Genomic DNA, 115,343 nt, shown 5'->3' with positions numbered 1-115,343 from the left:
ATAGGAAAACTGGGGCAGGATGGGTGCGATTGCCATCGCAGTGACGGCGAGGGCGAGGAACTCGGCGAACGCGATAAAACCGGCGTCGCGTTCCGACAGTGAAAGACCGTCCATAACCCCGGCAATCACAAAGGGAGACATCTGCGGGACCAGCCCGCCGATCACCTGCGCGGCGATCGCGCCGGCCACGAGAATCGCAGAATTGCGAGGCGTCAAAGAATCGCCGGTTTCGGTCATGGTTTGACTGAACTCCATGGTTATCCGGCCGGAGCATACTCGAACCCCGGCAAGCGCAGCTTGGAACGATGTGAGCGGTTGACATCAACGATTCACGCGCGACAGCCGAAACTTTATCACTGGATCGTTCGATACGTCGAGCGGCGTCCAGTTTTTCCAGAGAACGGAGCCAGCGGTCACTGGCGGTCATGAAGCACCTGCATTTGGTCCTGTGTAGTGTGACCTTGGGTATAAGCGATCCAAACCAATGGACGGGATGTTTGAGCCCGGCATGTGAGCTAATTTTCTTCTGTGAGCTGTGTTAACCGGATGCGACAGAGACGATGAATGCAGAAGTTTTTCCGGTTTCTTCCCGCAGCCAACGAATTGGCAGGCGAGCGTGCCACCTGTCCGGCTCTGCATCCCGAAGGGAGATTGCTGCATGAATGAACACACACAGTTTGAAACAATCGAAGCGTCTCGTCGTGACCTGCTTCTGCTCGCGGCGAGCGTGACGGTCATGGCTGTGACGCCTTCGCTGGCGTTCAGCGCCCAAGGTGTTTCACCAACCAGTTTTAGCAACAAAAGCGAAAGGACGAATGACATGGGCTCACTTAAAACCAGGGATGGTACGGAAATCTTCTACAAGGACTGGGGAGCGGGGCAGCCGATTGTTTTCCATCACGGCTGGCCGCTCTCCAGCGACGATTGGGATACGCAGATGCTGTTCTTCCTGGACAAGGGTTACCGCGTCATCGCTCACGACCGTCGTGGCCACGGCCGCTCCACCCAAACCGCGACCGGCAACGACATGGACACCTATGCTGCCGATTTCGCTGAACTCGCAGCGTCGCTCGACCTGCGCGATGCCATTCATGTGGGGCATTCGACCGGCGGCGGCGAAGCTGCCCATTACGTCGCTCGCCATGGCAAGGGTCGCGTGGCCAAGCTGGTGCTGATAGGGGCCGTTCCGCCGATCATGGTGAAAACCGCGGCAAATCCGGGTGGCTTGCCGATTGAGGTCTTGGATGGCTTGCGTGCCAAGCTCGCTGCCAACCGTGCGGAATTCTACTGGAATTTCCCGATTCCATTCTACGGTTTCAACCGCGAGGCCGCGACCGTATCCGATCCGATCCGTGCGAACTGGTGGAGGCAGGGCATGATAGGCGGTGCAAAAGCGCATTACGACTGCATCAAAGCCTTTTCAGAAACCGATTTCACCGAAGACCTGAAAGCGATTGACGTTCCAACGCTTGTGATGCACGGCGACGACGACCAGATCGTCCCCATTGCGGACTCCGCGCTCCTGTCGGCCAAGCTCTTGAAGAATGGGACACTGAAGGTCTATGAGACATATCCGCATGGCATGTGCACGACCCATGCCGACGTCATCAATGCGGATCTTCTAGCGTTCATAAGAAGTTGAGTGATATCTGCGGCCGGTGACGTGGGGGCACCGGCGAGATTGAACTGCACATCAATCAGGTGCTAATAGCTGCCCCAGAATTCTGGGACAGCCAAATCGCAGTGAAAAGGACACGGTGGGCGTCCTGAGCGCGATTCTCCTTGCGAGCATCAAGGAGTGCAAAAAGCGCTTAACTACAACCGCTCGTGGCGCCACAGGTATCGCATTTCAGGCAGGTGCCATTGCGCACCATCGTGAAGTTCGAGCACTCCGAGCAACTGTCCCCGGTATAGCCCTGCATCATTGACTTGATGCGGCGGTCGGACATTAGCTTCTTCGCCTCGGCCTTGGCTTCCTCAGCTGCGGCCTCTGCGTCGGCGTTGTCGAACAGGGCCGATGCGGCGCTGTTCTCGGCTTCCGTCTGGTCCTTGGCACGCTCTTCATAGTCACGCTTGAAGCCCGTGGATTCCTGTGCAACAGCGGCAATTGCTGGTTTCGCAGCGAGTGCCGTTGTCGTGCGGCTGGTGAGGGTCGTGACATTTGATGACGCAGTTGCCTTCGGCGCGCTGACGACGCCCGCTCCCCCTGCGTTGCTAAAACCCTTCGGATCAGCCTTGTTGGGAGAGACCACCTTCAGCGAAGCACCGCGTGTCAGTCCCTTCGAGACCGGCTCAGCCTTGCCTTCGGAAATGCCGCGACCCAGCGAGGTGTTGGAGAAATCCGACTGATCTACATGAGCAAGGTCGTGCCGATCCAGATAGGAAACCGCAAGTTCGCGGAACAGATAATCCAGGATAGATGTCGCGTTCTTGATCGCATCATTGCCCTGGACCATGCCAGCCGGTTCGAACTTGGTGAAGGTGAAAGCCTCCACATATTCCTCCAGGGGCACGCCATATTGCAGGCCAAGCGATATCGCGATGGCGAAATTGTTCATCATCGCCCGGAAGGCGGCGCCTTCCTTATGCATGTCGATGAAGATCTCGCCCAGACGACCGTCGTCAAACTCACCGGTGCGCAGATAGATCTTGTGGCCACCAACCGTGGCTTTCTGGGTATAGCCCTTGCGGCGATTCGGCAGTTTCTCGCGATCGTGGATGTATTTCTCCACGATGCGTTCAACGATCTTTTCGGTGACCTGCACCGCGCGGGCGGCTGCTGGGGCCTCGATGTACGCCTCGATTGCATCATCCTCATCCTCGTCTTCATCGGCAAGCAGAGATGCGTTCAGTGGCTGCGACAGCTTCGAGCCATCGCGATAAAGTGCATTGGCCTTCAGAGCCAGCTTCCAGGACAGCATGTAAGCGGATTTGCAATCTTCAACAGTTGCTTCGTTTGCCATGTTGATCGTTTTGGAGATCGCACCGGAAATGAAGGGCTGTGCCGCAGCCATCATGCGGATATGGCTGTCGACCGAAAGATAACGCTTGCCGATCTTGCCGCACGGGTTGGCGCAATCGAAAACCGGATAGTGCTCTTCCTTGAGGAAGGGCGCGCCCTCTAGCGTCATCGCACCACAGATGTGAATGTTGGCGGCTTCGATTTCCTTCTTGGAGAACCCCAGGGCGGGCAGGATTTCGAAGGAGATGTCGTTAAGCTGCTCGCTGGTGAAGCCGAGCACATTCTTGGCGAAATCTTCACCAATGGTCCACTTGTTGACTGCGAATTTGATGTCGAATGCCGACTTCAGCGCCGTGTTGAGCGTGGCGATGATCTCGTCGGTGAATCCCTTTGCTTTTAGCGAGCCGGGATTAATGCCGGGCGCCTGATTGAGATTGCCGTGGCCGACAGCATAGGCCTCGATTTCGGCAATCTGACTTTCCGAGTAGCCGAGCGTGCGCAAAGCCTCCGGAACGGCGCGGTTAATAATCTTGAAGTAACCACCACCGGCGAGCTTCTTAAACTTGACCAGCGCAAAGTCCGGCTCAATGCCTGTCGTGTCGCAATCCATGACGAGGCCGATCGTGCCGGTAGGCGCAATTACCGTGGCCTGCGCATTGCGGAAGCCATGCTTTTCGCCAAGCTCCAACGCCTTGTCCCAAGCGGACTTCGCATGGGTGATCAGGTCCTGATCCGGGCAATCAGCAGCAATCAGCGCAACGGGGTTTACGGCCAGGCCTTCATAGCCTTGATTTTCGCCATGGGCGGCGCGGCGATGATTGCGAATAACGCGCAACATATTGGCGGCGTTTGGCGCATAGCCGTTGAAGGCACCGAGCTCCTTGGCCATTTCGGCCGAGGTGGCATAGGCAATACCGGTCATGATGGCTGTGAGAGCTCCGCCAATGGCACGTCCTTCAGCGCTGTCGTACGGAATGCCGGAGGTCATTAGCAGGCCTCCGATATTCGCATAGCCAAGACCGAGCGTGCGATACTCATAGGAGAGCTTGGCAATTTCCTTGGACGGGAATTGCGCCATCATCACGGAAATTTCGAGAACGATCGTCCACAGACGCGCCGTATGCTCGTAGCCGGAGACGTCGAACTTGCCATCCTTGCCGCGATAGGTGAGGAGGTTGATCGAGGCGAGATTGCAGGCCGTATCGTCAAGGAACATGTATTCCGAGCACGGGTTGGATGCGCGGATGGGACCGGCGGCCGGGCAAGTGTGCCAATCATTCATAGTCGTGTTGAAATGCAAACCCGGGTCAGCCGATGCCCAGGCCGCATATCCGATTTTCTCCCAAAGATCGCGAGCCTTCAGCGTCTTCATTACCTTGCCGTCCTTGCGGGCGGTCAGGTTCCAGTTGCCGTCGCTTTCAACAGCGCGCAGGAATTCGTCCTTGAGCGAAACGGAATTGTTGGAATTCTGACCGGCGACAGTCAGATAGGCTTCGGAATCCCAATCCGTGTCATAGGTCTTGAAATCGATATCCGTGTAGCCCTGCTTGGCAAACTGGATGACGCGCTGGATGTAGTTTTCCGGGACCTGATTCTTCTTGGCTGCCTTGATCTCACGCTTCAGTGCCGGATTTTTGGCCGGATCATAGCAATCGCCATTGTCGGCCTCGCAATTAACGCAGGCCTTCATGATCGCAGCCAGATGCTGCTTGACGATCTTGGAACCGGTAACAAGAGCCGCAACCTTCTGCTCTTCTTTCACCTTCCAGTCGATATATTCCTCGATATCTGGGTGATCGACATCGACAACGACCATTTTCGCAGCGCGGCGAGTCGTGCCGCCTGACTTGATGGCGCCCGCAGCCCGATCGCCGATCTTCAAGAACGACATCAGGCCGGAAGAGCGGCCGCCGCCGGAGAGCTTTTCGCCTTCTCCGCGCAGGAAGGAGAAATTCGAACCGGTACCGGAGCCGTATTTGAACAGGCGCGCCTCACGTACCCACAAATCCATGATGCCGCCTTCGTTGACCAGGTCGTCCGCGACGGACTGGATGAAGCAGGCATGCGGCTGCGGATGTTCATAGGAAGATTTGGACTTGGTCAGCTTGCCGGTGTCCGGGTCAACGTAATAATGGCCTTGCCCGGGACCATCGATACCATAGGCCCAGTGCAAACCGGTGTTAAACCATTGCGGCGAGTTGGGCGCGACGCGCTGGGTGGCGAGCATGTAAGCAAGCTCATCGCGGAAGGCGAGGGCATCAACTTCACTATCGAAATATTTGCCTTTCCAGCCCCAATACGTCCAGGTGCCGGCAAGACGGTCGAAAACCTGACGCGCGTCCATTTCGGAGCCAAAACGCTCTTCAGCGGGCAGGGCGGCCAAAGCCTCATCATCAGCTACCGAACGCCAGAGCCACGAAGGAACCGAGTTTTCCTCGACCTTCTTCAACTTGGCTGGCACGCCGGCTTTGCGGAAATATTTCTGCGCCAGAATATCGGCGGCCACCTGACTGAACTGGGCCGGAACATCAATATTCTCCAAACGGAACACGACAGATCCGTCCGGGTTCTTGATCTCACTCGTCGCTACGCGAAATTCAATCTCCGCATAGGCTGACTGGTTCTCTTTGGTAAAACGCCGTTCGATCCGCATCTGTCTCGTCCTTGTCCCTATATATAGTGTCCCTTGGGCGCCGTGTGAAGTGTTGCGCGCCGCATGAACACAAATCCGCCCTATCCGGTTTCACCACTGAAAACCGGTCGCTTCACCTCAGCCCGTCATTGATGCGATCTCCCGCTTCATTTCCGGGCTTGGCGGCCCATTTGCTGACGCCTGTCGTGTGATTCATCGTTGATGAGAATGTCACACTATCTGGTACGCAATATACGTGTAAACACTAAATATTGTGTTAAGGCGCTATTTACCCAACAAATATTTGCCTGTGCATGTCCAGTCTTTTCCATCCAGATACGGCTCCTCGATGCCACGCGCCAATTGGGCACAAGGTCCGGAAAACACAGTAGAAACTGGAAGAAAACCGGGTACAGACACTCCGGTCACGCTACAAACGCAACGCCGAAAACCATAAAAAGTGACTCGCGGGCGAGCGTCAAGAAATAGTTTTTTGCATATTTGTGACCGCAATATCTTGTGTGTCACATATGTGGATAACGGGGAGAAACGCGTGCGGGTATTTGCAATTACTGGTCGCTTAAAGGCCAGTCTGGAAGTGCTGGAACATATCTGAAAAAGCTATAATCCAAGCGTTCCGCCGACGCGGTCAACGAACGCTGACTAGCTCAGGATCAAAGCGCGCTATGAGGGCTTTCAATTCCGGCTCTTCGACGCGGCGCACCGATTCTTCGACGCTAACCCATTCGAGCCGCCGCTCGCCGCGCTCCGGCCAATTTTTTTGTTGATGCGTAAAGTGCATTGGAAAGACATCGACAACGAAGTCGCCGACTTCACCGTCGCTCATATCTTGTTTTTCGTATGTATACGTGCCGATGGAAAAAGGGGCGATGTCGCCCCGGACGCCGGCCTCTTCAAAGGCTTCTGCCCGCGCAGATTGCGCAAACGTCTTGCCAATCTGCGGCCAGCCTTTGGGTAAAACCCACCGGCCAGTGCCACGGCTGGTGATCAGGAGAATTTCAGGCCGTTCCTTCTTGACGCGATAAACAAGCGCCGCAACCTGGCGAACCCTGCCGTCTGGCGTCTCTATCCGCTTGCCGGTCACAATCTCATCCCGATAGGTTACGTTCAAGGCTCCACTCATTCTTCTATCTTGTTTAGCGTAATTGTGGACCGATTCGTTGAAACCACAATAATTCATCAGCAACTGTTTTATGCTTACGCACGACTTGTGACATTTTTTTGAACAGCAGTGCAAAAAAATCACATTAGTAGATAACATACTGAAAACATGGGATGATCTCGGACAGCGGCATTTCGCTAAAGGATGGCTGGAATGAATTGGCTACAACAGATAGACTCCATTCAAACCGCGACGTTGGGAGGATAAATGACGTCTGCCCGTTCCTCGTTTGAAGATATCGGACATTCTGCCGATACGGCGGCTTCCAGAGATGAGAGCGCCAGTATCATTGCATCGTGCGTCTATGCCAACGGAAAGCGTATTGCCGATATTTCCATTGACGACGCGGGAAAATGGACCAATACGGAGGGGCACGTCGTCTGGATCGGGTTGCTGGAGCCTGACGGGGAGCTGTTGCATCGCGTCCAGAAGCAATTCGGGCTGCACAGTCTGGCTATCGAAGATGCGGAACATGCCCATCAACGACCCAAACTCGAGCAATATGGCGACGCAATTTTCGTGGTGGCCCGTACTGCTCAGCTGATTGACGGCCGTGTGGCCTTCGGCGAAACCCACGTCTTTCTCGGTAAGGGCTATATTGTCAGCGTTCGTCACGGAGCATCGACGTCATACACGGCGGTTCGTCAGCATTGGGAAACCTCGCCCTATGCACTTGCCAAGGGTGAAGATTTCATCCTTTACGCGATCCTCGATTTCATCGTCGACAATTATATGCCCGTACTGGAGGCAATACACGACGAGGTCGAGATCTATCGAAGATCGGGTTCTCACAAAACCAATGACCAGCAACGATATCGAACGGCTCTACATGCTGCGTCGGGATCTGCTGCGTCTGCGCAATGCCATCGGTCCGCTTGTCGATGTTTGCGGGCGCCTGAGCAATACGGATCTGCCACAGATTCAAACTGCGATGCAGCCACTCTTTCGGGATGTTACGGACCACGTTCGCACCGTTCAGGAAAAGATCGACGGCTTGCGGGAGGTTCTCGCGTTTGCCTTCGAAGCCAGTTTGCTCGTTGGTCAGAGTCAGGAGACGGCCATTTCCAAACGCTTGGCATCATGGGCCGCCATATTGGCGGTGCCGACGGCTATCGCCGGGATTTACGGCATGAACTTCAAGCACATGCCGGAACTGGATTCGCCCAATGGTTATTACTGGGTTATGGGCGTGATCTTACTTGTGTGCCTGACCCTCTTTTGGCGTTTTCGCAAGAGCGGCTGGCTTTAGGATAGACTTCTATCCGCGGTGACCCTTGGTAATCGGTTCCTGATAGGTCAGGCCCATGTCCCATGGGAAATAGATCCAGGTGTCCTGAGAGACTTCCGTCACAAATGTATCGATCAGCGGGCGGCCCTTTGGCTTGGCATAGACTGTGGCGAAGTGCGCCTTCGGCATCATTGCGCGCACGATTGCCGCGGTTTTGCCCGTATCGGTCAGGTCATCGACCACCAGTATGCCGTCGCCGCCATTTTCCAGAAGCCGGGAATCGACATCCTTTAGCACCTTGAGTTCGCCCTGCTCGTCATACTCATGGTAGGAGGCAATGCATACGGTCTCGATCATGCGGATGCCGAGCTCCCGGCAAATGATCGCTGCGGGTACGAGTCCACCGCGGGTAATGGCCACCATGGCACGCCATTCACGTTGCATCCCTGCAACCCGCCAGGCGAGGGCGCGGGCATCCCGGTGAAACTGATCCCAGGAGACCGGAAAAGCTTTGTCAGGAAGGGACATGGCATGCACTCCATCAGGAAAATAAAATACGCGGACTATCCGCGAGGAATGCATTTCGCAATAGCGGGAAATGCGAGTGCATGGCAAGCAACTTGAGCCGCGTGCGGGCCATCATGCCAAGAAAGGTGTGATTTTAGCTGTTCAGCGCGACATTAACGTCAAGCAGGGCATGTCGGCCATGATTGAACTGGTGACGCCACCGAAAACCCACTCTTTCAGGCGTGACTGGCTATAAGCGCCCATCACAAATAGCGATGCATTGTTTTCGGCGATCCGCCGCCGCAAAATTTTGTCTGTAGATCTCGCCGTGTGACTCGATTATGTGCGGATTCACGTTGACGCCATGGCGCCGCAGTGCATCAGAAAGCGGTGTGCCAGGAATATCCACACTGGGGTCGATGGATTTCTTCGGATCAACCCACACGATATCGACACTTTCTGCTTTGAGCAGCAGGGGGAGCGAATCGAAGGCAGCGCGAGATGCTTCGCGTTTCCCGTTGAAAGCGACAACAACGCGGTCGATCTTTTCCGGCAACGCAGTCTTGTACGGAACAAACAGTACTGGTCTTCCACTCTCCATGACCAATGGATCAGTGACGTCGTTGACGCTATCGGGGTCATTGGGGTCCGGTTGTCCTGCGATAATGATATCGGCGCGCAGGGCACTCTGTGTGACCCCGGCAGACGGGCTGCTGCTTTCGCAACGGACGATACGAAACTCGTGGGAGATCGTGCCTCTTGCCATTTCTGCGTTGAAAAGGGCTGTGATCGCTTCCGAATTTTCCTTGTGGCGCTGTTCGTGCGCTTCAAAGAGGGTTGTATCGGCAAAGCCGGTCGGATCTGCGTAAACGATAGGCGAAGGAATAGTATAGAGACCAATAATATGGGTGCGCTCGCTCGAAGAAGCAATCAATCTTGCCGCGCCAATAACCCGCCTAGCTTCACGTTCGCTGCGAATGAATGCGATGATCGTGCGAAATGCCATACTGGCCTCCATCGGTTGTTGCACCATTAGATGCATATGGCACTATTATACGCCTTGAGCGCAACAATTACTCTGTGTTTTCGGCAGCTTGCGTAAATACAACGCATCTCAACGCAGGGCGGTTTCGGACGCGATTTGCGCCACCATTTCCTTGACTGCCGCCTCTGCTGCAACGAGTTTTTCGGCATCACGTGCGCGGATGACCAGCTCGGTGGAAAACCTATCGTTTTCGTATTTCGGATAGGAGCCGATAATCGTATCGGGGTGGGCTGCCTGAATTTCACGCAGCGGAACGGCAATCGCGCCCTCGCCGAAGGGACAATTCACCGACCGGGACATGAGCTGCTTCCCGACTTTCAACGTTGGAATGATATTGTCGAGCATGGCCTGAAAGACCGATGGAACGCCGGCCATGACATAAACATTCCCGATGTTGAAGCCAGGCGCTGTCGACACGGGATTGTCAATATGCACCGACCCACGCGGCATACGTGCCATGCGCTGACGGCTCTCGGTGAACTCGATCCCGCGGGCAGCGTAATTGTCGCCCATGAGTTTCATTGCTTTCGCGTCGTGCTCGCAAGGTACGCCAAAAGCCTTTGCAATTGCGTCAGCGGTTATGTCGTCATGCGTAGGGCCGATTCCTCCCGAAGTGAAAATATAGTCATATCGCCCACGTAACGCATTGAGGGCCTCAACAATTCGGTCCTCCTCATCAGGAACGATCCGCACTTCTTCAAGGTCGATACCAACTGCCGTCAGAATATCGGCCAGATGGCCAATATTTTTGTCCTTGGTTCGACCGGATAACAATTCGTCGCCAATTGCGAGCATGGCGGCGGTCACGATTTCGTTCGTCATCAGGAATCTCCTAGCGGAGAGGCGAACGTAATTGTCCGAATGGATCGCCGCAAGCCATTTCAAAGCGTGGCAGGTGCGCTCATCGGGCAGTCCGCCGGTTGTAGCAAAACAACGATTGACTGAATCGCTTTAACCGTCGAAAAGCAAAAGCGCGCGGACGTGGCGAAACTGGTAGACGCAAGGGACTTAAAATCCCTCGGCCATAGGTCATGCGGGTTCGACCCCCGCCGTCCGCACCACGAACAAGCAAGCCCACAGTATGATCGTGCCCGCGCTTGATCTTGGTGTGGGTGGATTTGCAATCCAGTTTCAACTAAAAGCGGCGCACTTAACGGTGTGAGAAAACAATGCCTGCCATTTTGGTTCAATCTCCTGTGAGCAGGATCAGAACATTTGTCTCGGAATATCCGGCGCTCTTGTTTGTATTGGTGTATTTCGCCTTTCAGGTCTTCTTTCTGACAATGATTTCAAACGGCGCAGGCGTCGACGATGCCGAGCAGTTGGCTTACGTCGGCGCGTTGCAATGGGGGTATGGAGGTTCGCAGCCGCCGCTTTATACCTGGATAAACAGCGTAGCCGGCAGTGTGCTCGGAATCAGTCTTTTCACGATCTATCTTGTAAAATTCGGAATGCTGGCCAGCCTGTTCGCCAGCGTATATTTTGGTGCCCGTTTACTCGGACTGCCTCGCGCAGTTGCTGCTGCCGGCATGGTAGGCATTTTCATGCTGCCACAAATTGCCTGGGAGTCACAACGGACCCTGACCCATTCGGTTGGTGGAACGACTGGCTGTGCGTGGGCATTTCTGGCGTTTGCCTGGCACTTGAAATCGCGTTCCTGGCGCTCTGCAGCACTTTTGGGACTTGCATTCGCCTGTGGTCTGCTTGGCAAATTCAATGCAAGTTTCTTTCTTATCGCGTTGATTTTGGCCGGCCTTTCGATACCAGCCTATCGATCAGTCCTGTTGTCACGCAAGAGCGTTCTCTCGGCGGTCGTATTTATTGCTGCCGTAACCCCTACGGGCCTGTGGGCCCTTGCGCATACCGAGAACTTGCTGGCGCGAACGCACAAATTTGAAATGAATGCAGGTGGCCAGCTCCTGATCAGCCGGCTCCATGGCGAATGGAAACTTTTTCTAAATAGCATTCTATTCGCAGGCGTTGCGCTGGTGTTCTTCCTGATGGCCTGGTGGAGAAGCCGTGCACAGCGGATTTCTCGGCCCCGGGACTGGATGGATGGCGAGAAGCTCATTGCACGGGTTCTGATATTTGCACTCGGCGGCGTCTTTATTGGCGTTCTCATTAGCGGTGCGGCGGAGGTCAAAGATCGCTGGCTGCAACCCATGCTCTTTCTGACGCCGCTGTTTCTTTCAGCCGTCCTGGGACGTGCCATAGAAAGTGATCTGCCGCTTAAGCGCTTTGTTGTGGTCGGCGCAATTTGCGGTCTGATCGTGATCCCGGGCCTGGCGGTCAACATTTTATACGCCCGCGATGGCAAAGCACCTTCTATTGGCCAGTTGGATTATGCCAGACTTTTTGCCGTGACCCGAGCCGATGGCAACTATCAAACGGTTGTGTCGGACGGACCGCAATTGCCTGGAAATCTGCGTCTTTTTCGACAATTCCATCAATCCGGTGCATCTGGAAATGCCGAATGCTGTGTCGCATATTCATTTTCCAGCACTTTTTGTCTGGTTCGGCGAGGACGTCAACCCGGTCGTGATGAACCTAATGAGCAGCGCTGGAGTTGCTGCATCTCCCGCCGAAATCAAACGCATATCACTCAGCTACAAATATTACCCGGACAAGACAGACGCGGTGAGCTACGTCATCGTCCAGGCTCGGTAGGGCTCGACGCATCAATCCTCAACAAAGACTTCGTCGCGCTTTTTCCTGATGCTCGGGAGGAGCACCACGACGAGAACCGCGACTGCCAGGAGCAGGAGGGTGAGGCTGATTGGCCGCGTCAGGAAGGTAGTCGGATCGCCCCGCGACATGATCATCGCCCGGCGAAGGTGTTCCTCCAGCAGCGGTCCAAGTACGAAGCCCAGCAGCAGAGGTGCTGGCTCGCAGCGCAATTTTGCCAGCCCGTAGCCAATGAACCCGAAGAAGGCGACCGCGTAGAGATCAAATACATTGGAATTGACGCTGTAGACGCCGATCGAGCAGAACGCGATGATGGCTGGAAACAACATGTAGTAGGGGATCGTCAGGAGTTTAACCCACAATCCAATCAAAGGCAGATTAAGCAGGATCAGCATCAGATTGCCGATCCACATGGAAGCGATGATGCCCCAGAAGAGGGCTGGCTGTTCGGTGGCGACGTTAGGGCCGGGGACGATGCCCTGAATGATCATGGCGCCGATCATCAGTGCCATAACGGGATTGGCCGGGATCCCCAGTGTGAGCATCGGAATGAACGATGTTTGAGCGCCCGCATTGTTGGCGGATTCAGGCCCCGCCACGCCGGCGATCGCTCCCTTGCCGAACTCCCCCGGCGTCTTCGAGATGCGCTTCTCGACAGTGTAGGATGCAAAGGAGGCAAGGATCGCTCCACCGCCGGGCAGAATACCTAGCGCTGAGCCAATCGCCGTACCGCGGAGAATCGGCGCCGCCATCTCCTTCCAGTCTTCCCGCGTGGGCAGAAGATTGGTGACCTTCTTGATCATCACATCGCGATCGTGCTCGTTTTCGAGATTGCGAAGAATCTCCGCAATGCCGAACACGCCGACAGCAAGTGCGACGAAATTCAAACCGTCGGAGAGTTCCAGGATTCCAAGATTGAAGCGTGGCGTCCCGGTGTAGATGTCAGTGCCGACGAGCCCGAGAAGAAGACCCAGAACAACCATACCGAGCGCTTTGACGACTGAACCATGGGCAAGCGCGATAGAGGAAACGAGACCGACGATCATCAGTGAGAAATATTCGGCTGAACCGAATTTCAAGGCAACCGCCGTCAGGGGCGGAGCGAATACGGCAACGAGGAAGGTTGAAACCGTTCCCGCAAAGAACGAGCCAATGGCAGCGATGGCCAGCGCTGCACCAGCGCGCCCCTTACGCGCCATCTGGTAACCATCGATGGCAGTGACGGCGGACGAGGATCTCGCCTGGCATGTTGATCAGGATTGCTGTGGTCGAACCACCATATTGCGCGCCGTAGTAAATGCCCGCCAGCATGATCAGGGATGAGACCGGTTCAAGTTGGAAGGTGATCGGCAGGAGCATGGCAATGGTCGCGGTGGCGCCAATGCCGGGGAGCACGCCAATCAACGTGCCAAGAATCACGCCAATGAAACAGAAGAACAGGTTCCACGGTGAAGCGGCAGTGGCAAAGCCGAGAATGAGATTGCTGAGAAGATCCATGGGCCGCCCTTACTGTCCGAGCCAGGGGCCAAAGCGCCGGAAGGGCAGGCCGAGGGCATAGCTGAATACGATGACGGAAAAGAGTGTCAGTCCACCGACAAGGAGGAGCGCCGTACCAGGGCGCATCTTCGTGCTGGCAAATGCCGCAAGGAGGGCGGTGAGAAATAGCGACGGAACAAAGCCGAGGCCACGAACGGTCAGGCCGAAAAAAATAGGCGCCGGCAAAATAAACAGTATACCACGCCAGGCGATGGGGCCCATTGGTTCATGCTCGACCTGCGTGCCCTGAATGATGACGACAATGCCAAGCAACACAAGCATGCCCGCCAGAACCAGCGGAAAGTAACCGGGACCCATACGGAATGCTGTCCCGAGTTCAAGTCCATAGGCTTGTATGGCGAAGAACAAGCCAACGAGTATGAACAACACGCCACAAATCAGGTCACGCGAACTGAAGCTCAACGATTTCATACCGCCCCTCCCGCCGTCTTACGGCAATTTTTATAAAAAAGGGTCAGAAATGATCTATGGTTTCTGACCCCTTGTGGATCAATCAGCGTATTGACCAGCGGCTTCAATGACCGGTTTCCAACGGGTGACTTCGCTTTCAAGCTTTGACTTAAGGCCTGCGGGCGTTGCTTCCGCATCGGTTACCGGTACGGTTCCGAGCTCAGCAAAACGCGACACGATATTGGGGTCTTTCAACGCCTTTTGAAGCGATGCTGACAGCTTCTGCGTAACCTCCCCGGGCGTCCCCTTTGGAGCATAAATGCCGTGCCAGATACCAACTTCGAGTCCAGGCAATCCAGCTTCAGCAACGGTGGGGAGATCGGGAAGGGCGTCGAGCCGTTTGGCCGATGTAACCGCGTAAGCCTTGACCGTGCCGCCCTTGATCTGTTTTGTCGTGTTGGTGGTCTGATCACACATCAGATCCACTTGACCGCCAAGAAGATCAGTCATGGCCGGGCCCGTGCCCTTGTACGGAACGGTCACCAGCGACGTTTTGATTTCGCTCATGAACAACATGCCGCACAAATGAGACGCGGCGCCGATACCGGCATTCGCAAGGCTCACCTTGTCGGCATTTGCCTTCACGTATTCGACCAGGCCCTTGAGGTCGGTTGGTTCGAAATCCTTTCTGGCGACGATGGTCATGGGCACGTCGGTGACGAGGCCGACATATTCGAAAGCGTTGAGCGTATCGTAAGGAAGCTTGCGATAGAGCGTAGCGCTCGTCGCCATGCCGATGTGATGGAGCAAAAGCGTATATCCATCCGGCTCGGCCTTGGCCACCTGAGATGCTCCAAGCGTACCGCCCGCGCCGCCAACGTTCTCAACGATGATTTGCTGATCAAGATCTTTGGACATGGATTCAGCAACAAGGCGCGTTACCGTGTCGGTTGGACCGCCAGCCGCGAACGGCACGACCATTGTGATGCTGCGCTCAGGGTAGCCTTGGGCGTTTGCTGCTCCCGAGAGCAGGGCCAAGACTGCTGTGGCAGCTAGCGAAATAGCGAGTTTGTGCATTAATGTTCCTCCCAGAATAATGCTCGAAACGGCTTCAGCGCACCTTCGTCGTCGACGCCATCAATATCTTTTCTCCTGCGATATTGGCAGCTTCGACTTCGGCGCGTAGCATTCATGCTATCGGACGTAACCACGGCTGGTATGTCAAGCAATTCATGGGGTTCGTGAATATTTTTGACAATTGGACTGTGAACAACGTCGCGAGGTCCGTTTTCGTGTATGCATCGTTCCTACCCATTGAATGACTAGAGGTAACGCAATGAGCAAACAGGCAAGAGCCGGCAACCGACCGCAGTCTTGGACGCAATCAGCATCCCTGCTGGTGGATGTTGCCATGGGCCGAAGCCACGCGGATATCGTGGTGCGTAACGGTCGTCTTGTCAGCGTCTATTCCGGGGAAATCATTGCGGGCATCGATATTGCCATTGTGGCAGGTAGGTTTGCCTTCGTCGGCCATGGGGCGACCCATTGTATTGGGCCCAAAACCAAGGTGGTGGATGCCGGAGGGCGCTATCTGATACCTGGTCTCTGTGACGCGCATATGCATGTCGAAAGCGGGATGGTTACGGTCACCGAATTCACACGTGCGGTCATTCCCCATGGCACAACATCAATGTTCATCGACCCGCACGAAATTGCCAATGTATTGGGCCTTGAGGGCGTGCGGTTGATGCATGACGAAGCGCTGGCCATGCCCATCAATGTTCACGTGCAGATGCCAAGCTGTGTTCCTTCGGCGCCAGGGCTGGAGCATGCCGGTGCTGCCATCACTCCGGCTGACGTTGCAGAGGCTATGACCTGGCCAAATATTATCGGGCTAGGTGAGGTTATGAACTTTCCGGGCGTCGCAAACAACGATGCCACAATGCGCGGCGGCATTGATGCAACCGTAAAATCGGGCAAGACCGTCGGTGGTCACTTTGCTTCACCGGAGCTTGGCCGGGCATTCCATGGTTACGTTGCGGGTGGTCCCGAGGATGACCATGAGGGCACGCGGATGGAGGATGCGATTGCTCGCGTGCGCCAGGGCATGCGGGCAATGCTGCGTCTTGGGTCGGCCTGGTACGATGTTGCCAGCCAGATCAAAGCCGTGACGGAGCAGGGGCTGGATCCACGCAATTTCATATTGTGCACCGATGATAGCCATTCGGGCACGCTGGTGAATGAAGGTCACATGGACCGCGTCGTTCGTCATGCGATTGCGCAAGGATTGAAACCGGTGACCGCAATTCAGATGGCGACCTTGAACACGGCACAGCATTTCCGGCTGGAGCGCGAAATTGGCTCGATCACGCCAGGGCGCCTTGCAGATTTCCTGATCGTGTCGGATCTTGCGAACCTGACGATCGATCGCGTTTACGCGCGAGGATTGCTCGTGGCCGAGCAGGGCAAACTTGTTATTGAAATACCGGCATATAACTATCCCTCATTCGCCAAGAATACGATCAAACTTGGCAAGAAATTGAATGCCAAGGATTTCGATATCAAGGCGCCCAAACCCACCAAACATGTCACTGCGCGGGTGATCGGCGTGATTGAAAATCAGGCGCCTACCAAGGCACTGGAAGCTGACCTCTCCGTATCCGACGGCATCGTCCAGATGGACCGGCGGAACGATGTCTGCCAGATTGCCCTTGTCGAACGCCACCGTGGAACAGGTGCAGTGGTCAACGGCTTCGTTTCCGGCTTTGGTTATACGCTTGATTGCGCCATGGCTTCGACTGTCGCCCATGACAGCCACCATATGATCGTGGTCGGCACAAACAAGGAAGATATGGCAAAGGCTGCCAATAGGCTTGGTCAAGTCGGAGGTGGCGTTGTGCTGTTTTCCAAGGGCCGCGAACTTGCCCTGGTGGAAATGCCTATCGCGGGTCTCATGTCCGACCAGCGTGCGGAAATAGTCGCGGGGAAGGCCGACAAGCTGGTCAGCGCCATGCGTGCGATGGGCTGCAGCCTCAATAATGCCTACATGCAGCATTCGCTGCTGGCGCTGGTGGTCATACCGGAATTGCGCATTTCGGATGTCGGGATTATCGATGTAAGGACATTCGAGAAGGTTGACCTGTTCCTATGACTGCTTTCATCAAGGCCGTGGACCGCGCAACGGAAAAGATGCGTGTGCTATTCCCGGAAACGCCGCTGCAACTCAATCACTATCTGTCCCATAAATACGGTGCGCAAATCTGGCTGAAGCGCGAAGATCTATCGCCGGTACGCTCCTACAAGATCAGGGGCGCATTCAACTTCATTTCCCACTATCTGAACGAACACAAGTCCGGGAGCCCGATTTTCGTTTGTGCGTCTGCCGGTAATCATGCCCAAGGTTTTGCCTTCATTTGCCGGCATTTTGCCAAGAAGGGTGTCGTCTTCATGCCCGTGACGACGCCGCAGCAGAAGATAGACAAGACACGCAGTTTTGGCGGCGAATTCATCGAGATCCGCCTTGTTGGCGATATTTTCGACCAATGCTATTCCGCAGCGCAGGATTATGCTGCCGAGTCGAGTGCAGTGATGGTACCGCCCTTCGATCACATGGATATCATCACCGGGCAGGCTACTGTGGCGCATGAGATCGCTGCGCAGCTACCGGACAAGCGCAAACCGGATTTGATGATCCTGCCTGTTGGCGGAGGCGGCCTCTCCGGTGGCGTTACGCGCTATCTGGCTGATCTTGGCTGGGAAACGCGCTTCCGCTTCGTAGAACCCGCCGGCGCGCCAAGCCTGAAGCGCAGTCTTGAAGCCGGTAAGCGCGTCAAGCTTGATACCGTCGATAATTTCGTCGATGGCGCTGCCGTTGCTGAAATCGGGCGGGAAAACTTCAAACTTCTCAAGGGCTTCACGGCAGATTCTGTTACTTTGATTCCAGAAAATCGACTGAGCTCGACAATCCTGGAAATGCTCAACGTTGAAGGGATCGTCGTAGAGCCAGCGGGCGCTTTGGCAATAGACGCGCTCAAGGACTTCAAGAAGAGCGATATCAAGGGCAAGCGGATTGTCCTCGTCATTTCCGGCAGCAATTTCGATTTCGAGAGGCTGCCCGAATTGAAGGAGCGGTCGCTGCGCTACGAGGGTTTGAAGAAATACTTCATTTTCCGCTTTCCTCAGAGGCCAGGGGCGTTGCGCTCGTTTCTTGATCTGCTGGGCCCGGAGGACGACGTTGCACGTTTCGAATACCTCAAGAAATCGGCACGCAATTTCGGGTCCGTGCTGATCGGTATTGAAACGAAAAACAAGGTCAATTTCGACACCTTGTTCAAACGGTTTGACGAAGCCGGCTGGGCTTATCAAGACATCACTGACAATGAAAGCATCGCGGGACTGATTATTTAAGGAGGCAGATGGCGACTTATATCGTTCTGTTTCGAGGCGTCGGCGGCGCGACGTTGCTGCCCGTTCAGCCATTGAAAACGGCCCTGATCGAAGGCGGGTTTGAACGCGTCGCTACCTATATCAATACCGGCAATGTCGTTCTTATTTCGGACGCGAGACCCAAGGTTATCGTACAACGGATTGCTGCTATTGCCTTGGAAAAATTTGCTTTTTCCAAGGCAATCATGATCCTCAGCAAACCCCAATGGAAAAAACTCATCGCTGACAATCCTTTCCCGGAACACGCCGGGGAGGGCGACAAGCTGCATGCATTTCTCATGGAGAAGAAGCCGGACGATGAAGCCGTCAAGGCGCTGGAACGCAAAGCGATTGGATTGCCTGAGCAATTCAGGATCGGCGGCAAGGTGCTGTACTATTACCCGCCACAGGGCGCTTCCCAGTCCAAATTACACGGAAAGATTGAATCCACACTAAGAGTCACCACTACGGCGCGCAACTGGAATACAGTTTTGAAACTTGAGCAGTTGGCCGACAAGCTGGAGAAGACTTCATGACGACTTATATTGTGCTTTTCCGTGGCATCAATGTCGGAGGGAAACGGGTCGTGAAAATGGAAACGCTCCGGACCCTGCTGATCAAGGCAGGTTTCACTGATGTGAGAACCTATATTCAGAGCGGAAATGTCGTTCTGGCGTCAAACCAAACGGCGCGGCGTATCAACGAGACCATTTCAGCTTTGTTTTCGAAAGCATTCGGCTTCGAATCACGCATATCTATTCGTAACGTTGATGAGTGGAATTGCATGGTTGCCAAGAATCCTTACCCGGAAGCCAGTGAAAGCGCCAAATCCCTTCATGCAGTCATTCTCGACGGTGATCCGACTGACGCGGCGCTGGCGGATTTTACCAGCAAGGCCAGCGGGAAGGAGAGTTTCACCTTGAGAAACCGCGTACTCTATCTTTATACGCCTGATGGCTTCGGCACGTCCAAGCTTGCCCTCGCCCTCGACAATGCGTTGAAGGTGCCACTGACCGCGCGCAACTGGCGCACTGTCCTGATGCTTCAGGAGATTGCGGCTTCAATCTAGGGGGACATGAGCGCGCTTTGCAGAACCTGAAAAATGTGCGGATCCGTGCACTGCGCTACGTTGAATCGCATATAGGAATTTGCCGATTGCGATTGGCTGAAGACATTGCCAGGCGCAAAAATGATCCCTTCTGCGAGTCCGTATCGAGCGATTTTTGCGGCGTCGGCACCATCCGGCAGTTTGCTCCATAGAAACATGCCACCCTGCGGTTCGATCCATGGCGTAAGGCCAAGCGCCTTCAATCGGACGCCGGTTTCGCTCATGCTTCGTGCCAGTCGCGTCCGCAAAGCATCCATGTGTTTGCGGTAAGTGCCATCTTTCAGCATGAAGAGTACGAGCTCGGCCGATAATTGCCCGCCGCCGAAGGACGTCGCAATACGGATATCTACAAGTCCTTCGATCCAGTCCCGGCGCGCTGCTATAAAGCCGCAGCGAATGGACGCCGACAGTGATTTGGAGAAACTGCCAATATGTACGACCCGGTCGAGCCCATCGAAAGCGGCAAGGCGAGGGGCAGGCTCATGTTCGAAATCGGCAAAGATGTCGTCTTCGATGATTGTGAGATCATGTTGTTCGGCGAGCTTGAGCAGCCGATGTGCAGTGACAGGGGAGATCACAGCACCTGTCGGGTTATGCAAAGCGGAATTGGTAATGTAGAGACGCGGGTGATGTTCATGCAGCGCCTCGGCAAAGCGCTCGAGATCGGGGCCGGCGGGCGTATATGGTACTCCGATTACCTTGGCGCGATGTGCCTTGAGCAAAGCGTGAAAATTGAAATAGCAGGGATCATCAACGATGACCGCGTCGCCAGGCTCAATCAGGAACCGGCAGAGCAGGTCGATAGCCTGCGTTCCGGATTCCGTCAGCATGACCTGATCGGGCGCGGCTTCAACGCCGTGTTCGGCCATGCGCCGTGACAGGAGTTGGCGTAGCGGTTTCAGCCCAAGCGGAGATGCATAATCTGTCAGGGAGGCATTATCGGCTCTTGCCAAAGCCCGCAGGGCACGGCGAATACCTTGTTCTGGCATCCATAAGGGAGGTAGCCAGCCGCAGCCGGGCTTTGCCATGTCTGCGCTGGCATCGAGTGACATCCGCGACACCCAGAGTGGGTCGATAGCACGGTCCAGCTGGGGCTCGATTTCCGTCAACGACAGTGGTGGCAGATGTCCGGCCACGTAAAAACCGGATCCGCGTCTCGACTGGATGACGCCTTCGGCTGCCAGCCGGTCATAAGCCTCCACGATCGTCGACTTCGAGACCTCCATGGTTGACGCAAGGCTGCGGATTGAGGGCAGCTTGGCGCCCGGTGTCAGGGTTCGTCCGGCGATGCGCTGGCGGATCGCGTGCATCACACGCTCAACCAGCGTACCACCCACATGATTGGCAGCAAACTTCATATCCATCTGTATTGCTGACCTTTCCATTACAGTTCTTAAGGATTGTACTGCACCGTATCTGGAAAATCCATGTTCGAAGGCCGATACGACGATAAAAATATGATGGCTGGATGAAAAATATGGACAAGATAACGAATGGCTGGATCAATGGCTTCGTGGGCGTACTGATCTTCAGCGGATCGCTGCCGGCTACACGCGCCGCCGTTGCGGATTTCGACCCCATTTTTTTGACGAGCGCTCGTGCCACCATCGCTGCGGCGCTGGCACTAGCATTGCTGCTTGCCTTTCGTGAAAAGCGCCCGACAAAGGCCGATCTCGGCCCGCTATTTATCACAGCGATGGGTGTGGTTGTCGGGTTTCCGCTACTGACAGCTCTGGCACTGCGTCACATCACTTCGGCACATTCCATTGTGTTTGTTGGTCTTCTGCCGCTTGCAACCGCTATATTTGGCGTCTTGCGTGCGGGTGAACGCATGCGTCCGCTGTTCTGGCTGTTTTCCTGTCTCGGCAGCCTGCTCGTTGCCGGTTTTGCGCTGACGCAGAATCTCTCCGCGTCGTTGACCGGGGATCTCCTGATGTTTGCCGCGATTGTCGTTTGCGGCCTTGGTTATGCCGAAGGAGCCCAGCTCTCACGCAGACTTGGGGGCTGGCAGGTCATTTGCTGGGCGCTTGTTCTTTCGTTGCCGGTCATGCTGCCGCTTACGCTTTATATACTGCCCGAGAACTGGAGCGGCATTGGTGAGCCAGCATGGATTGGCCTTTTCTACGTCTCGCTATTCTCGATGCTGATTGGCTTTATCTTCTGGTATCGCGGTCTCGCACAGGGCGGAATCGCGGCCGTCGGTCAGCTGCAATTACTGCAGCCATTCTTCGGCCTCGTTCTTGCTGCAACGCTGTTGCATGAGCCCGTGGGCTGGCCGATGATCATTGTCACCATGGCGGTCATCCTGTGCGTTGCGGGTGCCAAGCGGTTCGCCAAATAATTCCGTCGTTTTGCGTTGCACAATAAAATCGTTTGCTTTTTAGCGCAAGAAAGCCCATATGCCGTTCAGGCGCTTGGACCGGTCAATCCGGACTTCCGAACTAGGACTTGTGGCGTCTGAGACCCATCCGCATGATGCGGAGGGCACGGCTGCGCAAGTCGCATGGAACCACAAGCCTTTGGCATATGGTTTTCCGCGTCTCGTCGTTCATCCAGAAATTGTTGCACGCAGGTTGCGCCCTGTGATGCGTTGTGTGGCCCGCGATAATCCGCGCTGGCCAGTGAAAGAAGATTGAATTGGAAACTATTGAAACAAACGGCTTTGCGGCCATGGGTCTGAATGCCATCCTGCTGAAAGCAGTCGAGGCTGCCGGAATGGCTACTCCCAAGCCGATCCAGGCACAGGCCATCCCGGCACAGCTTGCAGGTCAGGACATTCTCGGCATCGCCCAGACGGGTTCTGGCAAGACAGCAGCTTTTGCTCTGCCAATCCTGCAGAAGATCATCACTATCGGTGACAAGCGCAAGGGCAAGACGGCGCGCGCGCTGGTCCTTGCGCCAACCCGCGAACTTGCCGTGCAGATCGAAGAAACGTTCCGCACCTTGGCGAAAGGCGCACATATCTCGACCGCTCTCGTCCTTGGCGGCGTTTCGCGTATTGCGCAGATCAATAAGATGCAGGCCGGTGTCGATGTCCTGATCGCAACCCCCGGCCGGTTGACCGACCTTGTTCGTGACAACCGCGTCGATCTATCCGAGACGCGTTGGCTTGTGCTCGACGAGGCCGACCGCATGCTCGATATGGGGTTCATCAACGACGTGAAGCGTATCGCCAAGGGCACGCATCGCGATCGCCAGACCGCGCTGTTTTCGGCGACCATGCCCCAGGAAGTGGCAACGCTGGCAGCCACCCTGTTACGTAATCCGGTTCGCGTTGAAGTCGCACCGCAGGGCACTACGGCTGCCGAAATCAAGCAGGTCGTGCATATGATCCCGACCAAGCAGAAGAAGCAGGTTCTCTCTGCCATGCTTAAGGACGAGACCTTGGCTTCGGTCATCGTTTTCACCCGCACCAAGCATGGTGCTGATGCTGTGACGCGGGTCCTCGAGAAGGACGGCTATGACGTTGCCGCCATTCACGGCAATAAGTCGCAGAATGCACGCCAGCGCGCGTTGAACGGCTTCAAGGATGGTTCTGTGCGCGTTCTCGTCGCCACCGATATTGCAGCACGCGGTATCGATGTCGTTGGTATCAGCCATGTGATCAATTTCGACCTGCCAGACGAACCAGAGAGCTACGTTCACCGCATCGGCCGTACCGGTCGTAACGGTGCATCGGGCTCGGCAATCACATTGTACGATCCTGCAGAAGAGAGCTCAAAGCTGAAGGCGGTTGAACGCGTCACGCGGATGCGCCTTCCGATGCATGATTCCCCAATCGATCTGTCTAGCTTGCCGGCTCGTGCAGCCAATAGCGACCAGCGTCCACCACGCCGCGAAGGCGGCACTGGCGCACCTGGCAAGAAGCCGCACCGCGGTCAGTCTGCCGGTTCCGGTAAGCCGCGCGAGGCGCGCGGCGAAAAGATCTGGAGCAACGACGGTGGCGCGCCGGCGCAAAAGCGTCCCTTCCGCCGCAACAAGCGCAAGAGCTTTGGCGCCAAAGCCGCCTAGGCGTCCTCGCCAACGACTTTCCGGCCGTCAGCACATCGTGTTGGCGGCTTTTTATTTGCTGGTTCCCTTCGATCAACTTGTTCCACCAAAACAAATAACCGCATATCGTCCAGTTTGAGGAATTCTGCGCTTGAACGCCTTCCCCGGGGCAAATAGGTTCAGTTCCAACAGAATGAAGGACTATGCGCATGTTTGATTCAGTGATCGACACCATCGGAAACACACCGCTCATTCGCATGAAGAAAGCGTCCGACCTCACCGGTTGCGAAATTTACGGCAAGGCCGAGTTCTTGAATCCAGGCCAGTCAGTCAAGGACCGCGCGGCGCTCTATATTATCCGCGACGCTGAAAAGCGTGGACTGCTCAGGCCCGGCGGCGTAATTGTCGAGGGCACGGCCGGTAATACCGGCATCGGCCTCACCATGGTCGCCAAAGCATTGGGCTACCGCACCGTTATCGTGATCCCCGAAACCCAAAGCCAGGAAAAGAAGGATGCGTTGCGGTTGCTCGGCGCGGAGCTTGTTGAGGTGCCTGCTGTTCCCTACAAGAACCCGGACAATTATGTGAAAGTCTCCGGCCGTCTTGCGGAGCAGATGGCGAAAACCGAGCCGAATGGTGCGATCTGGGCAAATCAGTTCGACAATGTCGTCAATCGCCAGGCGCATGTGGAAACCACGGCACAGGAAATCTGGCGTGATACGAATGGCAAGGTGGACGGATTCATCTGTGCTGTTGGCTCTGGCGGCACGCTGGCCGGCGTTGCCCAAGGGCTGAAAGTCAGGGATGCGTCAATCAGGATCGGGCTTGCTGATCCGCTCGGTGCGGCGCTCTATTCCTATTATACGACGGGTGAATTCAAGGCCGAGGGAAGTTCGATAACCGAAGGTATCGGGCAGGGGCGCGTTACGGCCAATCTCGAAGGCTTTGCGCCAGACTTTTCGTACCAAATCCCGGATGCGGAAGCATTGGAAGTGGTGTTCGATCTGGTGACGGAAGAGGGGCTTTGTCTCGGCGGCTCGTCCGGCATCAATGTTGCCGGTGCAATCCGCATGGCGCGCGATATGGGGCCAGATCACATCATTGTCACGGTCCTCTGCGATTACGGCAACCGCTATCAATCAAAGATGTTTAACCCCGAGTTCCTGCGTTCCAAGGATTTGCCTGTGCCGGCATGGATGGAGGCGAAGACCAACATACCGGTTCCGTTCGAGAATAAATCCTGATGGCGTACGACACGATGATCCTTTTCCGCGACGATTCCTACATGAAGGAAATCGACGCGACGGTGCTCGCGATCAATGAACGCGGCGGCATTCTAATGGACCGGACGGTGTTTTACGCAACCTCGGGCGGCCAGCCTGGCGATACGGGCATGTTTATTCGCTCCGATGGCTCGACCATCGCAATAGCGGCAACCGTGACTGGCGAAACTAAGGATGAGATCATCCATGTGCCGACACCTGATCAGCCTGTTCCTGCAATTGGTGAAAGATTACGCCTGCGCCTCGATTGGGACCGGCGTTACAAGCTGATGCGAATGCATGCAGCATGCCATTTGCTCAGTGTCGTCTGCCCGTTTCCGATAACCGGCGCGGCGGTTGGCGAGGATGACAGCCGCGTGGATTTTGATTTACCGGATGCAGGCGTGACCAAGGAAGGCGTAACCGCGAAACTGATGGAATTGGTCAATGCCAATCATCCCATCTTCACACGTTGGATCACGGATGAAGAACTGGCCGCCAATCCGGGCCTGATAAAATCCAAGAATGTGCGTCCACCAATGGGCACTGGACGCATCAGGCTGGTGTGCATCGGCGAGAATGCTTCAGTGGATTCTCAGCCCTGCGGGGGAACGCATGTCGCTACCACTGGCGAAGTCGGAGCGATCCACATCGGAAAAATTGAAAAGAAGGGCAAGGAAAACCGGCGGTTCCGTATCCGCTTTGGTACCTCGCCGGAAGGAGAATGAACGTGTCGGACAAGAGCGCTTTTGTGGTTTCCCCCGAATGGTTGCAAGAGCGTCTGGATCAACCGGGCCTCAGCATTCTCGATGCATCCTGGTATTTCCCATTCCAGAATCGAGACGCCAAGGCGGAATATGATGCGGCGCACATTCCAGGCGCCGTCTTTTTCGACCACGAGAAACTGTCAGATTCCGACTCATCGCTACCGCACACCTTGCTAAAGCCGGAAGCTTTTGCGGCAGCCGTCAGCAGCATGGGGATCACAAATGACGATACGATTGTTGTTTATGATGGTCCGGGGATGCACACATCGCCACGCGTCTGGTGGATGTTCCGGACAATGGGCGCGACGAGTGTATTCGTGCTCGACGGAGGTTTTGAAAACTGGAAGAAGGCCGGCAGGCCGGTTACCAATGCGGTGACCAAGATCGCGCCATCTGCCTTTGTGCCCAAATTCGATGCTGCCAAGGTGGCGAGCTTTGCCGACATGCGCAAGATCGTCGAGAATGGTTCGCGGCAGATCGCCGATGCCCGCGCTGCCGGCCGCTTCAAGGGTGTTGATCCGGAGCCGCGGGAAGGGTTGCGCTCGGGGCACATGCCGGGCGCGCGTAATGTCCCTTCATCAAGCTTGGCTGATAACGGATATCTGAAAGATATCAGTGCTCTAAGACAAGTTCTGGATGAGGCTGGTGTTGACCTGTCACGACCAATTGTGACGAGTTGTGGATCGGGCATTACGGCGGCCGTCATTACGCTCGCACTCGAATCCCTCGGTCACAACGACAATATGCTTTATGATGGGTCTTGGACTGAGTGGGGCGGAAACAAGGACACACCGGTCGTTACCGGGGATGCATGAGTCATGACCGACGCAGCAAAGCCACGAATTTTGAGAACGCGGGTTACGCACTTGGAAATGACGGAGCGGCCGACCCAGTCTGTGCCGACGCCTGTCAGCTTCAAGCTCGCATTGATGCGGGCCACGAAGATTTCGCTGCCATTCTACCGTTTTCTCTACGAGCAGGTCGGAAAACCGCACCATTGGTCGGTGCACCGCAACCTGAGTGATGAGGATTTGGCAGCAATCATTCATCGCGACAATATCGATATTCACGTTCTGTACGCCGACGGATCGCCAGCAGGCTTCTTCGAACTTGTGCTCGACGAAGCGCAAGGCGTCGCCGAAATTCTGTATTTCGGCCTGGTTCCGGAGTTCCAGGGAAGGGGCCTGGCCAAGTTCTTTCTGAATGAGGCGATCTCGACAGCATGGATGAGTAGCCCGCAAAAGGTGATCATCGAAACCAATACACTCGATAGTCCGCGTGCATTGCAAATGTACCAGAGGATGGGGTTCAAGCCCGTCAGTTTTGCAGAAGCGGAAATCGAAGCCTGGAATTAGTCTTCGATATCGTCTTGTTTCCACCTTAAGTTGTATAGCGGGGCGCCTAGAATCTCTCTATCAGCTCTTCATAGAAGGGTTTCAGGGGGATTGAAATGAATTTGAAGCAAGTATTGTTGACCGTGACGGCAGTTTCGTCAGGACTATCAGCTGCCGGTTGCCAAACATCGGAACTCACAAGCACCCGTACCGGGTCGTCTGCCTTTACGATATCTGCAAAATCAGGGCACAAAACTGGACTTTTAAGCAACTATATGGTCAATCCAGACTGTTCCAGCGGCAAAGTCCCTGATTTCAAAGTTGCAGCAGCTCCCGCAAATGGAACGGTTGATCTCTGGCGAGGGGCGGTTTCTCCTTTCTTCGCACAAGGTCATTCGCTGCAAAAGTGTAACGTGCGCAAAATTGCAGCGGTCGGTGCTTTCTACACCTCCAAATCAGGTTTTGTTGGTACCGATAAAGTGGTTGTTTCGAGCAAGGCGCCCGGCAGTGATGTTTATAGTTATGTCACTGTCCATATTAACGTTGCGAAATAAGACACCGCTTCCATCCGATGCTTTTCCTGCAAGAATCGGGTGGTTTCATGCGAAATTGAGGTGTTTCCTTGCTCCAACAAAGGAGGCACTCATGAGCACGATCCGATTTATTGCAATGCCCACCACGCTCGCCCGTCACTATCAGGCGGGCGGTCCTGATGCCAATGGCCAGACACCGGAGGTCCAAATCTCGGACGGAGATGGCGTGCCCTGCAGGCACTGTCTGCACAATGTGAACGCAGGTGATAAATATCTCGTCCTTTCACACCGGCCGTTTCCGGCACCGCAGCCCTATGCGGAAACGGGGCCGATCTTCCTGCACGCGGATGAATGTGAGCGCTATGGAGAGACGACGGAAATGCCGGAGATGTTTCGTGAAAGTCGTGACTACATCCTGCGCGGCTATTCGTGCCAGGACAGGATCGTCTACGGAACCGGCGGAGTGATCAAGACCAATGACATACCGGATCGGGCAGAAGAGCTGCTGAAACGCGACGATGTCGCTTACGTCCACATGCGCTCGGCAAGGAACAATTGCTTCCAGTGCCGGATCGATTTGGCATAAAAAAGCCCGGACGTGTGTCCGGGCCCTTCTAAATTTTATGCAATAATATCAGGCGGCTATTGCCGCTTTTGCTTCAACCATCTCAAGACCGAGTGCCTCGGCGACAGCCTGATTGGTGATGCGGCCCTTGTGGACGTTGAGACCATTGCGCAGGTGCGGATTGTCGACAAGCGCCTTGACGCCCCGGTCGGCCAGCTGCAGACCATATTGCAAGGTGGCGTTATTGAGCGCATGGGCCGAGGTGACTGGAACGGCACCGGGCATATTTGCGACGCAGTAGTGGATGACGCCGTCGACCTCATAGGTCGGCTCCGAATGGGTCGTGGCGTGGGATGTTTCAAAGCATCCGCCCTGATCGATGGCGACATCGACAATGACGGCGCCTTTCTTCATGCCCGACAGCATTTCGCGGGTCACCAGCTTGGGTGCCGCAGCGCCCGGGATGAGAACGGCGCCGACGACGATATCGGCGGAAAACACTTCTTCATCAAGGGCTTCTATGGTCGAGTAGCGGGTGTGAATGCGGCCGCGGAACAGGTCGTCGAGCTGACGCAGACGCGGAATCGAGCGGTCGAGGATTGTCACGTCGGCGCCGAGGCCCGTTGCCATCATTGCCGCATTGATGCCGACAACACCGCCGCCGATGATGGTCACCTTGCCGGGTAGCACGCCAGGCACGCCGCCGAGGAGCACACCGCGTCCGCCATTGGCCTTCTGCAATGCGGTCGCACCGGCCTGGATGGCGAGGCGTCCGGCAACTTCCGACATCGGCGCAAGCAATGGCAGGCCGCCGCGATCGTCCGTTACAGTTTCGTAGGCAATAGCAGTGACGCCAGAGGCGAGGAGACCTTTGTCTGCTCCGGATCTGGAGCAAGATGAAGATATGTATAAAGAATCTGTCCGTCGCGAAGCTGCGTCCATTCGCTTGGCTGCGGCTCTTTTACTTTAACGATCATGTCAGATTGTGCGAATACTTCTTCAGCAGTCTTGGCAATCTTTGCGCCTGCTGCCTGATAGGCTCCGTCGTCGGCGCCTATTCCAATGCCAGCTCCGGACTGGACGATGACCTGATGGCCATGGGCGATATATTCGCGTACGGCCCCCGGAGTGAGACCGACGCGATATTCATGGTTTTTGATTTCCTTCGGGCAGCCAACGCGCATAACGCCTCCTGATAGTGTTTATAAGTGTTCCCGTTTGAGGCAAATATCACATCACGAGATCGCGTCGCATGTCCTTGCCAAGAAGCCTCGACTGGCTTGCATTTTTCGAATAATCTTGCGCGAAACAACACATCTGCCGAAGAAAGCTCGAACAATGTCATTAGACAGGATTGATATCGCCATACTCGACAACCTGCAGAAGGATGGCCGCATGTCGAATGCGACACTGGCCGAAAAAGGTGGGCCTGTCGCAATCTGCCTGTTCACGGCGATTGGATATATTGGAGAAGTCGGGCGTCATCCGCGGGTACCATGCGCGGCTCTCAAACAAGATGCTCGGGCACCCGGTCATCGTAATCGTCAATATTTCACTTTCCGGTCAAGCCGATAAACAACTTCGTGAATTCGAAACGGCAGTAAAGCGATGTCCAAATGTTCTTGTTTGTTACCTTATGTCTGGCGAATATGATTATTTGCTTCGCATTGCTGCGAGGGATCTTGAAGACTACGAGCGTATACACAAATTCTGGCTCTCGGCCATGCCGCATGTGACGAAAATCAATTCTTCATTTGCGCTGCGCGAAGTCGCGGACCGCACCGGCCTCGGCGTCGAAACCGCGCTTATCGATGTCGCAAGCTAGGGTACGCTTCAACTAGATACACCTATTTTTCTCGCGATGATTGATAAGCTTTGGCCATAATCGCACGTTCTTTGGCAAGAATCGGCGGTTCACGGGTGAGATTCGATTATTTTGGTGGAAGATTGTCCCGGCAGCTACCCAGATGGTGTTCACTCCGCGGCGAATGCTTTCTTGATCTTGGCAGGCGCCTTGGCGTGCCAGGCAAGTTTGATGCGGTGCGCAAGTTCCGCGTCGGATACAGCGTCCAGGTGCATCAAGATGTAGGGCCAGCCCTTGTAGTGGTCGGTCTCGAAATAGATGTTCGGCACGTTTTCCATGAGGAGAGGTTTTTCCTCCAGCGGACAGTGAATGGCGAAGGTATCCTTATCCTTCAAACGACCGAGAAAGGATGTCTTCACTTTCAACGAGGGCGTACCGTGGGTGGTGCTGCGCACGAGTTCGGGAAGGTTCAGTCCGTTGGCGATAGCCCAGACGCGGTCAAAGGCTTCATCGAATGTATCGGTTGTCATGATTTATAGAATACCTGGCGCACATCGATATATTCTGAACGGAACCCCGCCTCACAATAGAAGAGATAAAATTCCCAAAGCCTCTTGAAGCGACCATCAAAGCCGAGGTGCCGTAACCGGTCCCATGAACCCCAAAACCGCTGGCGCCATTCGGCAAGCGTCCTGGCATAATCCTGCGGAAAGACATTCTCGCGATAGATATCGAGGCCGAAGTCCTTGCCAAGTTTTTCAGCTTCTCCGGCGTCGGCAACATGCCACCGGGGAAAACATAGCGTTGAATGAAATCCGGCCGCTTGCGATAGCGATCGAAGGATTTGTCGTTGATGGTGATGATCTGCATGCCGGCGCTGCCGCCGGGATTGAGGCAGTCCTTAACCTTGCCGAAAAATACCGGCCAGTATTTCTCACCGACCGCCTCGAACATTTCGATCGAGGCGATGTGGTCATACTTTCCCTTCTCGTCACGATAGTCCTGAAATTTGATCTCCACCTTGTCCGAGAGCCCGGCCTTCTGCATGCGTTGTGTCGCATATTCGAATTGCTCGCGACTGATGGTAAGCCCGGTCACATGCGCACCAACCTCACGTGCAGCATACTCGGCAAAGCCACCCCATCCACAGCCAATTTCCAGCACTTTGCTTCCAGGGGTAATTCCGATGTTGCGGGCGAGGGCGCGATATTTTGCGGTTTGCGCACTTTCAAGATCGTTGGCGCCTTCGCCATACAGCGCCGAGGAATACGTCATCGTCGGATCGAGCCATTCGCGATAGAAGGCGTTGCCGAGATCGTAATGCGCCGAGATGTTTTTGCGCGACCGGGTCCGGGTATTTTCGTTAAGCCAATGGCGTAGCCGCTGGACAGTGTTCATGAACCAGTTTGAACCGCCCGCAAGATCCTCGCCAACCTGTTCGTTGACCACGAAGAGTTCCAGGAAGGTCGCGACGTCAGGACTTTCCCAATCGCCATCCATATAAGATTCGGCCAAGCCGATTGTGCCGCCAGAAAAGGCTCGGCGGGGTAAATTCCAATTGTGCAGGACCACCGCGGCATCGGGACCCGTTTGTCCGCCGCCCACCTTGAAGACACGCTTGTCCGGTGTGGTGATGGTCAGCGTGCCACGTGGCAGATGAGCAGCGGCGCGCAATGCAGCCTGGGCCTTCAGCGGGAGGCCCCTCACTGCCGTGCCGACGTTTTCAGGCGTCAGCAGTTTGAGCTGCGCCAGTGTTCCGGAAGAAGCGTTCCTTGTCTTATTCGTCATCTGTTCGATCTTTCACTCTGCCGGCTCAATATTTGCCGCCAAAAGACAAATGTTCAAGATGTATTCATTCATGAGCTGTCCCGGCAGAACATGCGTACTCCACAGCAAATTGGATCATCTGTAAATGCGGCGGTGCTTTTTCGCACTCACCCATGCGGGATACAACTATCCGGCAGGTCCTGACCCTAAAACGTGGTTCACCAAGTAGATGCAAAACATAAAACGCACTTTTGAGGTCAATTATAATGCAACCTTATTCAACTGTAAGTAGAAACTTCTTGATCGGTCGTGGGTTTATCAGTTAACCAATCGAAGGTTTTCGCAATGACGGCAATAAAGTGCCGATAATTATTTGAGAACTAGAAATTTTTGTTGCAAGACCGTGCCGATCTATAATACATTTTAAATGTATGGTCCGTTAGAATCGGAAAATAATTACTGAGATATTATTGCTGATCGAGAGATTGTTGTATCACATCGGATTATTTAAAGGAGGTTCAATGAGTTTCAGCATTTTGCCAAACCGTGCCGTATTGATGGGCTTTGCTGCTGTTTTGGGCATTTCCAGCCCAGCTTTGGCGGTCACGGTGACAGGAAGTTTCACGGTCAAGATCAACATAAATGCCGAGTGCAGGGTGGTATCATCCGAGGAACACAATTTTGAAGGACGTGGTATCATAGACCAAAATATTGATACGCAGAGCGCCATTAAAGTGCAATGCACGAGCGGGACGCCTTACAGTGTGGGTCTCGGGCTTGGAATTGGGGCAGGCGCAACGCTTGCAGCCCGTAAAATGACTGGGCCAGGTAATGCCACGATCAACTACAATCTTTACCGGGATGCGGCCTTTACGGAAGTCTGGGGGACGACGGCTGCTACCGATACATTGTCCGGAACAGGAAACGGAGTGGAGCAGTCCATTCCCGTTTACGGGCGGGTTCCAGCGCAGTCCACGTCAGCGACCGGTGCCTACTCCGATACGGTAGCGGTAGCCGTCACTTACTAAGAGACTGGTTTGCGGAAATCATCCTGACGGACAGGATAGTTTTTTGGTTCTCGCCAAATGCTTCGTCGGGCTGATTTTCCGGTAGGTCTATCGGGTTAATTTCATACTGGAGATCGAATGCGAACCGTGCTTTATGGCATTGGGGTGATGGGCCTTGTGCTTTTTGCGGGTGTTGTCCAGGCGGCCTCCCTGCGCGTATCCCCCACCAATCTCGAAATGACAGTGCCCGGCAGTGCCGGGATCCTCACGTTGACCAACGAAGCAAAACGTCCGATCAATGTGCAGATAAGAGTGTTCCGCTGGACGCAGGTAAACGGTGCTGAACAGCTCGACCCCACCAATGACGTGGTGGTCAGTCCGCCTTCCACCAGTCTTTCCGCGAACAAGGATTATGCAATCCGCGTGCTTCGCGTGGCGAAGAAACCGGTCGTGGGTGAAGAGAGCTACCGAGTTATCGTTGATGAGTTGCCCGATCCTTCGCGCAAGAAGGCCGGAGCGGTTACCCTTGTCGTGCGCTATTCAATACCGGTTTTCTTCAAGGATCAGGACGCAACGCCACCAAAGGTCGACTGGGGGATTGCCAAAACGAAAGGGTCGCTGGTGCTCACTGCCCGTAACACGGGTGACATGCGGCTCAGGCTTGCCGATGTGCAACTGACCCAGCAGGGCCGTGTGCTCGGCGCGCGCGAGGGGCTCGTCGGTTACGTGCTGGGCGGCGCAAGCATGCAGTGGCCCATTGCCGGCGGGCATTCGGTTTCCGCGGGATCAATCGGGCTGAAGGCGCAAAGCGAGATCCGGGTTGTTGAATGCCGATATTGCGATCAGCGGCCGTTAGGCTGGGGGCGATTATTTGCATGAGTTTGTGTCCGCCTTCCTTGTTGCAGGCGCAGGAGCCAGGGGGGAGACGCGCCGGGTCATACGCAATCGCAAAACGCCGGGACAAAGGACCTCTATCTGGAGGTCTTCATCAACGGTGATTCCATGAAAATGATTGGTGCATTCAAGCAATTGCCTGACGGCGCGCTGGTAGCGCGACCCGAGGAGCTGCGAGAGGTGGGCCTTGAGCCGAATGGCAAGGCGGCCGCTCCTGACGGATCGATCAGGATCGATCGATTGCCAGGTGTCGGATACCGGATCGAGGCCGAAACACAGCGCCTTTACTTCACGACTCCAGATGCAGGGCGTGCGGCCAAGGTCATCGACATCAATCCGGAGCCTGATAAGGAGCGCCAAAAGCCCCAATCCAGCTATGGGGCAGTGCTGAATTATTCGCTGTTTGCCAGCACGGACAATTTGATGGACGGGAATGTGAAGCCGTTCCAGGGCATTTCCGGCGGCTTCGATGCGCGATTCTTCAGTCCCTATGGAACACTCAGCCAGTCGTTTACCGCAAGCGCCTCAGACGGCGAACTGCAGGGCGTACGCAGACTGAATACGACCTGGAGCACTTCCGATCCCGACCGGCTGATAACCTATCGTGCCGGAGATTTCGTTTCCGGCGGCTTGTCATGGACCCGCCCGGTCTTTCTGGGCGGCATGCAGATCCAGCGGAATTTCACGCTGCGGCCGGACCTGGTGACGCTGCCAGTCCCGATACTCGCCGGAACCGCAGCGGTTCCTTCAACGCTTGAGGTCTATACGCAGAACGTCAAGACCTATAGCGGTGCGGTGCCGTCCGGTCCGTTCGAGGTGACGAATTTCCCCGTTTTTTCAGGGCAGGGCGAGGCGCAGATCGTGCTGCGTGATACGCTTGGCCGCGAGACCAGGACGACGTTGCCGTTCTATTCATCGAGCCTGCTGCTGGGTCAGGGCCTGATCGACTTTTCTACCGAGGCCGGATTTCCCCGGCGCAATTACGGCACCGAATCGAATGACTATGCCGGCGAACTGATGGGTGTGGCAACTGTCCGGTATGGCCTGACCAACTGGTTGACGCTGGAAGGTCATTTCGAAGGTGGCGCCGATCTTCAAAATGGCGGGATCGGAGCGGCGTTTCCGCTCGGTGCCTATGGGGTCGGCTCTCTTGCAGCAGCCGGGAGCAACCACGCGGGCGATTCGGGCATGATCCTCAACGGCTCGGTGGAACTCACCTGGAACAACCAGTATACGGTATTTGCCCGCCTGCAGCAGGCGTTTGGCAACTATGACGATATCGCTTCGGTTTCTGCGGATGACCAGCTTCTTCCCGTGTTCGACCAGAGCGGCATTCCTTTTTTCAGTGCGCGCGTACCCCGGACACTTGCGCAGGTGACCCTTTCCACGCCGGGCCTATTCGATCGCAGCAATCTCAACTTTTCCTATACACAACTGGATTTCGATAGCCAGAACAACAGCAAGATCGCCGGTGTCTCCTACAGCCAATCCCTGTTCCGGAACAGTTCATTGTATGCGACTGGCTTCATGGACCTCGAAGACAGCGACAGTTTCGGCATTTTCGCCGGACTGACCGTTCCGTTCGACAACGGTATCAACATTTCGACCGGTTATGAGCAGACGTCCGATGGGCCGGCGGGCTTTCTCGACATCGCAAAGCCGGAACGGCAGGAGGTGGGAAGCCATGGCTGGCGCTTGCGGACGAGCGAGGGCGATATGCCAGACCGGTCCGCAGCCGCCAGTTATCGCGGCCGATATGCCCGCGTGGAAGGCAGCGTGCAGCAATTCGACGACACTGTGCGGGCCAATGCGCAGGTCGATGGCGCGGTCGCTGTCGCGGCGGGTGGTGTCTTCGCGACCAACCGGATCGACGACGCATTTGCGGTGGTCAATGTCGGAGCGCCGGATGTGGAGGTTTCCTTCGAGAACCGGTCCGCGGGGCGCACGAATGGCAGCGGCCGGCTTCTGGTGCCAAACCTTAGATCCTGGGAGCCCAATACGGTTGCCATCGATCCACGGAACCTGCCTGTCGATGCCAGTGTCGGTTCTACTCGCGACGTGGTCGTTCCGGCCGACCGCAGCGGCGTGGTCATTGATTTCAATGTAGTCAGGACAACCGCATCGGCGCTGGTCAGCCTCGTGGACCCAAGCGGCAAGCCGCTGGAGGCCGGGCTGCGCGGGCACGTCGACGGCTCCGGCGAGGAATTCTTCATCGGCTATGACGGCGAAGCCTATATCGGGGCGCTCGGCGCTCAGAACAGCATTGTTGTCGATCTCCTCGATGGCAGGAGTTGCCGGGCGCGGTTTTCATACCAGGCGCAGCAAGGAACGCAGATCAAGATCAAGCAGGTGGTGTGTTCATGAAACGCAATTTGATCGGCTTATGCCTTTTCATATGTCTGAACCTTCTGCCGGCTGCCGCCCTGGCGCAAATATGTACGTTCACAACGACCAACATGGTGTTTTCGGGAAGTCCGCTGCCCGGCGCCGCTATCAATGGGACCGCGACCCTTACGGCAATCTGTTCCGCGCCCCTCAGTCTGGTGCGCCGCGTTCTGATCTGTCCCAATCTCAATGCAGGCAGTGGCGGTACAATTGGCCCGTTCCGGCTGATGACCGGCGGGGGATCGCTTGCGTATCAGCTCTATAGCGATCCAGCGCGGCAAGTCGTCTGGGGCTCGTGGATTTGGGCACTCACGCCACGCCCGCCGGAAATCTTCGTCGACGTTCCGCTTCTTGGACTCGGAACGACCACGACGACAATATATGGTCAGGTTCGCGCCAACCAGCCGACGGCGCCCGTCGGCAGCTATTCATCGGCATTTTCCGCAGCGCAGACCCCGTTCCGCTATCGCTACAATGACAACAATGGATGCGCAAATCCCGCGGGCATTCAGGGGACCACCAGCTTCACGGTCAGCCTCCAGACCGCCAAGGATTGCCTCGTTTCCGCCCATGATATCGATTTTGGCAATCGCGGCGTGCTGAGTTCCAATATCGATCAGGATGGACAGGTAACGGTGACATGCTCTCCGTTGACGCCCTACGTCGTGGCGCTCGGCCCCGGCGGCGCCAATGCCGGTCCGACTGCACGAAGAATGACCAAAGGGGCGGAATCCATTACCTATGGACTTTACCGCAATGCGGTAAGAAATCTTGCCTGGGGGGATACTGCCGGCAGCGACACGGCGAGCCAAACAGGCACGGGTCATGCTCAGAACCTGCCGGTCCATGCACGTATCCCGCCGCAGACGACACCGACGCCAGGCGCCTATAGCGACACGATCGTCGTTACCGTTACTTATTGACGTACGGGAACATTCGGTTGGCGAGCAAAAATCCATTTTGTTGACGCGATGGTCCAATATCACCCATACCCATACCCACGCTTGCGTATATAGTGTGAGGCGATGCAATTACTGGTTGATATGTTAGACTTAAGTAAAAGGCGATATTCGTGCTTAGGTTGAGTTGTTCTATATTGGCAGCTTGAAAGCTTGGATTAGTCTTAATATTTCGAATCTTTTTGCCGATTTTCTGTTGACATGGACGCTATCCACGTCGTAGGCGAAATACTTATTAATGCCTCCCAATTAATTGGGGTCTATTTTTTATTTTTTGCCGGATAACCATTATGAATTGTCTTTTTTCAGGGCCCGGCCTGCGCGCTGCGGCTATCGTCATGGCTTTGTCGCAACCGGCGCTGTCTGCATCGCCGACGGGGACACTGAATATCGGTTTGACACTCAAGGGTGGAAGCTGCGAACTGAAAAGTGTGCCCAGCATCGATTTCGGCACCTATGCCAATCTGGTCTTCAAATTGGGGAGGCGCGATATCGAGAAAAGAGCTGACATTGTCATCAATTGCGCCGCGAACACCGGTTACACGCTCACGCTTGGCGCGGGGCTGAATGATGATAATGAGGGCCATCGATTGATGCGCAGCGCTAAAGGCAATCTCGTCTGGTATTATTTGATGTTCGGCCGGGAGAGCATCGAAACCTTTCCCCTCGATGAGAATAATAAACCGATAACAAGGGGCACAGGCACGGGAGCGGACGAGCCCATAACGGTTGTCGCAGGTATCCCGCAGAATATGAGAAGCCCAAATCCTCTTCCCGGAGTCTACAAGGATACGGTTACGCTCATACTCACCTTCTGATGTTTTTTGTGGAGGGCATTTGCAACTACAGAATAATACTAAAGGACAATCGAAATAATGCGCCTATGTTGTTGTGTGTTTAATCGGTAACACCAAACAGGCGTTTTTGTAGAAAGCAGATATACTTTGTATTTTCAAAATGTAGCGCATTGACACCTTGCGCCAGCGATATGTTAACAAACGTTCTCCCAATTTATAGGGACCAATTTAATTTTGAATCATAGGGAATTTTTTGATGATGTCTCGTATTTCAACACGCATTGCATTTGCTTCCGCGCTCGTTGCCTCGCTTGGTTTCACTGGTTCTGCGTTTGCGGCTTCCAAGAGCGGCACGCTCAATGTCCAGCTGACAATTGAAGAGGGTTGCAGTGTCTTTGACACTGACGGCGCCAATCTCAACTTCGGTACATGGTCCGGTCTGACGGACAACATCAAGCAATCAGCAACGTTCAACGTTTCCTGCAGTACGGCAAACGCCAAGTTTACCGTTGGTTTGGATGCCGGCAAAGGCGCTGGCGCCAGTGCTGCCGCGCGCTATATGACGAATAGCACCGATGCGACCAAGAAGGTCGGCTACAATCTCTACACTGCATCTGACTATCAGAAAGTTTGGGGTACAGGTGCTGATGCCGTGAGTTATACTGCGGCGACGACTGCCGCCCAGACGAATGTGCCGTTCACGGTCTACGGCTGGGTAAAGCCCCAGATCAATCCTGGCTCTGGCGTCTACAAGGACACCGTCGCGATCCTGGTTACGCTCAACTAGCAGCTCTGCACATCACTGGAGGACGCCATGCGATCCTTGTTATACGGCATCGGCCTTCTCGGCCTTTGCGCGTTTCAAACCGGCATTGCCGCGGCGTCCTCCCTGCAGGTTTCGCCTACCCGTATCGACCAGGTGATGCCGGCCAGCGCCGGCGTCATCACCCTCAGGAATGAGGAGAACAGACCGGTCAACGTGCAGGTCCGGGTCTTCCGCTGGAGCCAGGTCATGGGTGTTGAGAGGCTGGAGCCGACGGCCGATGTGGTCGCGAGCCCGCCATCGGCGCAGATCGGCGCGGGCAAACAATATCTGTTGCGCGTGGTACGGATCAGCAAAGCGCCGGTCACTGCCGAGGAAAGCTACCGGGTACTGGTCGACGAACTGCCGGACCCGTCGCAGCTGAAGGCGGGCACGGTCAATTTTACCGTGCGGTTTTCACTGCCGGTCTTCTACAGGAGCGAACAATCGGCTGCAGCGCGGGTCGGCTGGAATATCCGGCGCGCCAATGGCGGCTATGTCCTTTTCGGGTCCAATGCCGGCGGCACGAAACTTCGCCTGACGGATATTCAGCTGCTGCAGAGCGGCCGGATCATCGGCGTCAAGAAAGATGCGGGCGGCTATGTGCTGGCTGGAAGCTCGGCGCAATTTCCGCTCGGCCCAGCAAAAGGGCTGAGACCGGGTCCGGCAGTCCTGAAGCTGCAGACCGACAGGGGAGCTCTCGAAGCCGATGTCGACGTCAGCAACTAGAGCAAGCCTTGAAATCCTGGCGCGGTGTGGAGATGACGCTCCGCGCAGGTTTTCAACGCGTGCTCTTCGATGCATCGGGCTGGCTCTGTGGGCCATCGCCTGCCTTGACACGGCAGGGCGGGCGCAAGAGATGCCGCTTGATGCCGCGCCGGTGGCGGCTATTCAGGTGGCGGGCCAGGTGGCGGGGGCGCAGGGACTGCAGCTCGCAGTCTATATCAACGACGTCAATACGGATTTTGTCGGCACATTCGAGCAATTGCCCGACGGCAGCCTGACGGCCGAGCCGGATGAACTCGAGGAAGTGGGGATCAAGCCCGTCAAGAATGCGATCCGGCCTGACGGGTCAATTCACCTCAACGATCTGCCGGGCATCGCATATCATGTCGTGCCGGATACCCAGAGCATTTACGTGACCGCGACCGATGCGGCGCGCGTGCCGCGCAAAATCGATCTCGATGCGCGGCGGACCGGGCGGGAACGGCCCAAACCCTCCGCGAGCACCGGCGCAGTTCTGAACTATTCGCTCTATTCGAGCTCCAACAATTTGATGGACGGCGACCTCAAGCCTTTCCAGGGCATTTCCGGCGGTTTCGATGCACGGTTCTTCAGCCCGTTCGGAACATTGAACCAGTCCTTCACCGCCAGCTTCTCGGACAGCGAATTGCAGGGCGTCAGGCGGCTGAACACCACGTGGAACTATTCCGACGCGGAGCGCCTGATCACCTATAATGCCGGCGATCTCGTCTCGCGCGGATTGCCCTGGACGCGTTCCGTCTACCTCGGCGGCATGCAGATCGAACGGAATTTCTCCTTGCGGGGGGATCTTGTAACCCTGCCCATGCCTGTCGTGTCCGGTTCGGCAGCGGTTCCTTCGACGCTTGATGTCTACACGCAGAATGTAAAGACCTACAGCACGGAGATTCCGGCGGGGCCGTTTGAACTGTCCAATTTTCCGGTGATCAGCGGGGCGGGCGAGGCCCAGGTGGTGTTGAAGGATACGCTCGGCCGTGAAACCAGAACGACATTGCCGTTTTATACTTCGAGCGAGCAGCTGGTCAAGGGACTGCTCGATTTCTCGGCGGAAATCGGCTTTCCCCGCCGCGGTTACGGCAACGAATCCAATGATTATAGCAGCGACATTTTCGGCACGGCGACGGCCCGCTATGGTCTGACCAACTGGCTGACTCTGGAAAGCCATGTGGAGGGTGGTGCCGATCTGTTGAACGGCGGCATTGGCGCCGCCTTTCCGCTCGGGCGCTGGGGCGCCACGTCGCTGGCGGTGGCGGGGAGCCGGCATGACGGCGAAACCGGCGTGCTTGTGAACGGGTCGCTGGAACTGCGCTATGACACATGGACGCTTTACGGCCGCATGCAGCGCACTTTCGGGGATTATGACGATATTGCTTCGGTTTCCGCCGATAGCGAGCGCATTCGCGATCAGTTCTACTATTATCCGGGCGCGCGGATATTCTCGGCGCGGGTACCGCGTTCGATCGATCAGGTGAGCTTCAGTCTTCCAACGCCGTTCAGCCGGTCCAGTATCAATCTTTCCTTCACACAGATCGAAATGGATAACGGCGAGAGAAACCGCGCGGCAAGTGCTTCCTACAGCCAGTCGTTATTCAAAAATACGTCGCTCCATGCGTCCGCCTTTACAGATCTAGACGACAGCGACAATTTCGGCGTCTATGCCGGACTATCCGTATCTTTCGACAACGGCATCTATGCCTCGACCGGTACCGACGATAACGGCGGCGATATTGCCGGTTTCGCGGAAGTTGCGAAATACGCGACCACGGAACAGGGCAGCTATGGCTGGGCCGCGAGAACCAGCGAGGGCAAGACGCCCAACCGCTCGGTATCGGGCAGCTATCGCGGCAAGATCGCGCACGTCGATGGCTATGTGCAGCAATATGGCGACGCGGCACGAGTCAGTGGTCAGATCGATGGCGCTATTGCGGTGGCAGGCGGCGGCGTCTTTGCCACCAATCGTATCGATGACGCCTTTGCCGTGGTCAATGTTGGCGCCCCCGGTGTCGAAGTGAAGTCCGGCAACAATGTGGTTGGGCATACGAATGGCAGCGGGCGACTCATCGTGCCGGATCTCAACTCATGGGAGACCAACCAGATCGATATCGACCCGCAGAACCTCCCCGTCGATGCCGCTATCGGTGATACGCAAAGCATTATCGTTCCCGCTAACCAGGGCGGCGTGGTGGTGGATTTCCATGTCAAGGAAGCTGGCGGCGGGGCGATCGTCACGTTGCTCGATGCAAATGGAAAGCCGTTGGCGGCCGGGCTTCTGGGGAAGATCGACGGTAGCGGGAACACGTTTGTCGTCGGTTATGATGGCGAGGCATTCGTCCAGGGGCTCGCGCCGGGTGAAAATCTGGTTTCGATTGAACTGACAGGCGGAAGCTCCTGTCATGCAGCTTTTGCCTACCGGCCACAACCCGGAAACCAGGTATCAATCAGGAATGTGGTGTGCCAATGAGACGGTTGTTGTTACTGCTGATCTGCCTTGCCGGGTTCACGCTGGTCCCCCGGATGGCTTTCGCGCTCACCTGCACGTTCGCCCCGAGCGGGGAAATGGTCTTCTCGGGCAGTCCGTCGGGGTCCGCCGTTCTCGACGCTTCATTGAACATAACCTACTCTTGCTGGAGTACACCCCTCGATCCTGGAACAACCGTTCTGGTCTGTCCGGCAGTGGGCGGGCTTGACGCGGCAACCGGAACACGCAGCATGAAGGCCGGCAGCAGTGATCTAAAATTCCAGCTCTATTCCGATGCGGCCAGATCGAAAGTCGCCCCGGACCAGGGCTATCCAGCGACCCTCATGCAATTGGCGGTGGTCTTTATGGGCGTCGGCAATGGAACCTTCACATTTCCCTATGGGCGGATCGAGAAGCAGCGGGTGGAGTCAGGAGACTATTCAGCGAATATACCGATTACTTTTTACTATCGCTGGCTGACCCTGTTGGAACCGCCGCCTGGCTGCCCGCTTGGCGTTGGCACCCAGACTACGCAAATGAATTTCATGGCCAGGATCAAGGTCGACAAGACTTGCTCTGTGGACACAAGTCCGATCAATTTCGGCAAGATGGCGGCCCTGCCGCAGGGTCAGGATATCGACGCGACCGGCTCGCTGAAAATCAACTGCACGCCGAATGTGGGTTACAATATCCTGCTGGGCAACGGCAAAGCGGCGATCGGCCCTAACGCCAGGAAAATGTTCGCCGGATCAGACCCCGTCGGTCAATCGATCGGCTATGGTCTTTACAGCGACCCGGGCCGGACTGCTTCCTGGGGCGATATGACCACTGCAAGCGGGCAGGCAGAGAAGCTTGGTACGGGGACAGAGCAGAATTATACCGTCTATGCCCGTGTCCCCAGGGGGCAGGCGACACCTCCAGCAGGCATCTATTCGGACTACGTCATCGTGACCGTGACTTACTAGGTGCTGATGTTCACGCCATGGCGAAATGGCGCCTGAAACGGCAAGAAAATGCAACGCAGGTATTAAAAAAGCAAAAGGCCGGGAGCTACCCGACCTTCCTAAGCTTACCTCAACATCAGTGCCAGTACATCCGTGGTCAAAGATGGAAATAAGCTATTCGCTATGTGTAATCATTAGCCTGTCATTGCGACAGAATAATGACAGGCGGTAAATGACTGGAAGCGCGTACGCCATACAAATCGCGCTTGGGAACAAGGTGAATGATCAAGGTAAACGCGGGGTTAATAGATCGGCACAAATTAAATGAAATCGCTCAGGCCGGTCCCAGCATCCTGTCCTGGTTCGTTCGTCCGCCCATGCAGCGGTAGCGAACTTCGTAGCGAGGATCCATGATAGCCGTCACATCCTGCGCAGTGCAGTTGCGTCCGGAGCTGCGCAGGTACTGTTCTGCGGCATCGCGGTAGACCACTGGAGGAGTGGCAACGAGGCTGTTGGCGACGCCCATACCAAGGCCGCGGACGAAACCTTCGGTTGCCGAGCCGCCTGTACCCGGCCCTATCATCATCCGGCCGCGCGCCGGATTGTCGATGATCTGGAATGACTGGCCGCTTGACGCCGTGAACTGTTGCTGAGGCAAGCCGCCATAGTTGGATTTAGCGTAATTGATCCCGGCGCAGCCGCTCATTGCAATCATCAGGAGAGGGGCCGTCAGCCGCAAAAACAGTTTCATGATTCACTCCCGCTTTCGTTGAATCGTGGTCTTTTTGGTGCAGTCTTCGTCACTGGCAATCAACGGTCCATTTCCCGGTTGGTTCCCGGATCGCGATTTGCCCGCAACCCGGCGATGACCTTCGTGGCCGCCATTGGAAGGTCTTCCGCGATCAGTCCAAAGCCGAGATGGTGCGCGGCTGCGCCGTGAATGTAGACCGCCGCGCAAGCTGCTTCAAAGGGCGGCATGCCTTGCGCCATCAATCCCGCAGCAAGCCCCGCCAGCACGTCACCGGAGCCCGCGGTCGCCAGCAAAGGCGTGCCGTTGGTATTGATCGCGGCGCGACCATCCGGCGCTGCGATCACGGTATCGGCACCTTTATATATGACGATCGCGCCGGCGCGGGCGGCGGCCTCGCGAGCTCGTTCGAGCTTGGATGGCGTCTTGGTGGCGACGATATCCGGAAACAGCCGCTTGAATTCGCCCTCATGGGGCGTCAGTACGAGACGGACCTCCGGAAAGCGCTGCGTTGCATTGAAGAGGGCGTCCGGGCGATCCTGAAAGGATGTGATCGCATCGGCGTCGAAAACCAGTTTGACTGACTGGTCCTGCAGCAGGGACAGGGAAAACTCGCGTGTTTTATCACCAATGCCGAAGCCGGGGCCAAGCACGAAGGCAGATGGTTTTCGCCTCTCGATGAACGATATCAGGTCTTGCCTGTGATCGCAGCGGCTGAGCATGATGGAGGTGAGGTGCGCGGCATTGACGGAGAGTGCTGTATCGGGCGACAAAACGGTGACCGCGCCTGCACCGCTTCTTGCTGCTGATAGCGCCGATAGCCGCGCTGCGCCGGTCGAGGTCGCATCGCCGGAAAACACCGCCACATGGCCGCGCGTGTACTTGTGCGTGTCCGCACCGGGCGCCGGAAGCAGCTCTCGCCACAGGCGCGGCATGTTTTCGAAACAGCCTGGCTTCACGGCGGCGAGAACGTCATCCCGGATGCCAATATCGACGACGGTCAAATCACCACAGAGCGTGCGACCCGGGTAGAGCAGGTGACCGGGCTTCTTGCGGAAGAACGTGATAGTGGCGTGCGCCTCGAGGACGGGGCCGAGCGGCTGTCCGCTGGAACCATCGAGGCCCGAGGGCATGTCGACGGCCACCCGGCGCACCGGCGCATCGTTGGCGCGGGCGATGGCGCCTGCGGCCTTGCCTGCTATCGGCCTGTCGAGGCCAGCGCCAAACAATGCATCCACAACGAGACTGCCGGGCGCCGGTTCAAAACCGTCGATGGCGCGGGGTTTGACAGGGCAGTCTGCCAATGCCCGCGCTGCATCGGTTCCGGGCTTCGGGGAGCCTGTGGACCAGACCTGCACACGAGCGCCGCTCTCGATCAGGAGACGGGCAATGACGTAGCCGTCGCCGCCATTGTTCCCGGGCCCGCACAGGATGTGAAATTCCGGCATGTCGCCATGATGCGCCAGAAGATGACGGGCGATGGCATGGCCGGCGTTCAGCATGAGAGCGTAACCGTCGCCGGGGCCAGCCGCGATGGTTAGCCTGTCAGCTTCACCCATCTCGGCGGGGGTCAAAATCTCGTAAGCCATTGGGGGCAACGCTTTCCTTGAGGATCATGCCGGGCAGAGTAGAGCTTTCGCGCCTGTCCCGGAAGCCTCCAACGCGGCAATGCATCCAAAGTCCGCTTCATGCGTTCATGATGCGTCATCCTTGGAGGTAATGTCATGACTGCTACACGCATCAAGCAACATATGGAAGTGATCGGCGCCGACGGTGTGCATGTCGGTACCGTGGACAGGATCGAGGGCGGGCGAATCAAATTGATCAGGAAAGACAGCGGCGAGGGTACGCACAAAGGCCATCATCATTATATTTCGATATCGCTGGTTGCGGATGTGGAAGGCAACCGCGTTCGTCTTTCTGCCAATTCTGACGTGGCGGTGATGTTCGAGGAAGAGGCGCCGGAGAAATAAGCCAGCAGTTTATCGGTCGCCTGGCGCCGGCTAAACCGCCCCCAGCCGGACCAGCACTGCGCGCGGAATGCCATAATGCTGGATGGGATCATCGTGATTGCGCAGGCCGCATAGTTCGCGCTGGATGAAATAGGCGTGTACTGCCTGTGCCGCGGCCTTAAGGCACACCTCCCGGTCCACCTCCGCCGCAGCGTGCAATCTTTCCAGCGTCCGCTCGACTTTCTGTCCAGCGCGCCCGAGCGCCGCAGCCGTTTCCGCCAGGATTTCCATGTCAATGGCGCTCGGCGGGCCATTCTGGTCAAACCGGGCGGAAATGCTTCGGGGCGATCGAAAAGACATGACGTATCGGCTGTTGAAGCGGTTGAACATGCGGATCGCAAAGCGATCGCGAGCGAATACCGGCACGATTCGAGCACAGAGTCGGTTTTGCCGCAAGCTCGGGTCATTCAATTCGCCAGCGGCGGCCTCCAGAAAAAGCTGAAACCGCCAAATGCTGTCCGCGAGCTCAGAAAAAGCAAAAGGCCTGAGCGATTTCTCGGCTCAAGCCTTTGAAGTGACTGGCTCCCCGGGCCGGATTCGAACCAGCGACCGATCGGTTAACAGCCGATTGCTCTACCACTGAGCTACCGGGGAATATCTACTTAGTCATCAGCGAAGTGGCCTATAGCAAAAGGGTTCCGCTTTTGCAAAGGACGATTTCGATTTTTTTCCACTAATGTGCATAACAAAACGATGACATGCGTCGGGAGGCTTCCTACATCGGGACTGAAACGCCATTTAACGAGAAGAGAATATCGTTGTCCGATCGTCCGGAAGATACTGATACGCACCCCAATACGGGACATCACAAGCACCAGTCGCACAGGAAGCGCCGGCACATGCGCATCTTTGGCCGCCATGTACCCGTGCCGCAATCGGTGGCAATGCGCCGCATGCTTGGCGGATTGCTGGTTGCGGGCGGCACTCTGGGCTTTCTGCCCATCCTTGGATTCTGGATGGTTCCGCTTGGGCTCGTCGTGTTGTCGCATGATTCGGCTATCGTGCGGCGCAAGCGCCGTCAGATCGAGGTCAAGCTGGGCCGCCGGTGGAAGGGCAGCTGGTTTGATTCAAACAAGAATGAAGGCTGAGCGGGAATGTGGCGACAATTACAATGATTCCGCCTGTTCCGCATATTGCCTGGTCAAACCTTCGTATTGATCGAATGCCGGCAGAGCTTCGAAGCTGTGAACGGCCGGCGTGGTCGCCCAAGGCAGCTTCTCGCTTGTCCATGTTTCGATGAATGGTGTGAACCAGCCGGGATTGTCGAGCATGGTCGGGCGAAGGTTGACGAGCCAGTCAAGACCTTCGGGCCTTGTGAACATCCAACTCATGCAATGGGGGCAGAAATAATGCCGGGATGCGCCATGCAGACCGCCAATGACTGGCTGTCCTTTCGTGATTGAGAAGCCTTCACTCGCAATAGCCGCACTCAACGAGTAAGCGCTGGCGCTCATGCGTTGGCAGCCGGTGCAGTGACAGGCCATGGTAAGAAGGGGCTTGGCAGTAATCTTCAGGCGCACCTGGCCGCAACGGCACCCGCCCTCCTGAGGTAACGCGAGATCCGCTCATGATCAGTTCTCTCAGTTGCTGCAGCCAACGATAAACAGGATTGGCTTTGACTGTCAAAGGAACGAACCGCGCCGAGTTCCAGCGATGCTACACTGTTGGCAGCAACAACATCAACGCACCGATAGCCGCAATCAAGAGACCAGGCCAATTGGCTTTCAGACCAAGAAAGCGCAGGCCACGATGGCGCGGCTCGAGCGTGAGACCGGCTGGCTCATGGGGAGAAGAATGCGCATCGGTCAACCTGCCGCGATAGATGGCGACTCCTGCCATATACAAAAGTCCGCATGTAACCAGCAATGCACCGACGAGAGTGGTTGTTGCCATCGGAGCCTCCTCAAGCAGGTAACGGATTGCATGCGCTTTCGTTCCAGAGGGCCCTGGAGCGATTGTTTTGCGCATGTTCATTTTTCGTATTGCGGCACAAAACAAAAACGGCTATTCGGAATGCCGCAAGTGACGCTGTTCGAAATGAATATTCGTCGCTTCTATAAGTAGTTAATTTCATTAGCTATTTTGACTTTGGGGCCTCGTGGCGGAGTGGTTACGCAGAGGACTGCAAATCCTTGCACCCCGGTTCGATTCCGGGCGAGGCCTCCAATAAGTTCAGGCGCCACATCAACTAATTGATTTACTTATCTTTTCGTCAAGTGTGGCAATCCGGGACACCACCCGTCATCAGGGTGAGGCGATACCTTCCCCATTTCACGCCAGTCAACTTCGAAATGGCCCGACCCGCGCATCGGACATTCCGCGTATAAACTTTCATGGTCTTGCATCCTTGGCCTCAAGCGCTGCCGATCAGGACCTCTTCTATTTGCCTGACGCGTTCGCGCCTGCGTCTAAGGCGCTTTCCAACACGGCCGAAAAGCCGCTTCTTGTGTGTCGCTTGCCGGCTGGCTTGCAGCTGTTCGATATAGACAACGTCGGTTTTTTCGTTGGTCAGGCGGTCAAAAATCCAACAGAAAGATACTGGCAGGGAACCGACTTGAAACTGCCGTGCGCCGGATGCCTGATCCTCCGCTATTATTTGCTGCAATACCAATTGGTCCCAAATATCAGGGTCTTCGTCGCACCGTTCCTTCCACATTTCGATGAGGCGAAGTGCGGCAGGTGTATCGTTAATCAGGATGGTCGCTGATATCAGTCGCCCATTGTCCGAATAATGGACTGCAAGGTCGCCGTCAAACGAGGCTAGCGCAGGCCATGGATTGCGATGGAAGACCGCATCAACATCCACGTAAAGAAGCGGGCCTCGCTTATGGCGACGCTCTTTCAAAAGGAAGCTCGGTTTCATGGCAGCGTTGCGGACCCAACTGCCAGCGCTTTCAATGGCGGTAGCGGTGACCTCCAGCCCCAAGCGCACGGCCGAGGCGATCATGCGCCTGGCTTCATGTACGTAGAATGAGTTGGAGGTGAAGAAGGCGACGATCTCTCCCGTTGCCTGGGCAACTGGATGATGTTCAATTTCGCGATCATCCGGGAAGGGGACTATGATGGACCGGTGCGCAGATTTGTTAGCGCGAAACAGGTCAAGGAGGCGCGATAGCATAGGTGGCCTTGTAAGGATTGGTCTTGAGAGGGGGTACCCATGCACCAGCTTTCGGGCTGGTGCAACCCCAACGCCAAACTGCTGCGCGTGGCATCAAGGTGATTTAACGCCCTCTCACCTCGCTCCCGGTGAGGTATCCACAGTGCTTTTCCGTGTTTAACTAATTGATTTTCTTGCTGACCCCTTTCCGTGCAACCTTGGTTTGAAAAGCTTGGCAGTGTCATTTTGCGATTCTACCCCAATCACTATCCGGCCCAGCGATCGAGGGACGCAATTCAGCGGCAGAGATAATGAGGTCGCGAAACAAAAACATTAGTGTTGACTAATTAATGAGTGGTGGCTAATGTAATAGCCATGATTGAAGCCGTTACCATAAGCGCTGTCCTGCGCACCCTTGCCGATCCGACCCGCCGGGCCGTCTACGAGCGTGTCGTCAGCTCCGATGAGATAACCGTGGTCGAACTGACGCGAGGGAGCGGCGTAACACAGGGTGCCATCTCCCAGCACCTCAAATCATTGAAACAGGCGGGTCTGGTTGCGGAGCGGCCCGAGGGCCGGAAGGTCTATTATCGCGCTGAACCCGAGGGCCTTTCGCCGCTCGTCGAGTGGATGAGCCATTACGGCGTATTCTGGCGCGAGCGCTTTGCAAACCTCAGAACCTTGTTAACGGAGATGGATACATGAACGACGTCGCGCTGAAGTCCGGCACACAGGAAATCGTAGTCGAAGAGGTCTTGCCGCATGCACCGGAGACGATCTGGAAAGCGCTGACAACAGGCGAATTGATTAATCGCTGGCTGCGGATGCCTTTGATCGGATTCGAGGCGGTGGAGGGCAGGCACTTCACGTTCCAGACGACGCCGGCCGGCATGTGGGACGGTGTCATTCACTGCCAAGTGCTGGAGGCGAAGCCGAACGAGCGGCTTGCTTATGCCTGGAAGGGCGGACACGAAGGAAATGCCGGCTATGGCTCACGTTTGGATACAGTGGTCACGTGGACCCTCTTCAAAGTCGATAGCGGAACGCGCCTTCGTCTTGTCCACTCCGGCTTCGTACTCCCAAGGAACGATGTGGCGTTCACGAATATGGGCGCAGGGTGGAAGAGGGTTGTCCCCAGCATCGGCGATGTCGTTGCGGAACAGGTCTCTTCAAAGAAGCTGCACTGACGCGGCGTCGTGAAGAGTACAACAGGGGCTGACTGCTGCGTTCATTCACCCAGACACTGAAAATGCAGAGTGCCGTCCGTTGCTGGTTCTGTGGGACCAACCGGGCTTTATCGCAGGAGTGAAAACATGAGCAAGGCTTATACCGGCGGATGCGCCTGCGGCGCGATCCGTTATGAAATTTCTGCCGAACCAATAGTGATGAACGACTGTCAGTGTCGCGACTGTCAGCGGAAAAGCGGCACAGGCCACGGATCCTATCTGACCTTCCCGAGCAAGGAGAGTGTGAAACTCAGCGGCGAAGCCATGCATTGGGATATCGCCAGCGATAGCGGCAATGTGAAGACGCGTTCCTTCTGCCCCACCTGCGGATCACCGGTCTATTTGACGTTTGCGGCCATGCCCGATCTGTTCACAGTGCACGCCGCGAGCCTTGACGATCCAAGTCGATACAAGCCGCAAATGGTAACCTACGGCGTGCGAGGCTACGCCTGGGACCACATCGATTCAAACCTGCCGAAATTCGACAAGATGCCTGCGCCATGATGTGTCTAGCTGGAGCGTCGTTCCGAATAGCGGCGGTAGACGCCTTTTCCGGCTTTCTTGGCGATATAGAGGGCAGCATCACCGCACCACAACAGGCTTTCAGGTGTATCGCCATCGCGCGGCGCAAGGGCCGCGCCGATAGTAACACTGATTGCCGCCGGCTCGGCCCGGCCAATATCGTAGGGCTGTGAAAGCGTGCCGATGATGCGGTCGGCGATGCTGGCAACCTCGTTCGCCGTCACCTGCAGCAGGACGATAGCGAATTCGTCGCCATCGATGCGGTAGACCACATCATTCTTGCGCATGCATGACTGCAGGCGATCAGCCACAAGTCTAAGCAGCGTATCGCCCTCAGCGCGCCCATATTGTTCGTTGAATTTCTTGAACCCGTCCAGATCAATGCAGAGGATGGCAAACTCCAGCCGGTCGTCGAAATCGCTTTCTGCATAGGACCCGCAAAGACTGTCGAGATGCTCCTCGAGCGCGGCTCTGTCAGCCAGTCCTGTCAATTCGTCCTGGCTGATGGGAGACGCGTTGAATCCTTTGATCTCGATCATTTGCTTTGAATTCCTATCGTTCGCACGAACGATTCCATGCACTGAAGTATAGAATGACAGGTGCAGCCGAACTGTTCAATCCCGGAATAATCCTACGGTTAAGGGAGTTTGTTACCAGATACTATTTTCTTATAAAGATATTTCGCACTTGAACTTGCAGTCTGACAAAGCTTCCTGCTTTCGTTGGTGCAGCGAGAATAACGAGGAGATCAAGCAAGTATCGATGCGCGATCCAGTAAAGCACGACCGATCCGGATGACCCTGATCTCCTCGATGCTTACAACAAATGGCGGGAACGCTGCGCGGCGACCAGGCTGACCCCGCGCCATGGCCGTGTTGTCACCTCCAAATCAGCCGCAGATGATTCGGGCGGCAGGCGTGGCATCGCTATTGTACCCTGGTCTTCGGGCGACCGGCGAAGCAGTTGACCGGGGGCGGGTGGCGGACAGTGGTGCATGAAGGCCGCAGTCCTGAGACAATGTGAACAGTGAAGCGCCGTCGCGTTAGTCATTCATTGACGCTGACGGAAAATTTTGCCACATCCTCTGACAAATTGAGATAAATTGGTGCTTCTATAGGAAGATGGTCCTCAAGGATCATCAACTTTACAGGCGGCAGGTTGGATGCGGATCTGTCAGAAGCATGTTACGCGCCTACATGTGTTGCAGGCGCCTTGCCAGGAAAGCTTGTAGAATATGATGCTGAATTTCGAAGACTTGCGGATCAAGATGGTCGACAATCAGTTGCGCACGACTGATGTGACCGACAAACCGCTGCTTCAGGCTTTTCTTGATGTCCCGCGCGAGAAGTTTGTGCCAAGCACACGTCACGCACTGGCCTATATCGATGACGATGTCCTGGTTTCGGCTGCTACGGCAGACTCTATCGCCCGCTATCTGATGCAGCCGTCGCCTTTCGCGAAGCTGGTTCAGCTTGCCAATGTCCAGCCCGATGATGTCGTTCTCGATATCGGATGCGGCACGGGCTATTCATCAGCCGTGATTTCGCGAGATCGCAGGTTCGGTGATCGCTCTCGAAAGTGACAGGAATCTGGCCGATCAGGCGACCGCTATATTGTCGGAGTGCGGGTCGGATTGTGTTGTGGTCGTCCATGGGCCGCTGGAGAAGGGTTATCCCTCCGAAGCGCCCTACGACGTAATCATAATTGAGGGTAGCGTGGACCACGTTCCTAGTACATTATTCGATCAATTGAAGGATGGGGGCCGACCTCGTGGTTGTCGAGGGGGCGGGAAATGCAGGCAAGGCAATGCTTTACGGAAAAAATGATGGGGTTGTTTCCGGACGCCGGGCTTTCAATTCCGCAGTCAAACCGCTTCCCGGATTTGAGAAGGTAGCAGAATTCGAATTCTGAGTGTCGCCTATGAGACAAAAGTGCAACGGTTGAGTACTTTTGTCAGCAGATTGGAAATTGTGCCTGTGGCCTTCTTGCCAATTGGCGAACAATGAACAACATGTTGTCGAACCAATCGGTTCGGTTGGACGTGCAAGTTTAGAGAATGAAGGGGCTTATAGTGTTCTTAGCGGGTAAGCGAGTACTCACCGCAGCGCTGATGTCGGCGACGGTATTGGCCACTACGCCTTCGATGGCTGAAACAATCTTTGGCGCAATGGCCAAGGCATACAGCAACAATTCCACGCTCAATGCCGACAGGGCGGGCGTCCGCGTTACGGATGAAGGCGTTGCAGTCGCGAAATCGGGCTACCGTCCGGTTGTATCTGCCACGGCAGATTTGACCACGACCGCTAGCCGGCTTGACGGAGGTACCCACGGTACCAGGAATACCGGAACGTTCGGGATACAGATCAATCAGACGCTCTTTGATGGTTTCACCGTCAGCAACAACATCAAATCGGCCAAGACACAGGTTCTGGCGGCCCGCGAAAACCTGCGCAACAACGAGCAAAACCTGCTCTTCAGTGCTGCTCAGGCGTATATGGATGTCTATCTGAACCGCCAGATCGTTATTCTGCGCCAGAAGAACCTCGAGTTTCTTGACGAGCAGCTGCGCGCCGCAAAGGCGCGATCTCGATGTGGGCGAAGGAACCCGTACGGACGTTGCGCAGGCGGAGGCATCGAAGGCTTCCGCGATCGCCACGCTCGATGCGGCAAAATCGGATGAGAAGATCGCGGAAGCGAATTATATCCAGATCGTTGGAACGACACCCGGCAGGCTGGCGGCTGCCGCTATGGCCTCGAAGTCATTGCCGAAATCGATGCAGCAGGCGTTTTCAATCGCAACCGGCAATCATCCGGCAATTCTCGCCAGCCAATATGCCGTGGACGCGGCCGGTTACAGTGTGAAGGCCAATGAGGGGCAACTCCTGCCACAGGTTGGACTTGTGGGTACAGTTGAGCGCGAGGAGATTTTTTCAGGCGGTATCAGCACCGGCACGACGGATAGCACCTCAGCGTCCGCAGGTATCCAGGTGACGATTCCGATCTACAATGGCGGCCGGACCTCTGCACTTGTCCGCCAATCCAAGGAAACCCTGGGCCAGCGTCGCATCGAGGTCGATGTGGCGCGCGACAGTGTCCGCCAGGCCATCGCTCAAGCTTATTCGCAAATGGAATCAGCCAAGGCACAGATCGTTGCACAAAGGTCAGTGGTGGCTGCCGCGCAACTCGCCTTGAACGGCGTGATCGAGGAGCGCAAGGTTGGCCAGCGCACCACCCTGGACGTCTTGAACGCGCAGGCCGACGTTCTCACCGGTCAGGTATCGCTCGCACAGGCCGAACGGGACAGTGTCGTTACCAGCTATGCGGTTCTGTCAGCCGTTGGCCGATTGACCGCATCGCAGATCGGACTTCAGGTTGCCGAGTACAGACCGGAAGAGCACTACGAAGCGGTAAAGGACAAGTGGATCGGTCTGCGCACGCCGGACGGGCGCTGATTTCCGATTTATCCGCGGTTTGCCGCTTTCAAATTTGCCGCCAGGCCGACCGCCTGGCGGCAAATTGTTTTCCGGCGCCAGTTGAGGCGTTTTTCAGAAAATCTGTGGGTTAGCTGCAAACATTTCGCCTGAGGATTCTCAAACGCATTACAAGCCTCTACACTGAATACAGATCTCGTTGCAGCGCAACGAAACAAGATGTAGTGGGCAAGAGCATCATGGCACAATCATCCAGCGTCGCGCGGGAACCCTCCATGGAGGAAATTCTCGCATCGATCCGCCGCATCATCGAGGAGAGCGATACCACGCGGCCCGATGACACGCCGCCAGTTCCCGTCAACTCCGATATCCCATCGCGTACGGCGGTGCGCGAGCCCCATTCTGCCGATCGATACAGCGATGAGGAAGCCGAGCTGCCACCACGCGAAGGCATCGCCGTCGCAGCCGCCACGCCATCGTTTGAATCGCCGCTCGGACGGTCTTCTTCGCCACTGCAATCAAAGCTGGTGGAACGGGAACCCGCGCCCGACACGCCGTTGAACGCCGATATCCCGGACAGGCAGGCCGCCGATGCTCCTGGCCAGCAGGTCGCGCCACTGCCCGCCGAAACGCTGGAGGACGCCTCGGGAGTCCATACTGCGACGAAGGTTCCTGAAATGCATCCTGCGTTGACTGAAGAAGCTGCATTGCGGCAAGAAGATCCGGCAGCTGCGGACTTGAATCCTCCGGTGTTCGATACGGAGGCCGTCGAGCTGGCCGATACCCTGTCGGTCCCCACCCGTCTCACTGGTCCGGAACCGGATGCACGAATGGACGACGAAGTGTCGCTCGATCTGGAGCAGGCGCTCGAACCCATCCTTTCCGAGGCGGCCGAGCGGCAGGTGAGTTCAGCGTTCGATGATCTGTCATTCGCCGTCCGCAATGAGCAAAGGCGCTCATTCGATGAGATCGCGCAGGAGATCATGCGACCCTTGCTGCAGGACTGGCTGGACAACAACCTGCCGACGCTGGTCGAACGCCTCGTGCGCGAGGAAATCGAGCGGGTGGCACGAGGCGGCCGACGGTAAGCCGGGCCGCTTGCGCGTTGGAATTACCCAGCTGTGCTAGCGCCCCTGGATCACTTTGAGCGCATTGGGAGTAAGGGCGCCCTTATAGACGGAATTGATGTCGTCGCGCGTCAGTTTCCCGCTGGCAACTCCCTGGACAATGCGTCTGCAGAAGACCGTCGGCACGCTTGCGACTGACGTCCCCGCCAGCGTAGCAAAACTCTGGCGCCGCTCGGGCGACATGTTACCCACTGAGGTGGAGCAGTTTGCGATTTCAGCTTTCTGCTGAGCGGGATTTCGCACGCTGGCTTGTACTTGCTTGTAGCGGTTTTCAGACACCATGCATCCCGCCAGCACAAGCGCAGCGAGGCATGATGTAACCAAATGCGAGATTTTCATTCTCTTCCCCCAAAATGCGCCACTGTTGCGCGGCTCACTGGTCGAGGGTTCGCATTGATCTCGTCAAGCGGGCGCGAAGCACGTTTGACAGTCATCATTGACTTTTCATTGACTTATAGGCGGCCATTCGGTTTACACCGTAGCCAATCCTTTTTCCGCAAATGACGGACACTTTGTATGCTTGAGAAGACGTATGACGCCGCGGCCGTAGAGCCCGAAATCGCAAAACGCTGGGACGAAGCCGGGGCCTTCAAGGCCGGGGCCGGCTCGAAGCCGGGCGCCGGTCCGTTTGCGATCGTCATTCCGCCGCCAAACGTGACGGGTTCCCTGCATATGGGCCATGCGCTCAACAACACGATCCAGGACATTCTCGTCCGTTTCGAGCGCATGCGCGGCAAGAACGTACTGTGGCAGCCGGGAATGGATCACGCGGGCATTGCCACGCAGATGGTTGTCGAGCGGCAGCTGATGGAGCGCCAGCAGCCAGGCCGCCGCGCCATGGGCCGTGAGAAGTTCGTGGAGCGGGTATGGGAGTGGAAGTCAGAGTCTGGCGGCATCATTGCAGGTCAGCTCAAGCGCCTCGGTGCATCCTGCGACTGGTCTCGCGAGCGATTCACCATGGACGAAGGTCTGTCGAAAGCTGTCCTTGAAGTTTTTGTCACGCTTTACAAGGAAGGGCTGATCTACAAGGACAAGCGCCTCGTCAACTGGGATCCGAAACTTCTGACTGCGATTTCCGACCTGGAAGTCGAGCAGCACGAGATCAAGGGGAATCTGTGGCATTTCCGCTATCCGCTGGAAAACGTGGCTTTCGATCCGCAGAATCCGCATACTTATATTGTCGTGGCAACGACGCGTCCGGAGACCATGCTGGGCGATACGGGTGTTGCGGTCAATCCCGGCGATGCCCGCTATCACGCGCTGATCGATAACAATGTCATTCTGCCACTGGTCGGCCGTCACATTCCCATCGTTGCCGACGACTATGCCGATCCGGAAGCGGGTTCCGGTGCTGTCAAGATCACGCCGGCCCATGATTTCAACGATTTCGAAGTCGGCAAGCGTAACGATCTGCGTCAGATCAATATCCTCAACACGGATGCTTCGATCCATCTGAAAGACAATGATGAATTTCTCGAAGGCCTGGAGCCATCGAGAAACCTCAGTCAGCTGATACATGTTCTGGATGGCAAGGATCGTTTTGCTGCACGCAAATTGATTGTCGCGATGATGGAAGAGGGCGGCTTTCTCGAGAAAATCGAGGACCACACCCATATGGTCCCGCACGGTGATCGTGGCGGTGTGCCAATTGAACCGTACCTCACCGATCAGTGGTATGTGAATGCGGCCGAGCTCGCCAAGCCGGCGATTGCCAGTGTGCGCGAGGGCCGGACCAATTTCGTGCCGAAGAACTGGGAAAAGACCTATTTTGACTGGATGGAGAATATCCAGCCGTGGACGATCTCGCGCCAGCTCTGGTGGGGTCATCAGATCCCGGCATGGTACGGCCCGGACGGGCAGGTCTTCGTTGAACGCAGCGAGGAAGAGGCGCTAAGCGCCGCCATCCAGCATTATCTCGCACATGAGGGGCCGATGAAAGCTCATGTCGAGAATCTCATCGAGAACTTCAAGCCGGGTGAAATCCTGACGCGCGATGAGGATGTGCTCGACACGTGGTTCTCGTCGGCACTCTGGCCATTCTCGACCCTGGGCTGGCCAGACAAAACGCCGGAACTCGCTACCTACTATCAGACCGACGTTCTCGTGACGGGATTTGACATCATTTTCTTCTGGGTGGCCCGAATGATGATGATGGGCCTGCATTTCATGAATGAAGAGCCGTTCCACACGGTTTACGTTCACGCGCTCGTTCGTGACAAGAACGGGGCGAAGATGTCGAAGTCGAAAGGCAACGTCATTGATCCGCTCGAACTGATCGACGAATATGGCGCAGACGCGTTGCGCTTCACCCTGGCGATCATGGCGGCGCAGGGACGCGACGTGAAGCTTGATCCAAGCCGCATCGCCGGTTACCGCAACTTTGGCACCAAGCTGTGGAATTCGACGCGCTTTGCCGAAATGAACGGAGTGGCGCGCGATCCATCGTTCCGCCCGGAGCATGCCAAGCTTACGGTCAATCGCTGGATTCTGACAGAATTGACGAATGCGGTGCGTGATGTCACCGATGGAATCACCAGTTATCGCTTCAATGAAGCAGCAGGTGCTGCCTATCGCTTCGTCTGGAACCAGTTCTGCGACTGGTACATCGAACTCTTGAAGCCGGTATTCAATGGCGAGGATGCAGAGGCAAAGGCCGAAGCCCAGGCCTGTGCCGCCTATGTCCTTGACGAAATCTACAAGCTGCTGCATCCGTTCATGCCGTTCATGACAGAAGAGCTTTGGGCGCATACGGCAGGCGAGGGGCAGGCACGCGAAACGCTGCTTTGCCATGCGGGCTGGCCGGAGCCAGAATTTCTCGATGCCGAGGCTGCAGCCGATATCAACTGGCTCATCGATCTGGTCACCGGCATTCGCTCGGTGCGGGCCGAAATGAACGTTCCCGCATCGGCAGTGGCGCCCCTTGTGGTCATCGGTGCCAACGATGTGACGGAGGAACGCCTTCGGCACCACGACGCTTCGATCAAATGGCGCGCCCGTGTGGCGACGATTACGCTGGCCGCAGACGCTCCAAAGGGCTCGGCTCAGTTTGTCATCGGCGAAGCCACGGCCTGCCTGCCGCTGGGAAGCCTCATCGACGTGAACGCCGAGATTGCAAGGCTTACCAAGGAAGCCGGCAAGATTGCCGATGAATCGGAGAAGATCGCAAAGAAGCTTGGTAACGAGAAGTTCGTCGCCAATGCGAAACCGGAAATCGTCGAAGCCGAGCGCGAACGTTTCGCCGAGTTGCAAGCCTCGGCCGAAAAAATCGAAACGGCGATCCGCCGGGTACGCGAAGCGGGTTGATGACAAAGATTCGCGAGCCGGCGCGGATCCCGCTTGATTGAATCGAGACTTCCCCTTGAAACACAGGGGGAAGCTCCCCATTTCCGCCAGTGAAAAGCCCCAATTTTGTCATTTTCCGGCGGCGTTGCATTTGAGCAACAACGGCGTTTTCCGCCCAAAAATCATTGATTTTGCCACTAACCAATTCGGATTAGTTGAAAAAATAGCGAAACCTCGATCTCGAAATCGAAAATTTCGGAATTTTTCAATTCTCCATCGCCCCGTTGAAGAATCAGCCTTTCGCAAACCCGTTGCACGATCGGTGTGCTTTGTTACCTATTACGTATTGGTAACAATTTTGCTGAACTGTTGCGGCGTTCAGGAAGTTTTTGGACTTTCGGGGGAGAACTAATGTCTAAGGCTATTTCAACGATTTTGGGCGGGGCGCTGCTTTTGACGGGTGTGGCCTCTGCTGCTCAAGCCGGGGGGCTAGAGCGCGGAGGCTACAACTGGGAATTGTTGTTCGACCCTAGCCGCGTTGCAACGGAAGCAGGCGTGATATACGTGATGCCTGACCGCAAATTCAAGAACGCTCGCGATATCAATCCGCTTGATGGGCTTGGCGCCAACGGCATCGGCGGCGGGTCAACCTCCGGTCATGAAACACCGAACTATACAGTTCCACGTTTCGGCGCGAAACTCGGCATCACGTCAGATTTCGACTGCTTGGGAACTTATTCCGAGCCATGGGGTGTTCACACCAATCCAGGTGCCGATTGGGTAGGCGCAAACCAGAACATTGAGACCAAGATTAACAGCAAGGACTATGGTCTGACCTGTTCCTATAAATTCGACGTAGGTAAGGGATACCTCCGCGCAATCGGCGGTGTGTCCTACCAGGAGGTCGACGGCTTCAAGGAAAGGCTTGTTCTCGGTCAGGTTCTCCAGACCCCATTCGCAGCAGCAGGCTTTGACGGAACGGGTGTTCTCGACCTGAAGGGCGATGGTTGGGGCTGGCGCATTGGAGCGTCATATGAAATCCCAGAATACGCATTTCGGGCAAGCTTCATCTATAACGCCGAGGTCGATCTAGGTCGGATTGCCGGCACGATCGATGTTACAGAAATTCCTGCGATTTTTGCCAACCCGCTTCTACCATTCGCTGGACGGATCATCGACGTATATGGAACGGCAACGTTGCCGCAAACCGCTGAGTTCAGATTCCAGACTGGTATCGCACCAGACTGGCTGGCTTTCGGCTCGGTAAAATGGGTCGATTGGAGTGTGCTCCAGGTCGTCGGCTTCTGTTCGGTAACGGTTCCCACCTGTACGCCTGCCGCCTATGCCACATCACTCGATCTGATGTTCCGTGACGGCTGGACGGTATCCGGTGGTGTCGGCCATAAATTCAACGATCAGTGGAGCGCACAGGTTCAGCTGAGCTGGGATCGCGGCACATCAACTGGTTTGACTACGCAGACCGATACCTGGCTGCTTTCGACCGGCGTTTCCTATACACCGAATGATAAGTTTGAAGTTCGCGCCGGCGGTGCGGTAGGTATGCTGACGTCTGGCGAGTATGGACCACCTCGAAGCTGCCCCAGCAGGTCTGGGGTCTGCGGCGGCGACGTTGCCTATGATTTTGGCGATGACTTCGTAGGCGCCCTGTCGCTTTCGGCCAAGCTAAAATTCTGATCCAAACCTTTGATATAAAAGAAAAGCCCGGCAAACCGCCGGGCTTTTTTATTGAGATGGCTCTGGCCAATACGAACCCCCTTCCAGTGTAAAATCATTTTTCTGCCGTTCAAATTTTGTGACGATTCAGCAACACTTCTGCGCGATGATCTGCAGCGCAAGAGCGGGGGACAAATCTGCCCATTTTGCGCCACAAACCCGGAGCACCTCAATGGAGCGGCAACCTTGGGTGGTTGGAAACATCGAGTAATAGTGCAGATGCTCCGCATGGGAAAATGATGGACGCGTTAGTTATTTCGAAGACCCGATCTGCAAGACGTCAGCGGACGTTCGTTCATCATTTTATTGTGAGCCCCAGTATTGCCGGAAATCCGTCAAATGATTGCTGGAATGATGTGCGAGGCTTGAACATCTCGCCGCTGAATGCGGTGTTCATGCAGGCTGGCGAGTATAGTACCTGGACGGTTGAAATGGCGCGCGGTGTTGCTGCGACAGATCTGGTCAGGGTGAAGGAAGAACGCTGCCATGTTCGTCACTGAACGCCTTGTCGCTCCGCTGGTCGGAATTGGCCTTATGATGAGCGCCATGACGGCACCTTGCTTTGCGTTCGATACCAAGAATGAAATGAATGAGGATTCCAGCCCGTTTGCGCTCTTCAAATTCGGCTTCTCGGCCTACAAGAATGGTCACAAGGATGAGGCGGTCAAGGCGCTTCGCTTTGCCGCCGAGAAAGGACACCAGGGCGCCAACTGGAAGCTTGCCCGCATGTATGCGGAGGGTGACGGCGTCAAGGAAGATGACTACGAAGCCTATAAGATGTTCGAGCAGGTCATTCGTGAAGGCGCTGATCAAGGCACGCAGAACGAAAGCTATGTCGCCGACGCCCTTGTTGCACTTGCCGGCTATTTGAGGCGCGGTATTCCCAATTCACCCATCAATTCCAATCCGGGCGCTGCGCGCGATCTTTATCTGCAGGCGGCGTCGAATTTCGGCGACTCCGATGCGCAGTTCGAACTTGGCAAGATGCTGATGAAGGGCGAGGGCGGACAGCCCAACCCCAACCAGGCCGCACGCTGGTTTCGCCTTTCGGCACAAAAGGGTCATGCGGGTGCGCAAGCCATGCTCGGCAATCTGCTGTTCCAAGCGGGAAAGACGGTGCGTGGTCTGGCGATGATGACGGCGGCTCTCGAGCATGCCAGCAAGCAGGATCGGGCCTGGATCGGCGATATCCAGGAACAGGCGTTTTCAATAGCCGATGAGGCTGACCGGCGAACTGCCATGGTACTGGCAGAGGATATCATCAAGACCGGCGACTTCTAGGACCTTCCAATTCACGCTGATGGACATCTGATGCGATTTTCTGCGCTTCCGGTGCTTACGGACCAATAGGGCCGCTACGCTCCGGTTCTCGAAAACCGCACCAGCCGCCTGAATTCTCGAAAGGTCTTTAGCCAGAACTGCGTGCTAAGCGATCGAAATCGCTACGGGCACATGATCCGAGGGCTTTTCCCAGGCGCGGACATGTTTCTCGATACTCGCAGACTCAAGCAGGTTGGCCGCTTCGGGTGACAACATCAGATGGTCGATGCGAATACCGTTGTTCTTCTGCCAGGCTCCGGCCTGATAGTCCCAGAATGTATAAGTCCCTGCCGCATCGGTGACGCTGCGGACAGCGTCAGTGAACCCGAGATTTTCGAGCCGACGAAATGCCTGTCGGGTTTCCGGCTGGAACAGAGCGTCGTTGACCCACGCTTCGGGCACCTTGGCGTCGACCGGCTCGGGAATGACGTTGTAGTCGCCGGCAAGTATGAGCGGTTCTTCCAGCGCGAGCCTTTCTTCAGCCCATCGTTCCAGCCGCGCCATCCAGCGCAATTTATACGGAAATTTCTCCGTATCGATCGGATTGCCATTGGGCAGGTACAAAGAGGCGACGCGCAAGGCGCCATTCCCGGTTGAGAAGACCGCTTCGATAAAACGCGCCTGTTCGTCCGCATCGTCTCCGGGGAGGCCACGCGTTACCTCCTCCGGTGATTTCTTGGACAATATGGCAACGCCATTGAAGCCTTTTTGGCCATGCGTTTCGACATGATAGCCGAGAGCCTCGAGTTCGAAACGCGGAAAGCCATCATCGACGGATTTGATTTCCTGCAAGCAAACGATGTCCGGATCGGATTCTTGCAGCCAGGTGGTGAGAACCTCGATGCGTGCTTTTACACCGTTGATGTTCCAGGTGACGATTTTCATGGCAGTTCCGCTCTGGTTCAACGGTGAGAATTTATGGATTTATCAGACGGAAAAGCTGGTTCCGCAACCACAGGACGATGTGGCGTTGGGATTGCGGATCTGGAACGACTGTCCCATCAGATCGTCGACGAAATCAATTTCCGAACCGCCAATATAGGGCAGGGAAATCGAATCGATCAGTACCCTTGCGCCCAGCTTTTCAATTACGATGTCGTCGGCGTCCTGCGCATCGACCAGATCGTATTTGTAGGAGAAACCCGAGCAACCGCCACCCTCGACCGAAATGCGCAGGGCGGTCTTTTCTGGATCGGATTTCAAAATCGCCGAGATGCGCCGTGCGGCGGCGTCGGAGACAGAAACATTGGCTAGTTCGGTCATTCTTTACGATTCCTCTGCGGATTGCTCCGCTGCGCTCGGCCGGGGATTGACATTGCCATGTCACACCTTGCCATTCATCATACACCATAGCTAAGAATTGGCGACTGTGAAGTCAACGATGTCCGCAGTCACAAAACCGGAAGGCGCGTAATTCAGTCATGTCGATGCAGGGTATCGGATTCGGTTACAGGGAGCGCGCGGCTTATGCCTGCGACCCCGAGAAAAGCCGAGGGCGGCTTGTCGAGGAAAACGAGAGCCCCACTCGCACTGTGTTTCAGCGCGACCGGGACCGAATTATCCATTCAACCGCGTTCCGGCGGCTGAAGCACAAGACACAGGTGTTCATCGCGCATGAGGGTGACCATTATCGCACGAGGCTGACACATACGATCGAGGTGGCGCAGATCGCCCGGGCGCTGGCGCGGTCCATGCGCCTCGATGAGGATCTGGCCGAGGCGATCGCGCTCGTGCACGATTTCGGCCATACGCCGTTCGGTCACACCGGCGAAGATGCGCTCAACGACAAGATGGGGGACTTTGGCGGTTTCGACCACAATGCGCAATCATTGCGGATCGTGACGAATCTCGAAAAGCGTTATGCCGAATTCGATGGGTTGAACCTGACATGGGAAACGCTTCGAGGGGTTGGTCAAACACAACGGTCCCCTGATCGACAGCGCGGGCAACGGGCTCAAGCATGCGGTGCCCGCGTCAATTCTTGAATACAACGCGCGGCTTGACCTGGAACTTGCGAACTACGCTTCGCTGGAAGCCCAGTGTGCTGCGATTGCAGATGACATCGCCTATAATGCGCATGACATCGATGATGGATTGCGCTCAGGTCTGTTGTCACTCGATGCGTTGGAAGGTGTGGCTATCACCGGCGATATCCTGCGTGCGGTCAGGCAGAAATATCCGGTGCTTGATGATGTGCGCACATCCCACGAGATTGTGCGGCGGCAGATCACAATCATGGTCGAAGACGTCATTCGGAGCGCGCAGGCGAATTTGGAGGCGCTCAAGCCGCAGACTGTCTGCGACATTCACGGTGCGGGGCGAATGATTGTGGGATTCTCCGCACCGCTGCGCGAACAGGAGCAGCTGCTCAAAGCCTTTCTCTACGAGAACCTCTATTTCCACCAGAGCGTGGTGCGCGTGCGCAAATCCGCTGACATGATTGTGAGAGACCTGTTCGACGCGTATCTCGCTGACGAACAGTGCATGCCGGAAGGCTGGCGGAACGGCGGGACACGGGGCGATTTGACGGCGCGCGCACGGCTTGTGGCGGATTTCCTGGCAGGTATGACCGATACCTATGCTGTGCGCGAACACCGCCGGCTGTTTGACCATACGCCCGAATTGTCCTAGAGACCGTCTGCAAATTCACCCTGAGGGACGTCTGATGTGATTTTCAACGCTTCCGGTGCTCGTGGACGAAAAATGTCGACTTCGCTCCGATTCTCGAAAATCACACCAGCTGCCCCATCAGGCTTCCAATGTCTCCTGAGGCGAACCCAACTTCGGCAAGTTAGCCGAGCAATCGATACAAAACCCGAATGAGTATGATGTCATGAATATCTTCGCGGACTTCGATACGCGGATCAAGAACGCCCTGCAAGCGCTTGAATTGAAAACAACAGATGGCGCTGAGGTTGATCTGTCACGCGTGGGCGTGGAACCGCCGCGCGATGCGAGCCACGGGGATATCGCGACCAATGCGGCAATGGTGCTGTCCAAGGCGGTCGGCCAAAATCCGCGCGAACTTGCGGTAAGGATTGGCGATGCTCTGAAGAACGATGCTGATGTCGGCACGGTCGAGGTGGCGGGACCCGGTTTCATCAATCTGAGGCTGAAGGACACTTATTGGCATCGGCAACTCGCAGGCATGCTGAATGCCGGCCTCGATTATGGCCGGTCGAAGATCGGTTATGGACACCGGGTCAATGTCGAATATGTCTCGGCCAATCCGACCGGGCCGATGCATGTGGGCCACTGCCGGGGTGCCGTGGTTGGCGATGCGTTGGCCAACCTTCTCAAGTTTGCGGGTTATGACGTCGCCAAGGAATATTACATCAATGACGCCGGGGCGCAGATTGACGTTCTGGCGAGTTCCGTGATGCTGCGCTACCGCGAGGCGCTGGGCGAACATATTGGCGAGATCCCTCCCGGGCTGTATCCGGGCGACTATCTCGTTCCGGTCGGGCAAGCGCTGGCGAAAGACTTCGGCACGAAACTCCTCGAGATGCCGGAAGACGAGGCGCTTGCCATCGTCAAGGACCGGACGATCGACGCCATGATGGCGATGATCCGCGACGATCTCGCTTCGCTCAACGTGCATCATGATGTGTTTTTCTCCGAACGGACCTTGCATGCGAACAACGCAAAGTTGATCCGGTCGGCGATCAATGACCTGACGCTGAAGGGACATGTCTACAAGGGGAAACTGCCGCCGCCTAAGGGGCAGCTGCCGGAAGACTGGGAGGATCGCGAGCAGACCCTGTTCCGGTCAACAGATGTTGGCGATGATATCGACCGGCCGTTGGTCAAGTCTGACGGGCAATTCACCTATTTCGCCGCCGATGTTGCCTACTTCAAGGACAAGTACGACCGGCATTTCGATGAGATGATCTATGTGCTTGGAGCCGATCATGGCGGTTATATCAAGCGGCTGGAGTCGCTGGCGCGAGCCGTTTCCGGTGGAACGGCCAAGCTGACTGTCCTGATATGCCAGCTGGTCAAGCTCTACCGCAATGGTGAGCCCGTGCGGATGTCGAAGCGGTCGGGTGAGTTCGTCACTTTGCGGGATGTCGTGGAAGAGGTGGGCCGCGATCCCGTCCGGTTCATGATGCTTTACCGGAAGAACGATGCGCCGCTGGATTTCGATTTCGCCAAGGTGACCGAACATTCCAAGGACAATCCCGTTTTCTACGTCCAGTATGCTTCAGCGCGGTGCCATTCGGTTTTCCGGCAGGCAATCGAGCAGCTTGGCATCGGTGAAGAAGCGCTGGCGGCAAGTGCCCAGCATTTCCATCTGCTCACGGATGAAAGCGAAATAGCGCTCATCCGCAAGCTTGCGGAGTACCCGCGGCTCATCGAAACAGCGGCATTGCATCAGGAGCCGCACCGGCTGGCTTTCTACCTCTATGACCTTGCAAGTTCGCTACATACGCAGTGGAACAGGGGAACCGAAAATACGGACTTACGTTTTATTAAGGTTAACGATCCAAACTTGTCCCAAGCCAGGCTAGGGCTGGTTCAGGTTGTTTCGAAGGTCCTGGCGTCCGGATTGTCTATAATTGGTGCGGACGCCCCGACTGAAATGCGCTAGAATGCGCTGAAAAGCGTAGCAATCCTGTCAACTTTTGCCCACATTGCGCTGGTAAGGCCAATGCGTGACGTCTTCGGGCGTCCCACAGTTGAGAGTACAGGATTAACGCCATGGCGGACAACTATCTTCAGCGTTCTCACCGGCAGGATGATTCGCGATTAGGTTCTGACGACCCCTTGATGGAGCTTTCCCGCATTATGGGAACGCCGGAAGAGGATGAGTCTGCGACCGGATCTTCAGATGAATTTACCCTGGATCTTGAACGCGAGCTGATGGGAGGTTTGGATGAGCCGACCCTTCCCCGGTCCGCCCAGCAGGTTCCTGACCATAGTCAGCCCGCAGACGATCATTTCGCCGTTCAGGACTTTCAGGAGTCCATCGAGCGGGAATTATCTGCGAGTGAACCTTCCAATGCACCCGAGGAAGTAGCCACTCAGCCTGCTTTTGCTTATGAAGAGCCGGATTATGCCGATTACGAGCCCGACGCCTCTTACACGGATCGCGAGGTCGGTGAGGGGATAGATGCTCCCATAGCTGCGCAGCATGAAGCGCACCCGGTTGCTGCGGCTCCATCACTTAGCCTGGAGGATGAACTGGAAACCCTGCTAGCGGGCTCCGCCCAGCCTGTCGTGCAGCGATCCGCAAATGCCACCTGGGGCTATGGTTCGCAAACACAGGTCGCCGGGCGTACGGAGCCGGCACCCTCGATCAGCCGGACGACATCCTATCAGGAGCCAGCATCGCAGCCGTCCTTCACGCAGGAACCAGCGGTCTATGAGGCCACTGACGAGCAGATTCAGGATGCGTCGGACGAAGATTTTGATACCGACGAACTGATGGCGGCTTTCGATGATTTCGACGTTCCATCGGAAATCGAGGAAGAACAGGCTGTCGTTGCATCCGAGCCGGTTTTTCCGCGCTACCACAGCGTTGAGCAGTCGTATGCGCCTGCGCACGAACCGATCGAAGTGCCGGTCGCTGCGCCCGTTGCCAGCGCACCGAAACTGCCCGAAGTTCACGATCTGGGCGATTATGCCGATGAGCTCGATCGTGCGGCATCTTCGATCGATGCGGCGCCCGACGTTGATACGGTGGCGGTGACCGAAAACCGGGTCGACTACACCGAGTCTCTTGATCTGCCGGCGGTAGACTATGGGGATGACGTTTCGGACCACCATGGTCTCGGGGAGCTTGAGACAGAGTTTGCCGAAGTGTTTGGTTCGATAGAGGCCGAAGACCAGCGTACCACTGTTGCCGAAGAAGCTTCGGCGCCAGAGCCGGTTAAGGACGAGTTTGCGGATATTTTTGCCGACGTGTTCGGCAATGAAGCGGAACAGGGCCGTTACAACGCTGCCGGTTACGCCACCGCAGCAGCAGCCGGCGCAGCCGGTATAGGGATAGCTGCCGCCAACGCGCAGCAGAACCGTCAGGCAAACCAGGCCACCTATCAGGACGGACCGGACGCCGATGATTTCGGTTATGATCCACGGCAGGACAATGTCGACATTGCCGCAACGCCCTATGGGCAAAAGCAGGCGAAGGGCAGAAGCAGCCTGTTCGTGCCGGGTGTCGCTGCAGCAGTGGTGCTTGTGGCCGTCGCTGGTGCGGTAGCCTATAAATGGACTGGCGGCCCGGGTGGTGAGCCCGTCGTCATCATGGCGGACAAGACGCCGATCAAGGTTCAGCCGGAAACCGCCAGCACCGCCGTTGTTCCCAATCAGGACAAGGCCGTGTACGACAAGGATGCCACGGCGGCACCAGCTGCACCGAAACAGGATCAGCTTGTAACTACCCGTGAGGATCCTGTGGATCTCGCTGCCGATGAGGACGAAGACGTGCCAGCGGACCTCGGCAAGGTCGAGGCACGGGTCGATCCGGCAGAGCAGGATACTGCCGCCAGTGAGCCACCGGCTGAGCGCAACGGCGCGATCGCACCGCGCAAGGTCCAGACAATGGTGGTCAAGCCTGACGGAACGATGGTTGCATCCATTCCACAGGCTGGCGAGCCAATGAGTGCCGGTCCTGCCGCTGCTCCGGCCGAACGCCCTGCTGCGCCAGCCCCGGTCAGTACAAATGCACCGGCCGCTCCAGTAGCATCGGCGGACGATCAGATTGGTTCCCTCGTCCAGGATAGCGAGCCTGCTGATCTTGCACCTGTTGCTGCCCCTGAAGCTGTACCTGCGAAAACGACAAAAGCTCCGGCAGCGGGCAAGCTGCCTGCCAAGCCGGTCGAGACGAAGAAGATTACCCAGGAAACGGTCGCATCCGTAGGGCCGAAGAATGTTCCGGTAGTCGAGTCTCGCCCTGCCGAGCAGCCACTGGACATCGTTGACCGCGTGCCACCGAAGAATGCAGCTGGTCAGCAAGTCGCCTCCACCGCCCCCGCGGCAGGCAGTTACATGATCCAGATCGCTTCGCAGCCAAACGTTGAAGGTGCGCAGAAGACTTACGCATCGCTGTCACAGAAATATGCAAGTGTGATCGGCGGGCGCGGTGTGGATATCAAACAGGCGGAAATCGCCGGCAAGGGCACGTTCTTCCGTGTCCGGATCCCCGCTGGCTCCAAGAGCGATGCAAACGCTTTGTGCGCCAAGTATAAGACTGCAGGCGGCAGCTGCTTCGTTACGCAGTGACGCCTCCAACATTCTCGTGAAGAGGCGGCAATGGCCGCCTTTTTCTTTTTTTGCGTCAAAGAAGTAGACTCTGTGCATGAGCAGATCAAAAGCATGGATTGCCGGAACCACCGGTTTGAAACTGACCCCCGATGAAATCGCGTTCTTCCGCGACGAGCGTCCATGGGGTTTTATTCTGTTTGCCCGCAATGTCAGCGAACCCGCACAGATCGAGGATCTGTGCGCGCATCTGCGCGATCTGGTCGATCGTGACGACGCGCTTGTGCTGATCGATCAGGAAGGCGGACGCGTGCAACGGCTGCGTCCTCCGCTGGTACAGAACTATCCTTCAGGATCGGCGCTGGGTGCGCTTTACCGGGAGGACGAAGAGAAAGGCCTGCGTGCTGCATGGGTCATGTCACGTCTCCACGCCTTCGATCTGCTCAAGCTCGGCATCAATGTGGATTGCCTGCCGGTGCTGGATGTGCCGGTTGAGGGGGCAAATGATGTGATCGGGACACGGGCTTATGGCAAGCATCCGGAAATCGTGACCGCAATGGGGCGTGCGGCGGCAGAAGGTCTGCTTGCCGGCGGTATGCTGCCAGTGATGAAGCATATGCCGGGCCACGGCCGTGCGTTTGCCGACACCCATCATGCGTTGCCAACGGTCGCGGCGCCGCTGGAAGAGCTGGCGGAGCATGATTTTGCGCCATTCCGCGCTTTGGCGCACCTCCCGATGGCGATGAGCGCGCATGTGATCTTCTCGGCTGTCGATCCGAAGAACCCGGCCACGACATCGGGTAAGGTGGTGGAAGAGATCATTCGCGGCTATATAGGCTTCGACGGGCTGCTGATGAGCGATGACATCTCCATGAACGCACTTTCTGGGGATTATTTTGATCGAACCAAAGCAATCTTTGCGGCGGGACTCGATATCGTGCTTCATTGCCACGGTATCATGGACCAAATGAGAGCGGTCGCATCGTGCACGCCAGAACTTCGAGGGTAAGGCGCTCGAACGGGCGTCGCGAGCGATAGATTACAGAAAAGAGCCGGACACCTCCAATGAGGAAGAGCTCCGGGAAGAATTCCAGCGCACCTTCGAGGCGGTGGCATAAAGGCGAGAAGAATTTGGCTGCGAGCGAGCAAAAGACCAATGGGAAGAGCACGACGCCGATGGAGGTGCTGTGGGAAAGCCCGTCTGATCGCGGTCTCAGCGAGCCCTCGCTGGTCATAGATATCAAGGGTTTCGAAGGTCCGCTTGATCTTCTGCTGCATCTTGCCCGCAATCAGCGGGTCGATCTTGCGCGCATTTCCGTGCTCGCGCTTGTCGAACAGTATCTCGTCTTCATCCGTCAGGCGCAGGCCCTGAGGCTTGAGCTGGCGGCCGATTACCTGGTGATGGCCGCGTGGCTCGCCTATTTGAAATCAAAGCTGCTGATACCCAAGGCTCCTGGTGAAGAAGGCGAGAGCGGCGAGGAACTCGCGGCAACGCTGCAATTCCGACTGAAGCGGTTGGAGGCCATGCGCGATGCGGCGACCAAACTGATCAATCGCAACAGGCTTGGCCGCGATGTTTTCGTGCGGGGCATGCCTGAGGCGGTCATCGTCGATCAGACCAATACATACTCAGCGACACTTTACGAGCTTTTGACTGCCTATGCCTCACAACGCCAGAAACGGGCGGTTTCGCAAGTGCAGATTGCACGGCGCAGCGTTTGGTCGCTCAAGGATGCGCGCACGATCCTGATGCGGCTGGTGGGCGAGACGAAGGACTGGACGGCGCTCGATCAATATCTGCTGGAATATATCGTTTCTCCGGCGGAGCGAGCCACGGCGCTTGCCAGTTCTTTTGCCGCCAGCCTGGAAATGGTTCGGGAGGGCCATCTCGAAATCCGCCAGACGGGTGCGTTCGACCCGATATACCTCCGCAACAGGCCCGCAAGATTGGCGGAACTGCCGGTTGCGCCAATTGAGGACATGGTCAATGGCTGATTCCATGCAGGACCAGTTCGAGATCGAGAACGATGAATTTGAATCATCGGCTGAAAACTGGAACTCGTCGCTTTCTCTTTCAGAGGCATTGCGCATGGCTGAGGCCATTTTGTTCGCATCGGCCGAACCAGTGAGCGAAAAGGCGCTGCAGGAGCGCCTGCCATCCGGTGTTGACGTTGCGGCGCTGCTTGGAGAATTGCAGGAAATCTATTCCAAGCGCGGCATCAATCTTCGGCAGGTTGGCGGTGCATGGGCATTCCGCACTGCGGCGGATCTGGCCTTCCTGATGAATCGCGAGGCTTCACAGCAGAAGAAGCTTTCGCGAGCGGCGCTGGAAGTCCTGGCAATCATCGCCTATCACCAGCCGGTTACCCGCGCGGAGCTGGAAGATATTCGCGGCGTGGAGACGTCCAAAGGTACGCTCGATGTATTGATGGAGACGGGCTGGATCAAATTTCGCGGGCGCCGGCGCACACCGGGCCGCCCCATAACCTATGGCACAACCGCTTCGTTCCTGGATCATTTTGGCCTGCAGGAAGTGCGCGATCTGCCGGGCATTGACGAGTTGCGCGGAGCTGGATTGCTTTCAGCACGCATGCCGGCCAACTTTGCCATTCCGGTGCCGGCGAACGATCCGGATGAATTGACCGAGGATGAGGATCCGCTGACGGACATTGACCTTGAAGAACTCGGTCTTTTGACTCCCCGTATAGAACATGATTGAGACAAGGTTTCTTGCCTACTTTTGTGCGCAATGGTGGCGTAAAGAAACCGTGGCGGAAGAATTCCTGCCGGAGTCTTCACTTCGGACTTGCGCGGCGTTTACATGAATGTGAAAGAGCAGAATATACTTGTGTTTGAAAAGCACGGGAAAAAGGCATAGATCAGCCCAAACTGTTGGGCGAATGTGAGGAATGAAATGGGTAGTTTTTCAATTTGGCACTGGCTTATCGTGCTCGCTGTCGTGCTTCTGCTGTTCGGTCGCGGCAAGATTCCGGAACTCATGGGCGATGTTGCCAAGGGCATCAAGAACTTCAAGAGCGGCATGAGCGATGATGATGCCGCCGCCGCCGATGATTCCAAGACGATTGACAATCAGACGAGCCAGCCGGTGAATTCAGTCAAGGAAAAGACGACAAAGTCTTGAATGACAAGAATTAGTCTTGTCCTGCGCGCGGTCCCGTTGCCGCGTTGTGGCTGGAGCATGATGGATGTTTGAAGTTGGTTGGTCGGAAATCCTGGTTATCGTGATCGTCCTGATCGTGGTGGTCGGTCCGAAGGATTTGCCGAAAATGCTGCGCGCATTTGGCAAGGCGACGACGAAGTTTCGCGCCACCGCCGGTGAGTTCCGGCGGCAGTTCGACGAAGCCCTCAAGGAGGCTGAACTCGACGATGTCCGCGATATCATCAAAGATGCCAAGAGCCTTGATCCACGCAGCGATATCCGCAAGGTGTTCGATCCGGTGCGGACGATTGGCGAGGAAATCCGTTCAAGCCTGAAAGATGCGACGTCAACCGCGAAGGAAAATGTTGCTGTTCCGGACCCAGAAGCGCCCGGCGCCGCGCAGTTGCAACCGCAGGTCATGGAACCATTGTCGTCAACCACCCCTGCGGCCGCCGCGACCACGACCGCAGCCGAAGCGACAGAGCCAAAGGCTCCGGCTGCTAAAAAGACAGCAGCAGCCAAGAAGACCGCAAAGCCGGCTGCGGTAGCTGATGCAAAGCCGGCAAAGGCACCGGCAAAAAGCACGGCGAAGCCGCGGAAGAGGGCTGGCGATACGGGGATACAATCTTGAACAAGATCGATGACGATATCGACAAGAGTTCGGCGCCGCTGATCGATCATCTGATTGAATTGCGCCGGCGTCTGATTTGGGCGCTGGTTGCGTTTTTCATCGCGTTCCTCGGTTGCTTCCACTATGGCAAGCAACTGTTCAATCTGCTTGTCATTCCCTATCAATGGGCTGTTGGCTGGGCAGGTTTTGACCCGGCCAAGGCGCAGCTGATCTACACCGCACCGCAGGAGTTCTTCTTCACCCAGGTGAAGGTCGCCATGTTTGGCGGTCTGGTGCTGGCGTTCCCGGTGATTGCGTCGCAGATCTACAAATTCGTGGCTCCGGGTCTGTATCGCAACGAGCGCATGGCGTTTCTGCCATTCCTGATTGCATCGCCGATCCTTTTCCTCCTGGGCGGTGCGCTGGTATATTTCTTCTTCACGCCGATGGTCATGTGGTTCTTCCTCGCCATGCAGCAGCAGGGGGTTGCCGGTGAAGTGCAGATTTCGCTGCTGCCGAAGGTGTCCGAATACCTCAGTCTCATCATGACGCTGATTTTTGCCTTCGGATTGGTTTTCCAGCTGCCGGTGGTCACGACGTTGCTGGCGCGCGTTGGCCTCGTCGGGTATGAAGGGCTGAAGTCGAAGCGCAAATACGCTATCGTCATCGCCTTCATCGTCGCTGCAGTCATTACGCCGCCGGACCCGGTCAGCCAGATCGGTCTTGCGCTCCCGACGATCATTCTCTACGAGATTTCCATCTGGATGGCGCGTCTGGTCGAGAAGAAGCGTGCGGCGGCCGATGCCGAAGCGCAATCGGAGTCCAGCGAAATCTCCTCTTCCTGACGCCTCAGATTTCGCCGGGCGCCTCGCGCCCTTAGTCAACCAATTCACTCCAATACGGCTTTATTCCCATGCTCGATATCAAATGGATCCGCGAGAATCCGCAAGCGCTTGACGCAGCTCTGGCCAAACGGGGCGTCGAGCCGGCATCATCCCGGCTGATCGAGCTTGACGAAAAGCGCCGTCAGCACATCGCCAAGCTGCAGGAAGCACAGGAACGCCGCAATGCCGCCTCGAAAGAGATTGGCAAAGCGATGGGCGCAAAGGACCAGGCGACAGCCGACCGTCTCAAGGAGGAAGTCGCCGAGATCAAGCTGTTCCTGCAATCCGCCGAAGAGGAAGAGCGCCAGCTCGACCGCGCGTTGAACGATGCGCTGTCGGTGCTGCCGAACGTGCCGCTGGAAAGCGTGCCTGTCGGCAAGGATGAAGCCGCCAACGTCGAGACACGGCGCGTTGGCGCTTTGAAGAACTTTGCCTTCGAGCCAAAAAGAGCATTTCGAGATCGGTGAGAAGCTTGGTTACATGGACTTCGAGCGGGCGGCGAAGCTCTCGGGCAGCCGCTTTACGGTTCTGAAAAGTCAGTTGGCTCGGCTGGAGCGCGCTCTTGGACAGTTCATGCTCGACCTGCACACGACCGAGCATGGCTATACCGAGGTCAGCCCGCCACTGCTGGTCAACGACGATGTGCTTTACGGTACGGGCCAGTTGCCAAAATTCGCCGAGGACCTGTTCCAGACCAGCGATGGCCGGTACCTCATTCCCACTGCTGAGGTCCCGCTGACCAATCTGGTGCGTGAGGAAATCCTCGATATTCGTGACCTGCCGATCCGCATGACTGCTCTAACCGCATGCTTCCGCTCGGAAGCCGGTTCTGCCGGCCGTGACACGCGCGGCATGCTGCGCCAGCATCAGTTCATGAAGGTCGAGCTCGTATCGATCACCGATGCCGAGCGTTCCATCGAAGAGCATGTGCGCATGACGGCCTGTGCGGAAGAAGTGCTGAAGCGGCTCGATCTTTCCTTCCGCACGATGACGCTTTGCACGGGTGACATGGGCTTTGGTGCACAAAAGACCTATGATCTCGAAGTCTGGCTGCCCGGCCAGAAGGCCTATCGCGAAATCTCCAGCTGTTCGGTCTGCGGCGACTTTCAGGCACGCCGCATGAATGCGCGCTACCGGCCGGAAGGCGAGAAGTCGACGCGTTTCGTTCATACACTCAACGGTTCCGGTGTCGCCGTTGGACGCGCATTGATTGCCGTCGTCGAAAATTATCAGAATGAAGACGGCAGTGTCACAGTTCCTGATGCACTCGTGCCCTATATGGGTGGACTGAAGCGGATTGAAAAAGCAGCTTGAATTTAAGGGGTAGGGCAATGCGCATTCTCTTGACCAACGATGATGGTATTCATGCGGAAGGTCTGAGCGTGCTTGAACGCATTGCCCGCCAGCTGTCTGACGATATCTGGGTGATTGCACCGGAAACCGACCAAAGCGGTCTGGCGCATTCGCTGACACTCTCCAATCCGTTGCGGCTGCGCAAGATCGACGAGCGGCACTATGCCGTGCGCGGGACGCCGACCGACTGCGTGATCATGGGGGTCAAGCACCTGATGCCGCAGGCTCCTGACCTTATCATCTCCGGTGTCAATTCCGGTTCGAACATGGCTGATGACGTTACATATTCCGGCACGGTTGCCGGTGCGATCGAGGGCACGCTGCTTGGCATCAAATCCATCGCCCTTTCGCAGGAATACAACCTCGACGGCGGCACCCGCATTCTGCCTTGGGAGGTTGTCGAGGAACGGGCACCGGCGCTTTTGAAGAAGCTGCTTGGTGTCGAGCTGGCAAAGGGTGTGCTCATCAATATCAATTTTCCGAGTTGTGCGGCTTCGGAAATAGCAGGAACGCGTGTGACGGCGCAGGGCAAGCTCTCACATGGCCTCACCATCGAGGAACGCCACGACGGGCGTGGCCTGCCTTACTACTGGCTGCGCTATGGCCGCGGCAAGGATGTGCCTGCGGAGAACAGCGACGTAGCGGCGATCCGCAGCAACCATATTTCGATCACGCCACTGCAGCTTGACCTGACCGCACATGAGATGCGTGCAACCTTGGAGAATGCGTTCGCATGAAGCCCGCACTCTCGGAACGTGAAGGATTTGCCGCTTTTGTTCTTCGCATGCGCTCGCTCGGCCTTACCGACCAGCGACTGATGGCCGCCTTCGAGGCGACACCGCGCATGACATTCGTCAACGGCAATCTGGGCAATGTGGCTTATGGCGAAGGCATGCTGCCAATCGAGTGCGGCGAGTTCATGGAAGGACTGGATCTGCAAGCGCAGCTCATCAAGACGCTCGAGCTGGAGCCCACGCATCGCGTGCTCGAAATCGGCACGGGTACAGGCTTTACCGCAGCTGTCATGGCGCGTCTTGCCGGTCGTGTGCTCTCGCTCGAGCGCTATCGAACCCTTGTTGAAATTGCCCAGCAGCGCCTACAGGCTTTGAAGATAGAGAACAGTTTCATCAAGCACGCCGATGGCAGGCATGGCTTGGCACATGATGGTCCCTTCGATCGCATTATCGTCTGGGGTGCCTTTGAAAGCATGCCGCGCCCGTTCGTCGACCTGCTGTCTTCCAACGGCGTGATGGTGGCGCCAATCGGCCCGCTTCGATGGCAGGCAGGTGATCGCGCGTCTTTCGAAAATCGGCAGCCGCTTCGAGCGGCAGGACATGATGCCGGTGCGTTTCCTGCCGCTTTTGGAAGGGGTTGCCGCCGCGCTCTAAAGTTGCAACGGTTTAAGAGTTTGGTGAATTTTTTACAAATTTTATTCGCCTTTTAACGGTCGAGTAACATTAACGCGATCTAATGCTCCCAATATTCTTGTATTGAGTACGGGCGGGATATGCGATGCGTTTGAGTACACTAGACAAAGCGTCACGGCGGCTGGCTCTGAATGCCGCTATTCTCACAATTGCCGGCGTGGCTGCAGGTTGCAGCTCGGGCGTGCAGCGCTTCACCAGCGCGGATTTCAGCTCCGGCTACAGCGATAACCAGCGGTCAATCATGCAGACACAGAACAACGGGCCGCAGCCTTATACGCCGCCGGTCGATTCAACCTATACCGCCTCGGTCAATCGTGGTGCGGTGCAATCCGGGGGTGTCCAGCGCGGCAGCCTGCCGCCGGTTGGCGCAGCAAGCGCATCGGCCCTCCCGCCGGTATCGTCGCAGCCGTCGCGTCCAGCGTTGGCGCCGGTTGCAAGCGCGGCGCCATTGCGGCAGCAGCAGGTTGCTTCCGCTGAGTCCACCCAGTCGATGCAGGCTGCACCACTTGGTGCAAACTCCGGCACTTTGAAGACTCCGGATGGGCGCGAGGCCAAGATGCCGGCAAAGCCAGCTCCTGCCCGGGCGCCTTCAAACGAAGTCGCGGTCTTGCCGCAGACACCGCAGGTGAAGGAAAAGCAGGCCGCCCCGTCGGCGACGCCGGCAACCACGGCAAAGAACATGACGCCGCCAAGCAGTGGCGGTTCCTATACCGTGCAGAGCGGCGATACACTGCATGCGATCTCGCGCAAGACCGGCAGCAATGTCGAGGCGATCAAGCAGGCGAACAATATGAAGGACGGCACCGTTCGTATCGGCCAGTCGCTGATCATCCCTCCATCCAATGCGGCGCTGGCGCAGAATGTCGCCAATAACATGAAGCCGAAGGGCGCGGTCGATCAGGTCAAGACAGCATCGACACCACCAGCTGAGCAGCCAAAGGTTGTGGCCAATGCCGCCACACAGGCCGCGACCGCTGCGGCAGCGCCGCAGGCGGATACCCAAGCCAAGCCTTATACGCCGCCCCAGGCCAGCGAAAAGGTGATCGATGAAGCCGAAAAGGATGTTGCTGCCGCACCTTCCGCGACGGGTGTCTCGGGGATGCGCTGGCCGGTTCGTGGCCGTGTCGTTGCCAATTACGGCAAGGGCAGTGATGGTATCGATATCTCGGTACCGGAAGGCACGCCGATCAAAGCCGCTGAAAACGGCGTTGTCATCTACTCCGGCGATGGTCTCAAGGAATTTGGCAATACGGTTCTGGTACGCCACGACAATGGTCTGGTTACCGTTTACGGCAATGCCAGCAAGCTCAACGTTCAGCGCGGCCAGAAGGTCAAGCGTGGCGAAGAGCTCGGACGTTCCGGTATGACCGGCAACGCTACGACGCCGAAGTTGCACTTCGAGGTTCGCAAGAATTCGACACCGGTCGATCCGTCGAAATACCTCAGATCCTGATCGATCAGAGAATGCACAAAAGCCCGCGCCGGAAGGTGGGGGCTTTTGTTGTTTTCATAGTTTCTTGCCGAGACGGCCCGCAAGATCCTGGGTGAACTGCCAGGCAACACGGCCAGAACGCGATCCGCGCGTGGTCGACCATTCCAGCGCTTGCGCATGGAGCCGGGATTTTTCCACGGCCAGGTCGAAATGGGCCGCATAGCCGTCGATCATCGACAGATAATCGTCCTGGCTGCACTTGTGGAACCCGAGCCAGAGACCAAAACGATCCGAGAGCGAGACCTTTTCCTCGACGGCTTCAGATGGGTTGATCGCGGTCGAGCGTTCGTTCTCAATCATGTCCCGCGGCAGGAGATGCCGGCGGTTCGACGTGGCATAGAAGATCACATTGTCGGGCCGTCCTTCGACGCCGCCTTCCAGCGCTGCCTTCAGGGACTTGTAGGACGTGTCGTCATGGTCGAAGGAAAGGTCATCGCAAAACAGGATGAAGCGATAATCCGTGTCCTTGATGGCCGCCATCAGGGCAGGGAGGCTGTCAATATCCTCCCGATGGATTTCGACCAGTTTGAGCGGATGGTCACCGGCTGGGGTGCCACTGTTGACAGACGCATGGACGGCCTTGACGAGCGATGACTTTCCCATGCCGCGTGCTCCCCACAGGAGCACATTATTGGCTTGCAGACCGTCGGCGAACCGCTTGGTGTTATCAAAGAGGATGTCGCGAACGGTGTCGACACCGCGGATCAGGGAGATATCGACGCGGTTGACCTTGCTGACCGGATCGAACGCGAGGCGATCCGGATTCCAGACAAAGCAATCCGCCACGTCCAGCCTGACCGGTTGTGGCTTGGGTGGAGCCATGCGCTCCAGCACTGCAATCAGACGGTCAAGTTTATCTGTGAGCAATTCCTCGGACATTCGCATCAAGCCTTCGTTTTTGTATGCGTGGTGTCACTATCATGTTGACGGTAAATCGAAAAGCAGCACACGCAGTTTTGTACGGTTGCTTTTGACAGTCCAAACATTGTATTGCGCAGGCTGGTTCATTCAAATTTGTTCTCTGGAGGTTGTCTCTATGTTCGTAACTCCCGCATATGCACAGGCAACGGGTGCCGGTGGCGCACCGGAAATGCTCATGAGCATCCTGCCATTCATCCTGATCTTCGTGATCATGTATTTTCTGATCATCCGCCCGCAGCGTACGGCAGCGAAGAAGCGCGAGGAGCAGCTGAAGAATATCCGTCGCGGCGATACGATCATAACGGGCGGTGGCTTCATCGCCAAGGTGACCAAAGTTTATGAAGACACAGGCGAACTCGACGTTGAAATCGGTGACGGCGTAAAGGCGCGGGTGTTGCGCGGCATGGTCGCCGACGTCCGGGTCAAGGGCGAACCGGTTGCCGACAACAAGAAATAAGGCATAGTTGCGGGGCGGCCATGGAGCCGCCCTGTTGATTCTAGGTTCGAGGGCCGGAACCGTATGCTGTATTTTAGCCGCTGGAAAACTGTACTCATCTGGGCTGTGGTCCTCGCAGGCCTGATCCTGGCGCTGCCAAATGTCTTCACTCAGGACCAACTGGTGAACTTGCCAGATTGGCTGCCGAAGAAACAGCTGGCGCTGGGCTTGGACCTGGAGGGCGGTTCGCGCATAGGCCTGCAGGTGGACAAGGACCACTTGCCGGACACTGACGCGACGATCGCAGTCCTCAGCCGCCGCCTCAGCGAGCTTGGCTATATAAATCCCCATGTCGTGAGCCAGCGAAATGGCCGTGTGCTCGTCGAGGTGCCGGGACTCTACGATTCCCAGTTGCTCAAAGACATATTGAGTCCTGACGGGTGAACTCAGCTTCCAGATGGTCGACCCTTCTGTACCGGTGCAGCAGGCTATCGATGGTGCGCCGCCGGAAGGCGACGAGGTGGTCTATTCCTTTGATGACCCTCCCGTTGCCTATCTGGTCAAGAAAGAACCCCTGGTTTCAAACAAGAATTTCGTCGATGCACAGGCCGGTATCGATACCGCGACCCAGCAGCCGGTTATTACCTTCAGGCTGGACAGTATCGGCGCCGACCGTTTCTCGAAGGCGACCAAGGCGGGCGTCGGTCAATCCTTTGCCATCGTTCTCGACAATCAGGTACTTTCGGCTCCGGTTATCAGCGAAGCCATTCCGGGCAATACGGGCCAGATTTCCGGCAATTTCGATCTGTCGGGCGCCAGTAACCTGGCACTCGTCATGCGGGCCGGAGCTTTGCCAACAGATGTCACGGTGATCGAAGAGCGAACGATTGGCACGGATCTTGGTGCGGCGGCTGTTGTATCCGGAAAAATCGCTGCCATTATCGGTGCGGGCCTCGTTATTCTCTTCATGCTGTTGACGTACGGGTTCCTTGGCGTGATCGCCAGTATCGCCCTCGTCGTCAATGTGATCCTTATCCTCGCGGTTTTGACACTGTTCGGCGCGCCTCTGACGCTGGCCGGGGTTGCTGGTATCGTGCTGACGATCGGCATGGCGGTCGATTCGAATGTTCTCATTTATGAGCGCATCCGCGAAGACAGGCGCGCTGGCTTCTCGGTCATACAGGCCATCGATTCCGGATTTTCCCGCGCCCTGGCAACGATTGTGGATGCCAATGTCACCACACTGATCGCTGCTCTCGTGCTATTCATTCTCGGCAGTGGACCGGTACACGGCTTTGCCCTGACAGTGACCATCGGTATCGTTACGACGCTGTTCACGACGTTCACCCTGACGCGTTGGCTCATTTCGGTGTGGGTGCAGCGTTCGAAGCCGAAGGAAGTTCCCCGCGCGCCGCTCAAGCTTGTTCCGAACGACACCGAAATACCATTCATGAAATTGCGCGGCCTGACACTGGGCTTCTCCGCACTGTCGAGTATTGCAGCCATCGCGCTGTTCGCGATTGTCGGCATGAACTTCGGCATCGATTTCAAGGGGGGAACGATGGTCGAGATACAATCGCATGAAGGCGCGATTGATCTTGACGATGTCTATAGCCGGCTTGATGAACTGAACATCGGTGAAGTCAAGATCGAGCCTTTCAAATCTGACGACCGGGCGTTGATCACCGTGGGCAGCCAAGGCGAGGGCGAGAACGCCGAACAGACGGTCGGCGTCAAGATTCGCGGCGAATTGCAGGATGATTATGATTTCCGGCGTGTCGATGTGATCGGCCCTTCAGTATCGAGTGGTTTGTCGCAGGCTGGAGCACTGGCCGTCGCACTTTCGCTGATCGCGATCTTTGTCTATGTGTGGTTCCGGTTCGAGTGGCACTTCGCGCTGGGTGCGATCCTGGCTACCATCCACGATGTGGTGCTGCTCCTTGGCATGTTCGTTCTCTTCCAGATGGAGTTCAACCTGTGGAGCATAGCCGCCTTGCTTGCGATCGTTGGCTACTCACTCAACGATACGGTGGTCATCTATGACCGCGTGCGCGAGAACCTGCGGCGGCACGGGAGCGGCATGTCATTGTCGGCCATACTCGACGCTTCCATCAACCAGACCCTGTCGCGTACTATTTTGACCTCGCTTGCGACGTTCCTGGCGCTCATCGTTCTCTATGTCTACGGCGGTGACGATGTGCGATCTTTTGCGCTTATCCTTGCAGTTGGCATTGTCGTCGCAACCTATTCCTCGATCTTCGTGGCAGGGCCGCTGTTGATGCTGTTCGGGCTCAAGGGCCATGATGTGATCGACAACGGATCGACGGCGGCGGTTTCCGAGCAAAACGGAGTTTAGACAATGGCCAAAGGCATTGAAATCCGGGACGCCCATTTCCCTGGGCGGGCGCCTATCGATGCCTATGGAAACGGTGGATTTCGCTTTGCCGACATGTCGCATCGCGGGTCCATTCTCTGTCTGCCTTCGGGCATTCATGGCTGGGAGCCAAAAACGCCACCCATTCTGACGGCCGCCGATTTGTCGCTTGTGCTGGAGCAGGCCGCCGACATCGAAATATTGCTCGTCGGAACAGGAACGGAATTACGCCGGTTGCCGCAGGAACTGCGCGATGAGCTGCGTAAGCACCGCATATCGTCCGATCCGATGAGCACGGGCGCGGCGGTGCGAACCTACAATGTTCTGCTGGCGGAAGATCGCGCTGTCGCCGCAGCGCTGATTGCGGTGGAATAATTCGGCGCGGCGCGATATCTCACCCCCATGAACGCCAACGAAACCCACTGCATGCAATTCCTGCGGGATGCGGATCCTGACCGTTATCTCTCCGTGCTTTATGCACCGGAAGACAAGCGCGGGGCCTTGGCCGCGCTGTATGCGTTCAATGCGGAAGTAGCCCGCATCCGCGATCTGGTCCACGATCCGCTTCCGGGAGAGGTCCGGCTGCAGTGGTGGCGTGATCTTATCAATGGCAAAGAGCACGGCGCTGCGACCGGCAATCCGGTTGCCGCTGCACTGCTCCATACTGTGAAGGCGCATGGTCTGCCGCGAACGGCGCTCGACAATTATTGCGAGGCGCGGATTTTCGATCTCTATGACGATCCGATGCCAAGCCGCAACGATCTGGAAGGCTATTGCGGCGAGACAGCATCAGCGATGATCCAGCTGGCGTCGCTGATTCTTGATGCGGATGCTGCTCCCGCACACGCAGATACGGCCGGGCACGCAGGTGTCGCGCAGGCAGTGGCAGGATTGTTGCGGTTGTTGCCGCTGCATCGCCGCCGCCGCCAGGTCTACATCCCGGCGGACATACTCGCCGCTGTCGGGGCAAGTGCGGCCATGGTGCTGGATGGCTCGGACAAGGCAGCCACGCGGCGTGCAATCGATGCGATGGTGGCACTTGCCGAGGACCACCTTTCCAAGTTCGAGGCGGCCGCAAAGTCTTTACCGGCAACCCTGCGTCCAGCCTATCTACCGGCCTCACTCACTCGTACCTATCTGAAAAAGCTCAAATCCAACCGGTCTGATGCCGCCAATGAAGTTGCCGATATCTCGCCACTCGGCCGCCAATGGGCAATGTTCAAGGCATCGGTACGGTAGACCTATTCGGCAGCTTCGGCGATTGCAGGCAGACCCAGCCAGGAACGGCAGTCGGCCAGGGCTCGCGCACTCATGGCGCGTTTCTTGGCGTTGGACTTTTCCTTGCCGCGCAGCCGTTTTCCCTCGAACTTCGGTGCTTCGATGGGCGGGAACAGGCCATAATTGACATTCATCGGCTGGAAGGACCGCTTGCCCGGCTCCTCGTCGGTAACGATATGGCCGCCAGTTATGTGCCCGAGCAACGCACCGAAAGCTGTTGTCAGTGGCGGTGGCGTGACAGCTTGGCCGAGACGTTCCGCCGCGGCAAAGCGCCCGGCGAGCAGGCCGATGGCGGCAGACTCGACATAGCCTTCGCAGCCGGTGATCTGGCCGGCAAAGCGGAGGCCAGGGCGGCTTTTCAGCTGCAAGGTCGGATCAAGCAGGATCGGGGAATTCAGATAGGTATTGCGGTGCAGACCGCCGAGCCGGGCGAATTCCGCATTCTCCAATCCCGGTATCATGCGAAAGATGCCGGTCTGCGCGCCGTATTTCAGCTTGGTCTGGAAACCAACCATATTGTAGAGCGTGCCAAGCGCATTGTCCTGCCGCAGCTGAACCACCGCATAGGCCTTGACGGTGGGATTGTGGGCGTTGGTCAGGCCCATCGGCTTCATTGGGCCATGCCGCAGGGTTTCCACCCCGCGTTCGGCCATCACCTCAATCGGCAGGCAGCCGTCGAAATAGGGCGTGCCCTCCCATTCCTTGAACTCTGTCTTGTCACCCGCAATCAGCGCCTGGACGAAAGCCTCGTACTGCTCCCTGGTCATCGGGCAGTTGATATAGTCCTTGCCATTGCCGCCCGGGCCAACCTTGTCGTAGCGCGACTGGAACCAGCAGACATTCATGTCAATCAGATCGTAATGCACGATCGGCGCGATCGCGTCGAAGAAGGCGAGGGCGTCGGCACCGGTTTCCTTGCCAATGGCTTCGGCGAGTGATGGCGCCGTCAGCGGGCCGGTGGCGATGATGGCCTTGTCCCACTCCGCCGGTGGCAGGCCGGTGATTTCCTCCCGCTTCGATGGTGATCAGTGGATGGGCTTCAAGCTTTTTCGTCACCGTTTGCGCGAAACCATCGCGGTCGACGGCAAGCGCGCTGCCGGCCGGAACCTGATGGGCATCGGCGGAAGCCATGATCAGTGAGTTAGCGAGGCGCATTTCCGCATGCAGTACCCCGACCGCATTCGTCTGCGCATCGTCCGAGCGGAAAGAATTGGAGCAGACGAGCTCCGCCAGATCTTGCGTCTTGTGCGCATCGGTGCCGCGAACGGGACGCATTTCATGCAGGATGACGGGAATGCCAGCTTCCGCAAGCTGCCAGGAGGCTTCGGAACCGGCGAGACCGCCGCCAATGATGTGTACAGGTTTGTTCGACATAGGCTTCCCATAAACCCTTTGAAGCCATGCTTCAACGTGGAAAAGCCGCCGCAGGCACGCTGCAGCGGCTCTTTAGTCTACAAGCGTGTTCAGGCGCTGGCCTTGTCGAGCTCGGCGATGTCGTTCTTGTCCAGCTCAAGCGATGCGGCCTTGATCAGGCTCTCCAGCTGTTCCAGCGAGGTTGCGCTGGCGATTGGTGCCGTGACGCCTTCGCGCTGAATGATCCACGCCAGGGCGACCTCCGCTTGCTTGGCCTTGTGCCTGGCAGACACCGCGTCCAGCGCACCCAGAATGCCGCAGCCGCGCGGGTTGAGGTAATCCTTTACCCCGCCACCGCGAGCGCTTTTTCCGAGATCGGCTTCGCTGCGATATTTACCGGAGAGGAAGCCCCTGGCGAGGCTGAAATAGGTGATGACGCCAATATCTTCTGCCATGCAGAGATCGCGCAGTTTGCCGTCATAGCTCTTGCGGTCATAGAGATTGTATTCCGGCTGCAGCACGTCATAGCGTGGCAAGCCCTTTGCGTTGGACACATCCAGCGCCCCGCGCAGCTGATCCGCATCGAGATTGGAGGCGCCGATCGATTTGATCTTGCCCGCCTTCAACAGTTTGTCGTAGGCGCCAAGCGTTTCCGCGTAGGGTGTATCGGGATCAGGCCAATGCGAGAGGTAAAGATCGATCGCGTCAACCTGAAGACGCTTCAGCGAGGCTTCTACGGCCTTGGCAATATAGGCGGCGGAAAGGTCTTTCTTGCCTTGCCCCATATCCGAGCCGACCTTGGTGATGATCACCACCTTGTCGCGCGCCTTGCGTGATTTAACCCATTCGCCAATGATCACCTCGGATTCGCCACCCTCGTTGCCTGGAACCCAGCGGGAGTAGGCATCGGCCGTATCGATGGCGTTGAAGCCGGCATCGGCGAAACGGTCGAGCAGATCGAATGAAGTCTTCTTGCCGGCGGTCCAGCCGAAGACATTTCCGCCAAAAACCAATGGCGCGATGGATAGGCCAGTGCGGCCAAGTCGACGTTTTTGCATGGAACGTACTCCTGGGAATCTGAGGCGGAATTGGAATGTAGGGCTGGGCGGAGGGCGTTTCCAGCCCGGCGGTCAGTCAATGACGAGAAACCATAAGATGTAAATTCGGTAGGCTTGAGCGATAGCCCTTGCTAGAGTTTCTGCCATGCGCATCACTGGATCAAGTACTCTGCCGCTGCTCCTCTTTGCTGTCCTGTGTGGCACTGCGTCAATGGCGCGAGCGCAAACCTTTCGCGTTTGTCACGGCTATGGCTGCAATTTTCAAACAAAGGTGACGCTGACGGGAGCGGACCGCGCCAAAATCGCCTCGATAATGGCGGATGGCCGCAAATCCGCCGAAGCGGAACGAGCCGCTGTCCGCCGCGCCGTGCAGGTCTTCGAGCGCCGCAGCACGCAGGTTATTGGTGTGACCGACCGGCCGAAAATGGATTTTGGCGCTGGGCGTGAGAAGGGGCAGATGGATTGCGTCGATGAATCGACCAATACAGACCATTTCCTGCGCTATCTGCAGAGTGCCGGTCTGCTCGGTTTTCACAGCGTCAGCCGTCGCGACGCGCGCGGGAGCTTCCTGGATGGGCGTTATCCGCACTTCACTGCGGTTCTCCGTGACCGTTCCGGTACATTGTGGGTGGTCGATTCCTGGTTCGAGCCGGGGGGCGGGCCACCTGATGTCATGCGCTTGGCGGAATGGAAGCAGAGGGGCGTTGGCGGCGCACGCTGAAATGAAGGGTCGAAAGCGCTCCAAATTCCTGGCGTAGGCCAGAAACAACAACACCCACCGCGGGAGGAGGTGCGGTGGGTGTCGTTTTGTAAAGGCCAGCTGGGAGGAGGAGTGCCGGCCTTTGACCGCGGGAGCTCTGGGAGGAGGATGAGCCCCGGCGATATTCTGTTGTGCTATTAGCGTACTGCGGACTTCTTGGCGACGAACGGGATGTCCGAACGGGCAATGCCCAGATCGCTGAGTTCGCGGGTCGACAGACGGTTCAGCTCGGAAACCGTGTCACGATAACGGCGCCAGTTGCTGTAAGAGCGGATAAGGTTCATTTCAATCACCACTTCGGTTCGTTGTTTTGTTGATCACTCTTGATCGTTGAACTGAAGATAGTGCATGGCCCTCAGAAGTTGCAGAGCCAAGTTTGCAGGTCAGCTATGCAATTGTTGCATTGCAACATTAATCGATTTTAATTGTTGCGTCGCACAAATGTCATCTTTGCGGCAATCGCTCAGATCGGGCCATGATTGCGTTCTTGCTGTCTCTGGCGTTAGTTGAGAGCGAAAGAGCGAGATCAGGAGCATCCCGTGGCGATTTCCTTCGGCGTAAGAAAACATATTGCGCGCTGGCAGCAGGATGGCTTGATCGATGACGCCACGGCCGAACGCCTGCGCAACGATATAGAGAACAGGGGTTCCGGTTTCGGCCTTGGCGGCATTCTCGCGCTCCTCGGCGCCGTCCTTCTCGGCGCGGCCGTTGTTTCGCTCGTCGCCGCCAATTGGGAGGCGATGCCGCGTCTTCTCCGTGTTGGCCTCATCATGTCCGTGCTGTTTATCGGCTATATCGGCGGGGCATGGCGGGAAAGCCGCGGCGACAAGGTCTTCAGCCAGGCCCTCTACCTGACAGCGGCGATTACCTTCGGTGCTGGAATTGCTCTGGTCGGCCAGATGTATCATCTGTCGGGCGATGCCGCGGACGCTGCACTCCTGTGGGTGGCCGGTACCATGGTTGCCGCGCTGTTCCTCCGCTCGCCCGTGCTGGTCTCGGCGAGTGTCGCCATTACAGGCTTCTATCTGTTCTGTTCGCTCGAACCTGCCACAACGGAGCGGCTCAGCTATCTCTGGCTGGTCCCTATCCTGCTTTTCATCTGTGGCGGTTTGGTCTGGTTCACCAATGGGAAGGCGGCCAGGCATTTCATTGCCCTGTTGCTGATCATCTATGTCTTCACCGTCAGGTTTGACCTCGACCGGAGCTGGATATTGTGGCTGGCCGCCATCCTTGGCGGTGCGCTCTTCCTGGCGGACGCATTGGGTAATAGTGCAATGCAGCGGCTGACAGGCTGGGCCGAGGCAATCGGCGCTTATGGTTTCATGATGCTGCTCCTGGCATTGATTTTCTTCCAGTTTGACCAGTTCAGCGATGGCGTCGGCAATCAGGTTATCATCGGCTTTGCCATTCTTGGCTGTTCGATTGCAGGTCTTGCACTCTCTGGCCACCGCAATCTGGCGGTGCGCTGGAGCGCGTATACAGTCTTCTCGCTTGAGGTCCTCTATCTTGCCTTTGAAACCATAGGCACACTGATCGGGACGGCAAGCTTCTTCCTCAGTGCGGGCGTGCTCGTGCTGCTGCTCGCAGCTTTCGTCATCCGGATGGAGCGGCGGCTTCAGAGGAAGAGCCCAAAAAAGGAGGTAACGGTATGACTTTGAAGTTGAATCGCTTCCTCTGGCTTGGCGCTGGCGTGGCGCTGCTGCAGTCCGGCGCGCTTTACGCCATGGTCGCACAACATGCCTCCATTCTGCGCAATGGCACCGATATCACGCTGCTGACCGAGCCCGTCGATCCACACGATCTGCTGCGCGGTGACTATGTCACTCTCGGTTATGGCATTTCCAACATCGAGGCGGGCAAGATCAGTGGAACCCCACCGGTCGCGGACGGATTGGCCGATATTTATGTGACGGTGAAGCAGGGCGATGACGGCGCCTGGACGTTCGGTGGTGCCTCCTGGCATAGACGCGAGGATTTGCAGGCGGGCGAGATCCAGCTGCGCGGCCGCACAGCCAGCTTCGCCAATGCCACCGTCTACCATCAGCTTCGCGTCACCTATGGCATTGAGCGTTATTATGTGCCTGAAGGTCAGGGAAAGGCGATCGAAGACCAGCAGCGGGAGCGCAAGATCGAGGCTGTGATTGCCGTTTCGCCCGCCGGTGATGCGCAGATCCGTGCGCTGAAGGACGATGGCAATGTGCTTTATGAAGAGCCGATCTACTGACCACCCGCATTCACTCATGCGCCGGGAATTATTGCTGGCCGATGCTCGCCTTTTTCCTTTGACCCATTCAAAGACGGTGATATAGAGACCGGCGCTTGGGGTGCAGTTACGCCTCCATCTGCGGATATGGCGAAATTGGTAGACGCACCAGATTTAGGTTCTGGCGGGAGACCGTGGGGGTTCGAGTCCCTCTATCCGCACCAGCAAACTTCTCAAAAGTAGTATCTTACCCGGACGCAATCTCTTCAACGGCCGCTTTGGCCCCTCCAGCTTGGACGACCGCGCATGTAGCGCGGAGCTGTTAAAAGCCCCGCGCTGGTGCCTCCACCACTGGCTTCCGTTTGCGCCGCAAGGACCTGAGCGCAACATAGAAGACCGGCGTCAGGAACAGGCCGAAGAAGGTGACGCCAAGCATGCCGGAGAACACGGCCGTACCCAATGACTGGCGCATTTCCGCGCCGGGGCCGGTGGCAATCATCAGCGGGACCACACCGAAGATGAAGGCGAATGCCGTCATCAGGATCGGACGCAGGCGCAAGCGGCTCGCCTCGATGGCAGCCTCCACCGGTGTAGCACCGTCTTCCTCGTGCTGACGGGCAAACTCGACGATCAGAATCGCGTTTTTTGCGGCGAGACCGATGAGGACCACGAGCCCGATCTGAGTCAGGATATTATTGTCCATCCCTCGCAAGCTGACGCCTATGAGCGCGGCGAGCACGGCAAGCGGAACAATCAGGATGATCGCCAGCGGCAGGATCCAGCTTTCATATTGCGCCGACAGTGCAAGGAAGACGAAGACTACCGACAGGCCAAAGATGAATATTGCCGTGTTGCCGGTGCTGCGTTCCTGGAAGGCGAGTTCCGTCCAGTTGAAAGTGGTACCGGGCGGCAGCGTATTGGCGGCGAGGGCTTCCATCTTGTCGAGCGCGTCGCCCGTGGAAACGCCGGGAGCGGGGTTACCCTGCAACGGTACCGAAACGTACATATTGTAACGCTGCACCAGCGATGGGCCGGTCGTATCCCTGATATCGACCAGCGTCCCGAAGCGGCACGAGTGCCCCGGTTGACGAACGCACCTTCAGATCCAGAATGTCTGCACGTTGCATCCGATACGGCTGGTCAGCTTGCGCACGGACCTGATAAACCCGCCCGAAGGCATTGAAATCATTTACATAAGACGTTCCAAGGTTGATCGACAATGTCTCAAAGATATTCGGTATCGGGACATTCAATGCCCGCGCCTTGTCGCGGTCAATTTCGAGAAAGTATTGCGGGCTTGAGGCCGAGAATGTCGTGAAGACGCCCGTGAGACCGGGCGTCTGGTTGGCCTGTCCCATCATCTGATAGGCGAGGGCGAGAACCCGGCGCATATCGGAACTATCACGGTCGAGCAGCTGCATCTTGAAGCCGCCGGAATTGCCGACGCCGCGGATTGAGGGCGGCGGCACGGCAATAATGAAAGCTTCCTGGATGCTTTGCAGGCTTCCAAAAAGGTTGCCAATGATGGCGTTGGCGGTCTGGCCATGTTTGAGCCTTTCCTCGAAAGGTTCAAACGGTGCAAAGACGACGCCGGAATTTGAGGCATTTGTGAAAGTGGCACCGTTGAAGCCAGCAAAAGCCACGGCATTGCTGACGCCAGGGACTTTCCTGACGATCTCGGATGCGCGTTTGATCACTGCGTCCGTGCGTTCCAGCGATGCGCCGTCGGGCAACTGGACAACGACGATGGCATAACCCTGGTCCAGTGTGGGGATAAAGCCGCGCGGCACAGTTGTCGCCATATACCAGGTAGCTCCAAGGAGAGCCACGAACACCAGAAGGCTGGCTATCAAGCCTGTCGCAGATCCAACAAGGCTCCGGATAACCCGCGAATATCCGTTCGCCATCTTGTCGAACCCGGTATTGAAACCGTTTGCAAGCGTTCGTCCGAAGCGGGTCAAGGGATTTCGCGGTGCCGTGGCGTGCTCATGGGGACGCAGGACGATTGCTGCCAGCGCCGGCGAAAGCGTCAATGAATTGAGCGCGGAGATCGCAGTTGCGACGGCAATCGTCACGGCGAACTGCAGATAGAACTGACCGGTAATGCCTGGAATGAACGCGGTGGGCACAAAAACAGCGATCAGCACCAGCGAGATGGCGATAACGGCCGTTCCGACCTCATCCATCGTCACGTGCGAGGCCTGTTTCGGCGTCATCCCCGCCGCCAGGTTTCGTTCGACGTTCTCGACGACAACGATCGCATCGTCGACGACGATACCAATGGCGAGCACCAGACCGAACAGCGTCAACATGTTCAGCGAGAACCCGAAAGCCAGCAGGAATGCCAACGTGCCGATTAGCGATACCGGGATCGCGACGATCGGGATGATGGCTGTCCGCCACGATTGCAGGAAAACAAGCACCACCAGGGCAACGAGGATTACGGCTTCGAAAATGGTCTTATAGACCTCGTTGATCGATTCCGAGATGAATTCGGTGGGGTTGTAGACGATGTCGTAGGTTAGCCCAGCTGGAAAATCCTTGGCCAGGTCCACCATGGTCGCTTTGATAACGTCGGCGGTCGCCAAGGCATTTGTGCCTGGACGGTTGAAAATGCCGAGAGCGACCGCAGGGCTGCCGCCAAGATAGCTGTTGGTCACGTAGTCCTTGGCGCCAAGTTCGACGCGGGCGACATCCTGCAGCTGCACAAGCCGTCCGCTTTCCGTCGCCTTGACAATGACATAACGGAATTGTCTCGCATCGCTGAAGCGGCCTTGGGTTGTCACCGTATACTGGAAGGCATTCGTTCCAGAGGCGGGTGGTCCGCCGATGGAACCGCCGGAAACCTGCACGTTCTGCTCCTGCAGGGCCTGGACGACATCACTCGCCGTCATACCATAGGCCGCCAGTTTTTGGGGATCGAGCCAGATGCGCAGGGAGAATTCACGTTCGCCAAAGATCGTGAGATCACCGACGCCATCGAGCCGCAACAGGACGTCGCGAATACGCGAGCGGGCGTAGTTCGAGACGTAGAGCTGATCGTAGCGATTGTCCGGCGATAGAAGGTGAATCACCATCATCAGATCCGGTGAACTCTTCGTCGTCGTTATGCCGAGACGACGCACTTCTTCAGGCAGGCGGGGCTCGGCGATCGAGACGCGGTTCTGCACAAGGACCTGCGCCTTGTCGAGGTCGGTGCCGAGCTTGAAAGTGATTGTCAGTGCCATCGATCCGTCGGCCGTCGAATAGGAAGACATATACAGCATGTCCTCGACGCCGTTGATTTCCTGCTCGATGGGGGTCGCCACCACATTGGCAATGGTTTCTGCATCGGCACCAGGATAGGAGGTGCGCACGACGATCGTCGGTGGAGCGATTTCTGGATACTGCGCAACCGGAAGCTGCGTATAGGCGATGCCGCCGACAATCAGCAGAACGATGGAAAGAACGGATGCGAAGATAGGCCGGTCGACGAAGAAATGCGCGAACCTCATTGGCTGGCTCCCGCGAAAGACGGGCCTTCCTGCGGCAGCACCACAAGTTCCGGCTTGACCTTTACGCCCGGACAGAATCCGCATCAATCCGTTGACAACAATGGTCTCATCGCCAGTCATGCCCTCGCGGATGACGCGGTAGCCGTAGAGCGTGGGCCCCACTCTTACCGGCTTTGGCGTGACGGTACCGTCCTCGCTGACAACATAGACAATCCGCTCGTTCTGATCAGAGCCGATCGCATCGTCAGGTATGAGGATGCCCTTGTACTTGTTCGACGCGGCCACTTCGACGCGGCCGAAAAGCCCCGGTTGCAGGATGAGATTGGGGTTGTCGAACCGGGCACGCACCCGCATCGTGCCGGTCGCCGCGTCAAGACGATTTTCCGCAAAGTCGAGTTTTCCCTTGACTGGCGGTTCGTTGGAATCGGTCAGCTTAACCGTTACTTCAAGCCCGCCACCGCCTTCCTGCAGGATTTGACCGTTTTCACGGGCCGTGCGCGCATAGTTGAGCAGATTGCGCTCGTCCACATCGAAGTAAAAGTCGATTGGGTCGAGCTGGACGATGGTGGTCAGTATCGTATCGTTTGCATTGACCAGATTGCCGACAGAGATCAGCCGGCGGTCGATGCGTCCGTCCTGGGGGGCGGTAATTTCCGTGTACATCAGGTTGAGCTTGGCGCCGTCAACAGAAGCCTGGGCGCCGGTTACACTGGCCTGGCCGGCCAGGAACGCGCGCCTTTGGTCGTCAAGGGTCGAGACGGACAACGTCCCGCTGCCAGTGAGCGATTCCGTCCGCTTGTACTGGGCTTCCGCATAGTCGAGCGTCGTCTTGGCAACCTCCAGCGCCGACTGAGCCTGTGCAAGCGCAGTCACATAGGGGCGCTGGTCAATCGTGAAAAGCGGATCACCCTTCTTGACCAGGGCACCATCCTTGAAATGCACCTGGTCGAGATAACCATCGATACGGGAACGGACGGCCACTTGATTGACAGCTTCAAACCGCCCAATGAACTCATCGGCATCGATAACGTCGCGCACGACCGGTTTCGCTACCGTCACGGGTGGCGGCGGAGGAGCGGCCTCTTGGGCGAATGCTGCAGATGCCGAGAAAATGACGGCAGTAAAGCCAAGTCGAATGGCTGAGATGAACGTTCGTGACAAGGGTAGCCTCCGTGACAATCAGACTTCCGATGCGTCGCGCGGGTAAATGCCGAGGTACTCAACTGGTTGGAGCAGCTGGAAGGCCGATTCAGCGGACGATCAAGTCAAGCAATGCAAGTCAGGTATTCAACGCTCTATAAGGTGCTCGTGAAGTCTCGACACGTTCGGCACGTTGCGCAACCGGCACAATGTGCATGCACAAATCAGCCGTCTCAAAACCCCACGTATCCAGACTTGCACAGTTCGATTTCCTTGTCACCTCGCAATCGTGGGTAGCGGAGGGCTTAGGATCCGCAATTTCGCCGCCCGCGATGGCTCCACCATTGATTTTTGTACTGAGTGGAAGTAAAGGGAGCGACCAGTCGGTAAAGGTGCAATTCTTCCGCAACTTTGTGCCACATTCTGTGATACAATCTGTGCCACAAATTGAGAGTTGAGTTAGAAATAAGGCAATAAAATCAACGTGGATGGCAGGAGCTGAGCTTGCTCCATCCGCACCGAAGCCACGATGGCAACAGTTTTTCTCCCGCAAATTGGCAACCAAGCCGGAGACGGCGGGACAAATGTTAAAAAAGTGAAGGTTTGGACATGCAGGTTACTGAAACGCTCAATGAAGGGCTGAAGCGCGAGATCAAGGTCGTTGTTCCGGCCAAGGATCTGGAAGCAAAGCTTTCCGAACGCCTCCAAGGCGCCAGCGCCAAGGCGCGTATTAACGGCTTCCGCCCCGGCAAAGTGCCCATGAGCCATCTACGCAAGATGTATGGCAAGTCGTTCATGGCTGAAGTTGTCAATGAGATCTTGAGCGATTCATCACGCTCGATCCTTGCCGATCGCAACGAAAAGTCGGCAACCCAGCCTGAAGTCGTCATGACCGAAGACGAGAAGGAAGCGGAAAAGGTCTTGAGCGGCGAGGCGGATTTTGAATTTTCGCTGAACTACGAGGTTCTGCCTGCGATCGAGATCAAGGATACCTCTAAGATCAGCGTCACGCGTGAAGTTGTCGACGTAAGCGATGAGGAAGTCGAAGAGCAAGTCAAGCGCGTTGCAAGTTCTGCCCAGACCTTCGAAACGAAGAAGGGCAAGGCCGAAAGCGGCGACCGCGTTACCATGGACTACCTCGGCAAGGTCGACGGTGTTCCCTTCGACGGCGGCGCTGACAGCGATGCAACGCTTATTCTCGGTTCTGGCCAGTTCATTCCGGGCTTCGAAGACCAGCTGATCGGCGTCAAGGCTGGCGACGAAAAGCAGATCAACGTGACGTTCCCGGCCGAATATGGTGCCGCCCATCTTGCTGGCAAGGACGCAACCTTCGACATCACCGTCAAGGAAGTTGCCAAGCCGGGCGAACTTGAAATCAACGACGAGACCGCCAAGAAGCTCGGCATCGAAAGTGCGGACCGCCTGCGTCAGGTCATCCGTGAACAGATCGAGAGCCAGTACGGCACGTTCACCCGCCAGAAGGTAAAGCGTCAGATTCTCGATGCGCTTGATGGCGAATACAAGTTCGAATCGCCGGAACGCCTGGTAAATGCCGAGTTCAATAACATCTGGGCACAGATCGGTAACGATCTTCAGGAAGCCGGCAAGACCTTCGAAGACGAAGATACGACGGAAGAAGAAGCTCGTGAAGAATACCGCAAACTGGCTGAACGCCGTGTGCGCCTGGGCCTCGTTCTTTCCGAAATCGGCAACAAGGCCGGCATCGAAGTAACTGAGGAAGAATTGCAGCGCGCCGTTTACGACCAGGTTCGCCGTTATCCCGGCCAGGAACAGCAGATCTATGAATTCTTCCGCAAGACTCCGGAAGCGGTCAACAATCTGCGCGCTCCGATCTTCGAGGAAAAGGTTGTCGATCACCTTCTTTCGAACATCACTGTTACCGACAAGAAGGTGACCAAGGAAGAGCTGATGGCTGACGACGAGGCGGATGCCAAGCCCGGCGAGGCCAAGAAGCCTGCCAAGAAGGCGGCGCCGAAGAAAGCCGCCAAGAAGAAGTCCGACGACGAGGCATAAGCTTCACCGTTCCGATCATAAAGAGGCCGCTTCAAGCGGCCTTTTTCTTGCCTTGAGTGACCTGTTCAGTACGCACGCGCCAGAAGAACCGCCGCACCAACGATATCAGCGTTGCCGGCGGCTTTCTTGCCCGAGGGAAGGAGATTGCCATCCTCAAGCCCAACGCGACTGTCATAGCCTCGAGCCATGGCCTCTCTGAACATCGGCCACACACTCGCTTCATCGCCATGCATCAGAATGGGAAGCCTGAATTTGGCTCGCGCCAGGACCGATATGATTCCCGTTGCAGCGGCCAGGCCTTCGTCGATGTCCTGTTCGTTGATTTCAATCAACACGCGAAGGCATTTTCTGGCGTCAGGCAATGTCACGAAGCGCTCGGCATCACTGATGGACCAAAGTCCGGCTTCCACCCCAATGCCCTTGCCGAGAATCAGTGAGATCACGTCCGGAGCGTCTTCTTCGATAAGATTGACGGAAACATAATCAGGAAGTACCTGCCACCGCTCGATCTGTCCCTGGCGTGCCGTGCCACCGGGCGGTATGCGCCAATGGGTCGAAAGTCCGATGGGAGTGCCCGGTACATTGTGACGGATTGCAAGTATTGCCTCTGCCGTGTCGTTGGGATCGAGGCTCTCGGCACCGCTGGAACTGCGAGGATGGATGTGCAGTTCGCTTGCACCCGCCGCCACCGCAGCTGCTGCGTCTTTGGCGAGTTCTGCCGCCGTATAGGGCACCGCAGGATGAAAGTCGCGTGTTCGTCCACCGTTCAAGCAGGCTTGCAGCATGGTATGCACTCCAGTCGCGTAACCGCAGTTGATCATAGCGGATTTCGTGCTGACAGCGAGATGTCATGATAAATGAGCGAAAAACAGGGGGTGGGGATGGAACTCCCGCAACCCCCACTTTTGATGTCAGTTCTTGATCGGAATCCAGATCTCCATGCCGCCATTGCCGGTTCGTGGGTCGAATTCGGGGCCGTATCGCTCGAAATTCGGTGCGTCGGCAACTTCATGCCGGGATCTGGGCAGGTACTTGCCCCAGATGGTCATCATGGTGCTGCGGATCGACGAGATGTGGTCCCGATGCGTGAAAACCAGATACCGCTGTGCGGGAATGCGCACCCGGCTGAATTCGTCCGGAAGATCGGAAAAGTCCGTAACTTCCACGCCCGCAATATAGTCGAAATTGTTCTCTTCGTCGCTGTTGCAGCAGACGCCGTAGTAAATGTCGCCAACCTGGCCGGACACATTGCCCGCATAGGCATTGAATTGCTGCCATTGGGACGGGATCGCCTTGCTGGTCTCACAATTATAGCGGGCACCGATGCCAGCGATGAGCATTGCTTTGCCCTCGACGGTGCGGGGTGTTTCGAGATTTACAACAAATGATTCATCCATTTTGAGTGCCTCCACCATTGGAATGTTTTCGACATGGCCTTGCGTACGGACCTGTTCCGGCGTGAAACCGAACTGGTCGCGAAAGGCCCGGGTGAACGCTTCATGGGAGTTGTATCCGGCGCCGAGAGCGACGCAGAGAATATCCGGGGCACCCTTGGAAAGGATCTTCGCCGCTTCGGTCAGCCGCCGGCCGCGCAAGTAGCCACTGACAGAACGGCCTGTGAAAACGGCGAATGCGCGGGACATGTAGAAGCGGGATATGCCGGCCGAGGCCGCAATATCGTCCAGTGTAATGTCCTCGGCAAAGTGACCTTCGATAAACCAAATCGCCTTCTCAACCGGATTCATTCAAACCTCCATTTAGCACGGAACCGGGATAAGGGCTTTTGGTGTGGCGCATTTGATTATGTTTGCGCTCGGCTAGAAAAGATTCAGACCTTTGAGACTGGCATGGCCATTCTTGCCGATAATGATGTGATCATGCACGACGATGCCCATCTGCGCACCAATATTGGCGATGGTCTTGGTCATGTCGATATCGGCTTTGGAGGGTGTCGGATCACCGGAAGGGTGGTTATGCGTCAGGATGATGGCGCTGGCGGAAAGTTGCAGGGCCCGCGCAATGACCTCGCGCGGATAGACGGGCGTGTGATCCACAGTTCCAACTTGCTGCACTTCATCGGCGATCAAAGCATTTTTCTTGTCTAGAAACAGGATGCGAAACTGTTCGCGCGGTTCGTGCGCCATGGCCGCTACGCAGTAATCCATGACTTTACTCCACGAACTCAATACGGTCTTTTCCCGAATATCACTGCGGATCATGCGGTGGGTGAGGGCGGAGACGAATTTAAGATCGAAGGCCGCAACCGGCCCGCAACCTTTCACTTCCAGCAGCAGATGTTCCGGTGCGCCAAGGACCTCGGCAATCGAGCCGAAACGGGCAAGCAGCGCCTTGGCCAAGGGTTTTGTATCGCCCTGCTTGAACGACCGGTAGAGCAGCATTTCCAGCATCTCATAATCGGCAAATCCTGCATGGCCGACTTTTTGAAATCGTTCTCTCATCCGCTCGCGGTGGCCGTGATAATGCGGGGGATCTTCCGCCGGCTCGGTCTTCTGCTCCGCGTTGCGCTCTCGCGCTTCTGGCTCAACGGCAGGTTGTTTGGAGGAGAGTTTCGTCGAGGGTTCGTTGAGGAAGAAAGTCGGTTCTGGCTTTTCTTCGCTCATTTGCCTCGCGTTCCTATTCGAGTTTCAATCCCGGCGCGAACAAACCGGCCGGCGACAGTGTAAAGATCTCGCAGCCATTATTGGTGACGCCAACCGTGTGCTCATATTGCGCAGTCAGCGAGCGGTCGCGGGTAACCGCCGTCCAGCCGTCGGCGAGAACTTTTACGTGCGGGCGGCCTAGGTTGATCATCGGCTCTATGGTGAAGATCATGCCCTCGCGCAGTTCGACGCCTTCGTTCGGTGTGCCGTAATGCAGTATGTTCGGGGTGTCGTGGAAAAGCTGGCCGACGCCATGGCCGCAGAAATCACGCACGACCGAGCAGCGTTCCGACTCTGCGTAGGATTGGATTGCGGCGCCGATAGCACCAGTGCGGGCACCGGGCCGTACAGCTGCTATACCGCGCATCAAACTTTCGTGGGTAACTTCCATAAGCCGCTCGGCAGCACGTTTTATTTCGCCGACGGGATACATGCGGCTTGAATCGCCGTGCCAGCCATCGAGGATATATGTCACGTCCACGTTGACGATATCACCGTCGCGCAATGGCTTGTCATCTGGAATGCCGTGGCAGACCACGTGATTGATCGACGTGCAGCTGGATTTGGTATAGCCGCGGTAATTCAGCGTTGCGGGCAGCGCGCCGTGATCGGCACCGAATTCAAAGACGAATCTGTCGATCGTGTTCGTCGTCACGCCCGGCGCGACGATCGATGCTAGCTCATCCAGGCAGCGTGCTGTCAACTGGCACGCCTTGCGCATAGCCTCAAACCCTTCCGGGCCGTGAAGCCTGATCTGCCCGGTGTTCTTAAGGGGCGCGCTTTGCGCATCGAGATAGGTGACCATTATGCTGTCCGCTTGACGTCAGTCGATAATTGGCATCGTGCTGATTGCAGCAATGCCGGTAGGCGTGATGTGGCATTTTAATGCGTAAGCTTCAACCCCGCGCCGCATTGCCCGCTCAAAAGCAGCGGCATAAATGGGATCGAGGTCACCGCAGATTTTCAAGCTATCGCAGTCTCCACGCTGGATGACGTAGAGCATGACACCACGATGGCCACTTTCAACCATGTTGCCAAGTTCGTCCAGATGTTTTGCGCCGCGTGCAGTCGGAGAATCGGGAAATTCCGCCAGTCCATTCGTCCTCGAAAAATGCACGTTCTTGACTTCGACATAGGCGCTGGGACGCTCCCCATCATGCAGCAGTATATCGATGCGCGAATTGATACCGTATTTCTGCTCGCGTTTCAGTTCGCCGTAGCCCGTCAACGTGGGCAGCAAGCCCGACAGGATTGCTTCTTCCGCAATGCGATTGGGAAGGCCGGTGTTAATGCCGACAATTGTGCCCTGCGCTTCGACCATCTGCAATGTGTGCGGATATTTGCGTTTGGTGTCGTTCGAAAGCGACAGCCAGACCCTGATACCAGGATCGGTCAGCCCAAGCATCGAACCGGTGTTGGGAACCGAGCTGGTAATGGGATTACCATCATCCAGGATGATATCGGCGAGAAAGCGCTTATAGCGTTGAACCAGCCGGCCGGTGACGAGAGGGGACGTGAAGATCATCGCAACGGTTTAGCCGACCTCGAACGTCATAACAATCGTGGGTCGTGGTCCAGGCGGCGCCTGTCTTCCATAAAAAAACCTGCCTTTTGAAAGGCAGGTTAGTTTGCTCTGGGGTGGGAGAATCGGGCTCGAGTGGAGGTTGATTCGAACCCTGCTGCCGCAGATATGAGTGGCGGCAGTGATTTATGATAGGTCAGCTCATGATTTCGGTCTCATAACTTTGTCTAACAGCCGGTGACAAAGCTTGAAAAAACTGGACTGTTCTAATCCACAAGTCTGTCACATGCTATGTGCAGGGACGAAACCCATCAGGAGGAGACATGATGAAACTCAAGTTTTTCCTACCGTTTGTTGCTGTCGCGGCATTAACTTTGGCGGCCTGTGACAACAAGCCGTCAGAAGGCACAACCACACCGCCCGCGACCACATCCGAACCGACAACGCCCGCTCCCGCACCAGCCACCCCGGCTCCAGATCCGGCGAAGCCGGCACCAGCAAACTAGGCTGGACAACAGAATACGCAAACGGCCGGCTCATTTGCAGCTGGCCGTTTTCATTGCAGACGAACACAAAACCGTGAGAGTTTCGCGCCGTAAAGCTTTGATCTTCCTGGAAAAAACCTGGTACGCCCAAGGGGAATCGAACCCCTGTTTGCGCCGTGAAAGGGCGCCGTCCTAACCGCTAGACGATGGGCGCCGCTCGGTTAAGCGGCTTATAGTGAAACAGGTTTTCCGCCGCAACCCCATAAAGCGTTTTTTTTCGAAAAAATGGAACTTGTTCAATTCGCGGGCCGGATAGATGGGTCCCACCCCTCATCGGCAAAGTATTTCGTAGGTGAATTTAGGCCCGCCGGCGTGAGCAGCGCCAGTTCCAGTCGCGCCGCGGACCAATATCGACGTGTACTGATTCGGTATGACAATAGGTGCCAACTCCACCTCGTCCTGACATGGACCGCGCAAAATTAGCCAATTCCCACTTGGAAACCCCAGGAATTTGAATGTCCGCTGCGGCGCAGGACATGTGCAGCGAGGCCTTGGCGCCGTTTACCAGGCGGTTATAGGGTGGGCTGCGATAGCCGGAGGTAACAATTACCGATTTGCCGTAGCGGCGCTCGAGAGTCTTGAGGATACCGACGAGCTGCGGCTTGAGGCAGGCAACCTGTACGCTTTCGCGTTGAACTTTGAGGCCGTTCGGTGCAAGGCGCGCCAGACCTGCCGCCGACGCCAGAATCAATGGTGCGCCAGCTGCTTCGATGTCATCATCGGCATAAAGACTGTCGCGCTGCATGATCTGGATGCCGGCATTGGGCCGCACGCCAGGCAGCGATGACAGATGTTCCGTTTTGCCAGCAAATGATTCGGCGGACGGAAGCGCCGATGCGGTCTGTACCGGGGTTTCAACCGCCCGGAGCTGCGGCTGTGATTTTGGCTGGATGACCGCAACCTGGCGGCTTACCGGCGATTTTGCCTGGTTGTTGGCAAAGAGCCGGACGAGCAGGCCATTATCCCTGCCGGACGGCGGCTTCCTTTCGGGCGTTGCAGCCTGCTCCGTATTGGTTTCAGCAGCGTCGCCAGCTTTGGCATTCGTGGGTTTGGCGCCATCCTTATCAGCAGCATCAGTCGATTGCTGCGTCTCCTGTGGCTGGGCGGGCTGCGGGGCAGGCGGCGTCCTTGTTGAACTGCCAAACAAGGAAGTTCTGACGGGCGGCGCCACAGCGGCAGCCGCACCTGCGACCTCTTGTGTCTCTTCTGTTTTGGCTGGGGTGTTCGATCCGAACAGGGATGACTTGACGGCGGGCTTCATCTCGGCAGGAGCAGCTGCTTGCTGCGTTTCTGCTGTGGGCGAGGGCGTTGCGCCGGCGATCTGCGCGGGCTTGCCGTCACTGGGTTTGGCGGCCTCTGTGACAGCCTTCAGGGCGTTGGTCTCGGTGGTGCCTGCCAGGGCAAGCGCTTCCGGAGCAACGGTCTCAGTTCCGCTTGATGGCAGGGAAGAATCGGCGGCATGCTTTGAATCGCTGGTTGGGGAATTTTCCGGGGTGACGGCCAAAGCAGAAGTAACACTGGGGCTTGGTCCAGTCGAAGTGCAAGAAGTAGCGGCCATAGCAGAAAGCACGAGGACGCATGCAACCGTGCTCGCCCGAAGGGCCGAAACTGAAGCTGGCAGTATGTTCAACGATTCCCCCGTCTCGTCTTTTCCGGCCCCGTAGCTGTTCAGTCCGGTCCGCTTTTGTAAGAGCAGAAAGCTCGCGAAGTTCTATTGAAGTGCAAATAACACCGGCAGAGAGTCGCCAGAGTTAATGAACTTTTATCATCTGCACAAGGCGTCAAGTATACGTAGAATGAGGCGAAAACGTGATTGGCCACTTTCTTGCCATTGTCGAGAAGTCTTCTTGAAGCGATTTCACAGACTGGAACCGGTTGTTTTCATACACGCACGCGTACATAGGTTCCGGGCGCATCGGCAAGAATCTCCATGTTATTTTCGCCAGGCTTACGGGCAGGAACACGTTTCTTGTCCTGCGATTCGATCCATTTTTCCCAGTGTTTCCACCATGAGCCGGGATGTTCACTAGCCTTGGCCAGCCAATCGTCGAAAGAACCAACGGGCGCCGCGCCTGTCCAGTACTGGTACTTGTTCTTCTCCGGAGGATTGACGACACCGGCGATATGGCCCGAACCCGCAAGCACATAGGTAACATCGCCGCCAAAATACTGGCAGCCGGTAAAGACTGAAAGTGCGGGTGCGATATGGTCCTCCTTGGCAGCAAGATTGAAGATCGGGATCTTGACGTCACCGAGCGAGAGGTTTTCGCCGGCAAGCTGCATCATCCCGCGCACGAGGTTGTTGTCCAGATAGCAATTGCGCAGATAGTAAGAGTGGTTCGCCGCGCTCATGCGTGTAGCGTCGGCATTCCAATAGAGAAGATCAAAAGGTACCGGCTCGCGCCCGCGCATGTAGTTGTTGACGACATAGGGCCAGATGAGATCGCCGGAGCGCAGCATATTGAACGCGGTCGCCATGCGCGTGCCGTCAAGGTAACCCTCCGCTGACATTGCGTTCTCAAGGGCCCTGATTTGGTCCTCGTCGACAAAAACCTTCAGGTCGCCAGCATGGGTAAAATCCACTTGCGTGGTGAACAGGGTTGCACTCTTGATCCGGTCTTCACCTTCCCTGGCAAACAGCGCCAGCGCAGCGCTCAGCAGCGTACCTCCGACGCAATAGCCTATGGCATTGACGGCTTTTTCACCGGTGGCCTTCTCAATCGTATCCAGACCAAACCGCAGCCCCTCGTTGATATAGGCCGTCCAGTCCTTCAATGCGTGGCGCTGATCGGGGTTGACCCATGAGATGACAAAGACCGTATGCCCGCGATCAATGGCCCATTTGATGAAGGACTTTTCCGGATTGAGGTCGAGAATGTAAAATTTGTTGATCCAGGGCGGACAGATCAGAAGAGGGCGCTTCAACACGTCCTTTGTGGTTGGCTCATATTGGATGATTTCTGCCACGTCGCTGCGTGCGATGACCTTGCCCGGCGTTGTTGCCACGTTCTCGCCGAGCGCAAACTTGGTCAGGTCTGACTGGCGTAAACGCAGGTCGCCGCCGCCGGCGACAATGTCTTCCGCAAGCATCTTCATGCCACGAACGAGATTCTCGCCGTTGCTCGCAACTGTTTCTTTGTAGAGTTCCGGATTGGTCAGCAAGAAATTGCTTGGCGATGCGGCCGTGGTTATCTGCCTGACATAGAAAGCGGCCTTGTGCCGCGTGTGATCGTCGAGCCCTTCAGCATTCTCAACCAGATCTCCGGCCCAGCGCGCCGTGACCAGGTAGGCTTGTTTGAGAAAATCGAAAAAGGCGTTCTTGCCCCAGTCTTCGTCGGTGAAGCGCTTGTCGCCCTTTTCAGGCGTCACCACGTCTTCGACCTCTTCGCCGCCCATACGACGGATGGAATTCGACCAGATCGCCATATAGTTCGCGAACAGCTTCGTTTGCGCCTCCAGCGCGCGCGCCGGTTCAGACAGCCAGTATTCGGAAACCTTGGAGAGCGTTTTCACCACATCGGTGACAGGATCGGCCAGCGTATCGCGCTTCAGCCCCTTTTCGCGTGGCTCGACCCAGGCGGACGCAGCTTTGCCGGCTTGCTCGATCATATGGGCGACATTGCGCGCAAAGGCCTCTGGATCCTTGACGACATAATTATCAAGGTTTGGGGTCTTGCTGCTCTTGCCGCCTTGATTATCCATATAGTCGCTCCCTCCCGCCGCTAAAGCAATATTGACATCATATCATGAATTGGTGCTATCCCTCTAACGTGCAATTCTTATCACCATGATGAATATCGTTTTTTGCAGTCAGGACACACGATGAACACTCCGGTCAAAACCATCTTGCGCTTGTCGGTTGGCGCCGTTCTGATTGCTGGTTTGGGTGCTTGCGCCAATACGCCTCCTGCGCCCATGTCCAATTCCCCCTTGACCGGTCCCGTAAACACCGGGACATATCCGCATTTTACCCCGGATCCGAAAGGCGAGACGACGCAATTTACGCCTGAAGAAAAGGAAGCCTTGCGATCAAGGACCACTGCAGCGAAAAACAGCCAGGTTGGTCCGTCGTCGGATCCCGCGGTCGCGGCCCGCAGGCAAGCGGAGATGCAACTCCTTAAAAAGCAGCAGGCAGAAGATCTGAAGGCGATCGAGGGGAAGCTGTAAGCCCATAATCGCCCTCTGCTTCTTACGGGCTCAAAAACCCGCTCCGAATAGGCGCTCTACGGCTAGCATCACAATTCTACGAAGATGCGCTTCAACCACCGGTGGCTTCCCTCACACGATTTCACGGTCAGGCGCGAAAGCGGATGTGGCGGGGTTGGGCGCAAACGATTGCTATCCGCAATGATTGCTCGACCCCAGCGGCGTTTCGGTGTATAGCGCACGCGCACATTCAACCCTATTGACCGGACCCAACCCTATGGAAGAATTTCATAAAGTTCGCCGCCTGCCACCTTACGTTTTTGAACAGGTGAATCGCCTCAAGGCGAGCGCGCGAGCCGCGGGGGCGGACATTATCGATCTTGGCATGGGAAATCCGGATCTGCCGACGCCACAGGGCATCGTCGACAAGCTGTGCGAAGCCGTTCAGGACCCGCGCACGCATCGCTATTCTTCTTCCAAGGGTATTCCCGGTCTGCGCCGGGCGCAGGCTGCCTATTACGATCGCCGTTTTGGCGTCAAGCTCAACCCCGATACGCAGGTCGTGGCGACACTCGGCTCCAAGGAAGGCTTCGCCAATATGGCGCAGGCCATCACGGCGCCGGGGGATGTGGTACTTTGCCCGGATCCCACCTATCCGATCCACGCCTTCGGCTTCATCATGTCCGGCGGAGTTATCCGCTCAATTCCTGCTAAACCCGACGACCAGTTCATTCCGGCGTTGGAACGCGGCATCCGCCATTCAATCCCGAAGCCCCTGGCGCTGATTCTCAACTATCCGTCCAATCCGACCGCACATGTCGCTTCGCTGGATTTCTACAAGGACGTCGTGGCTTTCGCCCGCAAGAATGAAATCATCATTCTGTCAGACCTGGCCTATTCCGAAATCTACTTTGATGACACGCCGCCACCATCGGTCCTGCAGATACCTGGCGCGATCGATGTCGCCGTAGAATTCACGTCGATGTCGAAGACATTCTCCATGCCCGGCTGGCGTATGGGCTTTGCCGTCGGCAATGAGCGGCTGATCTCGGCGCTGACGCGGGTCAAATCCTATCTTGACTATGGTGCGTTTACGCCGATCCAGGTCGCTGCTGCCGCTGCGCTGAACGGTGACGGCTCCGACATTGCCGAAGTGCGCAATATCTACAAACATCGCCGTGATGTGCTGGTGGAGAGCTTCGCCCGTGCCGGCTGGGAGGTCCCCGCGCCTGCCGCCACCATGTTTGCCTGGGCACCAATTCCCGAAAAATTCCGCAGCCTTGGCTCGCTCGAGTTTTCCAAACTGCTGATCGAACATGCGGATGTCGCTGTTGCCCCTGGCATCGGCTTTGGCGAACATGGCGATGATTATATCCGTATTGCCTTGGTGGAGAACGAACACCGGATCCGTCAGGCAGCCCGCAGTCTCAAGCGGTTTCTTGCAACCGCCGACGAAAAACTGCACAACGTCATTCCGTTGAACCTGCGTCGCTGATCGGACGCACGTCAAGGGAATCCGCGGCGCCGTCCGGCGCCGCTTCAGAAAATCTCAGGGAATTGAATGATGAGTGAAGCGCTGCGCGTGGGAATCGCCGGACTGGGCACGGTTGGTGCCTCGGTCCTGAAAATATTGCGTGACAAGGGCGAAATGCTCACCCGTCAGTGCGGCAAGGAAATTATTGTGACTGCCGTCTCGGCGCGTGATGCAAAGCGTGACCGCGGCGTGGATTTCTCGTCGGCGACCTGGTTCGACGATCCGATTGCTTTGGCCAGGTCCAACAATATCGATGTTTTCATCGAACTCATCGGCGGCGACGAGGGCCCGGCGAGGGCCTCGGTTGAGGCAGCGCTCAGGTCCGGCCGCCACGTCGTCACGGCCAACAAGGCGCTGCTGGCCAAGCACGGTGTTGCGCTCGCCAAGATTGCAGAAGACAAGGGGGTGCTTCTCAACTTCGAAGCGGCGGTAGCCGGCGGCATTCCCGTCATCAAGGCGCTGCGCGAGTCACTGACCGGCAACACGGTTTCGCGCGTCTATGGCATCATGAATGGTACCTGCAATTACATCCTGACGCGCATGTGGGACGAGGGCATTTCCTTCGAGGATTGCCTCGCTGATGCGCAGCGCCTTGGCTATGCCGAGGCCGACCCTACCTTCGACATCGAGGGCAATGATACGGCGCACAAGCTGGCGATCCTGACGAGTCTGGCTTTCGGCACTCAGATTGCGGCTGACGACATCTATCTCGAAGGCATCAGCAATATTTCGCTCGCCGACATCAAGGCGGCAGACGAACTCGGCTACCGCATCAAGCTCCTGGGTGTTGCATTGAAGACCGACAGCGGCATCGAACAGCGTGTTCATCCGACCATGGTGCCGGTCGAGTCCGTCATCGCGCAGGTCCATGGCGTGACCAATGCGGTGGCGATCGAAACCGATCTGCTTGGCGAATTGCTTCTGTCCGGCCCCGGTGCCGGCGGCGCAGCCACAGCCTCGGCGGTTATTGGCGATCTTGCCGATATCGCGAAGAGCCGTCCGGGCTTCCAGCATGGCCCGGTGTTTGGGACGCCTGCCAAGGCGCTTGCGCCTTACAAGCGTGCCAGGATGCGCGCGCATGAGGGTGGTTACTTCATCCGCCTGACTGTGCATGACCGCGCGGGTGTGTTTGCCGCGATTGCCAAGCGTATGGCCGACAACGACATTTCGCTGGAATCGATTGTGCAGCGTCAAAGCGCTCACGACCAGCCCGAGGCAACCAAAACGGTCATCCTCGTGACACACGAGACAACCGAGGCGGCCGTCAAGAAAGCGCTTGAAGGCATCGTCAAGGATGGCCACGCGACTGACAAGCCGCAGATGATACGCATCGAGCGTGCGGGTTAATCCTGTTCTAAAAACCCGGCTACACCGTTTAATCGATTAGCTTTTTCGGCGAGGGGATTTTCTTGCCCGTCGGCTCTTGCCGCACGGTTGTGACTTTGACAAAAGGTTTGCATACCGATGCTAAGGAACGCTGTATTTATTCGAAATATGGCAAATCGACACCAACGCAGGAAACATTATGCCGAAAAATTCCGACCAGATTGAAGCAGGTCTCGATCGTATTCTGACCCTTGAGCTAGTGCGTGTAACCGAGCGTGCGGCCGTTGCTGCAGCGCGGCTGCGCGGGCGCGGCGACGAGATGGCGGCCGATCAGGCGGCTGTTGACGCGATGCGCCAGGAGCTTAACCGCCTGCCCATCTCCGGTACTGTCGTGATCGGCGAAGGCGAACGCGACGAAGCGCCGATGCTCTACATTGGTGAGGAAGTTGGAACGCGCAACGGACCGGCGGTCGACATCGCGCTTGACCCGCTGGAAGGCACGACGATCTGTGCCAAGAACTTGCCGAATTCACTTGCCGTCATTGCAATCGCTGAAAAAGGCAATCTCCTCTACGCACCCGACGTATACATGGAAAAGATTGCCGTTGGACCCGGCTATCCGGCCGGGATCATCAATCTCGATGCACCGGCGATCGAGAATATCACTGCCGTGGCCAAGGCCAAGGGCGTACCCCTCAGTGAAATCACAGCCTGCATCATGGATCGTCCGCGTCATGCCCGCCTCATCGAGGAAGTGCGTGCAACCGGCGCTGCCATTCGCCTGATCGGCGATGGCGACGTGGCCGGCGTCATCCATACGACGGACCCGGATGAAACCGGGATCGACATCTATATCGGCATTGGCGGTGCACCTGAGGGCGTATTGGCTGCTGCAGCGCTGCGTTGCATCGGCGGCCAGATGCAAGGACGCCTGCAGCTCAACAGCGACGACAAGATCGCCCGCGCTGCCAAGATGGGCATCAGCGATCCGAAGAAGATCTATACGATGGAAGAAATGGCCAAGGGCGACGTGCTCTTTGCCGCGACGGGCGTTACAGATGGCAATATGCTTTCCGGCGTCAAGTTTGCGCGCGACTACATCCAGACCCATACGGTTGTCATGCGTTCGCATTCCCAAACAGTGCGCGAAATCAAGGCCAAGCACCAGGATCTGTCCAAGTTCCAGTAAGAACACTTTGGTCAGTTACATGGACTGCCGGTTCCGAAAGGGACCGGCAGTTTTGCTTTTTAACCCAGTTTCGTGATCAAGTGTGACTGTACCCTATTGGGATCAAATGATTTTTGCTATTTTGATCTCAGAGGAATTCATTCCGATAGGACAATCATGAATATCCGGTACGGAATAGCATGTAGTGTATTGTCGGCGGTCCTTGTTTTGGCCGCTGTTTCTTCGCTGCAAGCGCAGGAAGCGGATCTTGACCTCATTCAGGGCTATCGTTCCGGTGACATTCTGGTTGGACTTCCTGAAACCTCGGGTCCCTTTACTGTGATCAGCCGCACCAGTGATCCGCAAAACTTCAGCGCTACCGTGGAATATGGAGGTGTGGACGCGCGTGCGATCGTGTCGATCAATGGTGTCCGCGCCAGCAATGTTGCAGGCATGTACCCTGTCAGGGACGGGCCGGACGATCCTGTGGTGCGCAGCCTTCTCGATCAGGCTTTTCAATATCATAGCAGCCAGCCCAACCAGATCGCGGTACGAACCAATATCAGTTACGGCAATCGGGCCATGGCTTGCGTCAGTTCGGATGATCCCCAAAAGAAGGATGATTTTCTGGTCTGTGCGACTGGTGTTCTTGGCCGCTACATGCTGATTCAGCCGGTCATGAATTACAGGCTCAGTTCGAAAGGCGTGGTTGACCGCCAGCTCGCCGATTTCGCCTCATCGATGGCTCAGGCCATAAGCGAGCTGGCGCTGCCGGCGGGGAATTGAGCCACTGTCTGCGATTGCCGTTGGATACATCTTTCGAAGCATTGCATTCATTGCCGCCGGATGATTGAACCTTCAGATGATTTCTGAACGGCTCTTCCTCGGCGTTGAACAATCGGCAACCGGTCTGAAATGGGTCGACCGGCTGGGACAGCGCGAGGCAAATATCGCGCTTGCCATGGCGCAGAACCATGGTTTTCCCGATCTGGTGACGCGCGTTCTGGCGGGCAGGGGTGTTGGTCTGGACGAGGCGGCTTCCTTCATGGAGCCGACGATCAAGGGCCTGATGCCGGATCCAGCTTCGCTGACTGATATGAATAGGGCAGCGGAGCGCATCGCCAAGGCTATCGCCGGGCATGAGAAAGTTGCGATTTTTGGCGACTATGACGTCGACGGCGCCTGTTCTTCGGCTATCCTGTCACGTTTCCTGACCCATTACGGCATTGCCAACCGGATTTACATTCCGGACCGGATCTTCGAGGGCTACGGTCCCAATCCGTCGGCGATGCAGGAGCTGGCGGCGCAGGCGTCGCTCATTGTCACGGTCGATTGCGGCACCAACAGCGCGGCGGCGATTGAGGCGGCCAAGGCGGCAGGCGCCGAAGTGGTGGTGCTCGATCACCATCAGGTAGGCGGCGAATTGCCGGCTGCGGCGCATGCTGTTGCCAATCCGAACCGGGAGGACGATCTCTCCGGCCAAGGTCATCTCTGCGCTGCAGGGGTGGTATTCCTCACACTGGTGCAAACGCTGCGGATCATACGCGAAAAGCGCATCGCCACCGGCACGCTTGCGCCTGACCTCCTGTCGCTGCTCGATCTGGTGGCGCTGGCGACCGTGTGCGATGTAGTGCCGTTGAAGGAGCTCAACCGGGCCTTCGTCGTCAAGGGCATACTGGTGGCGCGGGCCCAGCAGAACGTCGGACTGGCCGCGCTGGCGCGTGTCTCGCGCATCGGCGAGCCGTTGAATGCCTTTCATTTCGCTTACCTCATCGGGCCGAGGATCAATGCTGGCGGGCGCATTGGCGATGCCGGGCTTGGCGCAAGGCTGCTGACGCTCGACGACCCCAACGAAGCGATGCGTATTGCCGAGGAACTCGACCGGTTGAACCAGGAACGCCAGGCGATGGAAACCATCATGCTGGAACAGGCCGAGACGGAAGCGATGGTCGAGCTCTCCGCCGGGGCGGGACCGGCAGTTCTGGTCACCGCCAGCGACGACTGGCATCCGGGCATCGTTGGGCTTATTGCGGCGCGGCTAAAGGAGCGCACGCGGCGCCCGGCTTTCGCCATCGCCTTCAACGCCAATGGCACGGGCAGCGGTTCCGGCCGGTCGATCAATGGCTTCGACCTGGGAAGGCTGGTGCGAAATGCGGTTGAACAGGGGCTTCTCGTCAAGGGTGGCGGTCATGCCATGGCGGCAGGAATCACGGTGGAACGGGGCAAGTTGGGCGCGCTAAGGGCGTTCTTCGAGGAGAATGCCAGCGACATGGTCGGCCAACTCCGCGGCAACGCATCCCTTGCCATCGATGGCGCGTTGAGCGCCGCGGGCGCCACTGTGCCCCTTTATGAAACCATGGAGAAGGCCGGTCCATACGGCTCCGGGCATCCGCAACCGGTTCTGGTACTGCCCCATCACCGGTTGGTCGATGCCCGGATGGTCGGCACGGCCCATGTCAAGGCGACGCTGGCCGGAGCGGACGGCAAGCGCATCAACGCTATCGCGTTCCGGGCGGTCGGCAGTCCACTCGGCGACTTCCTTTTCAATCAGTTGGGCCAGTCAATGCATGTGGCCGGCAACCTCGCTCTCAATCACTGGAACGGCTCGACCACCACGCAATTCCGCATCCTCGATGCGGCAAGAGCCATCTGAATCATCGTTTTTTGTCAGGATTGGACATTTCTCCTACAGATTTCTATTTCATATCTATATCACATATGTTCTAGTTTTGTTCTCAGTTGAGAGCTTCGAGCATGCGTAAACCGACCCATCCTGAAAAGCTGTATCTGGATTTCGACAGTTTCTTTGCCAGCGCCGAGCAGCAGCTCAATCCGGCGCTGCAGGGACGTGCGGTTGCTGTTGTGCCGCTGGATTCGCCCCATACCAGTGTCATCGCCGCGAGCCGCCAGGCCAAGCCCTTCGGCATCAAGACGGGAACGCCGGTACGCGAGGCGAGGGAGAAATGTCCGGACATCGTCTTCATCGAAGCACGACCGGATGTATACGTAAAGTTGCACAACCGCATTCTCGAGACGATCGAGCGCTGCGTGCCGATTGCCTCGGTGCGCTCCATCGATGAGGTCTCCTGCAGCCTGCTGGCGTCGGAGGCGCGCGAAGCCGAGGCGCTGGTGGCGCGGATCAAGCGCGCCCTGCGTGACGAGATCGGGCCGATCCTCACCTGTTCAATCGGCATCTCGGTCAATGAACTCCTGGCCAAGATCGCGGCGGAAATGGACAAGCCGGACGGTTTTGTGCTGCTGGATCATGCCGACCTGCCGGGAAGGTTGTTCGACCTCGAACTGCGCGATCTGCCGGGCATTTCCAAGGGCATGGAGACGCGGCTGGGCGAGGCGGGCGTCACCGATATCCGCGGTTTGTGGGATCTCGCGCCGAAGCACGCCCGCGCCATCTGGAATAGCGTCGAGGGCGAGCGCTTTGTCTCGGCGCTGCATGGCTACGCGGTGGAAAAGCCGGAGACGGTCAAACGCATGTTCGGCCATGGCCGCAATTTGCCGCCGGACTGGCGCGCGCCGGAAAAGGTGCTGCAATGCGCCAGGCTGCTGACGCTCAGCGCCGCCCGCCGCCTGCGCCGCTCGCATTTCCGCGCCGGAGCCATGAGCTATACGATCGGGGTCAGGCGCGACAGCCGCGTGACACTGGAAGGCCAGTTCCGCCCGGCGCGCGACGACCATACTTTCCTGAATTGCCTCAATGATTTGCACGCAAAACTGCTGAAATCGGGCGAGATGCGCAACATCAGCAATGTCACCGTGGTGCTGCACGATCTATCCGGCGAGGAGGAGGCGAGCCGCGACCTGTTCGACACCGGCGCGAGCATGAAGCAGCGCGGCCAATGGGAACGCGTTTCGGATATACTCGACAAGGTGCGCGTGCGCCACGGCTCGAAGGCGCTAAACCTCGGGCCCATGAATGGCCCGGGCAACTATATCGGCTCGAAGATCGCGTTTGGGCGCATACCCGAGGCGGAGGATTTTTGAGGTTGATCCGATTTCTCTCCCTTGCGGGAGAGAAAGGATTTTCCCGGATTTAGCCCTTGCTAAATCCTTGGAAAATCCAAGTAAGGGGATACTTTTCTGTTGAAGTCAAGAATCCCCTCTCTTGCGATTTCTAGCACTTAGCAAGTGCTAAGGTGCTGAAATCGCTACCAGGGCGAGCCACGGAGCTCGCCCGCCTTTCGGGCCCCTCAATGGGGGAGATAACCGGCCGGACCCACGGTGCTACCGATTATCCAGCTCGGCGCGCACCAGTTGCAGCCCGCGCCGGGTGACCCGGTAGGGCCCGCCACCGGCGGACGCGATTGCCCTTTTCTGTTTCAACTTGCGAAACAGCCGAAGATCGCAGGCCATATAGCGGGAGCCATCGCGGGTGAGGCAGATGATCTCGACAATGGTCTTGCGTTGGTCTTTTTCGAGCAGAATCTTGCCGCCCTGGGCGAGCAGGTGAAGAATGCGCTGTTCGTCGCGCGAAATATCCATGTCTGTAGTCCTGAGGAAAACGGGCAAAAGCCCATGAGAACTCGTCCGCAGCCGGTGATGCCGGCGCGGGGCTCCTGTTTTCATGCCCCAAGCTTCAAGGAAGCTGGGCTTCAGCGGGACTCAGACTGAGAAGACATAAGGACTCCATCGGGTGGATGGCCGATATATAACGCGGACAATCCGGATGTCAAAGCGGCGCGGAACCTTCGCAGCTCCGGCGGGATTATAGATCATCACACGAGGGAGGATTGCCAAGGACCGCGCCGCGATCGAGCCATTGATTGCCGAGGATTTCCATTTCACCAGCCCGCTCGACAACCGCATTGATCGCACCATCTTTTTCGAACGCTGCTGGCCGAACAGCGAAATCATTGCGGGTTTCGAATTCATCCATCTCGTCCCCACGGGCGACAAGGTGTTTGTTGCCTATGAGGGCAGCAGCACCGACGGCCACAGGTTCCGCAACACGGAAATCCTGACCGTTCGCGAGGGCAAGGTCACCGACGCGGAGGTCTATTTCGGCTGGTCGATCCCGCACAAGGCAGAACCGGGCGGCTTCGTCGACAGTTCACAATAGGCAAGGTCCGGTCGCACTTGATCAGCTTGGCGCCGGCGGCGCCGCGCTGGCGATCTGCTCCTGCAGCCGCAGCAGCGGGCCCGGACTGAGCTCGGCCGGCGGGCTGTAGGGATTGGAGAAGGCGTAGATGAGAAACAGGATGATGCCGGTATAGGCGCCGAATATCGAAATCAGCAGGATATTTCGGCGCCGCGGCGGGTAGGAATAATAGGCGAGCGAAATGAAGAACAAGCCCGAAAGCGCGGCGAACCAGAATATCGCGCTCATGGTATCGGCAGCGGTGCTCTCGCGCCTGGTGCGGCTGTCGGAAACGACATAGATGCGGTCGAGCATGTGGCCGCGCAGGCTTTGCTGGCGCGGATTTGTTGGCACGAGGTCGAGAACCGCGCGATAGGCCTCGTCCCATTGCGCCCAGGCTTCCGGCGCCAGCCGGTCGGTCTCGCCAAGTTCCTGCCATTCCTTATCGACGACGACGCGGATATAATCGCTGAGTTCCTTCTGGATCGCTCCCTTCTCGGCATCGCCATAGCGCCCGGCATCGAAATAGATGTCGGCGAGGGCATTGGCCTCCGTGGCGGTCTGGTAGCGGAGCTGCTGGTAGTCGATCATCTCCTGCGCAAAAACCAGCGCCAGGATCAGCCCGTGCAGCGCGGAAATGCGGAAGATGACCGAGCTCGCCAGGTCTTTTTCGTGGGTCTCGGCCTCGCCGCCGGTGATCCACCGCATCAGGAAATAGGAAGCGAGCGTCAGCGCGATGGTTCCGCCGACGAAAATGGCACCGACAAAAACCTCGAAAAGCATGCGGCATCTCCCCCGGGACGGTATTTTTAGCTGCCGGTTATGCGCGTTGTGCGCAACCGGAGCAGCATTTATGCAACCGATGGTATCCCCTGGGGGTAATTTACGTGGATTTGGCGGGAATGCTACTGGGATCAATGAGTGCGCAGAAGCCAGAAATCAAATAGTGAATTTTCAACGTAATTAGCGTGCTGCCCCACTGGTAATACGATGTCCGACTCGGATATTGAAATAATATGACTAAGACTGTTTCTAACATGGTAGTTCAAGAAGATACGACCGCAGTCATCGACCTCTTTTGCGGGGCGGGTGGGCTGGCCTATGGTCTTAAGATGGCCGGGTTGCACGTGGCTGCGGGCGTCGATCTTGATCCAAATTGCAAGTATCCATTGGAAACAAATACTGACGCTGTTTTTGCGTGTCGGGATGTTTCGGACCTAGCTCCCGAAGATTTAACACAATGGTTTGGCGATGCTTCGGTTCGTGTATTGGCAGGGTGTGCTCCCTGTCAGCCATTTTCCACTTATTCACAAAGCCGTAAGTCAGTCGATCATCGGTGGACGTTGCTACGTGAATTCCAGCGTTTGGCCATGGCTGTTCGTCCAGAGATTGTTACCATGGAAAACGTTCGCGGTTTGGCGACCCAGGCCGTTTGGAGCGAGTTCGTCCAAGGGTTAGAGGAAAGCGGCTATACGGTTTCTTGGAGCGAAGTAACATGTACAGATTATGGTATTCCCCAAAATAGGAAACGATTGGTGTTATTGGCCTCTCAGTTTGGGCGAATTGAGCTGATCGAACCAACCGAGAAAAAAATTGTCACTGTAATGGATACCATTGGCGATCTGCCTCCCATCGCGGCAGGAGAGCAATTTGATGGTGATCCCTTGCATATATCATCGACATTGAGCTCTCTCAATCTGCGTAGAATGAAGGCTTCGAAACCAGGGGGAACGTGGCGAGATTGGCCGAATGACCTTCGAGCGGATTGTCATGTCCGCGAAACCGGAAAGACATACCCTTCGGTATATGGTCGGATGGAGTGGAACAAGCCCGCACCAACCATGACGACTCAGTGTTTTGGATTTGGTAATGGGCGGTTTGGTCACCCAAAACAAGATCGCGCTATCAGTCTTCGCGAGGCCGCGCTACTGCAATCGTTTCCACGCGATTATGCTTTCTTGAAACAAGACGAGCAAGTCTCTTTTAAGCGCCTTGGTACCTTGATCGGAAACGCAGTTCCACCAAAGCTCGGAGAAATAATTGGGCAATCCATCCGCCAGCACCTTGTGCAAGTGCGTAGTGGTACCCTGCCGGGAACACAACAACTGTCTCTGCTCTAAGATCGTCGGCGGAATATAATCGACCTTAAGAAAAATTGGGGGATTGCATGGGGAAACAGACACGGAAACGGACCGTTTCGGCTGAGCAAATAGCAGATGCCGAAAGGCAGATCGTAGACCGTTCCCGCCGTATTGATTTCTACATGACTGAATACTCAGTCGAATTGCTCGTCGAAAAATTGGGTCGGGAGGATTTCGTGATCCCGAAGTATCAGCGGGAATTCACGTGGGATCCGTTTCGGAAATCCCGATTTATCGAGTCCCTCATTATGGGCTTACCAATTCCGTTTCTTTTTTTCTGGGAAATGGACAGCGGAAAACTAGAGATCGTTGATGGCTCGCAGCGCCTTCGTACTCTGCACGAATATGTGCTTGGCGATTTGAAACTTTCCAATCTCGAAGAGTTGTCATCGCTTTCCGGTACCAGGTTTTCGGATCTCCCTCCCTCACGTCAAAACAAGATCAGGAATCGATCAATTCGCGGCATAGTACTTAACGAGCATGCCGATGATCAAGCTCGCTTCGATATGTTTGAACGAATAAACACCGGCAGCAAAGCAGCGAACACTGCTGAAGTCCGTCGTGGCGCGCTTGGCGGCCCGTTCTTAGATTTGGTGGTTGACTTGGCGCGTACGGAATCTCTGGCGGAATTAGCACCCGTGTCGAGCAAATCCGAGCGAGAGAGGATACGCGAAGAATTAGTGACCAGATTTTTTGCCTATGGTGATGGAATGGACGGATATCGAGACAGTCCATCCCGTTTCATATTTGAATATACGGGTAAGATGAATCAATCTTT

At 56.7% G+C, this 115,343-nt stretch carries 94 protein-coding genes, 5 tRNA genes and 15 pseudogenes (2 of these 114 only partly in view); 74 read left to right on the top strand and 40 right to left on the bottom strand.

The features are described from left to right. Nucleotides 1–255, bottom strand: the 5' end (the start) of a protein-coding gene (locus N8E89_RS17815) for an MFS transporter (RefSeq protein WP_262260641.1). The gene continues 957 nt to the left of window position 1, outside the view; the window shows 255 of its 1,212 coding nt (coding positions 1–255); the start codon lies at nt 253–255; its stop codon lies beyond the left edge, outside the window. A 565-nt stretch (nt 256–820) separates the two neighbouring features. On the opposite strand from N8E89_RS17815, the gene N8E89_RS17810 reads away from it, so the two are divergent. Then, nucleotides 821–1,642: an alpha/beta fold hydrolase gene (locus N8E89_RS17810; protein ID WP_210203725.1), complete on the top strand. Its 822-nt coding sequence runs from the start codon at nt 821–823 to the stop codon at nt 1,640–1,642. Between the two features lie 169 nt (nt 1,643–1,811). Here N8E89_RS17810 and N8E89_RS17805 read toward each other — a convergent pair whose 3' ends face one another. Together N8E89_RS17805 and N8E89_RS17800 are read right to left on the bottom strand one after the other, a co-directional pair. Continuing rightward, nucleotides 1,812–5,615 carry a vitamin B12-dependent ribonucleotide reductase gene (locus tag N8E89_RS17805; RefSeq protein WP_106663059.1) on the bottom strand — a complete coding sequence of 1,268 codons (3,804 nt, stop codon included), beginning with the start codon at nt 5,613–5,615 and terminating at the stop codon, nt 1,812–1,814. Between the two features lie 628 nt (nt 5,616–6,243). After that, entirely contained in the window at nt 6,244–6,726 is a 483-nt protein-coding gene (locus N8E89_RS17800) for an NUDIX hydrolase (protein WP_410010387.1), read from the bottom strand. A 258-nt stretch (nt 6,727–6,984) separates the two neighbouring features. Here N8E89_RS17800 and N8E89_RS17795 point away from each other — a divergent pair. Then, nucleotides 6,985–8,026 (top strand): annotated as a pseudogene (locus N8E89_RS17795) (magnesium and cobalt transport protein CorA). 9 nt (nt 8,027–8,035) lie between these two features. Here the strand turns inward: N8E89_RS17795 and gpt are convergent. Next, nucleotides 8,036–8,533, bottom strand: coding sequence for a xanthine phosphoribosyltransferase (gene gpt / locus N8E89_RS17790; protein WP_106663062.1), 498 nt, complete (start codon nt 8,531–8,533; stop codon nt 8,036–8,038). 76 nt (nt 8,534–8,609) lie between these two features. Here gpt and N8E89_RS17785 point away from each other — a divergent pair, with 76 nt between their 5' ends. After that, entirely contained in the window at nt 8,610–8,768 is a 159-nt protein-coding gene (locus N8E89_RS17785; protein WP_262260640.1) for a hypothetical protein, read from the top strand. Here N8E89_RS17785 and N8E89_RS17780 read toward each other — a convergent pair. Then, nucleotides 8,763–9,518 carry a universal stress protein gene (locus N8E89_RS17780; protein WP_262260639.1) on the bottom strand — a complete coding sequence of 252 codons (756 nt, stop codon included), beginning with the start codon at nt 9,516–9,518 and terminating at the stop codon, nt 8,763–8,765. The two genes, N8E89_RS17785 and N8E89_RS17780, sit on opposite strands and share 6 nt — an antisense overlap. A 108-nt stretch (nt 9,519–9,626) precedes the next feature. Next, a complete protein-coding gene (locus tag N8E89_RS17775; protein WP_106663064.1) occupies nt 9,627–10,379 on the bottom strand; it encodes a competence/damage-inducible protein A in 753 nt (250 codons plus the stop codon). Between the two features lie 153 nt (nt 10,380–10,532). On the opposite strand from N8E89_RS17775, the gene N8E89_RS17770 reads away from it, so the two are divergent. The 3 genes and pseudogenes from N8E89_RS17770 to N8E89_RS17765 all read left to right on the top strand — a co-directional run bounded on the left by N8E89_RS17770 (nt 10,533) and on the right by N8E89_RS17765 (nt 12,224). Continuing rightward, nucleotides 10,533–10,618: transfer RNA gene (locus N8E89_RS17770), tRNA-Leu, on the top strand. A gap of 108 nt (nt 10,619–10,726) precedes the next feature. Next, nucleotides 10,727–11,347, top strand: a pseudogene (locus N8E89_RS29380) (ArnT family glycosyltransferase); the annotation flags it as partial. A 583-nt stretch (nt 11,348–11,930) separates the two neighbouring features. Then, nucleotides 11,931–12,224 (top strand): hypothetical protein, encoded by a 294-nt coding sequence (locus N8E89_RS17765; RefSeq protein WP_262260638.1) that lies wholly within the window; start codon nt 11,931–11,933, stop codon nt 12,222–12,224. 11 nt (nt 12,225–12,235) lie between these two features. Here the strand turns inward: N8E89_RS17765 and N8E89_RS17760 are convergent. From N8E89_RS17760 to N8E89_RS17750, 3 genes and pseudogenes are all read right to left on the bottom strand, one after another. Then, nucleotides 12,236–13,739: pseudogene (locus N8E89_RS17760) on the bottom strand (tripartite tricarboxylate transporter permease). Nucleotides 13,740–13,748: 9 nt separating this feature from the next. Next, nucleotides 13,749–14,210: a tripartite tricarboxylate transporter TctB family protein gene (locus N8E89_RS17755; protein WP_106663067.1), complete on the bottom strand. Its 462-nt coding sequence runs from the start codon at nt 14,208–14,210 to the stop codon at nt 13,749–13,751. Between the two features lie 78 nt (nt 14,211–14,288). Next, the gene (locus N8E89_RS17750) at nt 14,289–15,266 is read right to left on the bottom strand and encodes a tripartite tricarboxylate transporter substrate binding protein BugD (protein WP_106663068.1); all 978 of its coding nucleotides are present in this window, start codon (nt 15,264–15,266) and stop codon (nt 14,289–14,291) included. 259 nt (nt 15,267–15,525) lie between these two features. On the opposite strand from N8E89_RS17750, the gene ade reads away from it, so the two are divergent. Genes ade through N8E89_RS17730 form a run of 4 tightly spaced genes read left to right on the top strand, consistent with a single transcriptional unit; the run spans nt 15,526 to nt 19,683 of the window. Further along, complete coding sequence (gene ade, locus N8E89_RS17745; RefSeq protein ID WP_106663069.1) at nt 15,526–17,340, top strand: adenine deaminase; 1,815 nt, start codon at nt 15,526–15,528, stop codon at nt 17,338–17,340. Further along, nucleotides 17,337–18,596, top strand: a complete 1,260-nt coding sequence (gene ilvA / locus N8E89_RS17740) for a threonine ammonia-lyase IlvA (RefSeq protein WP_106663070.1) — start codon at nt 17,337–17,339, stop codon at nt 18,594–18,596. Before ade ends, ilvA begins: the two co-directional genes overlap by 4 nt. Before the next feature lie 53 nt (nt 18,597–18,649). After that, nucleotides 18,650–19,150, top strand: a complete 501-nt coding sequence (locus N8E89_RS17735) for a DUF1697 domain-containing protein (protein WP_245448635.1) — start codon at nt 18,650–18,652, stop codon at nt 19,148–19,150. Further along, nucleotides 19,147–19,683, top strand: a complete 537-nt coding sequence (locus N8E89_RS17730) for a DUF1697 domain-containing protein (protein ID WP_106663072.1) — start codon at nt 19,147–19,149, stop codon at nt 19,681–19,683. Before N8E89_RS17735 ends, N8E89_RS17730 begins: the two co-directional genes overlap by 4 nt. On the opposite strand, the gene N8E89_RS17725 is transcribed toward N8E89_RS17730, so the two are convergent. Continuing rightward, nucleotides 19,680–21,086: an aminotransferase-like domain-containing protein gene (locus tag N8E89_RS17725; RefSeq protein ID WP_245448636.1), complete on the bottom strand. Its 1,407-nt coding sequence runs from the start codon at nt 21,084–21,086 to the stop codon at nt 19,680–19,682. The two genes, N8E89_RS17730 and N8E89_RS17725, sit on opposite strands and share 4 nt — an antisense overlap. A 113-nt stretch (nt 21,087–21,199) precedes the next feature. On the opposite strand from N8E89_RS17725, the gene N8E89_RS17720 reads away from it, so the two are divergent. The 8 genes from N8E89_RS17720 (at nt 21,200) to N8E89_RS17685 (ending at nt 28,194) form a co-directional block, all read left to right on the top strand. Further along, nucleotides 21,200–22,063, top strand: coding sequence for a DMT family transporter (locus tag N8E89_RS17720; protein ID WP_106663074.1), 864 nt, complete (start codon nt 21,200–21,202; stop codon nt 22,061–22,063). Between the two features lie 329 nt (nt 22,064–22,392). Then, entirely contained in the window at nt 22,393–23,733 is a 1,341-nt protein-coding gene (locus N8E89_RS17715; protein ID WP_106663338.1) for a DEAD/DEAH box helicase, read from the top strand. 188 nt (nt 23,734–23,921) lie between these two features. After that, complete coding sequence (locus N8E89_RS17710) at nt 23,922–24,956, top strand: cysteine synthase A (RefSeq protein WP_106663339.1); 1,035 nt, start codon at nt 23,922–23,924, stop codon at nt 24,954–24,956. After that, nucleotides 24,956–25,702 carry an alanyl-tRNA editing protein gene (locus tag N8E89_RS17705; RefSeq protein WP_106663076.1) on the top strand — a complete coding sequence of 249 codons (747 nt, stop codon included), beginning with the start codon at nt 24,956–24,958 and terminating at the stop codon, nt 25,700–25,702. The genes N8E89_RS17710 and N8E89_RS17705 overlap by 1 nt, the downstream gene beginning before the upstream one ends. Before the next feature lie 2 nt (nt 25,703–25,704). Then, nucleotides 25,705–26,556, top strand: coding sequence for a 3-mercaptopyruvate sulfurtransferase (gene sseA, locus N8E89_RS17700; protein WP_106663340.1), 852 nt, complete (start codon nt 25,705–25,707; stop codon nt 26,554–26,556). 3 nt (nt 26,557–26,559) lie between these two features. Further along, complete coding sequence (locus N8E89_RS17695) at nt 26,560–27,096, top strand: GNAT family N-acetyltransferase (RefSeq protein WP_106663077.1); 537 nt, start codon at nt 26,560–26,562, stop codon at nt 27,094–27,096. Nucleotides 27,097–27,191: 95 nt separating this feature from the next. After that, nucleotides 27,192–27,629 carry a hypothetical protein gene (locus N8E89_RS17690; RefSeq protein WP_146147751.1) on the top strand — a complete coding sequence of 146 codons (438 nt, stop codon included), beginning with the start codon at nt 27,192–27,194 and terminating at the stop codon, nt 27,627–27,629. Nucleotides 27,630–27,720: 91 nt separating this feature from the next. Continuing rightward, a complete protein-coding gene (locus tag N8E89_RS17685) occupies nt 27,721–28,194 on the top strand; it encodes a DUF1203 domain-containing protein (protein WP_106663079.1) in 474 nt (157 codons plus the stop codon). Nucleotides 28,195–28,242: 48 nt separating this feature from the next. On the opposite strand, the pseudogene ald reads toward N8E89_RS17685, so the two are convergent. After that, nucleotides 28,243–29,357: pseudogene (ald, locus tag N8E89_RS17680) on the bottom strand (alanine dehydrogenase). A gap of 154 nt (nt 29,358–29,511) precedes the next feature. On the opposite strand from ald, the pseudogene N8E89_RS17675 reads away from it, so the two are divergent. Further along, nucleotides 29,512–29,998 (top strand): annotated as a pseudogene (locus N8E89_RS17675) (Lrp/AsnC family transcriptional regulator). A gap of 149 nt (nt 29,999–30,147) precedes the next feature. Here N8E89_RS17675 and N8E89_RS17670 read toward each other — a convergent pair. After that, nucleotides 30,148–30,507 (bottom strand): hypothetical protein, encoded by a 360-nt coding sequence (locus N8E89_RS17670; RefSeq protein WP_106663082.1) that lies wholly within the window; start codon nt 30,505–30,507, stop codon nt 30,148–30,150. Beyond that, nucleotides 30,504–31,375: pseudogene (locus N8E89_RS17665) on the bottom strand (class I SAM-dependent methyltransferase). The gene N8E89_RS17670 and the pseudogene N8E89_RS17665 overlap by 4 nt, the downstream one beginning before the upstream one ends. 890 nt (nt 31,376–32,265) lie before the next feature. Here N8E89_RS17665 and N8E89_RS17660 point away from each other — a divergent pair. From N8E89_RS17660 to N8E89_RS17620, 9 genes are all read left to right on the top strand, one after another. Next, nucleotides 32,266–32,772, top strand: a complete 507-nt coding sequence (locus N8E89_RS17660; protein WP_106663084.1) for a Csu type fimbrial protein — start codon at nt 32,266–32,268, stop codon at nt 32,770–32,772. 117 nt (nt 32,773–32,889) lie between these two features. Further along, on the top strand, nt 32,890–33,630 hold the full coding sequence (locus N8E89_RS17655) for a fimbrial biogenesis chaperone (RefSeq protein ID WP_262260629.1): 741 nt from the start codon (nt 32,890–32,892) through the stop codon (nt 33,628–33,630). A gap of 123 nt (nt 33,631–33,753) precedes the next feature. Further along, nucleotides 33,754–36,009 carry a fimbria/pilus outer membrane usher protein gene (locus tag N8E89_RS17650; protein ID WP_262260627.1) on the top strand — a complete coding sequence of 752 codons (2,256 nt, stop codon included), beginning with the start codon at nt 33,754–33,756 and terminating at the stop codon, nt 36,007–36,009. Beyond that, nucleotides 36,006–36,953 (top strand): Csu type fimbrial protein, encoded by a 948-nt coding sequence (locus N8E89_RS17645; RefSeq protein ID WP_262260625.1) that lies wholly within the window; start codon nt 36,006–36,008, stop codon nt 36,951–36,953. The genes N8E89_RS17650 and N8E89_RS17645 overlap by 4 nt, the downstream gene beginning before the upstream one ends. A 326-nt stretch (nt 36,954–37,279) precedes the next feature. Beyond that, on the top strand, nt 37,280–37,807 hold the full coding sequence (locus N8E89_RS17640; protein ID WP_112760890.1) for a Csu type fimbrial protein: 528 nt from the start codon (nt 37,280–37,282) through the stop codon (nt 37,805–37,807). A 235-nt stretch (nt 37,808–38,042) separates the two neighbouring features. Further along, on the top strand, nt 38,043–38,573 hold the full coding sequence (locus N8E89_RS17635; protein ID WP_106663090.1) for a Csu type fimbrial protein: 531 nt from the start codon (nt 38,043–38,045) through the stop codon (nt 38,571–38,573). 27 nt (nt 38,574–38,600) lie between these two features. Beyond that, nucleotides 38,601–39,317: a fimbrial biogenesis chaperone gene (locus tag N8E89_RS17630; protein WP_106663091.1), complete on the top strand. Its 717-nt coding sequence runs from the start codon at nt 38,601–38,603 to the stop codon at nt 39,315–39,317. 130 nt (nt 39,318–39,447) lie between these two features. Further along, nucleotides 39,448–41,811, top strand: a complete 2,364-nt coding sequence (locus N8E89_RS17625; RefSeq protein WP_262260621.1) for a fimbria/pilus outer membrane usher protein — start codon at nt 39,448–39,450, stop codon at nt 41,809–41,811. After that, entirely contained in the window at nt 41,808–42,773 is a 966-nt protein-coding gene (locus N8E89_RS17620) for a Csu type fimbrial protein (protein ID WP_262260619.1), read from the top strand. The genes N8E89_RS17625 and N8E89_RS17620 overlap by 4 nt, the downstream gene beginning before the upstream one ends. 313 nt (nt 42,774–43,086) lie before the next feature. On the opposite strand, the gene N8E89_RS17615 is transcribed toward N8E89_RS17620, so the two are convergent. Together N8E89_RS17615 and N8E89_RS17610 are read right to left on the bottom strand one after the other, a co-directional pair. Continuing rightward, nucleotides 43,087–43,503, bottom strand: a complete 417-nt coding sequence (locus tag N8E89_RS17615; RefSeq protein ID WP_106663094.1) for a hypothetical protein — start codon at nt 43,501–43,503, stop codon at nt 43,087–43,089. A 59-nt stretch (nt 43,504–43,562) separates the two neighbouring features. Then, entirely contained in the window at nt 43,563–45,089 is a 1,527-nt protein-coding gene (locus N8E89_RS17610; RefSeq protein WP_106663095.1) for an NAD(P)H-hydrate dehydratase, read from the bottom strand. A gap of 135 nt (nt 45,090–45,224) precedes the next feature. Here N8E89_RS17610 and N8E89_RS17605 point away from each other — a divergent pair, with 135 nt between their 5' ends. Next, entirely contained in the window at nt 45,225–45,473 is a 249-nt protein-coding gene (locus tag N8E89_RS17605) for a DUF2171 domain-containing protein (protein ID WP_106663096.1), read from the top strand. Between the two features lie 30 nt (nt 45,474–45,503). On the opposite strand, the gene N8E89_RS17600 is transcribed toward N8E89_RS17605, so the two are convergent. Together N8E89_RS17600 and N8E89_RS17595 are read right to left on the bottom strand one after the other, a co-directional pair. Continuing rightward, complete coding sequence (locus tag N8E89_RS17600; protein ID WP_106663341.1) at nt 45,504–45,812, bottom strand: DUF6665 family protein; 309 nt, start codon at nt 45,810–45,812, stop codon at nt 45,504–45,506. 219 nt (nt 45,813–46,031) lie between these two features. Beyond that, nucleotides 46,032–46,106, bottom strand: a tRNA-Asn gene (locus tag N8E89_RS17595). 245 nt (nt 46,107–46,351) lie between these two features. On the opposite strand from N8E89_RS17595, the gene N8E89_RS17590 reads away from it, so the two are divergent. After that, a complete protein-coding gene (locus N8E89_RS17590; RefSeq protein WP_106663097.1) occupies nt 46,352–46,600 on the top strand; it encodes a hypothetical protein in 249 nt (82 codons plus the stop codon). 18 nt (nt 46,601–46,618) lie between these two features. On the opposite strand, the gene N8E89_RS17585 is transcribed toward N8E89_RS17590, so the two are convergent. Continuing rightward, nucleotides 46,619–47,032 (bottom strand): GFA family protein, encoded by a 414-nt coding sequence (locus tag N8E89_RS17585; protein WP_262260615.1) that lies wholly within the window; start codon nt 47,030–47,032, stop codon nt 46,619–46,621. A 136-nt stretch (nt 47,033–47,168) separates the two neighbouring features. Next, on the bottom strand, nt 47,169–47,405 hold the full coding sequence (locus tag N8E89_RS17580; protein ID WP_106663343.1) for a hypothetical protein: 237 nt from the start codon (nt 47,403–47,405) through the stop codon (nt 47,169–47,171). Between the two features lie 199 nt (nt 47,406–47,604). Here N8E89_RS17580 and N8E89_RS17575 point away from each other — a divergent pair. Then, nucleotides 47,605–47,678, top strand: a tRNA-Cys gene (locus N8E89_RS17575). Between the two features lie 187 nt (nt 47,679–47,865). On the opposite strand, the gene N8E89_RS17570 is transcribed toward N8E89_RS17575, so the two are convergent. Further along, nucleotides 47,866–48,630, bottom strand: coding sequence for a putative nucleotide-diphospho-sugar transferase (locus tag N8E89_RS17570; RefSeq protein ID WP_106663098.1), 765 nt, complete (start codon nt 48,628–48,630; stop codon nt 47,866–47,868). 354 nt (nt 48,631–48,984) lie between these two features. Here N8E89_RS17570 and N8E89_RS17565 point away from each other — a divergent pair, with 354 nt between their 5' ends. The 3 genes from N8E89_RS17565 (at nt 48,985) to N8E89_RS17555 (ending at nt 50,339) form a co-directional block, all read left to right on the top strand. Next, nucleotides 48,985–49,314 carry an ArsR/SmtB family transcription factor gene (locus N8E89_RS17565; RefSeq protein WP_106663099.1) on the top strand — a complete coding sequence of 110 codons (330 nt, stop codon included), beginning with the start codon at nt 48,985–48,987 and terminating at the stop codon, nt 49,312–49,314. Next, nucleotides 49,311–49,796: an SRPBCC family protein gene (locus N8E89_RS17560; RefSeq protein ID WP_106663100.1), complete on the top strand. Its 486-nt coding sequence runs from the start codon at nt 49,311–49,313 to the stop codon at nt 49,794–49,796. Before N8E89_RS17565 ends, N8E89_RS17560 begins: the two co-directional genes overlap by 4 nt. 126 nt (nt 49,797–49,922) lie before the next feature. Then, nucleotides 49,923–50,339, top strand: coding sequence for a GFA family protein (locus tag N8E89_RS17555; protein ID WP_106663101.1), 417 nt, complete (start codon nt 49,923–49,925; stop codon nt 50,337–50,339). Nucleotides 50,340–50,344: 5 nt separating this feature from the next. Here N8E89_RS17555 and N8E89_RS17550 read toward each other — a convergent pair whose 3' ends face one another. Next, nucleotides 50,345–50,896, bottom strand: coding sequence for a GGDEF domain-containing protein (locus N8E89_RS17550; protein ID WP_106663102.1), 552 nt, complete (start codon nt 50,894–50,896; stop codon nt 50,345–50,347). A gap of 695 nt (nt 50,897–51,591) precedes the next feature. Between N8E89_RS17550 and N8E89_RS17545 the strand changes: the two are divergent. From N8E89_RS17545 to N8E89_RS17535, 3 genes and pseudogenes are all read left to right on the top strand, one after another. Further along, a pseudogene (locus N8E89_RS17545) lies at nt 51,592–52,268 on the top strand (protein-L-isoaspartate O-methyltransferase family protein). A 145-nt stretch (nt 52,269–52,413) separates the two neighbouring features. After that, nucleotides 52,414–53,809: pseudogene (locus N8E89_RS17540) on the top strand (TolC family outer membrane protein). Between the two features lie 218 nt (nt 53,810–54,027). Beyond that, complete coding sequence (locus N8E89_RS17535; protein WP_245448637.1) at nt 54,028–54,876, top strand: PopZ family protein; 849 nt, start codon at nt 54,028–54,030, stop codon at nt 54,874–54,876. A 36-nt stretch (nt 54,877–54,912) separates the two neighbouring features. Here the strand turns inward: N8E89_RS17535 and N8E89_RS17530 are convergent, their stop codons facing one another. After that, nucleotides 54,913–55,254, bottom strand: a complete 342-nt coding sequence (locus tag N8E89_RS17530; RefSeq protein WP_106663105.1) for a hypothetical protein — start codon at nt 55,252–55,254, stop codon at nt 54,913–54,915. Between the two features lie 177 nt (nt 55,255–55,431). On the opposite strand from N8E89_RS17530, the gene N8E89_RS17525 reads away from it, so the two are divergent. From N8E89_RS17525 to N8E89_RS17510, 4 genes are all read left to right on the top strand, one after another. Then, the gene (locus tag N8E89_RS17525; protein WP_106663106.1) at nt 55,432–58,218 is read left to right on the top strand and encodes a valine--tRNA ligase; all 2,787 of its coding nucleotides are present in this window, start codon (nt 55,432–55,434) and stop codon (nt 58,216–58,218) included. Between the two features lie 390 nt (nt 58,219–58,608). Then, on the top strand, nt 58,609–59,892 hold the full coding sequence (locus tag N8E89_RS17520; protein WP_106663107.1) for an OmpP1/FadL family transporter: 1,284 nt from the start codon (nt 58,609–58,611) through the stop codon (nt 59,890–59,892). A gap of 404 nt (nt 59,893–60,296) precedes the next feature. Continuing rightward, nucleotides 60,297–60,431, top strand: coding sequence for a hypothetical protein (locus N8E89_RS17515; protein WP_262260608.1), 135 nt, complete (start codon nt 60,297–60,299; stop codon nt 60,429–60,431). Beyond that, a complete protein-coding gene (locus tag N8E89_RS17510; RefSeq protein WP_106663109.1) occupies nt 60,418–61,212 on the top strand; it encodes a tetratricopeptide repeat protein in 795 nt (264 codons plus the stop codon). Before N8E89_RS17515 ends, N8E89_RS17510 begins: the two co-directional genes overlap by 14 nt. A 144-nt stretch (nt 61,213–61,356) precedes the next feature. Here the strand turns inward: N8E89_RS17510 and xth are convergent, their stop codons facing one another. Further along, a complete protein-coding gene (gene xth, locus N8E89_RS17505; protein WP_106663110.1) occupies nt 61,357–62,136 on the bottom strand; it encodes an exodeoxyribonuclease III in 780 nt (259 codons plus the stop codon). A 42-nt stretch (nt 62,137–62,178) separates the two neighbouring features. Continuing rightward, nucleotides 62,179–62,514 carry an iron-sulfur cluster insertion protein ErpA gene (erpA, locus tag N8E89_RS17500; protein ID WP_106663111.1) on the bottom strand — a complete coding sequence of 112 codons (336 nt, stop codon included), beginning with the start codon at nt 62,512–62,514 and terminating at the stop codon, nt 62,179–62,181. Nucleotides 62,515–62,672: 158 nt separating this feature from the next. Here erpA and N8E89_RS17495 point away from each other — a divergent pair. From N8E89_RS17495 to N8E89_RS17435, 13 genes and pseudogenes are all read left to right on the top strand, one after another. Then, nucleotides 62,673–63,882: pseudogene (locus N8E89_RS17495) on the top strand (deoxyguanosinetriphosphate triphosphohydrolase). A gap of 202 nt (nt 63,883–64,084) precedes the next feature. Continuing rightward, nucleotides 64,085–65,842, top strand: a complete 1,758-nt coding sequence (gene argS, locus N8E89_RS17490) for an arginine--tRNA ligase (RefSeq protein WP_106663113.1) — start codon at nt 64,085–64,087, stop codon at nt 65,840–65,842. 110 nt (nt 65,843–65,952) lie between these two features. Further along, on the top strand, nt 65,953–68,475 hold the full coding sequence (locus N8E89_RS17485; protein WP_106663114.1) for an SPOR domain-containing protein: 2,523 nt from the start codon (nt 65,953–65,955) through the stop codon (nt 68,473–68,475). Between the two features lie 76 nt (nt 68,476–68,551). Then, a pseudogene (nagZ, locus tag N8E89_RS17480) lies at nt 68,552–69,572 on the top strand (beta-N-acetylhexosaminidase). 13 nt (nt 69,573–69,585) lie between these two features. Continuing rightward, a complete protein-coding gene (locus N8E89_RS17475; RefSeq protein ID WP_106663116.1) occupies nt 69,586–70,449 on the top strand; it encodes a segregation and condensation protein A in 864 nt (287 codons plus the stop codon). Beyond that, on the top strand, nt 70,442–71,173 hold the full coding sequence (gene scpB, locus N8E89_RS17470; protein ID WP_106663117.1) for an SMC-Scp complex subunit ScpB: 732 nt from the start codon (nt 70,442–70,444) through the stop codon (nt 71,171–71,173). The genes N8E89_RS17475 and scpB overlap by 8 nt, the downstream gene beginning before the upstream one ends. A gap of 195 nt (nt 71,174–71,368) precedes the next feature. After that, nucleotides 71,369–71,596 (top strand): twin-arginine translocase TatA/TatE family subunit, encoded by a 228-nt coding sequence (locus N8E89_RS17465; RefSeq protein ID WP_106663118.1) that lies wholly within the window; start codon nt 71,369–71,371, stop codon nt 71,594–71,596. Between the two features lie 64 nt (nt 71,597–71,660). Next, nucleotides 71,661–72,245, top strand: a complete 585-nt coding sequence (gene tatB, locus N8E89_RS17460; protein ID WP_106663119.1) for a Sec-independent protein translocase protein TatB — start codon at nt 71,661–71,663, stop codon at nt 72,243–72,245. Continuing rightward, nucleotides 72,242–73,069 carry a twin-arginine translocase subunit TatC gene (gene tatC, locus N8E89_RS17455; protein ID WP_106663120.1) on the top strand — a complete coding sequence of 276 codons (828 nt, stop codon included), beginning with the start codon at nt 72,242–72,244 and terminating at the stop codon, nt 73,067–73,069. Before tatB ends, tatC begins: the two co-directional genes overlap by 4 nt. A gap of 68 nt (nt 73,070–73,137) precedes the next feature. Next, nucleotides 73,138–74,422: pseudogene (serS, locus tag N8E89_RS17450) on the top strand (serine--tRNA ligase). A gap of 17 nt (nt 74,423–74,439) precedes the next feature. Beyond that, nucleotides 74,440–75,198, top strand: coding sequence for a 5'/3'-nucleotidase SurE (gene surE / locus N8E89_RS17445; protein ID WP_106663122.1), 759 nt, complete (start codon nt 74,440–74,442; stop codon nt 75,196–75,198). Then, nucleotides 75,195–75,849: pseudogene (locus N8E89_RS17440) on the top strand (protein-L-isoaspartate(D-aspartate) O-methyltransferase). Before surE ends, N8E89_RS17440 begins: the two are co-directional and overlap by 4 nt. A 124-nt stretch (nt 75,850–75,973) precedes the next feature. Then, complete coding sequence (locus N8E89_RS17435) at nt 75,974–77,341, top strand: peptidoglycan DD-metalloendopeptidase family protein (protein ID WP_262260598.1); 1,368 nt, start codon at nt 75,974–75,976, stop codon at nt 77,339–77,341. 54 nt (nt 77,342–77,395) lie between these two features. On the opposite strand, the gene N8E89_RS17430 is transcribed toward N8E89_RS17435, so the two are convergent. Continuing rightward, complete coding sequence (locus N8E89_RS17430) at nt 77,396–78,259, bottom strand: ATP-binding protein (protein ID WP_106663345.1); 864 nt, start codon at nt 78,257–78,259, stop codon at nt 77,396–77,398. 157 nt (nt 78,260–78,416) lie between these two features. On the opposite strand from N8E89_RS17430, the gene yajC reads away from it, so the two are divergent. The 5 genes from yajC (at nt 78,417) to N8E89_RS17405 (ending at nt 82,350) form a co-directional block, all read left to right on the top strand. Further along, nucleotides 78,417–78,758: a preprotein translocase subunit YajC gene (gene yajC / locus N8E89_RS17425; RefSeq protein WP_106663125.1), complete on the top strand. Its 342-nt coding sequence runs from the start codon at nt 78,417–78,419 to the stop codon at nt 78,756–78,758. A gap of 63 nt (nt 78,759–78,821) precedes the next feature. Beyond that, nucleotides 78,822–79,181: a hypothetical protein gene (locus tag N8E89_RS17420; RefSeq protein ID WP_262260595.1), complete on the top strand. Its 360-nt coding sequence runs from the start codon at nt 78,822–78,824 to the stop codon at nt 79,179–79,181. Between the two features lie 13 nt (nt 79,182–79,194). Then, nucleotides 79,195–81,093: a protein translocase subunit SecD gene (secD, locus tag N8E89_RS17415; RefSeq protein ID WP_262260594.1), complete on the top strand. Its 1,899-nt coding sequence runs from the start codon at nt 79,195–79,197 to the stop codon at nt 81,091–81,093. Between the two features lie 3 nt (nt 81,094–81,096). Then, nucleotides 81,097–81,486 (top strand): Mth938-like domain-containing protein, encoded by a 390-nt coding sequence (locus N8E89_RS17410; RefSeq protein ID WP_106663127.1) that lies wholly within the window; start codon nt 81,097–81,099, stop codon nt 81,484–81,486. A 27-nt stretch (nt 81,487–81,513) separates the two neighbouring features. Continuing rightward, a complete protein-coding gene (locus N8E89_RS17405; protein ID WP_106663128.1) occupies nt 81,514–82,350 on the top strand; it encodes a phytoene/squalene synthase family protein in 837 nt (278 codons plus the stop codon). 2 nt (nt 82,351–82,352) lie between these two features. Here N8E89_RS17405 and trmFO read toward each other — a convergent pair. Then, nucleotides 82,353–83,763 (bottom strand): annotated as a pseudogene (gene trmFO, locus N8E89_RS17400) (methylenetetrahydrofolate--tRNA-(uracil(54)-C(5))-methyltransferase (FADH(2)-oxidizing) TrmFO). 89 nt (nt 83,764–83,852) lie between these two features. Then, nucleotides 83,853–84,800, bottom strand: coding sequence for an aldo/keto reductase (locus N8E89_RS17395; RefSeq protein WP_106663130.1), 948 nt, complete (start codon nt 84,798–84,800; stop codon nt 83,853–83,855). A 145-nt stretch (nt 84,801–84,945) separates the two neighbouring features. On the opposite strand from N8E89_RS17395, the gene N8E89_RS17390 reads away from it, so the two are divergent. After that, nucleotides 84,946–85,521: a hypothetical protein gene (locus tag N8E89_RS17390; protein WP_245448638.1), complete on the top strand. Its 576-nt coding sequence runs from the start codon at nt 84,946–84,948 to the stop codon at nt 85,519–85,521. A 176-nt stretch (nt 85,522–85,697) separates the two neighbouring features. Here N8E89_RS17390 and N8E89_RS17385 read toward each other — a convergent pair whose 3' ends face one another. Further along, nucleotides 85,698–85,844 carry a DUF1127 domain-containing protein gene (locus tag N8E89_RS17385; RefSeq protein ID WP_100001090.1) on the bottom strand — a complete coding sequence of 49 codons (147 nt, stop codon included), beginning with the start codon at nt 85,842–85,844 and terminating at the stop codon, nt 85,698–85,700. 255 nt (nt 85,845–86,099) lie between these two features. Between N8E89_RS17385 and N8E89_RS17380 the strand changes: the two genes are divergently transcribed. The 3 genes from N8E89_RS17380 to N8E89_RS17370 all read left to right on the top strand — a co-directional run bounded on the left by N8E89_RS17380 (nt 86,100) and on the right by N8E89_RS17370 (nt 87,987). After that, nucleotides 86,100–87,212, top strand: a complete 1,113-nt coding sequence (locus N8E89_RS17380; RefSeq protein ID WP_162707283.1) for a DUF2157 domain-containing protein — start codon at nt 86,100–86,102, stop codon at nt 87,210–87,212. After that, nucleotides 87,209–87,784: a GDYXXLXY domain-containing protein gene (locus tag N8E89_RS17375; protein ID WP_106663132.1), complete on the top strand. Its 576-nt coding sequence runs from the start codon at nt 87,209–87,211 to the stop codon at nt 87,782–87,784. The genes N8E89_RS17380 and N8E89_RS17375 overlap by 4 nt, the downstream gene beginning before the upstream one ends. 120 nt (nt 87,785–87,904) lie before the next feature. After that, nucleotides 87,905–87,987: transfer RNA gene (locus N8E89_RS17370), tRNA-Leu, on the top strand. A 98-nt stretch (nt 87,988–88,085) separates the two neighbouring features. On the opposite strand, the pseudogene N8E89_RS17365 reads toward N8E89_RS17370, so the two are convergent. Next, a pseudogene (locus N8E89_RS17365) lies at nt 88,086–91,257 on the bottom strand (efflux RND transporter permease subunit). 126 nt (nt 91,258–91,383) lie between these two features. Then, nucleotides 91,384–92,295, bottom strand: a pseudogene (locus N8E89_RS17360) (efflux RND transporter periplasmic adaptor subunit); the annotation flags it as partial. Between the two features lie 711 nt (nt 92,296–93,006). Here N8E89_RS17360 and tig point away from each other — a divergent pair. Beyond that, the gene (gene tig, locus N8E89_RS17355; RefSeq protein ID WP_106663135.1) at nt 93,007–94,431 is read left to right on the top strand and encodes a trigger factor; all 1,425 of its coding nucleotides are present in this window, start codon (nt 93,007–93,009) and stop codon (nt 94,429–94,431) included. Between the two features lie 65 nt (nt 94,432–94,496). On the opposite strand, the gene N8E89_RS17350 is transcribed toward tig, so the two are convergent. The 8 genes from N8E89_RS17350 to N8E89_RS17315 all read right to left on the bottom strand — a co-directional run bounded on the left by N8E89_RS17350 (nt 94,497) and on the right by N8E89_RS17315 (nt 102,860). Beyond that, entirely contained in the window at nt 94,497–95,216 is a 720-nt protein-coding gene (locus N8E89_RS17350) for a 3-keto-5-aminohexanoate cleavage protein (protein WP_106663136.1), read from the bottom strand. Nucleotides 95,217–95,342: 126 nt separating this feature from the next. Next, nucleotides 95,343–96,176, bottom strand: coding sequence for an AraC family transcriptional regulator (locus tag N8E89_RS17345; RefSeq protein ID WP_262260588.1), 834 nt, complete (start codon nt 96,174–96,176; stop codon nt 95,343–95,345). A 72-nt stretch (nt 96,177–96,248) separates the two neighbouring features. After that, the gene (gene radC, locus N8E89_RS17340; RefSeq protein ID WP_106663138.1) at nt 96,249–97,052 is read right to left on the bottom strand and encodes a RadC family protein; all 804 of its coding nucleotides are present in this window, start codon (nt 97,050–97,052) and stop codon (nt 96,249–96,251) included. Nucleotides 97,053–97,065: 13 nt separating this feature from the next. After that, on the bottom strand, nt 97,066–97,896 hold the full coding sequence (map, locus tag N8E89_RS17335) for a type I methionyl aminopeptidase (protein WP_106663139.1): 831 nt from the start codon (nt 97,894–97,896) through the stop codon (nt 97,066–97,068). Between the two features lie 18 nt (nt 97,897–97,914). Next, nucleotides 97,915–98,616 (bottom strand): DNA/RNA nuclease SfsA, encoded by a 702-nt coding sequence (sfsA, locus tag N8E89_RS17330; protein ID WP_106663140.1) that lies wholly within the window; start codon nt 98,614–98,616, stop codon nt 97,915–97,917. Between the two features lie 621 nt (nt 98,617–99,237). After that, a tRNA-Glu gene (locus N8E89_RS17325) sits at nt 99,238–99,312 on the bottom strand. 144 nt (nt 99,313–99,456) lie between these two features. Next, nucleotides 99,457–100,662 (bottom strand): YcbK family protein, encoded by a 1,206-nt coding sequence (locus N8E89_RS17320; RefSeq protein WP_262260587.1) that lies wholly within the window; start codon nt 100,660–100,662, stop codon nt 99,457–99,459. A gap of 377 nt (nt 100,663–101,039) precedes the next feature. Then, complete coding sequence (locus N8E89_RS17315; RefSeq protein WP_106663141.1) at nt 101,040–102,860, bottom strand: PHA/PHB synthase family protein; 1,821 nt, start codon at nt 102,858–102,860, stop codon at nt 101,040–101,042. 120 nt (nt 102,861–102,980) lie between these two features. On the opposite strand from N8E89_RS17315, the gene N8E89_RS17310 reads away from it, so the two are divergent. The 7 genes from N8E89_RS17310 (at nt 102,981) to N8E89_RS17280 (ending at nt 111,331) form a co-directional block, all read left to right on the top strand. After that, nucleotides 102,981–103,325 carry a hypothetical protein gene (locus N8E89_RS17310; protein WP_106663142.1) on the top strand — a complete coding sequence of 115 codons (345 nt, stop codon included), beginning with the start codon at nt 102,981–102,983 and terminating at the stop codon, nt 103,323–103,325. A gap of 256 nt (nt 103,326–103,581) precedes the next feature. Next, the gene (locus N8E89_RS17305) at nt 103,582–104,799 is read left to right on the top strand and encodes an LL-diaminopimelate aminotransferase (RefSeq protein ID WP_112760892.1); all 1,218 of its coding nucleotides are present in this window, start codon (nt 103,582–103,584) and stop codon (nt 104,797–104,799) included. A 69-nt stretch (nt 104,800–104,868) separates the two neighbouring features. Beyond that, nucleotides 104,869–106,185 carry a homoserine dehydrogenase gene (locus N8E89_RS17300; protein ID WP_106663144.1) on the top strand — a complete coding sequence of 439 codons (1,317 nt, stop codon included), beginning with the start codon at nt 104,869–104,871 and terminating at the stop codon, nt 106,183–106,185. Nucleotides 106,186–106,363: 178 nt separating this feature from the next. Next, the gene (gene glpX / locus N8E89_RS17295; protein WP_106663145.1) at nt 106,364–107,353 is read left to right on the top strand and encodes a class II fructose-bisphosphatase; all 990 of its coding nucleotides are present in this window, start codon (nt 106,364–106,366) and stop codon (nt 107,351–107,353) included. Nucleotides 107,354–107,560: 207 nt separating this feature from the next. Further along, nucleotides 107,561–108,118, top strand: a complete 558-nt coding sequence (locus N8E89_RS17290) for a hypothetical protein (RefSeq protein WP_146147753.1) — start codon at nt 107,561–107,563, stop codon at nt 108,116–108,118. Between the two features lie 76 nt (nt 108,119–108,194). Beyond that, nucleotides 108,195–109,985, top strand: a complete 1,791-nt coding sequence (gene recJ / locus N8E89_RS17285; RefSeq protein WP_106663147.1) for a single-stranded-DNA-specific exonuclease RecJ — start codon at nt 108,195–108,197, stop codon at nt 109,983–109,985. A 101-nt stretch (nt 109,986–110,086) separates the two neighbouring features. Then, on the top strand, nt 110,087–111,331 hold the full coding sequence (locus N8E89_RS17280) for a Y-family DNA polymerase (protein WP_262260584.1): 1,245 nt from the start codon (nt 110,087–110,089) through the stop codon (nt 111,329–111,331). A gap of 240 nt (nt 111,332–111,571) precedes the next feature. On the opposite strand, the gene N8E89_RS17275 is transcribed toward N8E89_RS17280, so the two are convergent. Next, nucleotides 111,572–111,829: a YjhX family toxin gene (locus tag N8E89_RS17275; RefSeq protein ID WP_106663149.1), complete on the bottom strand. Its 258-nt coding sequence runs from the start codon at nt 111,827–111,829 to the stop codon at nt 111,572–111,574. A 277-nt stretch (nt 111,830–112,106) separates the two neighbouring features. On the opposite strand from N8E89_RS17275, the gene N8E89_RS17270 reads away from it, so the two are divergent. Further along, on the top strand, nt 112,107–112,406 hold the full coding sequence (locus N8E89_RS17270) for a nuclear transport factor 2-like protein (protein WP_210203716.1): 300 nt from the start codon (nt 112,107–112,109) through the stop codon (nt 112,404–112,406). Nucleotides 112,407–112,427: 21 nt separating this feature from the next. On the opposite strand, the gene N8E89_RS17265 is transcribed toward N8E89_RS17270, so the two are convergent. Continuing rightward, complete coding sequence (locus N8E89_RS17265; RefSeq protein ID WP_106663151.1) at nt 112,428–113,207, bottom strand: bestrophin-like domain; 780 nt, start codon at nt 113,205–113,207, stop codon at nt 112,428–112,430. Nucleotides 113,208–113,440: 233 nt separating this feature from the next. Here N8E89_RS17265 and N8E89_RS17260 point away from each other — a divergent pair, with 233 nt between their 5' ends. Next, entirely contained in the window at nt 113,441–114,544 is a 1,104-nt protein-coding gene (locus N8E89_RS17260; RefSeq protein WP_262260581.1) for a DNA cytosine methyltransferase, read from the top strand. 47 nt (nt 114,545–114,591) lie between these two features. Next, a protein-coding gene (locus N8E89_RS17255) for a DUF262 domain-containing protein (protein WP_262260579.1) crosses the window boundary here: on the top strand, nt 114,592–115,343 show its 5' portion. It continues 322 nt past the right edge of the window; only the first 752 of its 1,074 coding nucleotides appear in the window; its start codon is at nt 114,592–114,594; its stop codon lies off the right edge, out of view.

It is taken from the genome of Phyllobacterium sp. A18/5-2, assembly GCF_025452215.1.
In the GTDB taxonomy this organism is placed as follows: domain Bacteria; phylum Pseudomonadota; class Alphaproteobacteria; order Rhizobiales; family Rhizobiaceae; genus Phyllobacterium; species Phyllobacterium sophorae.
The sequence above is the reverse complement of the archived record's forward strand: the minus strand, read 5'-3'. Positions and strand labels throughout refer to the sequence as shown.

Excerpts from the sequence above, each read along its gene's own strand:
- N8E89_RS17810 (WP_210203725.1), top strand. The coding sequence starts at position 821 with ATGGGCTCACTTAAAACCAGGGATGGTACGGAAATCTTCTACAAGGAC.
- N8E89_RS17805 (WP_106663059.1), bottom strand. The coding sequence starts at position 5,615 with ATGCGGATCGAACGGCGTTTTACCAAAGAGAACCAGTCAGCCTATGCG.
- gpt (WP_106663062.1), bottom strand. The coding sequence starts at position 8,533 with ATGTCCCTTCCTGACAAAGCTTTTCCGGTCTCCTGGGATCAGTTTCAC.
- N8E89_RS17780 (WP_262260639.1), bottom strand. The coding sequence starts at position 9,518 with ATGGCATTTCGCACGATCATCGCATTCATTCGCAGCGAACGTGAAGCT.
- N8E89_RS17775 (WP_106663064.1), bottom strand. The coding sequence starts at position 10,379 with ATGACGAACGAAATCGTGACCGCCGCCATGCTCGCAATTGGCGACGAA.
- N8E89_RS17765 (WP_262260638.1), top strand. The coding sequence starts at position 11,931 with ATGGCAACTATCAAACGGTTGTGTCGGACGGACCGCAATTGCCTGGAA.
- N8E89_RS17755 (WP_106663067.1), bottom strand. The coding sequence starts at position 14,210 with ATGAAATCGTTGAGCTTCAGTTCGCGTGACCTGATTTGTGGCGTGTTG.
- N8E89_RS17750 (WP_106663068.1), bottom strand. The coding sequence starts at position 15,266 with ATGCACAAACTCGCTATTTCGCTAGCTGCCACAGCAGTCTTGGCCCTG.
- ade (WP_106663069.1), top strand. The coding sequence starts at position 15,526 with ATGAGCAAACAGGCAAGAGCCGGCAACCGACCGCAGTCTTGGACGCAA.
- ilvA (WP_106663070.1), top strand. The coding sequence starts at position 17,337 with ATGACTGCTTTCATCAAGGCCGTGGACCGCGCAACGGAAAAGATGCGT.
- N8E89_RS17730 (WP_106663072.1), top strand. The coding sequence starts at position 19,147 with ATGACGACTTATATTGTGCTTTTCCGTGGCATCAATGTCGGAGGGAAA.
- N8E89_RS17725 (WP_245448636.1), bottom strand. The coding sequence starts at position 21,086 with ATGGATATGAAGTTTGCTGCCAATCATGTGGGTGGTACGCTGGTTGAG.
- N8E89_RS17720 (WP_106663074.1), top strand. The coding sequence starts at position 21,200 with ATGGACAAGATAACGAATGGCTGGATCAATGGCTTCGTGGGCGTACTG.
- N8E89_RS17715 (WP_106663338.1), top strand. The coding sequence starts at position 22,393 with ATGGGTCTGAATGCCATCCTGCTGAAAGCAGTCGAGGCTGCCGGAATG.
- N8E89_RS17710 (WP_106663339.1), top strand. The coding sequence starts at position 23,922 with ATGTTTGATTCAGTGATCGACACCATCGGAAACACACCGCTCATTCGC.
- N8E89_RS17705 (WP_106663076.1), top strand. The coding sequence starts at position 24,956 with ATGGCGTACGACACGATGATCCTTTTCCGCGACGATTCCTACATGAAG.
- N8E89_RS17695 (WP_106663077.1), top strand. The coding sequence starts at position 26,560 with ATGACCGACGCAGCAAAGCCACGAATTTTGAGAACGCGGGTTACGCAC.
- N8E89_RS17690 (WP_146147751.1), top strand. The coding sequence starts at position 27,192 with ATGAATTTGAAGCAAGTATTGTTGACCGTGACGGCAGTTTCGTCAGGA.
- N8E89_RS17685 (WP_106663079.1), top strand. The coding sequence starts at position 27,721 with ATGAGCACGATCCGATTTATTGCAATGCCCACCACGCTCGCCCGTCAC.
- N8E89_RS17670 (WP_106663082.1), bottom strand. The coding sequence starts at position 30,507 with ATGACAACCGATACATTCGATGAAGCCTTTGACCGCGTCTGGGCTATC.
- N8E89_RS17660 (WP_106663084.1), top strand. The coding sequence starts at position 32,266 with ATGAGTTTCAGCATTTTGCCAAACCGTGCCGTATTGATGGGCTTTGCT.
- N8E89_RS17655 (WP_262260629.1), top strand. The coding sequence starts at position 32,890 with ATGCGAACCGTGCTTTATGGCATTGGGGTGATGGGCCTTGTGCTTTTT.
- N8E89_RS17650 (WP_262260627.1), top strand. The coding sequence starts at position 33,754 with ATGAAAATGATTGGTGCATTCAAGCAATTGCCTGACGGCGCGCTGGTA.
- N8E89_RS17645 (WP_262260625.1), top strand. The coding sequence starts at position 36,006 with ATGAAACGCAATTTGATCGGCTTATGCCTTTTCATATGTCTGAACCTT.
- N8E89_RS17640 (WP_112760890.1), top strand. The coding sequence starts at position 37,280 with ATGAATTGTCTTTTTTCAGGGCCCGGCCTGCGCGCTGCGGCTATCGTC.
- N8E89_RS17635 (WP_106663090.1), top strand. The coding sequence starts at position 38,043 with ATGATGTCTCGTATTTCAACACGCATTGCATTTGCTTCCGCGCTCGTT.
- N8E89_RS17630 (WP_106663091.1), top strand. The coding sequence starts at position 38,601 with ATGCGATCCTTGTTATACGGCATCGGCCTTCTCGGCCTTTGCGCGTTT.
- N8E89_RS17625 (WP_262260621.1), top strand. The coding sequence starts at position 39,448 with ATGCCGCTTGATGCCGCGCCGGTGGCGGCTATTCAGGTGGCGGGCCAG.
- N8E89_RS17620 (WP_262260619.1), top strand. The coding sequence starts at position 41,808 with ATGAGACGGTTGTTGTTACTGCTGATCTGCCTTGCCGGGTTCACGCTG.
- N8E89_RS17615 (WP_106663094.1), bottom strand. The coding sequence starts at position 43,503 with ATGAAACTGTTTTTGCGGCTGACGGCCCCTCTCCTGATGATTGCAATG.
- N8E89_RS17610 (WP_106663095.1), bottom strand. The coding sequence starts at position 45,089 with ATGGCTTACGAGATTTTGACCCCCGCCGAGATGGGTGAAGCTGACAGG.
- N8E89_RS17605 (WP_106663096.1), top strand. The coding sequence starts at position 45,225 with ATGACTGCTACACGCATCAAGCAACATATGGAAGTGATCGGCGCCGAC.
- N8E89_RS17600 (WP_106663341.1), bottom strand. The coding sequence starts at position 45,812 with ATGTCTTTTCGATCGCCCCGAAGCATTTCCGCCCGGTTTGACCAGAAT.
- N8E89_RS17590 (WP_106663097.1), top strand. The coding sequence starts at position 46,352 with ATGCGCATCTTTGGCCGCCATGTACCCGTGCCGCAATCGGTGGCAATG.
- N8E89_RS17580 (WP_106663343.1), bottom strand. The coding sequence starts at position 47,405 with ATGGCAACAACCACTCTCGTCGGTGCATTGCTGGTTACATGCGGACTT.
- N8E89_RS17570 (WP_106663098.1), bottom strand. The coding sequence starts at position 48,630 with ATGCTATCGCGCCTCCTTGACCTGTTTCGCGCTAACAAATCTGCGCAC.
- N8E89_RS17565 (WP_106663099.1), top strand. The coding sequence starts at position 48,985 with ATGATTGAAGCCGTTACCATAAGCGCTGTCCTGCGCACCCTTGCCGAT.
- N8E89_RS17560 (WP_106663100.1), top strand. The coding sequence starts at position 49,311 with ATGAACGACGTCGCGCTGAAGTCCGGCACACAGGAAATCGTAGTCGAA.
- N8E89_RS17555 (WP_106663101.1), top strand. The coding sequence starts at position 49,923 with ATGAGCAAGGCTTATACCGGCGGATGCGCCTGCGGCGCGATCCGTTAT.
- N8E89_RS17550 (WP_106663102.1), bottom strand. The coding sequence starts at position 50,896 with ATGATCGAGATCAAAGGATTCAACGCGTCTCCCATCAGCCAGGACGAA.
- N8E89_RS17535 (WP_245448637.1), top strand. The coding sequence starts at position 54,028 with ATGGCACAATCATCCAGCGTCGCGCGGGAACCCTCCATGGAGGAAATT.
- N8E89_RS17530 (WP_106663105.1), bottom strand. The coding sequence starts at position 55,254 with ATGAAAATCTCGCATTTGGTTACATCATGCCTCGCTGCGCTTGTGCTG.
- N8E89_RS17525 (WP_106663106.1), top strand. The coding sequence starts at position 55,432 with ATGCTTGAGAAGACGTATGACGCCGCGGCCGTAGAGCCCGAAATCGCA.
- N8E89_RS17520 (WP_106663107.1), top strand. The coding sequence starts at position 58,609 with ATGTCTAAGGCTATTTCAACGATTTTGGGCGGGGCGCTGCTTTTGACG.
- N8E89_RS17510 (WP_106663109.1), top strand. The coding sequence starts at position 60,418 with ATGTTCGTCACTGAACGCCTTGTCGCTCCGCTGGTCGGAATTGGCCTT.
- xth (WP_106663110.1), bottom strand. The coding sequence starts at position 62,136 with ATGAAAATCGTCACCTGGAACATCAACGGTGTAAAAGCACGCATCGAG.
- erpA (WP_106663111.1), bottom strand. The coding sequence starts at position 62,514 with ATGACCGAACTAGCCAATGTTTCTGTCTCCGACGCCGCCGCACGGCGC.
- argS (WP_106663113.1), top strand. The coding sequence starts at position 64,085 with ATGAATATCTTCGCGGACTTCGATACGCGGATCAAGAACGCCCTGCAA.
- N8E89_RS17485 (WP_106663114.1), top strand. The coding sequence starts at position 65,953 with ATGGCGGACAACTATCTTCAGCGTTCTCACCGGCAGGATGATTCGCGA.
- scpB (WP_106663117.1), top strand. The coding sequence starts at position 70,442 with ATGGCTGATTCCATGCAGGACCAGTTCGAGATCGAGAACGATGAATTT.
- N8E89_RS17465 (WP_106663118.1), top strand. The coding sequence starts at position 71,369 with ATGGGTAGTTTTTCAATTTGGCACTGGCTTATCGTGCTCGCTGTCGTG.
- tatB (WP_106663119.1), top strand. The coding sequence starts at position 71,661 with ATGTTTGAAGTTGGTTGGTCGGAAATCCTGGTTATCGTGATCGTCCTG.
- surE (WP_106663122.1), top strand. The coding sequence starts at position 74,440 with ATGCGCATTCTCTTGACCAACGATGATGGTATTCATGCGGAAGGTCTG.
- N8E89_RS17435 (WP_262260598.1), top strand. The coding sequence starts at position 75,974 with ATGCGTTTGAGTACACTAGACAAAGCGTCACGGCGGCTGGCTCTGAAT.
- N8E89_RS17430 (WP_106663345.1), bottom strand. The coding sequence starts at position 78,259 with ATGTCCGAGGAATTGCTCACAGATAAACTTGACCGTCTGATTGCAGTG.
- yajC (WP_106663125.1), top strand. The coding sequence starts at position 78,417 with ATGTTCGTAACTCCCGCATATGCACAGGCAACGGGTGCCGGTGGCGCA.
- N8E89_RS17420 (WP_262260595.1), top strand. The coding sequence starts at position 78,822 with ATGCTGTATTTTAGCCGCTGGAAAACTGTACTCATCTGGGCTGTGGTC.
- secD (WP_262260594.1), top strand. The coding sequence starts at position 79,195 with ATGGTCGACCCTTCTGTACCGGTGCAGCAGGCTATCGATGGTGCGCCG.
- N8E89_RS17410 (WP_106663127.1), top strand. The coding sequence starts at position 81,097 with ATGGCCAAAGGCATTGAAATCCGGGACGCCCATTTCCCTGGGCGGGCG.
- N8E89_RS17405 (WP_106663128.1), top strand. The coding sequence starts at position 81,514 with ATGAACGCCAACGAAACCCACTGCATGCAATTCCTGCGGGATGCGGAT.
- N8E89_RS17395 (WP_106663130.1), bottom strand. The coding sequence starts at position 84,800 with ATGCAAAAACGTCGACTTGGCCGCACTGGCCTATCCATCGCGCCATTG.
- N8E89_RS17390 (WP_245448638.1), top strand. The coding sequence starts at position 84,946 with ATGCGCATCACTGGATCAAGTACTCTGCCGCTGCTCCTCTTTGCTGTC.
- N8E89_RS17385 (WP_100001090.1), bottom strand. The coding sequence starts at position 85,844 with ATGAACCTTATCCGCTCTTACAGCAACTGGCGCCGTTATCGTGACACG.
- N8E89_RS17375 (WP_106663132.1), top strand. The coding sequence starts at position 87,209 with ATGACTTTGAAGTTGAATCGCTTCCTCTGGCTTGGCGCTGGCGTGGCG.
- tig (WP_106663135.1), top strand. The coding sequence starts at position 93,007 with ATGCAGGTTACTGAAACGCTCAATGAAGGGCTGAAGCGCGAGATCAAG.
- N8E89_RS17350 (WP_106663136.1), bottom strand. The coding sequence starts at position 95,216 with ATGCTGCAAGCCTGCTTGAACGGTGGACGAACACGCGACTTTCATCCT.
- N8E89_RS17345 (WP_262260588.1), bottom strand. The coding sequence starts at position 96,176 with ATGAATCCGGTTGAGAAGGCGATTTGGTTTATCGAAGGTCACTTTGCC.
- radC (WP_106663138.1), bottom strand. The coding sequence starts at position 97,052 with ATGAGCGAAGAAAAGCCAGAACCGACTTTCTTCCTCAACGAACCCTCG.
- map (WP_106663139.1), bottom strand. The coding sequence starts at position 97,896 with ATGGTCACCTATCTCGATGCGCAAAGCGCGCCCCTTAAGAACACCGGG.
- sfsA (WP_106663140.1), bottom strand. The coding sequence starts at position 98,616 with ATGATCTTCACGTCCCCTCTCGTCACCGGCCGGCTGGTTCAACGCTAT.
- N8E89_RS17315 (WP_106663141.1), bottom strand. The coding sequence starts at position 102,860 with ATGGATAATCAAGGCGGCAAGAGCAGCAAGACCCCAAACCTTGATAAT.
- N8E89_RS17310 (WP_106663142.1), top strand. The coding sequence starts at position 102,981 with ATGAACACTCCGGTCAAAACCATCTTGCGCTTGTCGGTTGGCGCCGTT.
- N8E89_RS17305 (WP_112760892.1), top strand. The coding sequence starts at position 103,582 with ATGGAAGAATTTCATAAAGTTCGCCGCCTGCCACCTTACGTTTTTGAA.
- N8E89_RS17300 (WP_106663144.1), top strand. The coding sequence starts at position 104,869 with ATGAGTGAAGCGCTGCGCGTGGGAATCGCCGGACTGGGCACGGTTGGT.
- glpX (WP_106663145.1), top strand. The coding sequence starts at position 106,364 with ATGCCGAAAAATTCCGACCAGATTGAAGCAGGTCTCGATCGTATTCTG.
- recJ (WP_106663147.1), top strand. The coding sequence starts at position 108,195 with ATGATTTCTGAACGGCTCTTCCTCGGCGTTGAACAATCGGCAACCGGT.
- N8E89_RS17280 (WP_262260584.1), top strand. The coding sequence starts at position 110,087 with ATGCGTAAACCGACCCATCCTGAAAAGCTGTATCTGGATTTCGACAGT.
- N8E89_RS17275 (WP_106663149.1), bottom strand. The coding sequence starts at position 111,829 with ATGGATATTTCGCGCGACGAACAGCGCATTCTTCACCTGCTCGCCCAG.
- N8E89_RS17265 (WP_106663151.1), bottom strand. The coding sequence starts at position 113,207 with ATGCTTTTCGAGGTTTTTGTCGGTGCCATTTTCGTCGGCGGAACCATC.
- N8E89_RS17260 (WP_262260581.1), top strand. The coding sequence starts at position 113,441 with ATGACTAAGACTGTTTCTAACATGGTAGTTCAAGAAGATACGACCGCA.